This window comes from Streptomyces fulvoviolaceus (assembly GCF_000718165.1).
GTDB lineage: Bacteria > Actinomycetota > Actinomycetes > Streptomycetales > Streptomycetaceae > Streptomyces > Streptomyces fulvoviolaceus.
Genome location: NZ_JOEY01000012.1, coordinates 114,007 through 227,352, shown reverse-complemented (window position 1 = coordinate 227,352; position 113,346 = coordinate 114,007). Strand labels below are relative to the sequence as shown.

99 protein-coding genes and 4 tRNA genes (1 of these 103 only partly in view) are annotated in these 113,346 nt (G+C 70.2%); 47 read left to right on the top strand and 56 right to left on the bottom strand.

Going from position 1 to position 113,346, the window contains the following annotated elements:
- A protein-coding gene (locus tag IG08_RS0115170) for a hypothetical protein (protein ID WP_030601339.1) crosses the window boundary here: on the top strand, positions 1-394 show its 3' portion. It extends 182 nt beyond the left edge of the window; the window shows 394 of its 576 coding nt (coding positions 183-576); its start codon lies beyond the left edge, outside the window; its stop codon occupies positions 392-394.
- Between the two features lie 51 nt (positions 395-445).
- Here IG08_RS0115170 and IG08_RS0115165 read toward each other — a convergent pair whose 3' ends face one another.
- The 4 genes from IG08_RS0115165 to IG08_RS0115150 all read right to left on the bottom strand — a co-directional run bounded on the left by IG08_RS0115165 (position 446) and on the right by IG08_RS0115150 (position 7,064).
- Complete coding sequence (locus IG08_RS0115165; protein WP_030601338.1) at positions 446-3,586, bottom strand: DEAD/DEAH box helicase; 3,141 nt, start codon at positions 3,584-3,586, stop codon at positions 446-448.
- Between the two features lie 425 nt (positions 3,587-4,011).
- Positions 4,012-5,022 carry an SEC-C domain-containing protein gene (locus tag IG08_RS0115160; RefSeq protein ID WP_030601336.1) on the bottom strand — a complete coding sequence of 337 codons (1,011 nt, stop codon included), beginning with the start codon at positions 5,020-5,022 and terminating at the stop codon, positions 4,012-4,014.
- 111 nt (positions 5,023-5,133) lie between these two features.
- Complete coding sequence (locus IG08_RS61290; protein WP_234342878.1) at positions 5,134-5,517, bottom strand: hypothetical protein; 384 nt, start codon at positions 5,515-5,517, stop codon at positions 5,134-5,136.
- 74 nt (positions 5,518-5,591) lie between these two features.
- Entirely contained in the window at positions 5,592-7,064 is a 1,473-nt protein-coding gene (locus tag IG08_RS0115150; protein ID WP_030601332.1) for a glycoside hydrolase, read from the bottom strand.
- A gap of 256 nt (positions 7,065-7,320) precedes the next feature.
- Between IG08_RS0115150 and IG08_RS0115145 the strand changes: the two genes are divergently transcribed.
- Positions 7,321-8,082 (top strand): class E sortase, encoded by a 762-nt coding sequence (locus IG08_RS0115145; RefSeq protein ID WP_030601330.1) that lies wholly within the window; start codon positions 7,321-7,323, stop codon positions 8,080-8,082.
- Between the two features lie 12 nt (positions 8,083-8,094).
- Here IG08_RS0115145 and IG08_RS0115140 read toward each other — a convergent pair whose 3' ends face one another.
- Complete coding sequence (locus tag IG08_RS0115140) at positions 8,095-9,480, bottom strand: MFS transporter (RefSeq protein WP_030601328.1); 1,386 nt, start codon at positions 9,478-9,480, stop codon at positions 8,095-8,097.
- A 69-nt stretch (positions 9,481-9,549) separates the two neighbouring features.
- Here IG08_RS0115140 and IG08_RS0115135 point away from each other — a divergent pair, with 69 nt between their 5' ends.
- From IG08_RS0115135 to IG08_RS0115120, 4 genes are all read left to right on the top strand, one after another.
- On the top strand, positions 9,550-10,077 hold the full coding sequence (locus IG08_RS0115135; protein ID WP_030601326.1) for a winged helix-turn-helix transcriptional regulator: 528 nt from the start codon (positions 9,550-9,552) through the stop codon (positions 10,075-10,077).
- A 46-nt stretch (positions 10,078-10,123) separates the two neighbouring features.
- On the top strand, positions 10,124-10,435 hold the full coding sequence (locus IG08_RS0115130; protein WP_030601325.1) for a DUF6412 domain-containing protein: 312 nt from the start codon (positions 10,124-10,126) through the stop codon (positions 10,433-10,435).
- 85 nt (positions 10,436-10,520) lie between these two features.
- Positions 10,521-11,234 (top strand): YidC/Oxa1 family membrane protein insertase, encoded by a 714-nt coding sequence (locus IG08_RS0115125; RefSeq protein WP_030601324.1) that lies wholly within the window; start codon positions 10,521-10,523, stop codon positions 11,232-11,234.
- 127 nt (positions 11,235-11,361) lie between these two features.
- Positions 11,362-12,219 (top strand): fumarylacetoacetate hydrolase family protein, encoded by an 858-nt coding sequence (locus IG08_RS0115120; RefSeq protein WP_030601323.1) that lies wholly within the window; start codon positions 11,362-11,364, stop codon positions 12,217-12,219.
- An 87-nt stretch (positions 12,220-12,306) separates the two neighbouring features.
- Here IG08_RS0115120 and IG08_RS0115115 read toward each other — a convergent pair whose 3' ends face one another.
- Complete coding sequence (locus IG08_RS0115115) at positions 12,307-12,810, bottom strand: heme-degrading domain-containing protein (protein ID WP_030601322.1); 504 nt, start codon at positions 12,808-12,810, stop codon at positions 12,307-12,309.
- Complete coding sequence (locus IG08_RS0115110; protein ID WP_030601320.1) at positions 12,807-13,901, bottom strand: Gfo/Idh/MocA family protein; 1,095 nt, start codon at positions 13,899-13,901, stop codon at positions 12,807-12,809. Before IG08_RS0115110 ends, IG08_RS0115115 begins: the two co-directional genes overlap by 4 nt.
- A 48-nt stretch (positions 13,902-13,949) precedes the next feature.
- Between IG08_RS0115110 and IG08_RS0115105 the strand changes: the two genes are divergently transcribed.
- The 5 genes from IG08_RS0115105 to IG08_RS0115085 all read left to right on the top strand — a co-directional run bounded on the left by IG08_RS0115105 (position 13,950) and on the right by IG08_RS0115085 (position 18,456).
- The gene (locus tag IG08_RS0115105; protein ID WP_030601319.1) at positions 13,950-15,035 is read left to right on the top strand and encodes an ROK family transcriptional regulator; all 1,086 of its coding nucleotides are present in this window, start codon (positions 13,950-13,952) and stop codon (positions 15,033-15,035) included.
- Positions 15,036-15,522: 487 nt separating this feature from the next.
- Positions 15,523-16,230: a hypothetical protein gene (locus tag IG08_RS0115100; protein WP_052424692.1), complete on the top strand. Its 708-nt coding sequence runs from the start codon at positions 15,523-15,525 to the stop codon at positions 16,228-16,230.
- Between the two features lie 113 nt (positions 16,231-16,343).
- Positions 16,344-17,126 (top strand): HAD-IIA family hydrolase, encoded by a 783-nt coding sequence (locus IG08_RS0115095; protein WP_030601315.1) that lies wholly within the window; start codon positions 16,344-16,346, stop codon positions 17,124-17,126.
- 92 nt (positions 17,127-17,218) lie between these two features.
- Entirely contained in the window at positions 17,219-17,785 is a 567-nt protein-coding gene (locus IG08_RS0115090; RefSeq protein ID WP_030601312.1) for a hypothetical protein, read from the top strand.
- A gap of 5 nt (positions 17,786-17,790) precedes the next feature.
- Positions 17,791-18,456 carry a class F sortase gene (locus IG08_RS0115085; protein WP_030601307.1) on the top strand — a complete coding sequence of 222 codons (666 nt, stop codon included), beginning with the start codon at positions 17,791-17,793 and terminating at the stop codon, positions 18,454-18,456.
- 285 nt (positions 18,457-18,741) lie between these two features.
- Here IG08_RS0115085 and IG08_RS0115080 read toward each other — a convergent pair whose 3' ends face one another.
- Entirely contained in the window at positions 18,742-19,518 is a 777-nt protein-coding gene (locus IG08_RS0115080; protein WP_030601304.1) for a GAF and ANTAR domain-containing protein, read from the bottom strand.
- 164 nt (positions 19,519-19,682) lie between these two features.
- Between IG08_RS0115080 and IG08_RS0115075 the strand changes: the two genes are divergently transcribed.
- Entirely contained in the window at positions 19,683-20,726 is a 1,044-nt protein-coding gene (locus IG08_RS0115075) for a glycoside hydrolase family 6 protein (RefSeq protein WP_030601302.1), read from the top strand.
- Positions 20,727-20,814: 88 nt separating this feature from the next.
- On the opposite strand, the gene glxA is transcribed toward IG08_RS0115075, so the two are convergent.
- Positions 20,815-22,752 carry a radical copper oxidase GlxA gene (gene glxA / locus IG08_RS0115070; RefSeq protein WP_030601300.1) on the bottom strand — a complete coding sequence of 646 codons (1,938 nt, stop codon included), beginning with the start codon at positions 22,750-22,752 and terminating at the stop codon, positions 20,815-20,817.
- The gene (locus IG08_RS0115065) at positions 22,749-24,731 is read right to left on the bottom strand and encodes a glycosyltransferase family 2 protein (protein WP_030601298.1); all 1,983 of its coding nucleotides are present in this window, start codon (positions 24,729-24,731) and stop codon (positions 22,749-22,751) included. Before IG08_RS0115065 ends, glxA begins: the two co-directional genes overlap by 4 nt.
- Positions 24,732-25,316: 585 nt before the next feature.
- Between IG08_RS0115065 and IG08_RS0115060 the strand changes: the two genes are divergently transcribed.
- A complete protein-coding gene (locus IG08_RS0115060) occupies positions 25,317-26,318 on the top strand; it encodes an ATP-binding cassette domain-containing protein (RefSeq protein WP_078655602.1) in 1,002 nt (333 codons plus the stop codon).
- Positions 26,319-26,359: 41 nt separating this feature from the next.
- Entirely contained in the window at positions 26,360-27,193 is an 834-nt protein-coding gene (locus IG08_RS0115055) for an ABC transporter permease (RefSeq protein ID WP_030601293.1), read from the top strand.
- A gap of 267 nt (positions 27,194-27,460) precedes the next feature.
- On the opposite strand, the gene IG08_RS0115050 is transcribed toward IG08_RS0115055, so the two are convergent.
- Together IG08_RS0115050 and IG08_RS0115045 are read right to left on the bottom strand one after the other, a co-directional pair.
- Positions 27,461-30,538, bottom strand: coding sequence for an AfsR/SARP family transcriptional regulator (locus IG08_RS0115050; RefSeq protein ID WP_234342876.1), 3,078 nt, complete (start codon positions 30,536-30,538; stop codon positions 27,461-27,463).
- Between the two features lie 277 nt (positions 30,539-30,815).
- Positions 30,816-30,889: transfer RNA gene (locus IG08_RS0115045), tRNA-Lys, on the bottom strand.
- A gap of 178 nt (positions 30,890-31,067) precedes the next feature.
- Between IG08_RS0115045 and IG08_RS0115040 the strand changes: the two genes are divergently transcribed.
- The 5 genes from IG08_RS0115040 (at position 31,068) to IG08_RS0115020 (ending at position 36,562) form a co-directional block, all read left to right on the top strand.
- Positions 31,068-32,372: a peptidoglycan-binding protein gene (locus tag IG08_RS0115040; RefSeq protein ID WP_030601291.1), complete on the top strand. Its 1,305-nt coding sequence runs from the start codon at positions 31,068-31,070 to the stop codon at positions 32,370-32,372.
- A 48-nt stretch (positions 32,373-32,420) separates the two neighbouring features.
- Positions 32,421-33,548, top strand: a complete 1,128-nt coding sequence (locus tag IG08_RS0115035) for an SPFH domain-containing protein (RefSeq protein WP_030601290.1) — start codon at positions 32,421-32,423, stop codon at positions 33,546-33,548.
- Positions 33,549-33,645: 97 nt separating this feature from the next.
- Positions 33,646-34,251, top strand: a complete 606-nt coding sequence (locus IG08_RS0115030; RefSeq protein ID WP_030601287.1) for a lytic polysaccharide monooxygenase auxiliary activity family 9 protein — start codon at positions 33,646-33,648, stop codon at positions 34,249-34,251.
- A gap of 90 nt (positions 34,252-34,341) precedes the next feature.
- A complete protein-coding gene (locus IG08_RS0115025; RefSeq protein ID WP_052424689.1) occupies positions 34,342-34,854 on the top strand; it encodes a DUF3592 domain-containing protein in 513 nt (170 codons plus the stop codon).
- Between the two features lie 49 nt (positions 34,855-34,903).
- Positions 34,904-36,562 carry a long-chain-fatty-acid--CoA ligase gene (locus IG08_RS0115020; protein WP_030601282.1) on the top strand — a complete coding sequence of 553 codons (1,659 nt, stop codon included), beginning with the start codon at positions 34,904-34,906 and terminating at the stop codon, positions 36,560-36,562.
- A gap of 217 nt (positions 36,563-36,779) precedes the next feature.
- Here the strand turns inward: IG08_RS0115020 and IG08_RS0115015 are convergent.
- The 6 genes from IG08_RS0115015 to ehuB form a co-directional block, all read right to left on the bottom strand.
- A tRNA-Lys gene (locus IG08_RS0115015) sits at positions 36,780-36,853 on the bottom strand.
- Between the two features lie 94 nt (positions 36,854-36,947).
- Entirely contained in the window at positions 36,948-37,706 is a 759-nt protein-coding gene (locus tag IG08_RS0115010) for an IclR family transcriptional regulator (RefSeq protein WP_030601280.1), read from the bottom strand.
- 222 nt (positions 37,707-37,928) lie between these two features.
- On the bottom strand, positions 37,929-38,705 hold the full coding sequence (gene ehuA, locus IG08_RS0115005) for an ectoine/hydroxyectoine ABC transporter ATP-binding protein EhuA (protein ID WP_030601278.1): 777 nt from the start codon (positions 38,703-38,705) through the stop codon (positions 37,929-37,931).
- A 10-nt stretch (positions 38,706-38,715) separates the two neighbouring features.
- Positions 38,716-39,366: an ectoine/hydroxyectoine ABC transporter permease subunit EhuD gene (gene ehuD, locus IG08_RS0115000; protein WP_030601276.1), complete on the bottom strand. Its 651-nt coding sequence runs from the start codon at positions 39,364-39,366 to the stop codon at positions 38,716-38,718.
- A complete protein-coding gene (ehuC, locus tag IG08_RS0114995; RefSeq protein WP_030601274.1) occupies positions 39,363-40,082 on the bottom strand; it encodes an ectoine/hydroxyectoine ABC transporter permease subunit EhuC in 720 nt (239 codons plus the stop codon). The genes ehuD and ehuC overlap by 4 nt, the downstream gene beginning before the upstream one ends.
- Positions 40,079-41,008, bottom strand: coding sequence for an ectoine/hydroxyectoine ABC transporter substrate-binding protein EhuB (gene ehuB, locus IG08_RS0114990; RefSeq protein WP_030601271.1), 930 nt, complete (start codon positions 41,006-41,008; stop codon positions 40,079-40,081). The genes ehuC and ehuB overlap by 4 nt, the downstream gene beginning before the upstream one ends.
- Positions 41,009-41,105: 97 nt before the next feature.
- Between ehuB and IG08_RS0114985 the strand changes: the two genes are divergently transcribed.
- Positions 41,106-41,600: a DUF3830 family protein gene (locus tag IG08_RS0114985; RefSeq protein WP_030601268.1), complete on the top strand. Its 495-nt coding sequence runs from the start codon at positions 41,106-41,108 to the stop codon at positions 41,598-41,600.
- A gap of 14 nt (positions 41,601-41,614) precedes the next feature.
- On the opposite strand, the gene IG08_RS0114980 is transcribed toward IG08_RS0114985, so the two are convergent.
- Positions 41,615-42,985: an amidase gene (locus IG08_RS0114980; RefSeq protein ID WP_030601265.1), complete on the bottom strand. Its 1,371-nt coding sequence runs from the start codon at positions 42,983-42,985 to the stop codon at positions 41,615-41,617.
- A gap of 18 nt (positions 42,986-43,003) precedes the next feature.
- A complete protein-coding gene (locus IG08_RS0114975) occupies positions 43,004-43,963 on the bottom strand; it encodes a D-2-hydroxyacid dehydrogenase (protein WP_030601262.1) in 960 nt (319 codons plus the stop codon).
- A 212-nt stretch (positions 43,964-44,175) separates the two neighbouring features.
- On the opposite strand from IG08_RS0114975, the gene IG08_RS0114970 reads away from it, so the two are divergent.
- The 4 genes from IG08_RS0114970 to IG08_RS0114950 all read left to right on the top strand — a co-directional run bounded on the left by IG08_RS0114970 (position 44,176) and on the right by IG08_RS0114950 (position 47,712).
- Positions 44,176-45,027 carry a maleate cis-trans isomerase family protein gene (locus IG08_RS0114970; RefSeq protein WP_030601261.1) on the top strand — a complete coding sequence of 284 codons (852 nt, stop codon included), beginning with the start codon at positions 44,176-44,178 and terminating at the stop codon, positions 45,025-45,027.
- A complete protein-coding gene (locus IG08_RS0114965; protein ID WP_030601257.1) occupies positions 45,024-45,755 on the top strand; it encodes a maleate cis-trans isomerase family protein in 732 nt (243 codons plus the stop codon). The genes IG08_RS0114970 and IG08_RS0114965 overlap by 4 nt, the downstream gene beginning before the upstream one ends.
- Positions 45,756-45,886: 131 nt before the next feature.
- Entirely contained in the window at positions 45,887-46,534 is a 648-nt protein-coding gene (locus IG08_RS60115) for a hypothetical protein (RefSeq protein ID WP_158812236.1), read from the top strand.
- Positions 46,535-46,617: 83 nt separating this feature from the next.
- The gene (locus tag IG08_RS0114950) at positions 46,618-47,712 is read left to right on the top strand and encodes an LLM class flavin-dependent oxidoreductase (RefSeq protein ID WP_030601252.1); all 1,095 of its coding nucleotides are present in this window, start codon (positions 46,618-46,620) and stop codon (positions 47,710-47,712) included.
- A 3-nt stretch (positions 47,713-47,715) separates the two neighbouring features.
- Here IG08_RS0114950 and IG08_RS0114945 read toward each other — a convergent pair whose 3' ends face one another.
- On the bottom strand, positions 47,716-49,557 hold the full coding sequence (locus IG08_RS0114945; RefSeq protein WP_030601250.1) for a putative bifunctional diguanylate cyclase/phosphodiesterase: 1,842 nt from the start codon (positions 49,555-49,557) through the stop codon (positions 47,716-47,718).
- Between the two features lie 284 nt (positions 49,558-49,841).
- Here IG08_RS0114945 and IG08_RS0114940 point away from each other — a divergent pair, with 284 nt between their 5' ends.
- The gene (locus tag IG08_RS0114940; protein WP_030601248.1) at positions 49,842-51,137 is read left to right on the top strand and encodes a M6 family metalloprotease domain-containing protein; all 1,296 of its coding nucleotides are present in this window, start codon (positions 49,842-49,844) and stop codon (positions 51,135-51,137) included.
- Positions 51,138-51,301: 164 nt separating this feature from the next.
- On the opposite strand, the gene IG08_RS0114935 is transcribed toward IG08_RS0114940, so the two are convergent.
- From IG08_RS0114935 to IG08_RS0114905, 7 genes are all read right to left on the bottom strand, one after another.
- Positions 51,302-51,375: transfer RNA gene (locus IG08_RS0114935), tRNA-Lys, on the bottom strand.
- Positions 51,366-51,995, bottom strand: coding sequence for a bifunctional DNA primase/polymerase (locus tag IG08_RS56415; RefSeq protein WP_030601245.1), 630 nt, complete (start codon positions 51,993-51,995; stop codon positions 51,366-51,368). The genes IG08_RS0114935 and IG08_RS56415 overlap by 10 nt, the downstream gene beginning before the upstream one ends.
- Before the next feature lie 129 nt (positions 51,996-52,124).
- Positions 52,125-52,490, bottom strand: coding sequence for a hypothetical protein (locus IG08_RS0114925; protein WP_030601241.1), 366 nt, complete (start codon positions 52,488-52,490; stop codon positions 52,125-52,127).
- Positions 52,491-52,833: 343 nt separating this feature from the next.
- Positions 52,834-54,168: an AAA domain-containing protein gene (locus IG08_RS0114920; RefSeq protein WP_030601238.1), complete on the bottom strand. Its 1,335-nt coding sequence runs from the start codon at positions 54,166-54,168 to the stop codon at positions 52,834-52,836.
- Positions 54,165-55,766, bottom strand: coding sequence for a hypothetical protein (locus IG08_RS0114915; RefSeq protein ID WP_030601235.1), 1,602 nt, complete (start codon positions 55,764-55,766; stop codon positions 54,165-54,167). Before IG08_RS0114915 ends, IG08_RS0114920 begins: the two co-directional genes overlap by 4 nt.
- Entirely contained in the window at positions 55,757-56,872 is a 1,116-nt protein-coding gene (locus IG08_RS0114910) for a hypothetical protein (RefSeq protein ID WP_030601233.1), read from the bottom strand. Before IG08_RS0114910 ends, IG08_RS0114915 begins: the two co-directional genes overlap by 10 nt.
- Positions 56,823-57,779, bottom strand: a complete 957-nt coding sequence (locus IG08_RS0114905; protein WP_030601229.1) for a phosphatase PAP2 family protein — start codon at positions 57,777-57,779, stop codon at positions 56,823-56,825. The genes IG08_RS0114910 and IG08_RS0114905 overlap by 50 nt, the downstream gene beginning before the upstream one ends.
- Before the next feature lie 198 nt (positions 57,780-57,977).
- On the opposite strand from IG08_RS0114905, the gene IG08_RS0114900 reads away from it, so the two are divergent.
- Positions 57,978-58,580, top strand: a complete 603-nt coding sequence (locus IG08_RS0114900) for a histidine phosphatase family protein (RefSeq protein ID WP_030601226.1) — start codon at positions 57,978-57,980, stop codon at positions 58,578-58,580.
- A 91-nt stretch (positions 58,581-58,671) separates the two neighbouring features.
- Here the strand turns inward: IG08_RS0114900 and IG08_RS0114895 are convergent, their stop codons facing one another.
- Positions 58,672-60,132, bottom strand: coding sequence for an NsdA family TPR-like regulatory protein (locus IG08_RS0114895; protein ID WP_030601223.1), 1,461 nt, complete (start codon positions 60,130-60,132; stop codon positions 58,672-58,674).
- A 305-nt stretch (positions 60,133-60,437) separates the two neighbouring features.
- Here IG08_RS0114895 and IG08_RS0114890 point away from each other — a divergent pair, with 305 nt between their 5' ends.
- Both IG08_RS0114890 and IG08_RS0114885 read left to right on the top strand, forming a co-directional pair.
- Entirely contained in the window at positions 60,438-60,812 is a 375-nt protein-coding gene (locus IG08_RS0114890) for a hypothetical protein (RefSeq protein ID WP_052424701.1), read from the top strand.
- 53 nt (positions 60,813-60,865) lie between these two features.
- Positions 60,866-61,732: a spermidine synthase gene (locus IG08_RS0114885; protein ID WP_030601218.1), complete on the top strand. Its 867-nt coding sequence runs from the start codon at positions 60,866-60,868 to the stop codon at positions 61,730-61,732.
- 22 nt (positions 61,733-61,754) lie between these two features.
- On the opposite strand, the gene IG08_RS0114880 is transcribed toward IG08_RS0114885, so the two are convergent.
- The gene (locus tag IG08_RS0114880; RefSeq protein ID WP_030601215.1) at positions 61,755-62,267 is read right to left on the bottom strand and encodes a hypothetical protein; all 513 of its coding nucleotides are present in this window, start codon (positions 62,265-62,267) and stop codon (positions 61,755-61,757) included.
- 112 nt (positions 62,268-62,379) lie between these two features.
- Here IG08_RS0114880 and IG08_RS0114875 point away from each other — a divergent pair, with 112 nt between their 5' ends.
- From IG08_RS0114875 to IG08_RS55825, 12 genes are all read left to right on the top strand, one after another.
- The gene (locus IG08_RS0114875) at positions 62,380-63,084 is read left to right on the top strand and encodes a response regulator transcription factor (protein ID WP_030601212.1); all 705 of its coding nucleotides are present in this window, start codon (positions 62,380-62,382) and stop codon (positions 63,082-63,084) included.
- On the top strand, positions 63,081-64,454 hold the full coding sequence (locus IG08_RS0114870) for a sensor histidine kinase (protein WP_030601209.1): 1,374 nt from the start codon (positions 63,081-63,083) through the stop codon (positions 64,452-64,454). Before IG08_RS0114875 ends, IG08_RS0114870 begins: the two co-directional genes overlap by 4 nt.
- Positions 64,455-64,581: 127 nt before the next feature.
- On the top strand, positions 64,582-66,042 hold the full coding sequence (locus IG08_RS0114865; protein ID WP_030601207.1) for a glycoside hydrolase family 18 protein: 1,461 nt from the start codon (positions 64,582-64,584) through the stop codon (positions 66,040-66,042).
- Between the two features lie 176 nt (positions 66,043-66,218).
- A complete protein-coding gene (locus IG08_RS0114860; protein WP_030601204.1) occupies positions 66,219-67,523 on the top strand; it encodes an ABC transporter substrate-binding protein in 1,305 nt (434 codons plus the stop codon).
- On the top strand, positions 67,520-68,500 hold the full coding sequence (locus tag IG08_RS0114855; RefSeq protein WP_030601201.1) for a carbohydrate ABC transporter permease: 981 nt from the start codon (positions 67,520-67,522) through the stop codon (positions 68,498-68,500). The genes IG08_RS0114860 and IG08_RS0114855 overlap by 4 nt, the downstream gene beginning before the upstream one ends.
- Positions 68,497-69,381, top strand: coding sequence for a carbohydrate ABC transporter permease (locus IG08_RS0114850; protein ID WP_030601198.1), 885 nt, complete (start codon positions 68,497-68,499; stop codon positions 69,379-69,381). Before IG08_RS0114855 ends, IG08_RS0114850 begins: the two co-directional genes overlap by 4 nt.
- 41 nt (positions 69,382-69,422) lie before the next feature.
- Positions 69,423-70,739, top strand: a complete 1,317-nt coding sequence (locus tag IG08_RS0114845) for a glycoside hydrolase family 36 protein (RefSeq protein WP_030601196.1) — start codon at positions 69,423-69,425, stop codon at positions 70,737-70,739.
- A complete protein-coding gene (locus IG08_RS0114840; RefSeq protein ID WP_030601195.1) occupies positions 70,736-72,730 on the top strand; it encodes a beta-galactosidase in 1,995 nt (664 codons plus the stop codon). The genes IG08_RS0114845 and IG08_RS0114840 overlap by 4 nt, the downstream gene beginning before the upstream one ends.
- Positions 72,731-72,771: 41 nt before the next feature.
- Entirely contained in the window at positions 72,772-72,936 is a 165-nt protein-coding gene (locus tag IG08_RS60110) for a hypothetical protein (protein ID WP_199820866.1), read from the top strand.
- A gap of 58 nt (positions 72,937-72,994) precedes the next feature.
- Positions 72,995-73,303, top strand: a complete 309-nt coding sequence (locus tag IG08_RS0114830) for a hypothetical protein (protein WP_052424700.1) — start codon at positions 72,995-72,997, stop codon at positions 73,301-73,303.
- Positions 73,304-73,373: 70 nt separating this feature from the next.
- Complete coding sequence (locus IG08_RS0114825; protein ID WP_030601193.1) at positions 73,374-73,685, top strand: trypco2 family protein; 312 nt, start codon at positions 73,374-73,376, stop codon at positions 73,683-73,685.
- Positions 73,669-77,883: a trypsin-like peptidase domain-containing protein gene (locus tag IG08_RS55825; protein ID WP_158812234.1), complete on the top strand. Its 4,215-nt coding sequence runs from the start codon at positions 73,669-73,671 to the stop codon at positions 77,881-77,883. Before IG08_RS0114825 ends, IG08_RS55825 begins: the two co-directional genes overlap by 17 nt.
- Here the strand turns inward: IG08_RS55825 and IG08_RS0114815 are convergent.
- From IG08_RS0114815 to IG08_RS0114795, 5 genes are all read right to left on the bottom strand, one after another.
- On the bottom strand, positions 77,873-78,112 hold the full coding sequence (locus IG08_RS0114815) for a DUF397 domain-containing protein (RefSeq protein WP_234342875.1): 240 nt from the start codon (positions 78,110-78,112) through the stop codon (positions 77,873-77,875). The two genes, IG08_RS55825 and IG08_RS0114815, sit on opposite strands and share 11 nt — an antisense overlap.
- A 47-nt stretch (positions 78,113-78,159) precedes the next feature.
- A complete protein-coding gene (locus tag IG08_RS0114810) occupies positions 78,160-79,599 on the bottom strand; it encodes a GH1 family beta-glucosidase (RefSeq protein WP_030601186.1) in 1,440 nt (479 codons plus the stop codon).
- Between the two features lie 121 nt (positions 79,600-79,720).
- Positions 79,721-80,623, bottom strand: a complete 903-nt coding sequence (locus IG08_RS0114805) for a carbohydrate ABC transporter permease (protein ID WP_030601183.1) — start codon at positions 80,621-80,623, stop codon at positions 79,721-79,723.
- A gap of 11 nt (positions 80,624-80,634) precedes the next feature.
- Positions 80,635-81,654: a carbohydrate ABC transporter permease gene (locus IG08_RS0114800; RefSeq protein WP_030601182.1), complete on the bottom strand. Its 1,020-nt coding sequence runs from the start codon at positions 81,652-81,654 to the stop codon at positions 80,635-80,637.
- A gap of 5 nt (positions 81,655-81,659) precedes the next feature.
- Complete coding sequence (locus IG08_RS0114795) at positions 81,660-83,015, bottom strand: ABC transporter substrate-binding protein (RefSeq protein WP_030601179.1); 1,356 nt, start codon at positions 83,013-83,015, stop codon at positions 81,660-81,662.
- 407 nt (positions 83,016-83,422) lie between these two features.
- Between IG08_RS0114795 and IG08_RS0114790 the strand changes: the two genes are divergently transcribed.
- A complete protein-coding gene (locus IG08_RS0114790) occupies positions 83,423-84,478 on the top strand; it encodes a LacI family DNA-binding transcriptional regulator (RefSeq protein ID WP_030601177.1) in 1,056 nt (351 codons plus the stop codon).
- Between the two features lie 3 nt (positions 84,479-84,481).
- On the opposite strand, the gene IG08_RS0114785 is transcribed toward IG08_RS0114790, so the two are convergent.
- On the bottom strand, positions 84,482-84,727 hold the full coding sequence (locus IG08_RS0114785; RefSeq protein WP_052424687.1) for a hypothetical protein: 246 nt from the start codon (positions 84,725-84,727) through the stop codon (positions 84,482-84,484).
- A 107-nt stretch (positions 84,728-84,834) separates the two neighbouring features.
- A complete protein-coding gene (locus IG08_RS0114780) occupies positions 84,835-85,101 on the bottom strand; it encodes a hypothetical protein (protein ID WP_030601172.1) in 267 nt (88 codons plus the stop codon).
- 146 nt (positions 85,102-85,247) lie between these two features.
- On the opposite strand from IG08_RS0114780, the gene IG08_RS0114775 reads away from it, so the two are divergent.
- Positions 85,248-86,027 carry a serine/threonine-protein kinase gene (locus IG08_RS0114775; protein WP_030601171.1) on the top strand — a complete coding sequence of 260 codons (780 nt, stop codon included), beginning with the start codon at positions 85,248-85,250 and terminating at the stop codon, positions 86,025-86,027.
- Position 86,028: 1 nt separating this feature from the next.
- Here the strand turns inward: IG08_RS0114775 and IG08_RS0114770 are convergent, their stop codons facing one another.
- On the bottom strand, positions 86,029-86,928 hold the full coding sequence (locus tag IG08_RS0114770; RefSeq protein WP_043454291.1) for an SDR family oxidoreductase: 900 nt from the start codon (positions 86,926-86,928) through the stop codon (positions 86,029-86,031).
- A 169-nt stretch (positions 86,929-87,097) separates the two neighbouring features.
- Between IG08_RS0114770 and IG08_RS0114765 the strand changes: the two genes are divergently transcribed.
- On the top strand, positions 87,098-87,991 hold the full coding sequence (locus IG08_RS0114765) for a LysR family transcriptional regulator (protein ID WP_030601164.1): 894 nt from the start codon (positions 87,098-87,100) through the stop codon (positions 87,989-87,991).
- A gap of 51 nt (positions 87,992-88,042) precedes the next feature.
- On the opposite strand, the gene IG08_RS0114760 is transcribed toward IG08_RS0114765, so the two are convergent.
- The 4 genes from IG08_RS0114760 to IG08_RS0114745 all read right to left on the bottom strand — a co-directional run bounded on the left by IG08_RS0114760 (position 88,043) and on the right by IG08_RS0114745 (position 91,061).
- Positions 88,043-88,115: transfer RNA gene (locus IG08_RS0114760), tRNA-His, on the bottom strand.
- Positions 88,116-88,191: 76 nt separating this feature from the next.
- A complete protein-coding gene (gene orn / locus IG08_RS0114755; protein ID WP_030601161.1) occupies positions 88,192-88,794 on the bottom strand; it encodes an oligoribonuclease in 603 nt (200 codons plus the stop codon).
- A gap of 314 nt (positions 88,795-89,108) precedes the next feature.
- A complete protein-coding gene (locus tag IG08_RS0114750) occupies positions 89,109-90,350 on the bottom strand; it encodes a helix-turn-helix domain-containing protein (RefSeq protein ID WP_030601158.1) in 1,242 nt (413 codons plus the stop codon).
- A gap of 378 nt (positions 90,351-90,728) precedes the next feature.
- Complete coding sequence (locus IG08_RS0114745) at positions 90,729-91,061, bottom strand: hypothetical protein (RefSeq protein WP_030601155.1); 333 nt, start codon at positions 91,059-91,061, stop codon at positions 90,729-90,731.
- Between the two features lie 311 nt (positions 91,062-91,372).
- On the opposite strand from IG08_RS0114745, the gene IG08_RS0114740 reads away from it, so the two are divergent.
- Both IG08_RS0114740 and IG08_RS0114735 read left to right on the top strand, forming a co-directional pair.
- Positions 91,373-91,900: a universal stress protein gene (locus IG08_RS0114740; protein WP_030601152.1), complete on the top strand. Its 528-nt coding sequence runs from the start codon at positions 91,373-91,375 to the stop codon at positions 91,898-91,900.
- 149 nt (positions 91,901-92,049) lie between these two features.
- On the top strand, positions 92,050-92,613 hold the full coding sequence (locus IG08_RS0114735; RefSeq protein WP_030601150.1) for a GPR1/FUN34/YaaH family transporter: 564 nt from the start codon (positions 92,050-92,052) through the stop codon (positions 92,611-92,613).
- Positions 92,614-92,760: 147 nt separating this feature from the next.
- Here the strand turns inward: IG08_RS0114735 and glmS are convergent, their stop codons facing one another.
- Positions 92,761-94,578, bottom strand: a complete 1,818-nt coding sequence (gene glmS / locus IG08_RS0114730) for a glutamine--fructose-6-phosphate transaminase (isomerizing) (RefSeq protein WP_030601148.1) — start codon at positions 94,576-94,578, stop codon at positions 92,761-92,763.
- 13 nt (positions 94,579-94,591) lie between these two features.
- The gene (locus IG08_RS0114725; protein ID WP_030601146.1) at positions 94,592-94,849 is read right to left on the bottom strand and encodes a hypothetical protein; all 258 of its coding nucleotides are present in this window, start codon (positions 94,847-94,849) and stop codon (positions 94,592-94,594) included.
- Positions 94,850-95,035: 186 nt separating this feature from the next.
- Between IG08_RS0114725 and IG08_RS0114720 the strand changes: the two genes are divergently transcribed.
- Positions 95,036-96,598, top strand: a complete 1,563-nt coding sequence (locus IG08_RS0114720; RefSeq protein WP_030601143.1) for a purple acid phosphatase family protein — start codon at positions 95,036-95,038, stop codon at positions 96,596-96,598.
- 13 nt (positions 96,599-96,611) lie between these two features.
- On the opposite strand, the gene IG08_RS0114715 is transcribed toward IG08_RS0114720, so the two are convergent.
- From IG08_RS0114715 to IG08_RS0114660, 12 genes are all read right to left on the bottom strand, one after another.
- On the bottom strand, positions 96,612-97,496 hold the full coding sequence (locus IG08_RS0114715; protein WP_030601141.1) for a DUF4429 domain-containing protein: 885 nt from the start codon (positions 97,494-97,496) through the stop codon (positions 96,612-96,614).
- A 23-nt stretch (positions 97,497-97,519) separates the two neighbouring features.
- Positions 97,520-99,163, bottom strand: coding sequence for an RICIN domain-containing protein (locus IG08_RS0114710; RefSeq protein WP_030601127.1), 1,644 nt, complete (start codon positions 99,161-99,163; stop codon positions 97,520-97,522).
- A 183-nt stretch (positions 99,164-99,346) separates the two neighbouring features.
- Positions 99,347-101,119, bottom strand: a complete 1,773-nt coding sequence (locus tag IG08_RS0114705) for an IucA/IucC family protein (RefSeq protein WP_030601124.1) — start codon at positions 101,117-101,119, stop codon at positions 99,347-99,349.
- Positions 101,116-101,670, bottom strand: coding sequence for a GNAT family N-acetyltransferase (locus IG08_RS0114700; RefSeq protein WP_030601122.1), 555 nt, complete (start codon positions 101,668-101,670; stop codon positions 101,116-101,118). Before IG08_RS0114700 ends, IG08_RS0114705 begins: the two co-directional genes overlap by 4 nt.
- Positions 101,667-102,944 carry a lysine N(6)-hydroxylase/L-ornithine N(5)-oxygenase family protein gene (locus IG08_RS0114695; protein ID WP_030601119.1) on the bottom strand — a complete coding sequence of 426 codons (1,278 nt, stop codon included), beginning with the start codon at positions 102,942-102,944 and terminating at the stop codon, positions 101,667-101,669. The genes IG08_RS0114700 and IG08_RS0114695 overlap by 4 nt, the downstream gene beginning before the upstream one ends.
- Positions 102,928-104,370, bottom strand: a complete 1,443-nt coding sequence (gene desA, locus IG08_RS0114690; RefSeq protein WP_030601116.1) for a lysine decarboxylase DesA — start codon at positions 104,368-104,370, stop codon at positions 102,928-102,930. The genes IG08_RS0114695 and desA overlap by 17 nt, the downstream gene beginning before the upstream one ends.
- A gap of 165 nt (positions 104,371-104,535) precedes the next feature.
- Positions 104,536-105,372, bottom strand: coding sequence for a siderophore-interacting protein (locus tag IG08_RS0114685; RefSeq protein ID WP_030601112.1), 837 nt, complete (start codon positions 105,370-105,372; stop codon positions 104,536-104,538).
- Between the two features lie 111 nt (positions 105,373-105,483).
- A complete protein-coding gene (locus tag IG08_RS0114680; RefSeq protein WP_030601110.1) occupies positions 105,484-106,527 on the bottom strand; it encodes an ABC transporter substrate-binding protein in 1,044 nt (347 codons plus the stop codon).
- Between the two features lie 249 nt (positions 106,528-106,776).
- Entirely contained in the window at positions 106,777-107,937 is a 1,161-nt protein-coding gene (locus tag IG08_RS0114675) for an acyl-CoA dehydrogenase family protein (protein WP_030601108.1), read from the bottom strand.
- A 7-nt stretch (positions 107,938-107,944) separates the two neighbouring features.
- Complete coding sequence (locus tag IG08_RS0114670; protein WP_030601106.1) at positions 107,945-108,874, bottom strand: hydroxymethylglutaryl-CoA lyase; 930 nt, start codon at positions 108,872-108,874, stop codon at positions 107,945-107,947.
- The gene (locus IG08_RS0114665; RefSeq protein WP_030601104.1) at positions 108,871-110,874 is read right to left on the bottom strand and encodes an acetyl/propionyl/methylcrotonyl-CoA carboxylase subunit alpha; all 2,004 of its coding nucleotides are present in this window, start codon (positions 110,872-110,874) and stop codon (positions 108,871-108,873) included. Before IG08_RS0114665 ends, IG08_RS0114670 begins: the two co-directional genes overlap by 4 nt.
- A gap of 6 nt (positions 110,875-110,880) precedes the next feature.
- Positions 110,881-112,497 carry a carboxyl transferase domain-containing protein gene (locus IG08_RS0114660; RefSeq protein WP_030601101.1) on the bottom strand — a complete coding sequence of 539 codons (1,617 nt, stop codon included), beginning with the start codon at positions 112,495-112,497 and terminating at the stop codon, positions 110,881-110,883.
- Between the two features lie 86 nt (positions 112,498-112,583).
- Between IG08_RS0114660 and IG08_RS0114655 the strand changes: the two genes are divergently transcribed.
- Positions 112,584-113,180, top strand: a complete 597-nt coding sequence (locus tag IG08_RS0114655; protein WP_030601098.1) for an SACE_7040 family transcriptional regulator — start codon at positions 112,584-112,586, stop codon at positions 113,178-113,180.
- Positions 113,181-113,346: the final 166 nt, after the last annotated feature.

Below are 113,346 nucleotides of genomic sequence, written 5' to 3'. Positions count from 1 at the left end.
CAGTCAGCGGCATCAATCCTTTGGCGCCCTCTTTGCGGCTTATGCCGCACTCGATGATGTGCTCGCACGCATCGCGCCCGAGGTGCGAAACGGGGTTGGGCCTGATGAGGCGGCGGGGCGTGAGTTGCGAGAGCGCGCACTCGAATTGCAGGCCAAAACTAGCCAATTGGCACTGTGGGGGCCAAGCGAGGCAAACGTGTTGGCCTACTCGCTGACGGGGAAGTCCGTGGCGGCGGTGAGCTCCTTGCTACAGGTGGAGAACGTGAGTTCTGCGGGCTTGAGCGCAGCTTGGTCCAACTTCGGCCTGGCTAGAGAAGAGATGGCGCAGGCCCATGCCGTCTTCCTTCAAAGAGCCGGAGAAATCGTCCGTGATCCGCGGCAGCCGATCAGCTAATGGCTACGTGTGGGTTGAGGTAGGGCGGGTTTCGATGTAGCGCTCACTGGGTCAACTCGCCGTGATCGTCGCATACGTCCACACATCAGCCGGTAGCTCATGCTCCAGTCGCCACGTGATCGCCATCGGTTTGCTGCCCGTGTGGTCGTCATAGGCTGCGGGGCCCAGGAGCATCCACGGTTGGGACTTGCCGATGTCTGTGTTCTTGTAGCGGCGCATGAACAGGAGGACGTGGCTGCCCTGGTGCTTGTGGTTCTGGTAGCGCAGACCTGTCGGTGAGTTGGCGGCAGTCGCGTTCTGGGATTCCCAGTGGAAGAGCGTCGGGCTCAGGGCGTAGTCCTTGTACCGGACGGTGGGGGAGAAGTCCTTCTCGTTTTTCTCCAAGGTGATGAGGAGAGCATCGGTCTGGATCTCTTCGACCCACTGGACGCCCTGAGCGAAGGACCTAGGCATCTGACCGCCGAAGCGCGCTACGCCGAGAGCAGCAAGGATTTCGGAGCGGTTGTACGAGCTGTGGACCTTCAGGGGGATGTGGCCGTGGCTGTCCGGGAGGGTGAGAGGGAAGTGGTCCGCCTGCTCCACGACATAGGACAGCACCTGACGGAGTTCATCGCGGAACACCCCTTGAGCGCGGAGGGAATCGAGGCCTTCCTCGTAGCTGGCGAAGCCACCCGCGTTGTCCCACAGGTTGAAGAACAGCATGCGGGCGTACGCCTGGTCGGTTGAACCCAGGGAGTCATAGGGCGGAGCGTCGTCGGAGAGGAGGCGGAGGTAGGCCTCGGCTCGGTCAGGGTCGTCGACGTGGAGGAAGGCGTGGACGCGCTTGAGGAGGGCCGCTTCTTCCGAGGGCGTGGGGTCCTTGACCAGGCCTGCCCTCCGGAGGACGGACGTCCACGAGTTGTCGCTCTTGTACAGCTCCTTGATTTCACGACGGCTTTCGTGGAGGTAGTCAGCCAGGCGGTGCGTGCTGTATGCCCTGACCTCGTTGACCAAAGTCTTGATCGTGGCGCCCAGTTGGGTGCGGATGTTGTCGAGTACGAGGTCCTTGGACTTGCCTTCCAGGATGATCTGGCATCCGGAGGGGAGCTGCGGGAAATCGTGCTCGATGTGATCGACGAGCCGGTTGCGGGAGAGGTTCGTCAGGGCCCGGAACTGCTCCTCGAAGCGGAACTCCGCCCTGTGCTGGCCGATGAAGTCGAGGACGGTGAGTACCGGCTTCGTCTCCGTGCGGCGTAGCCCCCGGCCGAGCTGCTGGAGAAAGATCGTGGCGCTGTTGGTGGGGCGCAGAAGCAGCAGCGTGTCGACGTCGGGGATGTCCAGGCCCTCGTTGAACAGGTCGACGGAGAAGATGACTTGGAGCTTGCCGTCGCGCAGGTCTGCGAGTGCCTGGGCGCGTACGGCGGACGGCGAGTCGCTGTCCAGCGCCACGGCCTGGAAGCCCGCCTTCCGGAAGAAGTCGGCCATGAAGTGAGCGTGGGACTTGGTCACGCAGAAGCCCAGGGCCCGCATGGCTCCGGGGTTGGACACCTTGTCCCGGATCTGCTTGACCACGATGCGGGCGCGGGCGTGGTCGCCTGTGTAGAGGTTCCCGAGCTCGCTGTCGGTGTAGGTTCCCTTGCTCCAGCCGAGGTTCGTCAGGTCCGTGCCGTCTGGGATTCCGAAGTAGTGGAAGGGGCAGAGGAGGTCGTTCTCCAGGGCTTCCCAGAGACGCAGCTCCGCAGCGATGCGGCCGTCGAAGAATTCGTCCTGGACGTTGAGCCCATCCATGCGCTCAGGAGTGGCGGTGAGGCCCAGCAGCTGTTTCGGCTCGAAGTGGTCGAGGACCCGTCGATAGGTGGCAGCGGTGGCGTGGTGGAACTCGTCGATGACGATGACGTCGAAGTGGTCAGGTGCCAGCTGTTCCAGGCGGCGGACGTTGAGGGACTGGACGCTTGCGAAGACGTGGTCCCAGGACTTTGGCTCCTGGCCGCCATGGAGGAATTCTCCGAAGGAGGCGTCGTCGAGGACCTCTTGGTACATGCGCAAGGACTGCCTGAGGATCTCCTTGCGGTGGGCCACGAACAGCAACCTCAACTGTCCGGTGCCCAGCGTCTTGGACAGGTTGCGGTAGTCCAAGGCCGCCATCACGGTCTTGCCGGTGCCGGTGGCTGCGACGAGGAGGTTGCGACTCCGTCCTCGGATCTCTCGCTCGACACGGAGGCGTTCGAGCATGTCCCGTTGGTGCGGGAAGGGTCGTACTTCCAAGCCTGAGAGGTTGATCTTCAGGTCGGTCGCGGATGTCGTGCCGCTTGCCTGCGCCAGGGCCTGGTCAAGGCGTTCGCCGTGGTTGTCAGGGTCGTATGCCTCAAAGGCGATGTCGTTCCAGTACGCCTCGAAGGTCGCCTCGAACTTGTTGAGTACCGCGGGCGTGGCGATGGACGACAGCCGTACGTTCCACTCCAGGCCATCGAGGAGTGCGGCCTTCGACAGGTTGGAGCTGCCCACGTACGCGGTGTCGAAGCCGCTCTTCCGGCGGAACAGCCATGCCTTCGCGTGCAGTCGTGTCGACCGGAGCTCGTAGTTGACCTTGACCTCGGCGCCGAAATCGCGGACGAGTCGGTCGAGGGCATGGCGATCAGTGGCACCGATGTAGGTCGTCGTGATGACACGGATCGGTACGCCCCGCTCCTTCGCGGCGCGCAGGGAGTCTTCCAGGACTCGGATGCCGTACCACTTCACGAAGGCGCAGAGGAGATCGATGCGGTCTGCCGTGGCCAGCTCGGCTCTCAACTCCGCGCCCAGGCTGGGATCTTCCGGGGAGTTCGTGATCAGCGAGGTTTCGGAGAGAGGCGTGAGGGGGCGGATCGCGTAGACGCCGGGCGCCTCCTGCTTGGCGAGCGCTAGCAGCTGGCGAGGGCCATCGGCGATGCTGCTGCCGATCCCGTCCAGGTCCGGGTCGGGCGCGTTTGTGGCCAGCGACTGCATGATCTGGTTGGCGGCTGCCACCTGCTTCGCATGCGGCAGCTGAGCCAACCGGCGCCCGACTGCCTCACCGATGTGCCGGGCGAGCACGATCGGTGTCGATTCTTCGCTGACCTCCGCGTCGATGGCCTTCCATCCCGCGGCTTCGAGTTGGGTCAGCTGATCGTGCAGGTCCTGCGTGACGAGCTTCTCGTAGACGCCTGGATGCTTCAGGTCCCCCGACTCAGCCACGCCCGCTCCTCTGATCCCCGGTACCGATATGGATCAGTTCTAACAGGAGTCACTGACATTCGAAGGCCTTGCGTCGAAAGGTGATCAATACTCGGAGCCAGACGGCCAGCCTGATCCGAAGAGGGGGCTGGGCGCCCCGTTTCTGTATGGGTGCCGTTGGGCCGCCCGCTTCTTTGCAGTGTCGTGCTTCCGCGGCCTGCATCAAGGGCGCTGCGCGTCGCCTTCGGCGATGGCCCTGCGGGCCACCCTTGACCCAGGCCGCTCCAGCACGGGTGAGAAGCGAGCGGGCGGCCCGGGGAGACGGGTGGCCGAGCCAAGTTTGTGGTCGGGTCGGCTGTGTTCCTGGCCGGGGCTGACGGACGCGGTCGCGCCTCGCCAGCACGCCGGGTCCGCTTAGCGGCTTGCCGCCGGTGGGTGCGGGGCCGTTACGAGCCGTGGCACTCCTGGTACGGCTGGCCCGAACCACACCAGCACGACGTCCCCCGCTGCGGCGGCCACTCCACCGCACGCCCCCGCGCCGCGAGCGTCGTCGCGTACTGGGGGAGCAGCGTCGTGTCCGCCGGAGATGACCCCTCCGACGCCGCGAACGCCTCGTACGACGGGACCGTCCCCGTCACGATTCCCAGGTTCGGTGTCCCCGAAGACGCCAGCTCCCGCAGTGACCCCTCTATCGTCGCCAGGTGCTCCTCATGCGAGGGGTACTCCTCCGCCAGCGTCGGATACGCCGCCACCAGTTCCGAGAGTTCACCCGCCGGCCAGTGCAGGACCGCCACCGGGAACGGGCGGGACAACGCCTCCCGGTATGTGCCCAACTCCGCGCGCAGACGCGAGATCTCCGCCGCCAGCTCCGCCGGGTTGTCCGAGCCGAGGGACCAGACCCGCTTCGGGTCGTGGAGTTCGTCCAGGGAGACGGGGGAGGAGTGGAGCGTGTCCGCCAGCATGTCCAACTCGTCGTGGCCCACGCCCAGCATGCGGCGGACCCGGTGGCGGCCGAACAACAGCGGATGCGTCGAGTACGGGGGCTCTGCCACGTCCGTCAGGAGCAGTTCCGCTCCCTCCGTGAATGTCTGCTGCGCCTGTTCCAGCTCGTCGTGGGCTTCCAATGACTCCGCCACGATCACCCACGGGGCCGGGTCGCGGGGGGACGCCGAGCGGATGCCCTCGATGATGGCCCGGGCCTCTGCCTCGTGGCCGTACTCCCAGAGGTTGGAGGCCTTCAGGGCTCGTACCAGGAAGGGGTTCTCCAAGCTGTCATGCGATGACAGCAGGCGGTCGTAGAGGGTGGTCGCGGCGGTGCGGTCGCCGGCCAGTTCCAGGTGGGCCGCGGCCTGCAGGAGCAGGGCCTCGGCGTCCTCGGGATACCGGTCGGCGGTCCGCTCCAGGCGTGCCGCTTCGGCGGTGTGGTCGACGTTCTCGGCAGGCGTGTCGGGGCGCATGCATGACACGGTACTGCCGGGCCGTGGCAAAGGGAGAGGTATCCCCAGGCCAGCCCGCGGATCTGTAGATCGTCGGGAGGTCCTGACTTCTCAGATCGTCCCAGAGGTGGATCAGCGGGTCAGTGCGAACGCCGCGAACAGCATGACGACCACGACGACCACGCAGAACGTGAGATGGGAGCGCGGATAGTCGTAGTCCTCGGGGGTCTCGCCCGCGTTGATCTCGGCGCTCCACCTCGTGAACAGCTTGCGGGACGGGAACATCCCGATCGTGAGGCCGATGAGGGAGAAGGCGTACATGACGAGCATGGCCGCCAGGGAGAAGCCCGCCGAACGGCCGACGGCGATCATGCCCGCCAGGCACAGAACCCAGATGAAGGGATACGCCCTCCAGAATCTCTGGACGGGGATCCAGCGCGCCATGGCGCCGCAGTGGACGACGGTGGCTGTGGCTGCCATCAGCCACAGCCACTCGGTGGCAACGGACGCGAGCATGAGCGGGGTGTCCTTCCCGGAGTCCAGAGTCCCGAGTCCTGGGGACTTGGAGTCCTGGGGTGTGGACGTCCGTTCTAGATGCTCACCCCGTCGATCTGCAACGTCTGCACCGCCTTCGCCGCGAACGGCACCGCGACCGTCTTCCCGCTCAGGTAGGTGTTGGAGTACGACGCGTACGCGTCCCCGCCCGTCGTCACCGTGTTCCAGCGCGGGACCAGGCCGCCGGAGCCGCCCGTCACCGTCGTGAACCGTGAGAGGTCGAAGGTCAGGGTCTGGGCGGAGGTGGAGGTGTTCAGGGCCACGATGACCAGGCGCTTCGCCGTCGAGTCGTAGGCTGCGACCGCGTAGCTGGAGCCGGTGTCGATGATCTTCATGCCCGGGCGGATGTGACGGGCGAACTGCGCCAACACGTAGTACTTCCTCTCGACCGCGCCGGCCTGCAAGGTGCTCGCGTCGTACTTGATCACTCCCCAGCCCGCGGTCGGGTCCATGACCTGCCAGTAGACCCAGGCCGTCGGGTGCAGCCAGCGGAAGTCGTAGAGGAGGTTGAAGGCCATGTTGTAGCCGGTGCCGTCGCTGTCGCCCGTCTCCGAGTTCCAGAGCGGCTTGCCGCCCGTCGTGACGACATCCGTGTACAGCAGGTCCCTACGGCCGCCCGAGCCCTGGTAGCCGTGGACGTTGACCCGGTTCACATACCCCTTCGTGGTCGAGCTGAAGGAGTTCCAGGTGGTGCGGGCGAGGTCGTAGCTCGTCTCGTCCGAGGCCGAGATCTTCGTCCCCGTCAGGCCGCGTGCGTCCAACTCGCTTCTCATGTACGGGAGTACGGCCGCCTGGACCGTCGAGTCCATGTGGCAGCCCTCCTGCGTGCCGGTCGCCGTCCACCAGGACGACGAGGGCTCGTTGAAGGGGTCGACCGTCGCGAAGTTCACGCCCCAGTTGTTCTTGGCGTAGAGGGCGGTCGCGGCCAGGTGCGACGCGTGCTGGCGGTAGTTCCACGTCTGGAGGTTGTTGCCGCCGCCCGCGGCCCCCGACGGGTTGTGGTTCGAACACATCCACCACATCGGGGAGTTCGCGAACAGTTCGGAGGTCGCGCCCCTCGCCGTCGCCTTCACCAGCATCGCCCGCTGGTTGGCGTCCGCCGTCCAGTCCCAGGCCGAGGACGTCGGGTCCTCGTTGTTCCAGTCCTGCCAGAAGCCCTCGATCTGCTTGAAGGCGGGGATGTTGGCCGAGGCGACCATGGACTCGCCGTCCACGGTGTTCCAGCTGCACGCGCCCAGGTTGTAGCGGGCGATGTTCATGTTGAGGCCGGGGAGCGACGTGCCGTTGTAGGACGTCGACTTGCTCGTGAAGAAGATGTCGGCGAAGTCGTCCCGGGCGCCGAACACGTTGGCCCACCAGGCCAGGGAGGTGCCCCAGCCCTCCCAAGTGCCGTACGAGGTGCCGGGGTTGACGGCGATCGTGGCGTCCGCGTGTGCGGTGCCCGTCGCCAGGGCGCTGCCGAGGAGGGAGCCTCCTGCGGCTGTCAGCAGCGTTCTGCGTCGGATCATGGCTACTCCGAACTCCGATGTGTACGGCGCCGGTTCCCTGACCCGGTGCCGAGACCTGTCCCCCTGATGGCATCCGAAGCATCGGGTGTGGCCCGTGAGGTTGTCGAGGGTTATGCAAGCCCTTTCTAAAACCAATGGAGGAAGTTCGGTATCTCGGACGCGCCTTGGGTTCCCGGCCGCCAAGACGGCTCTTGGGCTGGTGACTTGAAGCCCGCGCCCTTATCGTGCGGGCGGCCCCGGTCGAGGAGGCGTACGCATGCGGCCGCACGTCGTGCACCACGGCATCCGACGCCGCCGCGCCCTGCGCCGACGTGCGGTGTGGACCGGCGGCGAACTCCTCGTCACCGTCGGGGTCGTACTCCTGCTCCTCGTCGCCCACCAGCTGTGGTGGACCAACCGGGAGGCGAGGGAGGGCGCTAAGCGGCAGGTCGAGGCCCTGGAGCGGGAGTGGGAGCAGGATCCGCCGGAAGACTCCGATTCCGGTACGGCCTCCCCCTCACCGTCCCCGACGGAGAAGCCCGTCCGGTCCGTCGGCGCCCGACCCGCCTCCGCCGAACCACCCCGCTGGTCCCAGGCCTACGCCATCCTCACCATCCCCCGCCTCCACCTCCGCGTCCCCGTCGCCGAGGGCGTCGGCAAGCAGAACGTCCTCAACAAGGGCTACGTCGGCCACTACCCCGGCACCCAACAGCCGGGCCAGTCAGGGAACTTCGCGCTCGCCGGGCACCGGAACACCCACGGCGAGCCCTTCCGGTACATCAACCGGCTCGCGCCCGAGGACACCATCGAGGTCGAGACGAAGAGCGCGGTCTACACGTACGCCGTGGACAGGACGCTGCCGCAGACCTCGGCCCGCGACGCGACCGTGATCAGCAATATCCCGCGCTCCACGGTCCGCCCCGCCTACGGCTACACCGAACCCGGCTACTACGTCACCCTCACCACCTGCACCCCGGAGTACACGTCCAGATACCGCCTGGTGGTGTGGGGCAAGCTGGTCTCGATGCGGCCCCGCTAGCCCCTCAAAAAATCACGCCCGTTCCCGCAGCAGCACCACCGAAGCCGCCGCCACCACCGACAGCCCCGCCGACACCACCATCGCGACATCCGCACCCCGCGCCAGTCCTCCGCCGGAAGACGTCGCGAGCGCGATGGTCAGGGCTACCCCCGCGCACGACCCGATGTACCGGAACGTCTGCTGCGCCCCCGAGCCCATCGCCGCCCGCTGAGCCGGGACCGACTCCACCGCGAGCAGCGGCAGCGCGGCGTTCAGCAGGCCGCTGCCCACGCCGGCCACCACGAGGCCGGGCAGCAGCCGGACCCAGGAGCCCGCGTCGAGGGCGCCCAGCATGGACAGAACGCCCGCCGCGTGCAGAGAGAAACCCAGCGCCAGTTGCCACCGCGGCGGCACCCGCCCCGCCAGCCGCCGCGCCTGCAGGGCCACGGCGAAGGACAGCCCGGACCACAGCAGGAACAGCCACGCCGTGTCCATCGCGGACAGGCCGAGCGTCTGCTGGAGCAGTGCGGGGAGGAAGCTGAACAGGCCGATCACCGTGAGCCCCGTGAACAGCCCGCCGGAGGACGACGCGAGGAAGCGGGCGTGGCGGAGCAGGCCCAGGTCGATCATCGGGGTCCGTGAGCGTCGCTCGACGAGGACGAAGAGGCCCAGCAGGGCAGCGGAGGCCAGCAGCAACAGGCCCACCGGTGCGCGCAGCCAGCCCTCCCGGCCCAGCGTCAGTGCCGCCACCAGGGCCACCAGGGCCAGCCCGAAGGTCACCGCTCCAGCGAGGTCGGGGCGGCCGCCGCGCGGGGCGCGGGACTCCGACAGCCCCCGCACCGACAAGGCGGCCACGACCAGAGTCGCGGCGCCGAGAACGCCGTACGACACTCGCCAGTTCGGCATCGCCCCGGTGACGATCGGGCCGACCGCGATGCCGCCGCTCACGAACGCGCCCCACACTCCGGTCGCGCGCAGTCGGCCGGCCGGGGTCGGGAAGGCGTGCACGATCAGGCCGAGGCTGCTCGCGAGGAGGGCCGCGCTGGCCGCGCCCTGGGCGATGCGGACGAGCGTGAACAGCCAGGTCGTGGAGGCGAACGCGCCGAGGGCCGTGGTGATGCCCAGCGCCAGGGTGCCCGCGACGAAGACCCTGCGGCGGCCGTAGTCGTCGGCGAGGCTGCCGGCGACCAGGAGGAGGGCGGCGAGACCGAGCGGGGTGCCGTTCAGGAGCCAGGCCTGGGCGGACAGAGGGGTGTGCAGGGCGGCGGCGATGTCGGGGAGCGTGACCATCGGCGCGGTGTACGTCATCAGGGCCACGGCGGTGGCGGCGCTGGTCAGGGCGAGGGTGGCGCCGGCCGGTGCCACGGGCGCCGCCGTACTCCTCGCCTCCGTCAGGGTTCGTTCACTGAACCTAGTCATGTCCAGTACCGTAACAGGGTCGGTTCGGTCACCGAACTGACATGTCGCAAAGTGGCTAAGGTGGACGTCATGGCACTGGGCAAGGACTACGCGACGCAGGAGTGCTCGATCGCCCGCGCGCTGGAGGTCGTCGGCGAGCGCTGGACGCTCCTCGTCGTCCGCGACGCGCTCTACGGCGTCAGGCGGTACAACGACTTCCTCGTCCACCTCGGCATCCCGCGCGCCGTCCTGGCCACCCGCCTCCAGATGCTCACGGAGGAGGGGATCCTCGAGAAGCGCCGCTACCAGGAGTCGCCGCCGCGCGACGAGTACGTCGTCACCGACCGCGGCATCGCGCTGTGGCCCACCCTGCGGGCGCTCGGCCTCTGGGGCCGCGAGCACTACGACGGGACCGTGCTCCGCTCCTTCCAGCATGCCGACTGCGGCACCGAAATCGGGCCGTACGGCGAGTGCTCCGCCTGCGGGCTCGTCGTACCGGTCGAGGACGTTCTCATGCTGCCGGGCCCCGGACTCGACCCGGACCCGGCGAATCCGGTCAGCCGGGCGCTGCTCAAGCCCAAGCGGCTGTTGCAGCCGGTCGTGGTCGATCAGGTATAACCAAAGGACCGGACGAGCGACCGTACGAGAGACAGGAGGAGCAGCCGTGATCCGCAGCTGGGTGAACCCGCGTCCCGCCGCCGTGCTGCTCATCCTGGTCGTCGAGATCGCGCTGCTCGACACCGGCAGCCTCTCCGCCCTCGCGGCGCTCGCCGCGACCGCCGCGGCCGGCTCAGCCTTCGCCGCCTGCTCGCTCCTCACCGCGCGCTGCGCGCCCGCCGTGCCGCCCACCCGGGTCCGTACGGCCATCCGCGACCGGGACCGCCGTACGGCCTTCCTGCCGCAACGCGACCCCGACGCGAGGGGCCGCACCCGCCCCCGAGCGCCGGGACACGCCCTCCCGGCGACCGTCGCGTAGGGCCTTTTCCACGACATTGACCCTGCGTGGGTCGTCATGCCGCCTTTCCCACCCCGGCACGACGAGACCCCCGGAGGGCTCACCCATGTCCGTTTTCGCCGACCTGGTCCAGCACCTGGCCGACCTGCTCCAACCGCTGTTCGGCGCCACCGCGGCCGCCGCCGCGATCGTCCTGTTCACCGCTTTCGTACGGCTGCTCGTGCATCCCCTGTCACGGGCCGCCGCGCGCGGGCAGAAGGCCCGTACCGCGCTGCAGCCGAAGATCGCCGAGCTGCGGAAGCAGCACAAGCAGGACCCCGAGAAGCTGCAGAAGGCCGTGCTCGCACTGCACGCCGAGGAGAAGGTCTCGCCACTGTCCGGCTGTCTGCCCGGCCTGCTGCAGATGCCCGCGTTCTTCCTCATGTACCACCTGTTCTCCAACACGACGATCGGCGGGCAGGCGAACGAACTCCTCGGCCATGAGCTCTTCGCCGCGCCTCTTGGCGACCGCTGGGCGGACGCGCTCGGCGACGGCGGGGCGCTCGGGGGTGCCGGGCTCGTGTACGTCGGCCTGTTCGCGATCGTCGCCGTGGTGGCGAGCTTCAACTACTGGCGTACGAAGCGGATGATGGCCGCGAATTCCGTGGTGCCGGTGGCCGGCGGCGAGCAGGTGCCCGGGATGGGGGCGATGAGCAAGGTCATGCCGTTCATGTCCTTCTTCACGCTCTTCACCGTGGCGGTGGTGCCGCTGGCGGCCGCGCTGTATGTGGTGACCAGTACGACGTGGAGTGCGGTGGAGCGGGCCGTGCTCTATCGCTGACCAGCGCGGTGACGGTCCAGTCCGTGAACCGGGTATTGCGGACTGGACCGTGACCTTGGAGGATCGACCAGTCATCCGATGGCTGCACCCATCGGTCGACGCCCCGCGATCGAGGGAGATTGTGATCATGAAGCTGCTGCGAGTCGGTACGGCGGGAACGGAGACGCCCGCGCTGCTCGACGCCGAGGGCGTCCTGCGGGACCTGTCCGGCGTCATTCCCGACATCGACGGACCGCTGCTCGCCGACGACGCGGCGCTGGGCCGGATCCGTACGGCCGCCGAGGCCGGGGAACTGCCCGCGCTGGACGCCACGGGGCTGCGCGTCGGACCGCCGGTCGCCCGGATCGGCAAGATCGTGTGCATCGGGCTGAACTACCACGACCACGCCCGCGAGACGGGGGCCGAGCCGCCCGCCGAGCCGGTGATCTTCTTCAAGGCCGCGGACACGGTCGTAGGGCCCCACGACACCGTGCTCGTTCCTCGTCGGTCGGTGAAGACCGACTGGGAGGTCGAGCTGGCGGTCGTCATCGGACGTACGGCCCGGTATGTGGAGTCGGCGGAGACCGCGCTCGGGCATGTCGCCGGGTACGCGGTGGCGCACGACGTGTCCGAGCGGGAGTTCCAGATCGAGCGGGGCGGGACCTGGGACAAGGGGAAGAACTGCGAGACGTTCAATCCGCTGGGGCCGTGGCTTGTGACCGCGGATGAGGTGCCGGATCCGCAGGCCCTGTCGCTGAAGCTGTGGGTCAACGGGGAGTTGAAGCAGGACGGTACGACCGCCGAGCAGATCTTCCCTGTGGGGGAAGTCGTGCGGTACGTCAGCCAGTTCATGACTCTGTACCCCGGGGACGTCATCAACACGGGTACGCCGGCGGGGGTTGCGTTGGGGCAGCCTGAGCCGAAGCCGTTCCTGCGGGCGGGGGATGTGGTGGAGCTGGAGATCGAGGGGCTCGGTCGGCAGCGCCAGGAGTTCAAGGACGCCTGAGGGGTGGGGGACTGCGCTGGGTTCGGCGGGTGCGAGCCCGTCGTGGCTGGTCGCGCAGTTCCCCGCGCCCCTGAGGGTGATGCGGTGCTACTTGGTCAGGAACTCTTCCAGCGCCTCCACCACGAACTTGTGGTCCTGCAGCTGCGGGAGACCGGAGACCGTCACCGCGCCGATCACGCCCACGCCCTCCACGTTGATCGGGAAGGAGCCGCCGTGGGCCGCGTACTCGTCCGGGTCCAGGCGGGAGGACTCCTCGAAGGTCGTGCCCTTGGCGCGGAAGCGGGCGCCGACCAGGTAGGAGGCGGAGCCGTAACGCTCGACGACCCGGCGCTTGCGGTCGATCCAGGCGTCGTTGTCGGGGGTGGAGCCGGGCAGGGCCGCGTGGAAGAGCTGTTGGCCGGCGCGGTGGATGTCGACGGCGACGGGGGCCTGGCGCTCCCGGGCGAGTTCGACGATGAGGGAGCCCAGCGCCCACGCGTCCTCGTAGGTGAACTGGCGGAACACCAGGCGGCGCTCCTGCGCCTCCAACTCCTCCAGGGGAGGGGTGAGTTCAGGGTGGAACTTCGGGGTCAGCTCGGTGTTGTGCGTCACAGCTTCACCGCCACTCCGTCGTGGGCCGAACGGCGGGCCGCCTCGAGTACGTCGAGGGCGGCAGCCGCCTCCAGTGCGGTCACCGGGTTGGGACCGCCGTCGAGCAGGGCCTTCGCCACGGCCGCATAGTAGGCCGGGTAGTCGCCCGGGAGGGTCGGCTCGGGGCGGCCGCCACCCGTCAGGGGGGACTCGCCGGCGCCCACGTGGCCCCACAGCGCCTCGGGCTCCTCGCCCCAACCCGGACCTGGGCGCTTTCCGTCCTTCAGGGCCGCCTCCTGCGGGTCCAGGCCGTACTTCACATAGCCCGCCTTCGAGCCCAGCACCCGGAAGCGCGGGCCGAGTTGGGCGGTGGTGGCGGTGGCGTACAGGTGCGTCCGCACCCCGTTCGCGTGCGTGAGCGCGATGAACGTGTCGTCGTCGACCGAGGCGCCCGGGCGGCGGATGTCCGACTCGGCGTACACGGAGACGACCGGGCCGAAGAGGAACAGCGCCTGGTCCACGAGGTGACTGCCGAGGTCGTAGAGCAGACCTCCGATCTCTGCCGGGTCACCGGACTCACGCCAGCCGCCCTTGGGCTGCGGACGCCACCGCTCGAAGCGGGACTCGAAGCGCCATACGTCGCCCAACTCGCCCTCGGTGAGCAGCTTGCGGAGGGTCAGGAAGTCGTTGTCCCAGCGGCGGTTCTGGAAGACGGAGAGGAGCAGGCCGCGCTCCTCGGCGAGGGTCGTCAGCGCGCGTGCCTCGGCCGCCGTGCCGGCGATCGGCTTGTCGACCACGACCGGCAGACCGGCCTTGAGAGCGGCGGTGGCGAGTGGCACGTGCGTCTTGTTCGGGGACGCGATGACGATCAGGTCCAGGTCGCCGGACCGGTCGAACAGCTCGTCCGGCGTGGCGACCGTGCGGACGTCCGGGAACTCGGCGCGGGCCTGCTGCTGCCGCTCGGGGTTCGAGGTGACCACCGTGTCGAGCGCGAGGCCCTCGGTGGCGGCGATCAGCGGGGCGTGGAAGACGGAGCCCGCGAGGCCGTAGCCGACGAGGCCCACACGGAGGGGAGTGCCCGGAGTGCCTGGGTTAGCAGTCGTACCTGTCATGGCTTCTACTTTCGCAACGCTGTTGCCAAAGTGCAAGCGATGGGGAGAATGGGTGGTGTGAACAGGACGAACGGCGGCGTCAATCTGCCGGCCCTGCGCAGTCACAACGCCGCGCTGGTGCTGGACCTGCTGCGCACGGCGGGTGGGGAGGGCATCAGCCGGCTCGAACTCGCCGAGCGCACCGGGCTCACCCCGCAGGCCGTCAGCAAGATCACCGGGCGGCTGCGGGAGGAGGGGCTCGCGACGGAGGCGGGCCACCGGGCGTCGACCGGCGGCAAGCCGCGGACGGTGCTGCGGCTGGTGCCGGGGGCCGGGCATGCGGTGGGGCTGCACCTGGACCGGGACGAGTCGACGGTGGTCCTGTGCGATCTGACCGGCGCGGTGGTGGCGGCACGCCGGTCGCCGCTGGACCTCGGCGCGGGCGCGGAGGCGGTGGTCGAGGGGGCGGCACGGGAAGTCGAGGCGCTGCTGAGCGAGGGGACTTCCGATGCGTCCGTGCTCGGTGTCGGCGTCGCCCTCCCCGGTCCGCTCGATCACAGCCGGGGTGTCCTGCGCCGGGTCACTGGGTTTCCCGAGTGGGACGGGTTTCCCCTGCGGGACGCGCTGGAGCGGAGGCTGGGCGTGCCCGTCGTGGTGGACAAGGACACCAACGCGGCGGCGCTCGGGCTCGCGGTGGGCGGAGCGGGCGAGTCCTTCGCCTACCTCCACCTCGGTACGGGGCTCGGTGCGGGGCTCGTCATCGGCGGGGCCGTGCACCGGGGGGCCCGGACCGGGGCGGGGGAGTTCGGCCACCAGGTGATCCAACTGGACGGGCCGGTGTGCGGCTGCGGGAACCGGGGCTGCATCGAGGCGCTGTGCCTGGCGGCGGTCGCGCGCGAGGAGGTCGGCGAGGCGGCCCGGGTGCTGGGCGCTGGCGCCGCGAACCTGGTCGGGCTGCTGGACATCGACCTCGTCCTGCTCGGCGGCCGGACCGTCGCCGCGGACCCCGAGACCTTCGTACGGGGCGTCGCCGCCGTCCTGGACGCCCGCGCCCGGAGTGCGGACGCGGTCCCGGTACGGGTCGCCTCCGGCGGGGTGGCTGAGGGGGCGGCGCAGCTGCTGTTGGGGCCGCTGTTCGGACGGGGGGACGGTTGACGTGCAGGTTCGGGTGCGGGTTGGTGGGGCTGGGCGGGGGTGGGTCGCGCAGCCCGGCGCTGCGGGGTGCCGCTGCGCCCACCCGTGCCGCCCCAGCGGCACGACTGCCCGCAGCTACGGCGGCATAGCGACTGCCCGTAGCTGAGCCGACCCAGGGGCGCGGGGAACTGCGCGACCAGCCACGACGGCGCCGCACCCGCCCGACGACCTCGCCCGGCACCCCGGATCGCGCCGCCCGCGCTGTAATCGTGCGTGCCGGGTTCTCGCCGCGGGCGGCTGCCGCAGCTGCCTTTAGGGGCGCGGGGAACTGCGCGACCAACCCCCACCGGCCCGCAGCCGCCATACGACCTCGCCCGGCACCCCGGATCGCGCCGCCCGCGCTGTGATCGTGCGTGCGGCCGATCGGGCGGAAATCCGGGGCCATTCGGGGCCCCGCAGGGAATGGCACCGCACCCGAGCCCGCCCCGCCCGTCAGGATCACCTGTTCATGCGACTGTGCACGCCCCTGTCCCTCTGCCTTGCAGCAGCCGCCCTCCTCCCCGCCGCCGCCCCGGCGTACGCCGACAGCCGGGTGCCGGCCTGTGTGGCGCCGGGCGCCCGCAGCTTCCCCATCACCACCCGCATCCACGGCGGGCCCGACTCCTACGAGGCCGGCGGCGGGTACGGCACCTGGTCCCTCGACCTCACCAACACCACCTCCCGCACCTGCGAGGACATCCACCCGGTCGTCGTCCTCGTCGACGAGGGACGGGTCCTGGAACCGTCCCAGCCCCGCCTGGAGTTCTACGACGGCTCGCGCCCCCGCCCCGTCCGCTTCGAGGCCACCGACGAGGACGAACTCGTCGGCGCCTTCGGCAGCGGCTTCACCGTGGCCCCCGGCAAGACCCTCACCGTGAAGGTGCGCCTCTCGGTCACCTCGGACACCGTGCCGAACCGGGTCACCGCCAACGCGGCCGTCGTACAACGCCATGCCGACGACGGGGACTGGGTGGGTCAGTCGAACGACTACCGGTTCGGCATCGACGCCGACCCGTCGGACCCGCAGCCCCGCCCCGAAGCCTCCGCCCCCGACGGACTGCCGTTCACCGACGAACTCGCCCGCACCGGACTCGCCCCCACCGCGGCCACCCTCGCGGCCGCGGCCCTCCTCCTCGCCACCGGCGGCACCCTCGCGGCAGCCCGCCGACGCCGCTGACCCGACCGTTCGGCAACCCGCCCCGATCTGGCCATTCCCCCAAGATCCGGCCACTGTCTAGGCTGGGGGCTCACGCAGCACCGCGTACATGCGTACGGCAGGAGATCCCGCACATGGCAGACCGCAAGCCCATCGAGTCGTGGCTCACCGACATGGACGGTGTGCTCATCCACGAGGGCGTACCGATCCCCGGCGCCGACGCCTTCCTGAAGAAGCTGCGCGAGTCCGGCAAGCCCTTCCTGGTGCTCACGAACAACTCGATCTACACCCCGCGCGACCTGCACGCCCGCCTGCGCCGCATGGGCCTGGACGTGCCCGTCGAGTCGATCTGGACCTCGGCGCTCGCCACCGCCCAGTTCCTGGACGACCAGCGGCCGGGCGGCACGGCGTACGTCATCGGCGAGGCGGGCCTCACGACCGCGCTGCACGACATCGGCTACATCCTCACCGACCACGAGCCCGACTACGTCGTCCTCGGCGAGACCCGGACCTACTCCTTCGAGGCCATGACCAAGGCCGTACGGCTCATCGAGGGCGGTGCCCGCTTCATCGCCACCAATCCCGACGAGACCGGCCCCTCCACCGAGGGCCCCCTCCCGGCGACCGGCGCCGTGGCCGCACTGATCACCAAGGCGACCGGCGGCAAGAAGCCGTACTTCGCGGGCAAGCCGAACCCGCTGATGATGCGCACCGGGCTCAACGCCATCGGCGCGCACTCCGAGACCAGTGCCATGATCGGCGACCGGATGGACACCGACGTGCTGGCCGGCATCGAGGCCGGGATGCAGACGTTCCTGGTGCTCACCGGGCTGACCCGGCCCGAGCAGGTCGAGGACTTCCCGTACCGGCCCTCGAAGATCGTGGACTCGATCGCGGATCTGGTCGACCGCGTCTGAAACCATTCCCGACCCGTACGGAGCAGTGGGGCCCCGCAGCGGATGCGGGGCCCCGGCCCGCGAGGGAGTCTCCAGATATCTGGAGGTTCACGATGGGTTCCCTACGTCTCACTCTCTGCACGGGCCTGCTGGCCGTCACCGCCCTCACTCCGACGGCCGCCGCGGACGCCGCCGACGCCGACGCCCGCAGCGTCTCCGTGACCCCCTCGTCTCCGGCCCCCGGCACCGACGTCGCGCTCAGGGTGCGCGGCTGCGCCGGCAAGACGGCCACCGCCGCCTCGGCGGCGTTCGTCGCGGACGCCCGGCTCACCAGCGCCGACGGCGGCCTCGCCGGCGAGACCCGGGTCCGCTCCTCGATCGAGCCCGGGTCGTACGACGTCAAGATCGTCTGCGCCGACGTCGAGGTGAAGGGCCACATCACCGTCGTGGGCAAAGCGACATCGCAGCCCTCCGCCCACGCCTCGCCCGTCGCCCCCGTCCACGCGGGCGGCGGCGGCACCGCCACCCACCTCTCCGCGGTGAACGCGGTGAACGCGGCGGAGGCCCGCGGCGCGGCCGGCCCCGGCACGGTGCACGCCGTGATCGGGCTGGTCCTCGCCTCGGTCGCCGCGGTGGCCGTCGTGCTCCGGAGCAGCCGCCGGAGCCGCGGGACGGACTGACGGCCATGTCCGACGGTGAACGTTCCTCCGGCACCGGCCGCCTCCTGACCGGCGTGGCCTGGGTGCTCCTGCTGCTCGGGCTGTGGCTGTGGGGGCGCGAGGTGACCGACGTACGGCACGGCATATCCGCGCCGACCACGGGCGACGTGGCGGCCGTCGGCCGGCCGGCGGAGGTCGAACTCCCGCCCGCCGCAAGGCCCTTGAGGGCCGCCCGGCCGCAGCGCATCGACATCCCCGGCCTCGGCGTGCAGGCGCCGGTGGTGGCCCGCGGCCTGGACCGGCAGGGGGCCGTCGATCCGCCGCCCTTCGACCAGCTCGGAGTCGTCGGCTGGTACGCGGCCGGCGCGAAGCCGGGGGCGGCCGGGACAGCGCTGATGGTGGGGCACGTCGACACCGAGACCCGGCCCGCGGTCTTCTACAAGCTCAGTTCGCTCAAGCCGGGTGAGACGGTCCGGGTCATCCGCGACGACGGCAGGGTCGCCGAGTTCACCGTCGACGACGTCCAGGTCGTCACCCGCGACCACTTCGACGCCCAACAGGCGTACGGACAGCGGGAGTCGGGGCGGGCCGAGCTGCGGCTGATCACCTGCGGGGGCACCTTCGACCGGGCGAGCCGCAGCTACACGGCCAACGTGATCGTCTCGGCGTATCTGACGGGAACCGGTCTCTAGGGCTCCGCGCATGTGCCAACGACCTGGGCCACCTGGCCCGGTCGGCGACCTGCTCCCCCCGAAGCCGCCGACCGGGCTGGTCCTCAACCGCGGGCGCACGGGTTGCGGGAGTAACCCGGCGACCGGCGCGGGAGGTTCGGAAAGCCCTGGTGGGTGAATCCTTGGCCGGGGGCTGGGGCCGTATGGAAAGCACTCTAGAACGGATGCGGGCCGGGGCCTAGAGGGCGGCTGACGCCAAGTCCCGGAGTGGTGGCTCTCCGTCATATGCCCAGGTGGCCCAATGTTCTACGCAGGTCCACCGGCCGTTCCCTCGGCCTCCCGGCGCAACTCGGCGTCGTCCGCGACCCGTTCGATGACCGCGGTCGCGACCCGGTCCAGCGGCAGCCGGCGCCGGCGCGCGTACTGTCGCAGTGCCACGAACGCCAGGTCGGCGCGGGTGTTCCAGCGCTCGGCGAGCATGCCCTTCGCCTGTTCGATGCGTACGCGGCTGGAGAGCGCTTCCTGCAACTGCCCCGACAGCGTGCGGTATTCGGTGAACGCGCGATGGTTCTGCAGTCCCACGGCCGTCCCGTCGGCGAGGGCCTGGGCCACCAGCAGCTCCTGGTCGCCGGCGGGCGAGCCGCTGTCCGGCAGGGTCGGTACGAACACGTTGAGCGCGCCGAGCAGCGTCTCGCGGCGGCGCAGCGGGACGGCGAAGGTCGCCGCGACGTCGTGCGCCAGCGCCCGCTCGGTGAAGGCGGGCCAGCGGGAGTCCGCGTGGGCCACCGCGATGGAGACGGCAGGCACCGGCCGCCCGGACCCGTAGCTGTCCAGGCAGGGCCCGCCGCGGTGCTGGGCCGCCAGCAGTTCGATCGCGATCGCCTCGTGCCGGCTGCTGCCGGCCAGGGATATGGTTCGGCCGCCGTCGATCAGCATGATCCCGGCGGCCTGGGCGGCGAGCAGCTCCACGCAGTGGTCGGCCACGCGTTGTAAGTAGTGGGCGGTGTCGAATCCGTCGGAAAGGGTGTCCGCCGCTTCCACGAGCGCTGCGGCGAGCCGGATCTCTCGGGTCGACCAGTGCATGGGAGCACCCTCCCCTTCCCCTACCGCCCGCCCCCGTTAGGCGCGCGCCTACCCCGACCTTCGGTGCTGTAACAGCTCTCAGACAAGGCTCGGACGATCTCGTGTGCCCCACACCACGTATGTCAGGATTGAGACTTGGCACATGCCACCCGAGGGGGAGTTGGATGTACGGCATGAGGGGGGACACGTTCCTTTCCGCCGGAGTACGAGCGTCCGCGACAGTGCTGGGGGCGGCACTACTGATCGCTGGATGCTCATCCTCCGGGGGCGGGGACAAGGACGATCCGGAAGAGAGCTCCGGCGCCCGGATCACTCAACAGCCCAAGGAGGCCGACCCGTTCTGGGTCAACCCGGCCGGCAACGCGGCGAAGCAGGTCGCGACCTACGACAAGGCGGGCAAGGACGACGACGCCGAACAGATCCGAAAGATCGCGGAGCAGCCCACCGGCCAGTGGATCGGCACGGAGAACCCGGAGCAGGAGGCACGCGGCTTCACCGAGGCCGCCGACAAGGCCGACCGCACCGCGCTGCTGGTCCTCTACAACATCCCGCACCGCGACTGCGGCCAGTACTCCCAGGGCGGCGCCGCCGACGGCAACGCCTACCGCACCTGGATCGACGGCGTGGCCGCAGGCATCGGCGACCGCTCCGCCACGGTCATCCTGGAGCCCGACGCCGTACTGCACCTGGTCGACGGCTGCACCCAGGACGAGTTCCACGAGGAGCGCTACGACCTCCTCCAGGGCGCCATCACCAAGCTCAAGTCCCTGAAGAACACCCAGGTCTACCTGGACGCGGGCAATGCCGGCTGGGGCCACCCCGACCAGATCTTCGAGCCCCTCCAGTGGGCCGGCATCGACAAGGCCGACGGCTTCTCGGTGAACGTCTCCAACTTCTACTCCACCGAGGACTCCATCAAGTACGGCAAGGAGCTCTCCGCCAAGGTCGGCGGCAAACACTTCGTGATCGACACCAGCCGCAACGGCAACGGCCCCTACACGGGCGGCGACGCGGACGAACGCTGGTGCAACCCCCCGGGCAGGGCACTCGGCGAAACCCCGACCACGAAGACGGCAGACGACCTGGTGGACGCGTACGTCTGGGTAAAGCGCCCAGGCGAGTCGGACGGAGAGTGCAAGGGCGGCCCGAAGGCAGGCCAGTGGTGGGCGGAGTACGCCTTGAAACTGGCGAAGGCGTCAACCTCCTAGGGGTGCGGGGCTGTGACATGTGCGGCTCCGCCGCGCGTGCGCGACCAGCCACAGCGCTCCCGCACCCAACCAGGAACCCGCGGGAGCGCTACGGCACCTTCACCCACTGCGCCTTACTGGGCGTCCCCTGATCGTCATCGACGAACAGCATGTACCACCCCGACTGAACAAGGTTCTTGTTCTTCGGCACGTTCACCTTGATCTTGTCGCCGGACACGGTGAAGTCCAGTGCGATGGACCGCTGGTCGACATCCGTGACGTGCGTGGACGCGCTCGGCCGAATCAACCGCACCTTCTTGATCGTCGAAGCGTGCTTCGAGGTGAACGTCCCGGACGCGCCGCGCGCGATGGTCTGCGGCCCGCCCGACAGCGAGGGCTGCGCGTCCCGGTAGAGATACGGCGGCGTGTAGATCTCGATCCGCTGCTCGAACGTACCCGGCTTGGTGTTCGCCTTGTCGCCGTACAGCGAGTCGGACCCGAAGAACATCACCCGCCCGTCGGGCAGCAGCAGTGACCCGGAGTGGTAGTTCCGCCCCACCAACGGATCGGCGACGGACTCGAACGTGTTCGTGTCCGGGTGGTACAGCCGCGCCTGCAGGATGTTGGAGTCACCGCGCCCGCGATAGTCCTCCGAACCGCCCGACACCAGCACGGTGTCGTCCGGCAGCACGGACGCCTGCGGATACCTCGTCCCCTTCTCCAGCGTCGGCCCGTCCACGAACCTCGGGCTGTCCGCCTTGAGATCGACGATCCGGGTCTTGTTGCTGGACAGCTTGGACTCGCCGACCCCGCCGCCGCCGATCACCATGTACTTCTCGTCCTGAGCGGGCGGCAGCAGGACCGTGTTGGCGGTCTCCAGCATGTTCGCGTCGCTCAGCCCGGGCACCTTGGTGAACTTGTTGGTGTCCACGTCCCAGACACCGGGGTCACGTCCCACGTCGTCCGGCCCGTAGCCCGCGTTCGCGCCCGAGTAGAAGATCTTGCCGTTCTGCATCAGGAACAGCGCGGGGTACGTCGGGAACTGACGGATCTTCGGCAGGTACGTCCACTTCTTGGTCTCCGGGTCGAAGACCTCGTTCTTGCCCGGCACCAGCTGACCGATGTCGTCGAGGCCGGAGACGCTGAGGATCTTGCCGTCGCTCAGGGTGGTGAGCGTCGGGTACCAGCGGGCCTCCTTCATCGGGTCGACCTTGATGTACTTCTCGGCCACCGGGTCGAACTCGAAGGCGTCCCGGATCCCCTGGAAGTCCTTCTTGTCGAGCGCGAGCTTCTGCGCGATGCCGTAGGTGTTGCGGGCAGCCGTGCCGGTCAGGCCCTGGATCCGGTAGTTGTCCTGGGTGCCGGTCTCGTACTTGCGGCCGGACTTCTGCGCCTCGACGTAGATACGGCCGAGGCCCGGGTCGTTGCGTTCGAACTTGCCGGTCTTCTTGTCGAAGACCTTCTCGGCCCGCTCGACGACGACCGGGTCCTTCGACACGAAGGTCTGGCCGTTCTCCTTGCCGGTGAACTTGGTGCCCGCCGGCAGGGTGATCGGCTCGTCCGGGTTCTCGTTGTGGACGATCATCAGGCCACCGGCCTTGGTGACATCACCCTTCAGCTTCTCGTACCGCTTCGTACCGCCCGCGATCAGCAGGTTGCCGTTGGCGAGCTGCGTGTGGCCGGTGCAGAACAGGTCCTTGGGCGTCGGGATCTTCTTGATGGTGCCCTTGACCGGGTCCCAGATCCGGCTGTCGAACTTCTTCGCATTGAAGTTGTCCTGGTTGTTGCCGGACCCCGCCACCAGCAGCACCTTCCCGGTGCGCAACAGCGCCGCGTGGATGGTGTTCTGGCGGAACTCCTTGGGGAACTCCAGGGTCTCCCACTTGCCGTTCTCGGCTTTGTACTCGGGTCTGTTGATTTGGTACTGGTGGTATTTCTCGGTCCCGAAGCGGTACAGCCACGGCCCGTTCATCCCGGCCAGCGCGAGCACCACCGCCGTACCTATCGCGAGTCGACGGGCGCGGCGGCGGCCTGCACGGTCGTTCATTCCTTACGTCCCCCAAGTCCACCAAGGGCAATTTGCATGGTCTGGTCGTTTCCCCCGTTGCCCGCGTTCGAGGCGGCCCAGCTCGGCTTCTGCGCCGGGGCGTGCGGGGCGGGGGTGGGCAGCGGCTGCGGCTGGTACTGCTGCTGCGGCGGAACCACCGGCCCCTGCGGCTCCTGCGGCTCGTCGGCCGACTTCTTCTTCGCCTGACGCAGCATGTGCCGCCAGACGAAGATCGGTGTCGCGGTGATCAGCATGGCGAAGATCGCCCAGATGATCATCGCGGGGTGCGAGTGCCCGTACACGAAGCCGGCGGTGATGGACCCGCCGAAGATCAGGATGAAGTACCAGTGGTACCGGAAGGTACCGAACCACCTGTCCGGGCTGGCCGAATCGCCCTTCGGGGTGACCACGAACTTGCTCTTGCGGCGGAGGACGGCGTCGACCAGCGCCTTCGCGTAGAGCGGCGCCGACAGCGCGGACATCACCATGCCGGCCACACCGCCGGAGCCCTCCGGCTCGTGCGGGGAGACGTTGTGCCTGCGGTTCCAGATGTACAGGCCGATCTGCAGTGCCGAGGCGTTGCCGTAGAGCATCAGCCACACGGTCGGGTCGATGTTCACACCCGAGGCGCCCAGACCCAGGAACAGCGCGCAACTGATCGCCGCCAGGATCCAGTTGAGGGCGGACATCGGGTAGAAGATGATCATCATCGTGTAGTTGAAGAGCTTGCTCGGCGGCAGCGAGTACCAGCCCTTCCAGTACTGCTTGAGGATCGTCTCGTAGGTGCCCCGGGACCAGCGCATCTGCTGGGTGAAGAAGTCCGTCCAGGCGCTCGGACCCTCACCGACCGCGAGCACGTCCGGGGTGTACACCGAGCGCCACTTCTTGCCGGTCGCCGGGTTCTTGTGCCGGTGGATCTCGAAGCCGGTGGCCATGTCCTCGGTGATCGAGTCGTACAGGCCGCCGATCTGCTTGAGCGCCTTGATGCGTACGGCGTTCGAGGTGCCCACGAACATCGGGGAGCCGTACCTGTTGCCGGCGCGCTGGATCAGCGCGTGGAAGAGGAACTGCTGCGACTCGGCGGCCTTGGTGACGAAGTTGTCGTAGTTGCCGTAGACCTGCGGGCCGATGACGAAGCCGATGTTCGGGTCGCGGAAGAAGCCGAGCATCCGCTCCAGGTAGTTGGGCAGCGGCACGTGGTCGGTGTCGACCGAGGCGAAGAAGTCGTAGTCGTCGCCGTGCGCATCCAGCCAGGCGTTGTAGTTGCCGTGCTTGGTCTTGGCGCGGTGCGGGCCCTTGGCCTGGTTCCACTTCGCGACGCCCTTGCGGGAGAAGTGGTGCACGCCGAGCCGGGCGCAGACCTCCTTGACGTCCGGATCGTCGCCCTCGTCGAGGAGCCAGACATGCAGAAGGCCCCGGTGGCGCAGTTTGACCGCGGCCTCCAGGGTCTTCGTCACCATCTCCAACGGCTCCTTGCCGGGCACGAAGGAGGTCAGGAACGCCACTCTCGTGCCGGTCTCGGGCACGACCGGGATCGGGTCGCGGGCGACCAGGGTGGCGTGTGCGTTCGACAGCACGTTCATGCAGCGGAAGAACTCGATCAGGCCGATCGAGACGAGCATCACGATGTCGAGCGCGGGCAGCCACTCGAATTCCACGTAGTCCCGCTCGGTCCAGTGCTCGGGCTGCAGCAGCCAGGCCAGCAGGACCAGGGACAGCAGCGGTGCGGCGGCGAGCATCAGGGCGACCCTGAGGCGATGCGGCTCCTGAGAGATCAGTGACCGGTACTGCACCTTGTACGGCTTGTTCGGGTCGGGCTGTGTGAGGGGGCCGGCCAGCCGGCTGTAGTGCTCGTAGTCGTACTTGGGCAGCGTCTTCTTGATGCGGCGGAAGGTGCCCGTCCGATGTCCGGGCACCCTGAGTTGAGTGGTTTCTGACGGGTCGAAGTTCTGCCGGGCGCCCGTCGGCGTCGACGTCATGAGTCATCCCCCCACACGCAGGTGCGCGTGTATGTCGTTTCCTTACGTCTGCTCGAGATCCCCCTCGACCTTCACAGACGTATCAGTGGTGGGCCGCAGTCACCACATTCTCCACAGCATTAGACATGCAACTGCGACCTTCCGGTTGCAGGATGCCCCCCTCGGCACCCGTCCGGAACGGGGTCCCTCACCCCGCAAGCCCGGCAACCGGCTCCTTGCCCCCCAACTGCCGCGTATACGCAGCATCTTGATAACCAGGGTTCTACGGTGTTCATCATGATCGCAAGATGCGAAACGCGGTGTTTACCGGTCATACGCGTTCATTGTGGCGCCTGTGGGGACCTTGTGGAGCCGTTGTGGACATCCATACGGACCGCGAGCCCGTCTGGTTCACGCCTGTCGCGACCACCTCTGTGATCTCTGTCATGGCTGGTCATGGGCATGTAGAAGCTCTCTCCTGACAGCCTTCGTACGTCCTGTCAGCGCACCCGGCGGCCCTTGTCAGCGTCTTGTCCGTGGGCTGTCAGCACTCCCCGGCAGAGTCCTGCCCATCGAGAACGGCAGACAGCTGACGAGGAGTCGACGATGGATTACGCGATCCGGGCCGAGGGACTGGTCAAGAAGTACGGGGACTCCACCGCCCTGGACGGGGTGGACCTGGAGGTCCCGGCCGGCAAGGTCGTCGGCGTCCTGGGCCCCAACGGCGCCGGCAAGACCACCACCGTGCGCATCCTGGCCACGCTGCTGCGGCCCGACGCGGGCCACGCGGTCATCGGAGGGCATGACATCGCCAAGGACCCGGTGCGGGTGCGGCAGCTGATCGGTCTGACCGGCCAGTACGCCTCGGTGGACGAGACGCTGTCCGGCGCCGAGAACCTGGTCCTGATCGGCCGGCTGCTCGGTCTGTCCCGGCGGGACGCGAAGGCCCGGGCGGCGGAGCTCCTGGAGAAGTTCTCGCTCGCCGAGGCCGCGAAGCGTCCCATCGCCACCTTCTCCGGCGGTATGCGTCGGCGGCTCGATCTGGCCGCGAGCCTGGTGGGCCGGCCCCGGATCCTCTTCCTGGACGAGCCCACCACGGGCCTCGACCCGCACGCCCGCCAGGAGGTCTGGGACGTGGTCAAGAGGCTGGTCGCGGACGGCTCCACGGTCCTGCTCACCACGCAGTACCTGGAGGAGGCCGACCAGCTCGCCGACTCCATCACGGTGTTCGACAAGGGCCGCAAGGTCGCCGAGGGCCGGCCCGGTGAGCTCAAGCGCCGCGTCGGCGGACAGATCCTTCAGGTCCGCCCGAGCATGCCGGCCGACGTACCGCAGGTGGCCGCGATCCTGGCCGAACTGTCCGGGCACACCCCCGCCGAGGAGTCGGGTGTGCTGACCGTGCCGGCCGACGAGCCGCTGCTGGTCTCCGCGGTCGCCCGCCGGCTCGACGGCGCCGGCCTCTCGGCCGACGAGCTCGGTCTGCGGCTGCCCAGCCTGGACGAGGTGTTCCTCGCCCTGACCGGCCACGCACCCGCCGCCCCGGACGCCGAACCCGCCGCCCCGGACGCCGAACCCGCCGCCCCGGACGCCGAACCCGCCGTTGCCTGACCCCCTGCCTGCCCCGCTCTTACCGGAAGGACTGCACAGCCATGGCCACTGACACCCTCGCCCCCGACACCGCTTCGACGCCCGCACACACCAAGCCGGCCCGGATCGGGCTCGTGCCGACGCTCCACCACAGCCTGGCCCTGGCCGGGCGGGGCGCCACCAAGTTCCTCAGGTCCCCGATCCAGCTGGTCGATGTGGTCCTCACCCCGATCATCTCCCTGCTGATGTTCGTCTACCTCTTCGGCAAGGCGATCTCCGGCGGCGACCCGGACGCGTACCTGCAGTGGGTTGTCCCCGGCGTCATGGTCATGACCGTGTTCCAGGCCAGCATCGGCATCGGTGTCGCCCTCACCACGGACGCCGCCACCGGGATCTTCGACCGGTTCCGGTCCATGCCGATCGCCCGCTCGGCCCCGCTGATCGGCGCCGTGCTCGCCGACTTCATCCGGTACGCCGTCTGCCTGGGCACCCTGATCGTCCTCGCACTGGTGATGGGGTACCGCCCCGACACCACCGTGCCGGCCGCGCTGGCCGCCCTCGGTCTGCTCATCGCCTTCGCGATGTCCTTCTCCTGGATCTCGGTGTACCTCGGGATGCTGGTCAAGACCCCGGGTTCCGTGCAGGGCCTGATGACCATCCTGGTGCTGCCGCTCACCTTCGCCAGCAGCGTCTTCGTCAAGCCCGAGGGCATGCCCGGCTGGCTGCAGGCCTGGTCCGACGTCAACCCGGTGTCCCTGATGGCCGACACCACCCGCGGCCTCCTCGGCGACGGCGCGGTCGCCTCACCGCTGACCGGCAGCCTCGCCTGGATGGCCGGCATGGTCGTCGTCTTCCTCCCGCTGGCCATGCGGGCGTACCGCAAGAACAACGGCTGACCAGGGGGCGCCTCTCGAACGCCGGTCGGTGCATCCCAGCCCGTCCGGCGTTTGAGGACGAGGGGGCCTTCACCGTCCCGAGCCCCCACCCGCCCGTGGGGGGCGGGGCCTTTGAGTGCCGGGGAGCCCCCTGGGAGCGGGGTCGAAGGGGCAGCAGCCCCTGGGGGATGGGACGGGTAGGGGCGGCGGGGGCGAGCTGCATCCATCAGCGGCTCCGCCGCGGGCGACCGCACCCCCACCACCCACCAGACGCCACCGCCCGAACCCTCAGCCTTCCAAGGCCTCCCGCTCCAGCCAGTCGCGTGCCTCGCCCCGGGGCATCGTCGCCCCCTTCCCGTACGCGGCCCGGTAGCCGTCCTCCCCGAGGGCCTCGACCATGCGGGACACATGGCCCTGGAGCTCCGGCTCACCCGCGTCGAAGGCGCCGCGCATGACCTCGCTGATCCCGAAGGAGGTCGCTCCGGTAACCGGATCACCCTCCAACGTCCGCAGACCGCCCAGGAGTTCGGCGACCCAGGCGAGGCCCGCCCCGGCGCCCTGCCCGAACAGCGCGCCCGCCGCCTCGGGCAGCAGCGCCCGCGCCTCGGCGGCGCGGCCCTCGGCGAGACGGTTCTCGATCCGGGTGCTGACGATCAGGTCGTGGGCGAGTTCCGCGAGATCGGGGCGGCGGCGGGACAGCGCCTCCAGGTGGTCCAGGGTCCGGTTCGCCTGCTCCACCTCCCCGGACATCCGGTGCGCGTTGGCGAGGCCGACCAGGATGTTGGCCTCGAGGCGCAGCTGGCCGCGCTCCCTGGCCTGGCGGTGTGCGGCGCGCAGATCACGGAAGGCGCCGTCGAGGTCTCCGCTGCGCCGGCGCTCGCGGGCGAGTCTGGCCTTGCTCAGGTAGAGGTAGTCCTCGGTGCCCAGTTCGGAGCTGAGGACGACGGCCCGTTCGAAGACCGCGACGGCCGGGGCGTGCTCGCCGCGCAGGGAGTGGTCACGGCCGATCGGCATCAGGGCGAGGACGATCCCCCAGCGGTCACCCACCGCCTCGAAGCCGCGCAAGGCCTCGATCCGCGACTGCGCACCGGTCTCCAGGTCGCCCTGCTCGGTGAGGGCGAAGTCCCTGGCGAGATGGGCGCCGGCCCGCACCCACGGGTCGGACGAGGCGAGCAGATCGTCGGGCGTCGGTGCGCTGCCCGCGAAGGCGACCTGGGACATACGAAGGAGCAGCCCGGCGGGACGGAACTCACGGTCCACCGCCGAGTCGCCGCCCGAGGCCGTCCGGTCGGCGGCCGAGTCGGCCACGGCCACCAGGTGGGTCTCGAGTTGGCTGCCCATCCCTCGTATGCCCCAGTACCAGAACATCGCGGCGCCGAACCGTACCGCCGTCTCCTGGTCGCCGGCCTCGCGTACGAGCCGTAGCGCGTGCGTGAGGTTGTCGTGCTCGGTGTCGAAGACGGCGGTGGCACGCAGCTGTTCGCCGGTACGCAGGAGCGGTTCGTGCCGCTGTGCCAGGCCCAGGTGGTACGCCGTGAAGCGGGCCGTGAGGTCGTCGCCGGACTCGGTCAGGCGTCGGGCCGCGTACGCGCGGACGGTTTCCAGCATCCGGTAGCGGGACTCGCCCTCGGCGTCCCGCACCTCCTGCACCAGCGACTTCTCGATCAGCGCGCAGAGCACGTAGAGCACGTCGTCGGCGGGCAGTTCCGCATCCGGGCAGACCGCTTCGAGCGCCGCGAGCGTCGCCCCGCCGGGGAAGGCGGACAGTCTGCGGGCGAGGATCCGCTCCGGCTCGTCGAGCAGGTCCCAGCTCCACTCGACCATCGCCAGCAGGGTGCGCTGGCGTGGCAGGGCCGTCCTGCTGCCGGAGGCGAGCAGGCGGAACCGGTCGTCGAGCCGGCGCGCGATCTGCTCCACCCCCATCGAGCGCAGCTTGGCCGCGGCCAGCTCCAGGGCGAGCGGCATCCCGTCGAGGCGCCGGCAGATCTCCAGTACGGCGTCCAGGGTCGACTCGTCGAGGGTGAAGCCCTGCCGGACACCGGCGGCCCGGTCCACGAACAGCCGGACCGCCGCCGCTTCCATCGCCTCGGCCGGCTCCGGGGACCCCGTGGGCAGGTCCAGGGGACCGAGGTGGAACAGCGACTCACCGTTGATCGCCAGCGGCTCGCGGCTGGTGGCGAGGATGCGCAACTCGGGGAGACGTACGAGGAGTTGATCGGCGAGCTCGGCGACCGCCTCGACGAGGTGCTCGCAGTTGTCGAGCATGAGCAGGGTGTCGCCGCTGCCGAGGAGCCCGGCCATCCGCTCCACCGGAGAGGCCTGCTGGGCCCCGCCGCCCTCGTACAGGCGCCCGTCGGTGGAGCTGAGCGCACCGAGCACCGCGTCGGCCAGCTGCCCGGGGTCGCTCACGCCCGCGAGCGGCACGAAGCGGACGCGGTCCCTCCCATGTGCGGCGTCCCTGGGCGCCGCCTCGAGGGACAGCCGGGTCTTGCCCGCGCCGCCCGGGCCGACCAGGGTCACGAGGCGGGCCGAACCCATCAGATCCGCGAGCCGGTCCAGTTCGCCGTCGCGGCCGACGAAGCTGGTCAGCCGGGCCGGCAGCCGGCTCGGGGCGCTCGTGGGCCGCGCCGCCGGGCGCTCCAACTCGCCGCGCAGGAGCGCGAGATGGATCTCCCGTACCTCGGCCGAGGGGTCGACGCCGAGCTCGTCGCCCAGCCTGCCGCGCAGGTCCTCGTAGACGGCGAGGGCGTCCGACTGGCGGCCCGCCGCCGACAGCGCGCGCATCCGCAGGCCCGCGAGGCGCTCGCTCAGCGGCCGCTGCGCGCCCGCCGCTTCGAGGTCGGCCAGGATGTCGGCGTACCGCCCCACCCGCAGCTCCGCGTCGAAGTGGTCCTCGACGGTGGCCGCCCGCAGTTCGTCGAGGCGGGTGGCGGCGACACCCGCGAACGGGGCCTCCAGCACATCCGAGAGGGCCGCGCCCCGCCACAGGCCGAGCGCGGTCGCGAGCGTCCGCGCCGCCTCCTGGGCACGGCCCGCCCCGAGGGCGCGTCTGCCCCGGCCCGCCAGGTCCTCGAAGCGGTACGTGTCCACGTCCTCCTCCTGTACGGAGAGCCGGTAGCCGCCCGCCACGGAGTCCACCGTGCCGGCACCGCGCAGGGCCTTGCGCAGCCGGGACACCAGGGCCTGCAGGGCGTTCGCCGCGTCGGCCGGGGGCTGCTCGCCCCACAGGCCGTCCACCAGGGAGTCGACGGAGACGGGGCGACCGGCTTCGAGGGCGAGGCGTGCGAGGAGCATCCGCAGCCGTGCGCCACCGATGTCGACGGGGCCTTCCCCGTCGTGCACCTGCACCGGGCCCAGCAGATCCACCCTCAACACCACAACGCCCCCCGGCCCGTGGGGCCGCCCCTCGGCCCCAACGCGGGCTAAGAATCACCCACTTGACCGTCCGGGTAAACCCCTGGTCCGGGGTGGCACCTGCGGCGGACCTGCTTCCTGGCAGCCCCGCCCCTTTCCGACACCGGGGCCCGGGGCGGAGCCGCTGATGCCCCCGCCGGCGTCATCCCGGCGCCCGGCCGGCGGGCGTCCCGCAGGCCTCGCGGGCAAGCAGAAGGCCCCCCGCTCTCGCGAGGGGCCTTCCGTGTCGTGCGCCGCCAGGGACTCGAACCCCGGACCCGCTGATTAAGAGTCAGCTGCTCTAACCAACTGAGCTAGCGGCGCCTGCTGACCTGCACAACTCTACCGGACGTCCGGGAGTGCTCCGGACAGCCCCCGCCTGGCCTTCCCGGAGCCCCCGTACATCATTCGGACCGTCAACATGCGCGTCGGGAAGACAGTTGAGAAACTGACGATCGTGCACAGCCACGAACATTTGCATCTGGAGTGTGAGGGGAATCGCATGGAGACTCCGGTATTCGAGGAATTCGATCCCGCGAGCGACTGTGACTGCCCCGGATGTGTTCACTGGCGACGCGTCCTGCCGAATTCCCCGGCCGGCCGTCACCCCGCCGCCCACCGGGCCGTGGTCCTCGCCGCCGCGGCCACGACGGTGCTCGGCGTCGGCCACGCCGTACCCGCCGTCGCCGCCCCCCACGCCCCCGACCGTCCGAGCGTTCCCGCAGGTGACGAGCCCGACACCCCGCAGGGAGACAAGGCCCCGCTGCACGGCCCGGTCGGGAAACCGGCCAAGCCTGCGGCCGTCAAGGCGCCCGAGACCACTCGCGCCGACATCATCAAGCGGGCCAAGAAATGGGTCGCCGCGAAGGTGCCGTACAGCATGTACGGGTACTGGGGCGACGGATACCGGCAGGACTGCTCGGGCTTCGTCTCGATGGCCTGGAACCTGCCCGGAAACGAGTGGACGGGCAGCCTCGACCAGTACGGGGTGCGGATTTCCAAGGACGATCTGCAGCCCGGCGACATTCTGCTGTTCCACAATCCGTCCGACCCCGAGAAAGGCTCCCACGTCGTCATTTTCGGCGGCTGGACGGACTACACGCACACCTACTACATCGCCTACGAGGAGACCCGCCCGTACGCCCGCCGGCAGTCCACTCCGTACGCCTACTGGAGCCATTCGGACCGCTACCTCGCCTACCGCTACAAGGGCCTCGCGGGCGGTACGGCGGGCGCGCAGCCGGACACCGGGAAGCCGGCTGCGCCGGACGTGACGCCCTTCCCGGGAGCGGCGTATTTCGGCCCCGGCGCGAACAACAAGTACGTCACCCAGCTCGGCCGCATGCTCGTCGAGCGAGGCGCCGCCCGCTACTACACCTCCGGCCCCGGCCCGCGCTGGTCCGATGCCGACCGCAGGGCGACCCAGGCCTTCCAGCAGGCGCAGGGCTGGTGGGGCGCAGACGCGGACGGGCTGCCGGGGGCGCAGACCTGGACGCTGCTCGTGACGGGGCAGGGCAAGAACATCAACGCGGGGGCGGCGGGACCTCCGGCGCCCTCTTCTCATGGGGTTCCCGGCTACCCGGGGCGGGCGCTGTTCCGGCCCGGTGCGAGCAACCAGTACGTCACCCGGCTCGGAAAGCAGCTGGTGAAGAAGGGGTTCGGCAAGTACTACACGACCGGGCCGGGGCCGCGCTGGGGCGAGGCGGACCGGCGAGGCGTCGAGGCCTTCCAACGCGCCCAGGGCTGGCGGGGCGGCGCGGCGGACGGCTACCCGGGGCCGGAGACCTGGCGGCGGCTCTTCTCGTAGAACCCACTCACTGTCATGACGTATCTGGCGCGGAGGCTGGAGACACGCATGAGTACGACCACTTCACACACACCGGAGCCCGAGGGGCCGGCCGAGACCACGGCTCCCCGGCCCGCCCGGCTCATTCAGAACGAGGCGACCACCGAGATCCCCGTCCACCTGTTGTTCCGCGACGACCCCGACGACCCCGTGTCCGTGCCGCTGAGGCCGGCGGTCGTGGGGCGCCGGCAGGGCACGGGGGAGCAGCCGCGCTTCCGACGGCAGATGCCCATGAAGCCCCGGCCCGCCCCGGAGGTCGACCCCGACCTGCGGGAACGGCCCGCGCGGGTGCTGCCCGGCAGTGCGGGCGTGCTCGCCGGTGCCTGCGGGCTGGCCGGCTGCGCGGTCACCTCGTGGTGGGCGGGCACGCTGCCGCCGCTCGCGCTGGAGGCGCTGAGCCTGCCGTCGTACGCCGGTGCGGGGCTCGGTCCCGTGCAGTGGGCGGCGTACGCGGGTGCGGGTGCCCTCGGGCTGTTCGGCTTCGGCGGGCTGGCCCGGGGCCGGACCGGGCGGGCCTGGGTGCTCGGTCTGTTCGGCCGCTACCGGGGGACCGTCCGGCGCACCGGCCTGATGTGGGTCAACCCGCTGCTGCTGCGCCGCCGGGTGGACGTACGGCTGCGGCACTGGCGCAGCGAGCCGATGCCGGCGGCCGACGCGAGCGGGGTCGCGCTCCGGGTGGTGGTCCTGGTGGTGTGGCGGGTGCGGGACACGGCTCGGGCCACGCTCGGGGTCGAGGACCACGAGACGTATCTCCAGGAGTGCGTCGAGGCGGCCCTGGCCCGGGTGCCGGTGGAGGCGCCGGGCTCCGGCCGGGGCTCGGTCGACGCGGCCGAGGAGGCGCTGACCCGGCTGGTGGCCGCGGACTCGGCACCGGTCGGCATCGAGGTGTTCTCCGTGCAGCCCGTCCGCGTCGAGTACGCCCCCGAGGTCGCCGCCGCGATGCACCGCCGCCGGATCGCCGCGCTGGACGCGCAGCACCGGGCGAGCGTGCTGACCTCGGTCGTCGACTCGGTGGAGGACACGGTGACACGGCTGACCATGCGGGGCCTGGTGGAGCTGGACGACTACGAACGCAAGGCGCTGGTCAAGGACTTGACGGTCGCCTTCTGCTCGGGGCGTGGGGAGACGGGTCAGTGATTGGTCTGGACATGCTCAAGTAACGGCAATAATCTGGGACTTGGTCTAGACCTGCACGCCTCACGGAACATCCCCCACGTTCTCCAGGAGCGGCAGCATGCGCAAAAAGACCAAGTGGTACGCCGCCGCGCTCGGGCTCACGACGACGGGAGCCCTGGTGCTCTCGTCCGGTGGCGCGAGCGGCCACGGCTACACCGACCTCCCCATCAGCCGGCAGAAGCTCTGCCAGAACGGCACCGTGACCAACTGCGGCGACATCCAGTGGGAGCCGCAGAGCGTCGAGGGCACCAAGGGCTTCCCGGCCTCCGGACCCGCCGACGGACAGATATGCAACGGCGGGGTCAGCAGGTTCAGCCAGCTCAGCTCGCCGACGACCCCGTCGGGCAGCGCCTGGCCCACCACGAAGGTGACGGGCGGTCAGAGCTACACCTTCCGCTGGCAGTTCACGGCCATGCACGCCACGACCGACTTCAAGTACTACGTCACCAAGGCGGGCTGGAACCAGAACCACAACCTGGCCCGCTCCGACCTCAACCTCACCCCGTTCCTGACCGTCCCCTACAACGGCCAGCGCCCCCCGTCCACGCTCTCCCACAGCGGCACCCTGCCGTCCGGGCTCAGCGGACGCCATGTGATCGTCGCGGTGTGGACGGTCGCGGACACGGCGAACGCGTTCTACGCCTGCTCGGACGTCGTCTTCTGAGCTTCCCTTGAGCGAATCACCCGGCCGGCGTGGGTAGGTTGATCCCACGCCGGTCGAACGTGACGGCGTCCTGACCTCGGGGGAAGCACCATGGACGTGATGTTCTACGCGGTACCCGGCCTGATCCTGGCCGGCGTCCTCTTCGCGGCGTACCGGGTGGTGCGCCGCTCGCTGCAGGTGCGCGGCGCGTGGAACAGCGGGCTGACGGCCGAGGGGCGCTGCCTGAGGATGTTCACGACGACGCACGGCGGCGGCAACGACAGCTCCGTGCGGACGACGATCCACCATGTATACGAGTTCACGGCGCGGGACGGCCGGGTCGTGAGGTTCGAGGAGGAGGACGGTCCGAGGACGACGCTGGAAGGCGACTTCGTCACCGTCTACTACAAGGAGGGCCAGGACGTGGTGGCCACGGCCCTCGAACCCCGCCGGGGCAAGCAGGCGGCGTCCACCATCGGCATCCTGGCGTTCCTCGGGGTGGCCGTCGTGTTCTGCGTCGGCTTCATGGTCACCTACAGCCAGTTCTCCGACCCGTTCTCCGACGGCGGCGACGACGGCACCGAGAACGTCGTCGTCGTGGACGGCGTCACCCTCACTCCCTGAGCCGCGCACCCCTCCACATCTGACGCCACGTCAACTACCGTGCCCCGCCATGGAGTCCAACGGGCGTACGGTCGCGGAGCTCGTCGCCGGCCGGTGGGGCGACCACCGGCCGGGGCTGTGGTTCGAGGAGCGGTTGCTCACGCATCACGAGGTGGCGGCGGGAGCGGCGGCCCGGGCGGCCCTGCTGACCGACCTGCTGCCACCCGGCGCGCACATCGGGGTCCTGCTCGACAACACCCCCGAGTACCCCCTGTGGTTGAGCGCGGCGGCCCTCGCGGGTGCCGCCGTCGCCGGCATCAACCCCACCCGCCGCGGCCCCGAACTCGCCCGCGACATCCTCCACACCGAGTGCCGGATCCTGGTCACGGAGCGCACTCACCTCCCGCTGTTCGACGGCCTCGAACTGCCCGGCGTACGCCTTCTGTTGACGGACGCGCAGGAGTACGACGACCTGCTCGCGCCCTATGCCGACGCGAAGCCGGACGCGACCCGGGCCACCCCGGAGGACCGTCTCCTCCTCTACTTCACCTCGGGCTCCACCGGTGCCCCCAAGGCCGCGATCTGCTCCCAGGGCCGCCTGGCCGCCGCCGGCCGCTCGCTCGCCGGACACTTCGATCTCGGCCGGGACGGGGTGCACTACATCTGCATGCCGATGTTCCACGGCAACGCGGTGATCGCCGACTGGGCGCCCGCCCTCGCGACCGGAGCGGGCGTGGCGCTGCGGCGGCGGTTCTCGGCGTCGGGGTTCCTGGCGGACGTACGGAAGTACGGGGCGACGTACTTCACGTATGTGGGACGGGCCGTGCAGTACATCCTCGCGACCGATGAGCTGCCCGACGACCGGGACAACCCCCTCCGCCTCGGCTTCGGCACCGAGGCGGGCGCGGTGGACGCGGCGGCCTTCCAACGGCGGTTCGGGGTGCGGCTGGTCGAGGGGTACGGGTCTTCCGAGGGCGGGGCCGCGGTGCAGTGGACGCCGGGTACTCCGGCGGGCGCGGTCGGCCGGGCGGGCCCGGGGCTCGTCGTCCTCGACCCGGAGACGCGCGCCGAGTGCCCGCCGGCCGCCTTCGACTCGGCCGGGCGGCTGCTCAACGGCGACGAGGCGATAGGCGAGCTGGTCAACAAAGGGCCCAACCCCTACGAGGGCTACTGGCGCAATCCCGCGGCGGAGGCCGAGCGCCGCAGGGACGGCTGGTACTGGACCGGTGACCTCTTCTACCGCGACACCGACGGCTACCTCTACTTCGCCGGCCGCACCGACGACCGGTTGCGCGTCGACAGCGAGAACCTGGCCGCCGCGATGATCGAGAACATCCTCGCCCGGTACGAGGGCGCGGACGCCGTCGCCGTCTACGCGGTGCCGGACCCGGTGACCGGGGACCAGGTGATGGCGACGATCGCAGTGGCCTCCGGGGATTTCGACCCGCTCGACTTCGCCGAGTTCCTGCTGGCCCAGCCGGACCTGGGCACGAAGATGGCGCCCCGGTTCGTGCGGGTGGTGGAGCGGATGCCGGTCACGGCCACGAACAAGATCCACCGGGCGCAGCTCCGGAGGGAGGGGCTGGAGTGCGCCGATCCGGTGTGGTGGCGGCCGCCGGGGAACTGCGCCTACCGAAGACTGACCGCGGGGGACGCCGAAGGGCCCCTCGCTCCCACGAGAGGCCCTTCACCGGTGCGCCGCCAGGGACTCGAACCCCGGACCCGCTGATGCTGCATTCCCCGGGGGCTAACCCCCGGACCTCCAGCCGCCCCTCTGCACGCCGAAGGGCCCCTCGCTCCCACGAGAGGCCCTTCACCGGTGCGCCGCCAGGGACTCGAACCCCGGACCCGCTGATGCTGTGTCTCCCGGGGGATAACCCCCGGACCCCCAGCCGCTCCTCTGCACGCCGAAGGGCCCCTCGCTCCCACGAGAGGCCCTTCACCGGTGCGCCGCCAGGGACTCGAACCCCGGACCCGCTGATTAAGAGTCAGCTGCTCTAACCAACTGAGCTAGCGGCGCATGACTCTCGCCGTCCGCCTTCGGCGGTCAGCGACAGAGAAAATACTACCTGCTCCGCAGGGGTGCTCCGGACCACCCTGGGACGGCCCGGGCCTCAGATGGCCAGAGACAGCAGCAGGGGCGCCGCGCCCCGGTTCAGCCGGTCCGTGGCCTGGCGGAGCCGGTGTGCCTGCTCGACCGGGAGCGAGAGAGCCAGGCAGCCCACCGACGATCCGGCCGTGATCGGCACCGCCGCGCAGACCGTGCCCACCGCGTACTCCTGGAGGTCGAGGTGGGGCACCGTCGGCGGCTGGGTCTCCAGCCGGGAGAGCAGGAGTTTGTCGTTGGTGATGGTCCGCGAGGTGAGCCGGGACATCTTGTGCCGGGAGAGGTGGTCGCGCCGGCCGTTGTGGTCGAGTTGGCTGAGCAGGCTCTTGCCGAGCGCGGTGGCGTGGGCGGAGTAGCGGAAGTCGACCCACTCGTTGACCGAGGGGGTGCCGGGGCCATCGGCGTACTGGTCGATCGTGACCTCGCCGTCGACGTACCGGCTGATGTAGACGGCGGCGCCGATCGAGTCGCGCAGCCGGTCCAGGGTGCCCTGGAGCTTCTCGCGCACCGCCTGCTCGCGGTCCTGGGCGGAGCCGAGGCGGGTGAGGGCCTCTCCCGTGACGTAGGAACCGTCGGCGACCTGCTCGACGTATCCCTCGCGGCGCAGCATCCTCAGGAGCGTGGTCAGTCGCTCCGGGTCGAGGCCGGTGTGGCGGGCGAGTTCGGCGTCGGTGACTCCGGTGGTGTGCCGCGCCACCGTCTCCAGGACGCGCAGGGCGTCCTGGGTCGAGTGGTACGGCGCGGTCGGCTCGTGCATCAGCGCCACGGTGTTCCCCCTGCGCTCGCTCGGTCGCTCAACTACTAGGCCGTAATCCGGACAGGCGAATCCCCTCTACGATAGCGGGCAAGAGGCTTGTAGTGAGCGGCTGTTGACGAGATTCCGTCCCCGGCCCGGGCCCCTCAGCAGGGGCGTAAGCACTCTGGCATATGCCAAAGACATGAACCGGGGCCCGGACCTCGCAGATTGAATCCCGTTCACTACTTGTAGTCAGAGAACCGCGCTGAGAAATTCCCGCGTCCGGTCCTGCTCGGGGTCGCTGAAGATCTTCTCCGGCGGGCCCGACTCGATGACCCGGCCCGAGTCGAACATCAGGACCTGGTCCGAGATGTCCCGGGCGAAGTTCATCTCGTGGGTCACACAGAGCATCGTGATGTCGGTGGTGCGGGCGATGTCGCGCAACACGTCGAGGACGCCCGCGACCAGCTCCGGGTCGAGCGCGGAGGTCACCTCGTCCAGGAGCAGGACCTGCGGCCGCATCGCCAGTGCCCGGGCGATCGCCACCCGCTGCTGCTGGCCACCGGACAGCTGGGTCGGCCGGGCGTCGGCCTTGTCGGCCAGGCCCACCAGGTCCAGCAGCCCGCGCGCCCGCTCCTCCGCCTCGTCCTTGGACAGGCCGAGGACGGTGACGGGGGCCTCGGTGATGTTCCGGAGGGCCGACATGTTCGGGAACAGGTTGAACTGCTGGAAGACCATCCCGATGTTCTTGCGGACCTCGCGGACCTGCTTCTCGGGGGCCGGGAACAGCTTCTCCCCGTCGACGGTGATCGTGCCCTCGTCGGGCTTGGTCAGCGTCATCAGCAGCCGCAGGATCGTCGTCTTGCCCGAGCCGGACGGCCCGATCAGGGTGACGTGCTTGCCGGAATCCACCGCGAAGTCGAGGTTGTCGAGGACGGTGTTGGACCCGAAGCGCTTGGTGACCTTCTCGAAGCGGATCAGCTCGCTGCCGTCCACCGGCGGGTTGGCGTTGGCGTCGGGATCTTTCATCAAGGGAGTGTCAGCGGACAAGACGTCGCTCCAGGGATCGCATGAGAAGGGAGGCCAGATAGGAGATGACGATGAAGGCCACACCGATCACGGTGAGGGGCTCGGTGAACTGGAAGTGCTCCTGCGCGAACAGCCGCGCCTGGCCGAGCATCTCCAGGACCGTGATCACCATCAGCATCGGTGTGTCCTTGAGCATCGCGATGACGTAGTTGCCGAGGGCCGGCACGACCCGGCGGATCGCCTGCGGCAGGATCACTACCTGCCAGGTCCTGGTGACCGGCAGGTTCAGCGCCGTCGCCGCCTCCCACTGGCCGACCGGCACCGCCTCGATGCCGGCCCGGTAGACCTGCATCGTGTACGTCGAGTAGTGCAGCCCGATCCCGATGACACCGGTGGCCAGCGCGGAGAGGGTCAGGCCCCACTCGGGCAGCACGTAGAAGAGGAAGAACAGCTGGACCAGCAGCGGGGTGTTGCGCACGAACTCCGTGACCACCCCGACCGGCCAGCGCACCCAGCGGCTCGGCGTGCGCATCAGCAGCGCCCACACCAGCCCGAGGGCGAAGGAGATCAGTGAGCCGAGGGCGAGGGCCTGCAGGGTGACCAGCAGCCCGTCCCAGAACTTCGGCATGAAGTCGCCGACGGCATTCCAGTCCCACTTCATGCGACGTGACCTCCCACTCCTGTCGTCTGGGCGCGCTTCAGCTCATGCGCGGAGACTCCGCGCTCGGGCGCCTTGCCGACCCCGGCCTTGAGCTTCTTCTCCAGCCCGCGCATGACCCGGGTGAGGAGGAAGGCGATGACGAAGTAGATGAGGAGCAGATACGTGTAGATCTCGGCGCTCTCCTGCAGTGCGAGCCGCACCAGGTTGCCGCTGAAGGCCAGGTCGCCCATGCCCATCACCGACACCAGCGCGGTGCCCTTGAGGAGCTCGATCAGCAGGTTGGAGAACGGCGGGATCATCTCCGGCACCGCCTGCGGCAGCAGGATCAGCCGCATCCGCTGCCAGGGCGTGAAGCTCAGCGCGATCCCGCCCTCCTGCTGCGCCGGGTCGACCGCCTTGAGCGCGCCGCGCACGATCTCGGAGCCGTACGCCCCGTAGGTCAGCCCGAGCGCGAGCGTGCCCGCCCACATCGGCACCAGCTGCCAGCCGAAGGCCGGGGGCAGCACGAAGAACACCCAGAAGATCATGACCAGCGCGGAGGTCCCGCGGAACACCTCGGTGTAGACGCCCGCGAGGAAGCGGACGATCCACAGCCGATGGGTCCGCGCGACACCGACGACGAAGGACACGGCGGCGGCGAGCAATGAGCTGAAGACGAGGAGCTGGACGGTGGTCCATATCCCCTTGAGTACGAGTTCCCAGAGTCCCGAGGTCATCCGCCGCACAACTCCTTCGCGGTGAGGTCGGTCATCTCGGCCTGTGTGAAGCCGAAGGGCTTGAGGATGCGGAACAGCTCCCCGCTCTTCTTCAGCTTGTGCAGCTCGACGTTGAAGGCGTCCCGCAGCTTCGTCTCGGTGGGCCGGAAGGCGAAGGCACCGCCGTCGACGTGCGGCTTGCCGCCCACGGTCGGCGTGAAGGCCTTGGTCGACTCGGCCTTGTCGGACTTCTTCACCACCTCACGGGTGGTGAGAGCGGTCCCGGCGAAGACATCGACCCGCCCCGCCTCCACGGCGTTCAGCCCGGCGACCTGGTCCGGCACGATCAGGATGTCGCTCTCCTTGTACCCGGCCTCGACGGCGTACTGGATCTCGGCGTACCCGGTGCCAGTAGCAAATTTGGCCTTCTTCTCCACAACGTCCTTGTAGTCGTGCAGCCCCTTGGGATTCCCCTTCCGCACGATGAAGGCGTCGAGCATCTGGTAGTCCGGGTCGGCGAAGATGACCTGCTCGCAGCGCTCGGGATTGACGTACATCCCGGCGGCCACGACATCGAACTGCTGCGAGTTCAGCCCCGGAATCAGCGACCCGAACTCGGTCGGCACGGGCTGGACCTTGTCGACCCCGAGCCGCTTGAAGATGACCTTCGCGAGCTCGGGCGCCTCACCCGTCAGGTCGCCGTTCTTGTCGATGTATCCGAAGGGGATCTCCCCCGCGATGCCCAGCCGTACGACACCTGCGGCCTTGAGCCGCTCGAGGAGATCACCGCCCTCCGTGGTCGAGGCGGTGGCCACGCGTGAGCAGCCGGCCGCGCCCAGCGCACCGAGCGCCGCTACCCCCGCGAGCAGCGATCGTCGCGTGGTCCCGGAGGACGATCGGTGTCGGTTCCCGTATGTGTGTTCGCCATGTTCCAGTGGTGGAGCCATGGCGGCGCGGCTACCCGACCGGATGCGACTTATGCAGATCGATTTGAGCCCCGATTATGACCGGGGCCCTCTTGACCGGAGGGGGACCATGGAACGCATGGCTGACCGATACATCGAAGTCTCGCTGGTCAAGCGCGGGATCACCGCAACTGCAAAGCTCCTCGACGACCGGGCACCGATCACCTGCGCGGCCGTGTGGAACGCCCTCCCGCTGGCCGGCGACGTCTATCACGCGAAATACGCACGAAACGAGATCTATGCCCTTTTCCCGCCCTTCGCGACATCGGAACCACCCCTGGAGAACCCGACAATCACCCCCATTCCCGGCGACCTCTGTTATTTCTCCTTCGCGGGCGCGGAACTGGGCACGAAGGCCTACGGCTACGACCGCGAGGTCGGCCCCGGCGCCACCGTCGTGGACCTGGCCCTGTTCTACGAGCGGAACAACCTGCTGCTGAACGGCGATGTGGGCTGGGTGCCCGGCATCGTCTGGGGGCAGGTCGTCGAAGGACTGGATGGGCTGGCCGAGGGGTGCAACGACCTTTGGCGGGCGGGGGCGTTGGGGGAGACGCTGAGCTTCCGGAGGCTGTGACGACCCCGGCTCCCTCAGGAGCCGCCCACCGCGTGAGCCGCCCGTAGGACCAGGTCGTCCCGGTGCCGCGCGGCCACGATCTGGAGACCGATCGGCAGTCCGTCGCCGTCCTTCCCCACGGGGACGGACGCCGCCGGCTGCTGGGTCAGGTTGAACGGGTACGTGAACGGCGTCCACCCCGTCCACCGTCGGTGCCCCGAGCCCTTGGGGACCTCCGCGCCCGCCTCGAACGCGGTGATCGGGAGGGTCGGGGTGACCAGGAGGTCGTAGGAGTCGTGGAAGCGGCCCATGCGGCGGCCGAGTGCCATGCGGACGTCCACCGCGGCCAGGTAGTCGAGCGCGCTGTAGCGGGCGCCGAGGGCGCAGATCTCCCTGAGGCCCGGGTCGAGCAACTCCCGTTGGTGCGGGCCGAGATGCTGGGTCACCCGGGCCGCCCCGCTGAACCACAGGGTGTGGAACGCGTCCACCGGGTCGGCGAAGTCGGGGTCGGCCTCGGTGACGTACGCGCCGAGTTCGGCGAGCCGTTCCACGGCCCGCCGTACGGCGGCGGCGACGGCGGGTTGCACAGCCACCTGACCGCCGAGGGAGGGGGAGTAGGCGACCCTCAACCCCCTTACTCCACCGGTCAGTTCAGCCGTGTACGACCCCTCCGCCGGGCCCAGCGCCGACCAGTCGCGCGAGTCCGGTGCCCCGATGACGTCGAGGAGCAGCGCCGCGTCCGCCGCGTCCCGGGTCATCGGACCCACGTGCGCCAGGGTGCCGAAGGCGCTCGCCGGGTAGAGGGGCACGCGGCCGTACGTCGGCTTCAGCGCGAAGATCCCGCAGAAGGCCGCCGGTATGCGCACACTGCCCCCGCCGTCCGTGCCGAGCGCCAGCGGTCCCGCGCCGAGGGCCACGGCCGCCGCGGCGCCCCCGCTGGAGCCGCCCGCGGTGCGGGTGGGGTCATGCGGGTTGCGGGTCACGCCCGACAGCGGCGAGTCCGTGACGCCCTTCCACCCGAACTCCGGTGTCGTGGTCTTGCCGAGGAAGACGGCGCCGTGCTCGCGCAGACGGGCGACGGAGGGGGCGTCCTCGTCCCAAGTCCCGTTCTCCACGATCGTCCTGGAGCCCTTGAGTGTCGGCGCGCCCCGCATCAGCAGGATGTCCTTCACCGTGACCGGCACGCCGTCCACCAGGCCGGAAGGTTCGCCGCGGCGCCATCGGTCGGCCGACGCGCGCGCCTGCGCCAACGCCTCCTCCCCGGTCAGGCGGACGAACGCGTTCACCTCCGGCTGGATCCGCTCGGCCCGTTCCAGTGTCGCCCGGGTCGCCTCCACGGGGCTGAAATCGCCCTTGCGGTAGCCCTCGACGAGTTGTACGGCGGTGAGTTCGGTGAGGTCCGTCATGCGTCCTCCGGTTGGACGTCAATGGCCCGGTACGTACCCGCGTTGCTTGTCCACCACGTTCGGCAGTGATCTACCCGCCTCCCAGCGGCCGTACAACTCCACGAACTGCGTTCCGAGTTCGTCCCGCCAGCCGACCGTGTCGCCGCTCATGTGCGGGGACACGATGAGGCCCGGCACCTGCCACAACGGGCTGTCGGGCGGGAGGGGTTCGTCCTCGAAGACGTCGAGGGCCGCGCCGGCGATCCACCGCTTGGACAGCGCCTCGACGAGTGCGTCCTCGTCGACGAGCGGACCGCGCCCGATGTTGATGAACCGAGCGGAGGGCTGCATCATCCCGAAGCGCCGGGCGTCGAACATGCCGTACGTCTGCTCCGTGAGCGGTGCGGCTGCGATCACCCAGTCGGCGCGGGCCATCAGCCGGTCGAGGTCCTCGGGGCCGTGGATCCCGGTGCGGGAGCGGCGGCCGACGAGGGCGGTGGTGATGCCGAGTGCCTTGAGCGTGCCGACGATCGCCCGCCCGATCGGCCCCGAGCCGACCACGCAGGCACGGCTCCCGGTCACGCGCTGGGACTCCCGGTGCCGCCACGTCTTCTGCTGCTGAAGCTCCCAGGTCCGGGGCAGGTCCTTGGCCATGGTGAGGACCAGAGCGGCGACGTACTCGGCGATCGGCTGGTCGAAGACACCACGGGCGTTGGTCACCACCGTCTCGGAGGCGGCGAGTTCGGGGCACATCAGGTGGTCCACACCCGCGCTCGCCGTGTGCACCCAGCGCGGCCGCGGACCCTCGCCGGGCCAGGCGTCACGCACCGCGGTCGAGGCGAAGTCCCAGACGAGCAGCACGTCGGCGGACGGCAGACGCTCGGCGAGGGTGGTCGCGTCCGCGTGCTCGATCCGGGCGCGTCCGGTGAGGCTGCCGAGGCGGGGGAGGGGGTCGGCGTCGAGGACGAGAAGGGTCGGGGCGGACGCGGGGGCGGACATCGGGGCACCGTTTTCTACGGGGATCCTGGGGCCGTTTTCCTCGGGGTTGCCGGGCGTCCGACGTGGGCGGGGACGCGGGTGGTGACCTGCGTGTGACGTGGGTGTGACATGCACGGATTGACCACGCTCGCACCCGAACCTACCTTCGTCAACACGGGCGTTGTGCACGTTCCGCTGTCCCCTCGTCTCTCCTCGTGAGGCCGGTGCCTGCCATGGACGTTTCCTTTCTGGGTGGCCCGCGCCCCCAGCGCGGTGTCGGTGTCGTCGCCCCCTTCGACTTCGCGCTCGATCGCGAGCTGTGGCGCTGGGTCCCCGACGACATCTCGCTCCATCTGACCCGGACGCCGTACGTCCCCGTCGAGGTCAGCCTCGACCTCGCCCGCCTGGTCAGCGAGCACGAGACCCTGCACGACGCGGTCCGCACCCTCAACGCGATCGCCCCCGAGGTCGTCGCCTACGCCTGCACCTCCGGCAGCTTCGTCGGCGGCATCGCCGGCGAGCGGGCGATGTGCGAGGCCATGACCCGGGCGGGCGCGGTGCCGTCCCTGACCACGTCCGGCGCGCTGCTGGAGGCGCTGGCCGAGCTGGGCGTACGGCGGGTGGCCCTCGTCACCCCGTACACGGTGTCCGTCACCCGGTCGCTGGAGGAGTACGTCGCCCAGGCGGGCGTGCTGGTCACCGGATGCGCGTACATGGGCCTGACCAGGCACATCTGGAAGGTGCCGTACCGCGACGTCGCGGACATGGCCCGCCAGGCGGTACGAGGTGATGCCGAGGCCCTGTTCATCAGCTGCACCAACCTTCCGACGTACGACGTGATCCCCCAGCTGGAGGCGGAACTGCGCATCCCGGTCCTGTCGGCCAACCAGGTGACGATGTGGGCGGCGCTGCGTCGGCTGGGTACCCGGGCGATGGGGCCCTATCAGGCGCTGGTCGATCCGGCGGCGCGGTCGGGCCCCGTACTGCCGGGCATACCAGATGTGTCAGGCATACCGGATGTGCCGGGCGTGCCAGATGTTCCGGGGCTTCCGGACGAAGGACAGCAGCAGGAAGGGTGGACATGACAGCACTCGGATTCCTCTACCCGGGCCACTCCGCCGAGGACGAATATCCACGCATCGAGCAGCTCCTGGGCAGCGACATCCGGCTGGACGTGGTTCACACCGACATCGGCGAGGACGCGCACCGGGTGGACGCACTGCTCCAGATGGGCTCGGCCGAACGCCTCGCGGCCGGCGTCGAGGAGCTGCGCATGTCGGGCGCCGACTCCGTGGTCTGGGCCTGCACCAGCGGCAGCTTCGTCTACGGCTGGGAGGGCGCCCACGACCAGGTACGCACCCTCGCCCGCACGGCCGGCCTGCCCGCCTCCTCCACGTCCTTCGCCTTCGTGCACGCGGCGCGGGAGATGGGGCTGGAGCGGGTGGCCGTAGGGGCGACGTACCCGGACGACGTGGCGGCGCTGTTCGCGGAGTTCCTGCGGGCGGGTGGCGTGGAGGTGGTCGGGGTCCGCGACTCCGGGATCATCACGGCGGCCGAGGTCGGCACCTGGGGCGAGGCGGAGGTCTTCGCCCTGGCCCGCGCGGCGGACACCCCGGACGCGCAGGCGCTGCTGCTCCCGGACACGGCCCTGCACACGGCCGCCCACATCCCGGCCCTGGAGAAGGAGCTGGGCAAGCCGGTCCTCACGGCGAACCAGGTCACGGTGTGGGAGGCGCTGAGGCTGGCGGACCGGCGGGTGAACGCGCCGGGGTTGGGGGCGCTGTTCACGAGGGAGCCGATCGTGCAGGTGTGAGGGGCCTGAGGTAATGGTGACTGCTGCAATAAAAGCGTCCCTCTGTTCGGTCGGCGGATTTATGAATTCCGCCGACAAGAAGACCGAGGGGGCGTCATAATTGCGGCCTGCACCATCATCGGGGGATGCACATGTCGTCATTCACGCCGTCACCGCCGCCGCGCCCGCCACAGCCGCCCGCGCCGACCAGGCAACGGACGGGAGATCAGGGCACCGCACACAAATGGCAGGCGATTGCGGCACTGATCAGCGCGGGGGTCGGTGCCCTCACCTTCGCGGTCGGCTTCATCGGGCTTCCGGCGGCGGGTGTCACGTCACCGGTGGCGGTCCGGGAAACGGCCACGGTGACGGCGACGGTGGCCGTCACGACCACGGCCACGACCACTGCCGCGCCTGCTGTGCAGGGCGGGAGTCCTGATCCGGAGTCGCCGGAAGTGCAATGGTCCGGTCCCCTGCTTTCGCAGCAGCAGGGATTTGATCTGGATCTCGTGCCTCCCGCGGCCGGGGGCGCAGATATTGAGCCTTACGGTTTTGACGGGCAGAAGGCGAAGCTCGTAACAAATAGTTATGCGCTCGTGCCCGAAGGGGAGATACCGGATTTCAGCGAGTGCAAGCTGCTCGCCACGACCAAACCCCAGCGAGAGCTTTCGGTTGCCGAAGGACGCAGCGTTTGTCTGTTTACAGATGAGGGGCGGATGGCTTTGGCCACGCTGGATTCCGTGGATACTGAAACCGGGATAGTGGACATCACGGTCAAAGTGTGGGAAAAGGTCGCGTGATCCATCCCTGGGAATAAACCGGAGACAGTCTCCTGTTGCGGCTGCGAGGACAGCGCACGGCACAAAAACAGGAGGCACGCACCGTGACGGCAACGGCAGACGAGATCCGGGGAACGACGCACGGCACCGCCCCCGTCCCCCTCTCCGTACTGGACCTGGTCACGGTAGGCGCGGGCCGGACAGCCACCGACGCACTTCAGACCAGCGTGCAGCTGGCCAAGCTCGGGGAGTCCCGTGGCTTCCACCGCTACTGGGTGGCGGAGCACCACTCGATGCCGGGCGTGGCGTCGTCCTCTCCCGCCGTGATCCTCGCCCACCTGGCCGCCCACACCGCCCGCATACGCCTGGGCTCGGGCGGTGTCATGCTGCCCAACCACGCCCCGCTGGTCATCGCGGAGCAGTTCGGCACGCTGGAGGCCATGGCCCCGGGCCGCATCGACCTCGGCCTCGGCCGGGCCCCCGGCACCGACGGAGCCACGGCCGCCGCCCTCCGCCGCAGCGACCACCTCAACGAAGGCGCCGACGACTTCCCCCAGCAGCTCGCCGAGCTCACCCGCTTCCTGGACGACGACTTCCCGGACGGCCACCGCTACCGCCGTATCCACGCGGTGCCCGGCCCCATCCAGGCCACCTCCCCCGGCGGCGTCCAGTCCTCGCACCGCCCGCCGGTCTGGCTCCTCGGCTCCTCCGGCTTCAGCGCCCGCCTTTCCGGCGTCCTCGGCCTGCCGTTCGCCTTCGCGCACCACTTCTCGGCGCAGAACACCATCCCGGCCCTGGACCTCTACCGCGAGTCCTTCCAGCCGAGCGAGGTCCTCGACGCCCCCTACGCCCTCATCGGCGTCTCCGCCCTCGCCACGGACGACGAGAAGGAGGCCCGCCGCCAGGTCCGCGCCGCGGCTCTCAACATGGTCCGCCTGCGCACCGGTCGGCCCGGTCTCGTCCCCACCCCGGAAGAGGCCGAGGCGCACCAGTTCAGCCCCATGGAGGAGGAGTTCGTCAACTCCTGGAACTCCAACGTCATCCACGGCACCGTGGACGAGGTCCGCGCGGGACTCGACGACCTCCAGAAGCGCACCGGCGCCGACGAGCTGATGCTCACGGGCAACGCCCACAGCGGCGACGTACGCCTGCGCTCGTACGAACTCATCGCGGACGCGTACGGACTCCCGAAGGCCTGACGGTCAGACCCGCGCGCCCATCAACCCGGAGATACGATCCGGCGGCACCGGCCGCGAGTACAGCCACCCCTGGCCGGTGTCGCAGCCGATCCGCCGCAGACGGGAGGCCTGGGCCGAGGTCTCGACGCACTCCGCCGTGACCGTCAGGCCCAGGCGGTGGGCCAGCTGGATCATCGCCTCGACGACGACCTCGTCGGCCGGGTTCGGGGGGACACCCTCGCCCTCGTACTGGAAGCCGCGGACGAAGGAGCCGTCCAGCTTCAGGACGGAGACCGGCAGGCGGCTCAGGTAGGCGAGGTTCGAGTAACCCGTGCCGAAGTCGTCGATCGCGATGCCCACGCCCATGTCGCTGAGGGCTTGCAGGGCTTGGAGGGGGCGGCCCGCGGAGCCCATGACCGCCGACTCCGTCAGCTCCAGCTGGAGCAGGTGCGGGGCCAGGCCCGTCTCCGCGAGGATCTCCGCGACGTCCGCCACCAGGTCGGAGTCCCAGACCTGACGGACCGCCACGTTGACGCTGACGAAGATCGGCGGTTCCTCAGGGTGGTCCAGCTGCCACTGGCGGGCCTGGCGGCAGGCGGTGGCCAGCACCCAGCGGCCCAGCGGCACGATCGAACCGTCCTCCTCGGCCAGTCCGATGAACCGATTCGGCGTCAGGACCCCGAACTGGGGATGGTTCCAGCGGACCAGTGCTTCCACGCCGCGCAGCCGGCCGTCCTCCATGCACACCAGCGGCTGGTACTCCAGCCGGAACTCGCCGCGCTCGATCGCCGGGCGGAGCGTGGAGGCGAGGGCCTGGCGGGTCATGCGGTGGGCGTTGCGCTCGGGGTCGAAGAGCGTCCAGCGGTCCTTGCCGTCGGCCTTCGCCCAGTACAGCGTCGTGTCGGCGGCCTGCATCAGGCCCGTCGCCGACGTGCCCTCCGCCTGCCGCTCCACGACACCGATCGACGCGGAGACCGACAGGCGCTGGCCGGAGATGTCGAAGGGCGCCTGGACGGCCTTCAGTACGGACTCGGCGAGGTCCGCGAGTTGCTCCGTACCCGTGGAGTCCTCGACGAGCAGGGCGAACTCGTCGCCGCCGAGTCTGGCCACCAGCGGCGCGCTCGCACGGCCGTAACCGGCCTCGTCCGCGCAGCGCGTGAGCCGTTCCGCCACGGCGGCCAGCAGCCGGTCGCCGACGCGGTGGCCGAGGGTGTCGTTGACGGCCTGGAAGCCGTCCAGGTCCAGATAGCACAGGCCGATCCGGCCGGTCCCGCTCTGCTCGTACGACTCCGCCTCCAGCGCGGTCGACAGCCGCTCGAAGAACAGCGTGCGGTTGGGTAGCCGGGTCACCGGGTCGTGCATCTGCAAGTGCCGCAGCCGGGCCTGGAGTTCACGGCGGGCGCTGATGTCGGCGACGGAGAGCAGGACGCCCGGCTCCTCGTCCGGCAGGGGCGCGACCGTGATCTGCGCCCACAGCGAGTGCCCGTCCGGATGCTTGAGGCGGCGCGTGCAGCGCAGCTTCGCCTGCCGGCCGCGCAGCACCTCGCGGTACGCGTGCCAGGTGCGCGCGTCCGACGTCAGGTCCACCAGGTCGGCGGCGACGGACCCGCCCAGTTCCTCCGGTGTCGCCCCGAGCAGGTCGCCGAGGGCGGAGTTGGCGCCGACGACGACGCCCTCGCGGTCGACCACGGCCATGGCGATCGGAGCGGCCGCGAAGGCCGACCGGTACGTCAGCTGCTCGGTCCTCGGCTCAGTGCACGAGTCGGTACGCGGCTCGGTACGAGGAGATGTCTTGATGTCACTCTCTGTTACGGCGGACCGGTCGAGGTCTGCCGCGGGCGCCGGCCCTTCGGACGTTCCGCTCACCGCTAGCTCCCGCCGTGCACTCGATCTCTGTCCGTGCAGGAAAGTGTGCCGATCATAGAGGTTGGCCCCAGGCCCTTCCAGCCACTGTCCAGTGTCGCGGACCGACGGGCCCTTCTGACAGATCGTTTCTGCCCGCACGTGGACGGGTTCTTGGGGCCCCGGACCACTTGTGACGTTCCGTGAGCGATTCGGGGGTGTCGGCCCCCGCGGCGGGTTACGCCCCCTCACTCATCCGGTGCAGATAAACAGGGCGTACCACCACAAATCATCACAGGCTGGGTGCGGTGTCCCGCGAACCGCTCCCGGAGGTCCACGTGCCGCGCAAGTTTCCGCGCCCCCGACTGCGCAGCACCGCGGCCGTGTTCACCACGATGACGGCGCTCGCCGCCACCTCGCTCGTCACCGGCCCCTCGGTGGCCGAACCCTTCTCGGCGGCGCCGTGCACCCTGCAGCGCACCGACGCCCATCACTCGGAGGGCCTGGACACCTGGAACGCCGCGTATCCGCGCCCGGCCCGCTCGCTGGACGCGGTGATGGTCTTCCTGTCCTTCCCGGACTCCGTCCCGCGCACCACCCCCGCCGAGCTGACCGCCGATCACTTCCCGGCCACCAGCGACTTCTTCCAGCACGCCTCCTACGGCAGGTTCGAGCTGCGCCCGCATCCGCTCCGACAGTGGATCCGCATGCCGCGGCCCTCGACGTCGTACGCCATACAGCGCGACTGGAACGCCGCGCACCGCTCCGCCTACCTGCGCGACGCGCTCGCCGCGGCCGACGGGCAGGTCGACTTCTCGCGCTACGACATCGTGTACTTCGTCGCCGACCCGGACGCGCCCGGCGTGGACTCGGACGCCACGAAGGTTGTCAACCTGGACACTCCGCTGCGCGCCGACGGCACGGACATCCGGCGGGTCGTCACGGTCTTCGAGCAGCATCCGCCGGACCGGCTGGTCCTGGCCCATGAGACCGGGCACGTCTTCGACCTGCCGGACCTGTACCACCGGCCGATGGACGGCAAGGGCGACTGGGACACGTATGTCGGCGACTGGGACCTGATGGGCAGCCAGTTCGGCCTCGCGCCCGATCTGTTCGCCTGGCACAAGTGGAAGCTCGGCTGGCTGGAGTCGCGGCAGGTGGCGTGCGTGCAGGGGGCCGGGCCGACACGGCTGACGCTGGAGCCGCTGGGCGCGGGGCCGGGGGTCCCGGTGGCGGGTGCGGCCGGGGCGCCGGCCTTCGGGCTGGGGCGTGGGACGAAGCTCGCGGTCGTGCGCACCGGCGTCGACAGCGCGCTCGCCTTCGAGGCGCGCGGGCCGGTGGGCAACGACGCGGCGGTCTGCCGACAGGGGGTGCTCGTGTACCGGGTGCACAGTGGCGCCGCGTCCGGGGGCGGGCCGGTCCAGGTGATCGACGCCCATCCGCGCACCGAGGCCTGCTGGGAGAACTCCGTCTATCCCGCCCTCGCGGACGCTCCCGTCGGGCTCGGCGAGAGCTTCACCGTGCCTGGGGAGGGTGTCCGGGTGGAGGTGGAGGGGCGGACGACTTCGGGGGCGTGGACGGTGAAGATCAGCGCGGGCGGGTAGCGCCGGGCACACGGATAAGGCCCCTCGCTTCCGCGAGGGGCCTTATCCGTGTCGTGCGCCGTCGGGGACTCGAACCCCGGACCCCCAGCCGCCTCTGCGCGCCGGAGAGCAACTCATCTCACACCGAAGGCCCCCCGCTTCCGCGGAGGGCCTTCGATCGTCTGTGCGCCGCCAGGGACTCGAACCCCGGACCCGCTGATTAAGAGTCAGCTGCTCTAACCAACTGAGCTAGCGGCGCCTGCTGACGTCGTAGACCTTAGCATCCTGATCGGTGGGAGGAAAAATCGATATCCGCACCGCTGCGCGGGCCGCCCGGACGGCCGCCCAGAGCAGGATCTCCGTGCCGGGGAGCCAGGGGTGACGGGTGTCCGGGGCGACGACCCAGCGGGTGTCGAGCCTGGTCGGAGCCGGTGCGGTGCCGATCGGGGCGGGGACGGTCACCGCGTCGCCGGTGCCGTGGCACAGGAGCGGCGGGATCGCTTCCGTACGGCCTTCAGTACGGCCTTCCGTACGGCTTCCCGTGCGGCCGAACTCCTCCCAGTGGAGCAGCGACGGCAGCCGCTGGGCCGTGCCCGGCGCGGCGAACAGCAGCATGCGGCCCCGGAGTGCCGCGACGGGGCCCGAGCCCGGGCCCTCGTCCCACAAGCGATCGAGCATGCGGCGCCCGAAGATCGCGGGTGCGCTGACGATGTCGAAGGCGGAGCCGCAGGGCAGGACGACGGGGGCGCCCGGTCGCTCCTCCCAGAGCGCGAGCGTGCTGCGCGGGTACGTTCCTGCCGAGGCGAGCCAGGCGGCCCCGTCCGAGGTGACGCCCGAGATGTCGAAGCGGTCGGAGAACGGTTCGTCGCGTGTGCTCATGCCATCTAGATCTACCGGGAGTGAGCGTTCCGTTCCTGAGGGTTGCCGGAAACCGGGACAGGAGGGGGTGGGAAGGGGTATCTTGCCCGCCTGGCATATGCCACGGCCTTTTTCGGAAGGCGGCGCCACTCACACCGGGTCGGCGTGCCCCCGGCCCTCCGCCCCGCTCATCAGGTCCCGGCCGAACTCGACCATCTTCTTCGCGTAGTCCTCGGTCCACTCGGCCCGCGCGGCGATGTCCGCCGGGGTGAGCCGGTCGAAGCGGCGGGGGTCGGCCAGCTGGGCCGCCGCCATCGCCTGGAACTCCACCGCACGGTCCGTCGCCGCACGGAAGGCCTGCGTCAGCTCCGTGGCCCGGGCCAGCAGGGCACGCGGGTCGTCGATCGACTCCAGATCGAAGAAGTGCTCCGGGTCGTCGGCCACCTGCGTGGGCTCGAAGAGCAGGGGCGCGGGGCGTAGCCGCGGTTCGTTCCGACGCGGCGTGGGCTCCGCCATGTCTTCTCCTCCTCGTACGTACCTGATGACCCGCCTGTGGGGGGCCACCGTCCATTGTCCCAAGCCCGTGCAAGAGGGCCGGTTGCCTCCGGCGGTATCCCGGAAACTCCAGCGGTATCAAGGTCTCCGGACGACGCGATGTTCCCGGCGGCCGACCACCGCCAGGCCCCCCGGTGCTCCGTCGGCCGGGCCGGCACCGCGTGATTCGCTTCCCGGCCTCCGGGTTGTATTCATCGGCTGCCTCCGGCGGCGTGCCGCGGCATCGGTGTGCTGCTGCCGCGGCGGGCGTCCGGTGCATCGGGGTTGCGGTTGTCGTCAGCCGGGCGAGGCGGTCGGTTGCCGGTCACGGCCGCCAGGCCACCCGGTGCTCGGCCAACCGGGCCAGCACCGCGTGGTTCGCCTCCCAGCCGTCCGGGAACTTCACGAGCGTCCCCAGCTGGACCGGTTCCGTCGACGGGTAGTCGTCCAGCAGGTCGGTGACGCCCGCTCGGCAGACCACGATGCAGGCGTGCCGGTGGCGGGAGGCGAGGACGCAGAGGCGGCCGGTCTCCAGGTGGAAGGCGGTGGCGTCGGGGCGGCCGGAGAGGGGGTGGAGGACGACGGTGACGTCGAACTCGCGGCCCTGGAGGCGGTTCGCCGTGTCGACGGTGACGTCAGTGACGCCCAGGTCGGCCAGTGCCGCGCGGACGGCCGCCGCCTGGTCGCGGTGCGCGGTGCCGACTGCGATCCGGTCGGCCGTCAGGGGCGTGGGGTCGGGGCCGCGCTCCGACGTCGCCGCGCCGCCCCGGTCCAGCAGGCGTCGTACGACCGTCGCCACCGCCCGTACCGCCTCGGGGTCAGTGCGGGGAGTGTGCCGGGCGGGCAGTTCCAGCAGGCCCCAGCCCGCTTCCGCCGCCTCGTCGATCACCCGGTCGGGGCCGGAGCCGTCGGAGGGGACCGCGAAGGCGAGGTGGCGGTCGTCGTGGTCGGTGCCGCTGCGGAAGGGCGTGTACGGGTAGAAGGCGCCGGAGACGAGGGGGGCCGCCGAGGCCGGTAGGCGCCAGGAGACCGGGAGGCGGTGCTGCGGCAGCTCGGGGTTGTGGGCCAGGAGGGTCGTCACCGCGGAGGCCGAGGGGTCGTACGACAGGCCCGCCCACTGCTCACTGCCCACGATCGCGAACGGGTCCAGCTGCCCCGGGTCGCCCACGAACAGCGCCCGCTCGAACAGGCCGGCCACGGCCAGCAGTGAGTCGGAGCGCATCTGGTACGCCTCGTCGACGATCGCGTGCCGCCACGGCTCGTCGACCTTGACGTGCCCCCACTTGGCGGCGGTGGAGATCACGACATCGAGCCCGGCGAGGTCGGCCGCCTTGGCCGACTTCCGTACGTTCGGCAGGTCGTCGAGCGCCTTGTCGTACGGGTCGGCGTCACTGCTGTGCAGACGGCCGACCGGCAGCTCGGGGTTCTTCTCGGCGAGCCGCAGGACGAGGTCGTCGACCTGTGCGTTCGTCTGGGCGACGACCATCAACGGGCGCCCGGCATCGGCCAGTTCGAGTGCCGCGTGGACGACGAGGGTGGACTTGCCGGCGCCGGGCGGGGAGTCGACGACGACACCGCGCGCGGTGCCGTGCAGGGTGTCGTGGAGGATCGCGTCGGTGGCCTGCGTGGCCGCCGCGCCCGGGTCGAAAACGGTGGTCACAGGACGTCCTCCGCGGTCAGGGGATCGGCGGCCTCCTGAACGCCCTCACCGGGCGGTCCGCCGTGCGTCCACGGCGTGTCCTCCGGCTCGGGCAGCTTCGCGCCGCCGCGCTGCTCGTGCTCGAAGGCGGTGAAGCAGAGCCGGTCGCCCTTCTCGGGCACGGACCCGACCTCGGGCTCCTTGCCGCGCCCCATCTTGTCGACCACGCGCAGCACGATCAGGGCCGTGCCGTCAGGGGAGTCCTCGTGCCCCACGAACTCCGCCGCCTGCGGCTTCCCGCCCAGCGAGCGGTACACCTTGGCCCGCTCGCCGAGATGCGGCCGGTCGTCGGTCCGGACGGTGACCAGCGGGCGCGGGCTGGGCCGCTTGCCCTCGCTGTACGCCATGACGACATCCGTGACCTCGCCCGCGAACGCCTCCCCGGACAGCCGCCGCCCCGCCATCACCAGCGGGTCGTCGAGAGCTTCCTGCGCCTCCAGGCGGGCCTGTTCACGCTCGCGTGCGGCGAGCTTGTTGGCCGCGGTCACCGCGTCGTCGCGGCGCGGCTGCGGGGGCTCGCCCGCGACGACACGGTCGCGGTGGGCGGTGAACGACCAGCGGTCGCGCGTCCAGCGCTCCTCCACGCGCGCGCCCTCGGGCAGCTCCCGCAGCAGGTCGAGGCCGCGCCACACCGCGTCCCAGGTGGGGCGCGTACGGCTCTCGACGAGGGCGCGGATCGCCCGCTCGGCGGCGGTGAGTTCGCCGAGGCGGTCGTCGGCCTCCAGACCGTCCCTGGCGGCGGCGAGGGCGGTACGCCCGCGGTCGTAGCGCTCGAAGGCCGGGGCGAGGAGCTTGTTGTCGAACGCCGGGTCGGTGGCCGGGCCGGCGGGCGGGTGCAGCAACTGGCCCTTGGGGTCGCGGGCGAGCTCGGCGGCGAGCGCGGCCTCGGCGCCGGTGGCATGGTCAGGCGGGTCGATCCAGGCGAGCAGCGCGCCCAGGTGCTGGTCCTCCAGGGTGGACTGACCGGTTGCCCAGTGCCGGGCCAGTACGTCCGTCATGGCCAGCAGCAGCGAGGAACCCGGCACCCGGGCCCGCTCCCCGAAGTGGGTCAGCCACCGACCCAGCAACGGCACGTGCGGGGGCGCGGGAAACGGGGTCTCAGGGTCCTGCTCCGCCGTACGCCGGAAGCGCATGGAGCGCCCGAGCAGCCGTACCAAGTCGACGCCCGCGCGGCTCGGCAGGATCAGCTGCGGGGCGTCCGCGCACAGTTCGACCTCGACCTTGACCCGCTTGCCGGTCTCCGGATCGGTCTCGTTGCGCTCGGCGGCCTCGACGGCCTCGGCGTAGCTGTCGAGATACGGCAGGACGACGCCCGCCAGCTCGGCCAGGAACGCGAACCTGAGGTCGCGGTCGCGCGGCTGCGGTACGACCAGCAGGTGCGGCGCGTCCCGGTCGGTGCCCACGAGTGCGCCGAGCGGGGCGCCGGCCTCACCGGCGGTGGTGAGCGGCACGAGGACGAGCGGGCGCTCGGACAGGTGCCGGTGCCGGACAGTGGCGGAGGGCTGGGCGCGGCCGGTGCTGACGGCCTCGAGGCGGGCGAGGGTGGCGATCAGCGACATGTCGCCCCCAGAGCTTCCGCTCGCAGTTCCGCTGCTCTCCGCAGAGCGGCCACCGCCGGGTCGTCCGGGTCCCCGGTCTCCCCGCGCGCGGCGGACAGGACGTCCTCCACCGTCGTCAGGCCGCCCAGTTCGGCACGGACCGACCGGCCCAGCGAGGTCACCGCGCCGTCCGTGCGGGAGCGGTCGCGGCAGTGGAAGGCCAGTTCGCACGCGGACAGGCACTCGGGCGCGTACGTCGCCGGGACCGACTCGACCGCGGCGGTCAGCTCGCCGGCGGGCAGGTCGGGGGCGAAGCAGGTGCCCTCGGGGAGGGCGTCGGCGATGTCCTGGATGCGGGTGAGACGGGCCAGCTGGCGGGCGGTGACCGCGCGCTGCTTGCGGACGTCGACGGCGGACGCGGTGGGCAGGTTGGAGAAGTCCTTGGGGCAGACGAGCAGGACACGGTGGCGCACGCGCGGGGGAGTTTCGAGGCGGGCCGCGACCTCCTCCAGCGCCAGCACGTACACCGCGGCCTGGCGGGCGGCCGCGCCCACCTTCGACGGGTCCGCCGAACCGTCCAGCATCGGGAAGGACTTGATCTCCACGACCGTCCAGCTGCCGTCCGGGTGCACGACCACTGCGTCCGGCTCCAGGAAGGCGGGGGAGCCGGCGACGTCGAGGGCGAGCATCGGGTGGTCGAGCAGCGTCCAGCCACCGGAGGCGGCCTCGCGCAGAGCCAGGGCCGTACGCGCGGTGCGGCCCTCGGGGCCGATCGCGGTGAGGTCGGGGACCTGGGCGTCGACGGGTGGTTCGGCGGCCGGGTCCAGCCTCTCGTGCACCAGCCGCAGCAGCTCCGCGCCACCGTCCGCCTTGACCTTCGCCTCGAAGGCGTTGCCACGCGTGAGGGCGAACTGCGACTGCCCGAAGGCGGAGGGCGAGCCCAGCGCGCTCGCCAGTGTCGCCTTGTTCACCCCGGCGCCGTCGAGGAGCGCGCGCCGCTTGCAGCCGGGGTTGGCGGCGAGGGCCGCGAGGGCGCGCGCGTCGAGTGCCTTGGCCGGTACGTCGGGGCCGCGCAGCTCAGCGAGCCGCTGCCGGAGCGCCGTCCCCCGCGTCCGAGGGGGAGGCACCCGGCTCGGCTCCGGAACCGACCCGTGACTCGCGCTGCCGTGGAAAGTGCTCACCCGCGGAAGTCTGGCATCCGCCACTGACAATTGAGGCGGGTGCGCCGGGAGAGCCCACCGCCGTGACGGGCACCACCCGTGTCTTCAGCCACGCGGTGCCCCGGTTCGCGGCCCGGGTGACGTACGGCGCGAGCAGCAGCCCGAGCCCCATCGCGGCCGCCCCCGCGACCGCGTCGAGGAAGTAGTGGTTGGCGGTGCCCATGACCACGATCGTGGTCACCAGCGGGTAGACGACCGCTGCGGTCTTCGCCGTACGCGTCCTGCCGTACCGCCACAGCATCACGCCGCACCACAGGGCCCAGCCCACGTGCAGGCTGGGCATGGCGGCGTACTGGTTCGTCATGCCGCCCAGGCCCCGGGGGGCGCTCGCGTCGCCGCCCCACCAGCCGTACGAGCTGTACTGGGCCATCGTGTCGACGAAGCCGTGGCTCGCGGAGAGCAGACGGGGCGGGCAGGTCGGCAACAGGGTGAAGCCGATCAGGCCGATGAAGGTGGACGTCATCAGCCAGGTGCGGGCCGCGCGGTAGTGCAGTGTGCGCGATCTGAAGAGCCAGACCAGGATGGCGGGCGTGACGAGGTAGTGCAGCGACGCGTACCAGAAGTCGGCCGGCACGCCGAGCCAGGCCTCGCGGGTGAACAGCCGGTTGAGCGGGTGCTCCGCGTTGAGGTGCAGGAACTTCTCGACACGCAGGATCGCCAGGCCGTGGTCGACGGCACCGGACACGTCGCCCCGGGCGAGGAGCCGGCCCGCGGAGTAGCAGGCGTACACCAGCACGATCAGTGGCAGCTCGGTCCACCAGCGCAGCCGCGTCCGTGGGGCTGCCTCGATGCCTGGTGTCTCGGTCTGCGGCATCCGATCGCCCTCCCCCTTCGTGTCGCGCGCGCCCGGCGGTCTTGGACCGGTCGTGCCACTTTATGTCGTATGTGCGCGCCTCCGTGGAGCGCCCCCGGCCCTCAAAGACGCAGAGATCGCCCACCGGGTTGCCCCCGCCCAGCCTGAGCGATGATGGAGGCGTTCCGCCTCTCATTTCTCCCGGAAGGGTCCCCCCCCATGGCACCGCGCATCCTGCTGGCCCGGCACGGACAGACGGCGTGGTCGCTGTCCGGGAAGCACACCGGCAGGACCGATGTCCCGCTCCTCGAAGAGGGCCGGCGCGGGGCCAAGCTGCTGGGCGAGCGGCTGCACCGGGCGCCGCTCGACGGCCTCGACGGCGTCGAGATACGCACCAGCCCGCTGGCACGCGCGCGTGAGACCTGCGAACTCGCCGGATTCGGCGAGCGCGCGAGCACCTGGGACACGCTCATGGAGTGGGACTACGGCGCCTACGAGGGCATGACGCCGGACGAGATCCAGGCCGTCCGGCCCGGCTGGCTGATCTGGCGGGACGGGGTGCCGGAGGGCGAGTCGCTCGCCGAGGTCACCGCGCGCGCGGACGAGGTCGTCGCGTGGGCGCGCGCGGCGGACCGGGACGTGCTGGTGTTCGCGCACGGGCACATCCTGCGGTCCATCGGAGCACGGTGGCTGGGCCTGCCGATCGACTTCGCGGCACGGATCCGGCTGAATCCCACGTCCCTGTCCGTGTTGGGCTGGGCGTACGGGGAGCCGGCGATCGAGAGCTGGAACGACCTGGGGCACTTGGCAGGCCAGGAGTAACCCCCCCAAGGGGCGCGGGGCCGTATCGATTTGCGGCTCCGCCGCGGGGCGCGACCAGCCCCCACCGAGCCGCAGCCGGACAACCCTCCTGTCACGCCGTACGCGGAGCCGAAGCGTGCCGTTCCAGGAACTCCGACACCCCCGAAGCCCGCCGGTGCGGCAGCAGCACCCGTGCCGTTCCCGCGAGCATCGTCTGGACCCTGGACGACTGGACCTCGTCCAGCAGGTCCAGCACCCGCATGCCCGCCGTCGCGGCCTCGTCGGGGCGGCCGCCCCGCGCCAGGTCGTCGGCGAGTTCCGCCGTGTACAGCGCGATGTTCCGGGTGAAGTGCGGGTCCTGGAGGCGGGCCGCGTGGCGGGCGTGGCGGGCGGCGCGCGGCCAGTCGCCCAGCGTCGACCAGCACTGCGCCTCCAGCCCCTCCAACTCGGCCTCTCCGTAGAAGCTCATCCACTCGGGGTCGGCGTCCGAGTGGCCTCGCTCGTAGAGGACCTGCGCGCGGGCCAGGGCCTGTTCGCAGCCGGTGCGGTCGGCGAGCCCCGCCCAGCCGCCGGCCTCGCGCAGCGCGAGCAGCGACATCAGGCGGGCGGAGCCCAGGGGGCGTGCGACGCGTTGTGCGGCCTGCGCGGCGCGCACCGCCTCGCGCGGGCGCCCCGCGTCGCGCGCGAGGAACGCCATGTTGCAGAAGGCGTGTGCCTCCAGGGCGTCGTCGTCGGTCACTCTGGCGGTCGCGAGCGCCTCCGCGTAGTGCGAGCGGGCGTCGTCGAACCGCCCCGAGTCGTGCGCCAGCCAGCCCACCGAGATGGCCAGTTCACCGGCGCCCGAGTGGAGCCGGTCCGCAGTCGACTGCCGGGTCGCGCCGGCGTCCAGCAGCGCGTACGCGGCGCGCAGCGGAGCCGCCGCGCGCCGGTAGAGACCGTCCGCGCCGTGCCGGTCGTCGAGCAGCCGGATCCTGCGTACGGCCTCTTCCAGGGAGCCCGCCTCGCTCGCGCCGGCGCGCCGGACGGGCCGTTCCGCGGCCCCGGCGTCGGTGGCGAGCTTGAGGGGGCCCAGTGTGGCGGCGGCCACCGTGGCGCCTGAGCCGGTCATGAATGCGCGACGCAGCACGTCGCTCTCCTCGTAGTTGTCGTACGTCTCGAAAGGGTCGTGCGGGTTCTGCGTGTCATACGGCTCGTGCGCCTCTCGCGTCTCACTTGTGGCGTACGCGGCGCACACCGGGCTTGTGGTGTGCGAGGGAGGCGCGTCCTCGGCGGCGTGCGCCCGGCGTCCGCGTACGGATGAGCGGGGCGCGAAGCCCAGGTCGGTGAGCGTGCGGCCGGGGAACATGTGCAGGAACACCCGTTCGTACGCGTAGTTGGGGCAGCGGATCTCGCCCGCCTCCACGCGGCCCACATAGCGTGCGTCGCAGCTGACCCGCTCGCCGATCTCGCGAGCGGCCCGCCGCACCGCCGCCGCGAACTCGGCCGGTGAGCGTTGTCCGCGCAACTGCCGGAACGCGCGGTTCGGCTGCGGTGGTCTGGGGGACGGGGACGAGGTCACCATTGACGACGCCATGGCCGGGTCCTCTCGTGACGAACCGTCGAACCATGCCGGACGCGGGGCGAGTTGGCCGGTTCGGCCGCTTTGTTCGTGTGAAGCCCTGTTTCCGGCGGGCAAGAACGTACCCGCTGTGTCGGACCCGCCACGCAGTGTTTGGCTACAAACCGGATATCTCATCCGGGATCTGCCATGAACTGCCATCCTTTGTGGCTGACTTCCGCCGTAGCCGTTGACGCCCGCGCGCGTTGACTCCTTAGGACCGGGAGCCGCCCGACTCCCGACCCGCTCGTCCGAGGAGGGGTTCCGTGGTGGAGGCCGGGATGGAGACTGCGCAGGTGACGGAGACCGTCTGTGACGTCGTGACGGTGCCGACGCGCCAGGGGCTGGAGGCGGTCGACATCCTGCGGCGCGGGGTGGGCGACGCGGTGGGACCCGTACTGCACGACGACGGCGGTGACACGCTGGGCTTCCTGGTGCCGCCGGGCACCGCGGCGGCGTGGGACGTCCCCGGCAGTACCTGTACGGAGACCGACGGGCGTGGACTACGGCTGACCCCCGAGCCCGAGCCGCCCGTCGAGGGGTCGGACTGGCTGCTGCCCCCCGGCGAGGCCGACCTGGCGACCGATCCGGCGGTGCTGCGGGCGGCGCTCGGGGAGGCGGCCCGGCTGATCGAGGCCGCGGACAACTGCCAGTGATGCCGGGGCGAACCCACTGAGCCGAGCGCGCCGCGCCGCCTGATAATGGCGGAGTGGGAAAGTCCAGGAGCGCGCGGCGGCAGGCGCCCGCCGAAGCCGTCGTAGAGGCGGTCGACGGTGGGCTCGCCGAGCTCATGCCCGATCGGGACCGGGCGCGGGCCTGGACGCTGTTGATCGACGGGGCGCCGCAGTCGCACGTCGATCTCGACGACCCGGCGTATCTGTCCTTCGAGTACCAGCGCCGGCTGGGGCACGTCATCGATCTGGTCGCACCACCCGGCAGACCGGTGCACGCCGTGCACCTCGGCGGGGGTGCGCTCACCCTCGCGCGCTATGTCGCCGCCACCCGCCCCCGCTCCACCCAGCAGGTCGTCGAACGGGACGCGGCGCTCGTCCAACTGGTCCGGCGGGAACTGCCGTTGGATCCCGGCGCCCGGATCAGGATCCGCTCCGTCGACGCCCGCGAAGGGCTCGCCAAGGTGCCCGAGGGCTGGGCCGACCTCGTCATCGCCGACGTGTTCAGCGGCGCCCGCACCCCCGCCCACCTCACCTCGACCGAGTTCCTCGACGAGGTCCGGCGGGCCCTGAAGCCGGGCGGTTACTACGCCGCCAACCTCGCCGACGGCCCGCCACTGGCCCACCTGCGCGGCCAGATCGCCACCGCCGCGGCCCGCTTCCCCGAGCTCGCGCTGATCGCCGACCCGACCGTCCTGCGCGGCAAGCGCTTCGGCAACGCCGTCCTGGTCGCCTCCGACACCCCACTCCCGCTCCCGGAACTGACCCGCCGCGCCGCCTCCGACCCGCACCCGGGCCGCGTCGAACACGGCAAGGAACTCAGGGACTTCACGGGCGGCGCCGTACCGGTGACGGACAAGGCGGCGGTCGCCTCTCCGGCGCCGCCGCCCTCGGTGTTCAGGTGACTCGACGGGGCCCGATGGTGACTCAGTAGGTCCCGATCTCCACCCGGGGCGCGCTGTCGTGCCAGGTGCAGAACACCGACACCCGGTCCGAGCCCGAACTGAACTCCACCCGGATCCACGTCTCCGTCTTCCACACCTGCATCGACCAGCCCGCGCCCGGCGTCGCCGACACGAGCGTCGCGGAGGTCCTGCCGAGGTCGAAGACCGCCCGGCCGCCTTCGGTGTCGTAACTCTTGACCTGGCCGGAGGCGGTGGGAGAGGGGGAGGGGCTTGCCGTCTTCGAAGGGGTCGGCTTTCGTGCGCTCTCGCTGGGACTCGGCGACGGGCTCTTCGGCGGGGACGGCGTCGCCCGCGCCGTCGACGACGCCAGCGGCTTCGACTCCTGCGTGGTCGCGTCCGCCGCGGTGATGGGCAGGGCGCGGGGCGGGTCGTAGGCGGTGCCGGCCATGACCGTGTGGACGCCCCACCACGACAGCGTGACCGCCGCGCCCGTGGCGAGCGTCCAAGCCAGTACGTGTACGAGTCCTCTGCGCATCGCGGGCCATACTGCCTCACGCGTCCCAGGCGTGTCCCGCCCGGTTGTCCACAAAGTCAGAGTTATCCACAGGCCCGGGAGTGCCTCCCCCGCATGGCGTAAGTTGCGGCGCATGGCAAGTGTGCTCGTGGTCGAGGACGACCAGTTCGTGCGCTCGGCGCTCATCCGGCATCTGACCGACGCGGCCCACACGGTGCGCAGTGTTGGTACGGCACTGGAGGCGCTGCGCGAGGTCGCCCATTTCCGCTTCGACGTGGTGATCCTGGACCTCGGTCTGCCCGACCTGGACGGGTCCGAGGCGCTGAAGATGCTGCGCGGCATCACGGACGTCCCTGTGATCATCGCCACGGCGCGGGACGACGAGACGGAGATCGTCCGGCTGCTGAACGCGGGCGCGGACGACTACCTCACCAAGCCGTTCTCGGTCGAGCACCTCTCGGCCCGGATGGCGGCCGTCCTGCGGCGCTCCCGTGCCGCCACCGGTGACGCACCGCCGGAGACCGTGATCCGCGTCGGCGGTCTGACCGTCGACCCCCTCCGCAGACAGGCCGAACTGGACGGCGTCCGCCTCGACCTCACCCGCCGCGAGTTCGACCTGCTCGCCTTCCTGGCCGGCCGCCCCGGTGTCGTCGTACCCCGCAAGGAGCTGCTCGCCGAGGTGTGGCAGCAGTCGTACGGCGACGACCAGACCATCGACGTCCATCTGTCGTGGCTGCGGCGGAAGTTGGGGGAGACGGCCGCGGCCCCGCGTTATCTGCACACCCTGCGGGGCGTCGGCGTGAAGCTGGAGCCGCCGGGAGCGGAGCCGGTGCGATGAGGTGGGCACTGGTCAAGGTCTGTCTCGCGGTCACCGTCATGGTCGTGGTCGCCTTCGCGGTCCCGCTCGGCCTCGTCATCAAGGAGATGGCCCGGGACCGCGCGTTCTCCAACGCCGAGCGGGAGGCGGCGGCCGTCGCCCCTGCGCTGTCCATCACCACCGACCGCGACCAGCTGGAGCGGGTCGTCGCCTCCGCGGGGTCGGAGGCGGAGATGGCCGTCCACATACCGGCGAGCGACGACGGGGCCGCCGTCGACATCGGGCAGCAGCGTGCCGCCGACGACGACATCGCGACCGTACGGAAGCTCGGCCGCGCCTCCACCACCGGCGTGCCCGGCGGCTCCACCCTGCTCCAGCCGGTGGCGCTGAGCTCCGGCGAGATAGCCGTCGTCGAGGTGTACGTCCCCGAGTCCGAGGTCAGCAACGGCGTCGGGACGGCCTGGGCGGTGCTCGCCGGGGTGGGCATCGCGCTCGTCGTCGGCTCGGTCGCGGTCGCCGACCGGCTGGGCGTACGGATGGTGCAGCCCGCGCAGCGGCTTGTCGAGAGTGCCCATGAACTGGGGGAGGGGAAGTTGGGCGCCCGGGTGCCAGAGGAGGGGCCGACCGAACTGCGGCTGGCCGCGGTCGCGTTCAACTCCATGGCCGACCAGGTCGTACAACTCCTCGCGAACGAGCGGGAGTTGGCCGCCGACCTGTCCCACCGGCTGCGGACGCCCCTCACCGTGCTGCGGCTCAACGCGGCCTCGCTCGGCGACGGGCCGGCCGCCGAGCAGACGCGGGCCGCGGTCGCGCAGTTGGAGCGGGAGGTCGACACGATCATCCGTACGGCCCGGGACGCCAAGCCGCAGACCGCGGCGGCCGGACCCGGCGCCGGGTGCGACGCCGCCGAGGTCGTCCGGGAGCGGATGGGGTTCTGGTCGGCGCTCGCCGAGGACGAGGGCCGCAAGTGGCGGGTGGCCGGGACCGAACGACCGGTGCGGATACCCGTGGCCCGGGCGGATCTGGCGGCCGCGCTGGACGCCCTGCTCGGCAACGTCTTCCGGCACACCCGGGTGGGCACGGCCTTCGCGGTCGACGTGCACAACGGCGAGGACGCGGTGATCGTGCTGGTCTCCGACGCGGGCTCCGGCATAACCGACCCCGACGCGGCGATGGCCCGCGGACGGGGTTCCGGGAGCGCCGGGTCGACCGGGCTCGGCCTGGACATCGTGCGGCGGCTCGCGGAGTCGACCGGCGGGGACGTGCGGATCGGCTCGTCCGTGCTGGGCGGGACCGAGGTGCGGATCTGGATCCAGTTGGACGGGCAAGAGCCGGAGCGCAGGGGACATCGGGGGTCGGTGCGGCGCCGTAAGCGGGCGGCCGCGAGGTGAGCGAGGAGGCCGGATTGGTCTCGACCTTTAACCGGTCCCGATGCCTTCCTTAAGGGCGCCATAAGATCGCCAACCCCCGCCCTGATCAGGCTTTTTGCCCGATTCCGGCTCGCTAGCGTGCCACGTCATGAGCATGCATCGACGCAAGGTGAGCGGCAGAAACAAGATGATCGGCGGGGCTGTGGCTGCCGCCGTGGTCGGCGGTGGCGCGGTCCTCCTCACCGGTACCGCCCAGGCGGCCGGGGTCGGCGCCGCGTACACCAAGACCAGTGACTGGTCGACGGGTTATACCGCGCAGTACGTCGTGACGAACAACAGCGGCGCGGCGGAGGCGGACTGGAAGCTGGAGTTCGACCTGCCGTCGGGCTCGAAGCTGAGCTCGCTGTGGAACGCCGAGTCGACGGTGAGCGGTCAGCACGTCACCGTGACCTCGCCGAAGTGGGACACGGACGGGCTGGCCGCCGGCGAGTCCGTCACCGTCGGTTTCGTGGTCAACGGCACTGCCGACCCGACCGGTTGCCTCATCGACGGCGCCGAGTGTTCCGCGGACGACGGCGCGACGCCGGAGCCGAGCGGCCGCCCGACGGAGTCCGCGAGCCCGACCCCGACGGCCACTCCCACCGAGACCGTCACCCCCACCGAGACCGCCACCGCCTCCCCCCCGGAGAGCACCAGCTCCGGCACCGGCACCACCGCAGGCTCCGGCTTCGCCCCCTACGTGGACACCTCCCTCTACCCGGCCTTCGACCTGGTCGCGAGCGCCGAGGCCACCGGCGTGAAGAACTACAACCTGGCCTTCGTCACCGACGGCGGCGGCTGCACGCCCAAGTGGGGCGGCGTGACCGACCTGGCGAGCGACGCGGTGGCGTCCCAGATCGGCGCGCTGCGCGCCAAGGGCGGCGACGTGCGCGTCTCCTTCGGTGGTGCGGCCGGTTCCGAGCTGGCGACGACGTGCTCCTCGGCGGACGCGCTGGCGACGGCGTACGGCAAGGTCGTGGACGCGTACGGCCTCACCAAGGTCGACTTCGACGTGGAGGGCGGCGCGCTGCCGGACACGGCCGCGAACACGCGCCGCGCGCAGGCCATCGCGCAGCTCCAGGCGGAACACCCGGACCTGGACGTCTCCTTCACCCTGCCCGTCATGCCCGAGGGCCTGACCCAGGACGGGGTGAACCTGCTGTCCAACGCCGAGGAGAACGGCGTGGAGATCAACACCGTCAACATCATGGCGATGGACTACGGCGCCTCGTACAGCGGCGACATGGGCACCTACGCCGAGCAGGCCGCCACCGCCACCCAGGCACAGGTCAAGGGCGTCCTGGGGCTGTCCGACAGCGCGGCCTGGAAGGCGGTCGCCGTCACCCCGATGATCGGCGTCAACGACGTGACCTCGGAGATCTTCAAGGTCGACGACGCCTCGCAGCTGGTCGCCTTCGCCCAGGCCAAGGGTCTCGGCTGGCTGTCGATGTGGTCCGCCACCCGGGACAAGCAGTGCTCCGGGGGCGCGAAGACCTACGCCGACGCGACGTGCAGCTCGATCGTCCAGGACGAGTACGCGTTCTCGAAGGCCTTCGTCGCCTACGAGTGATCTTGGGGGCGCAGGGGTGTCGGTCACGTTTCTACAAATGGGCCCCGGAAGCCATTGACGTATGACCTGACATACGGCTGTTATTACGCCACTGTGTTCGGTCAAGTTGATTTCTGGTTGATTACGACCAGCTTTCATGCCCCTCGTGACCGGACCCCTGCCCTCAGGAGCCGTTCATGCGTGACCTCTCTTCCTCCCTTCCCGCTCCCAGCCGTCGCACCGTGCTCCGTGGCGTCGGCGGTGCCGCTCTGCTCGGTGCGGGCATACCCCTGCTGAGCGCCTGCGGCGGCAGCGGTACGGCCGCCGACCCGAAGACCGTCACCCTTGGCTCCAAGGCGTCCGACGCGGTGCCGAAGAAGGCGTTCGCCGACATCTACGCGGCCTACAAGAAGAAGTCCGGCATCACGGTCGACGTGAACACCAAGGACTCGAACACCTTCCAGGAGCAGATCAACTCCTACCTGCAGGGCACGCCGGACGACGTGTTCACCTGGTTCGCCGGCTACCGGATGCAGTTCTTCGCGGCCAAGGGCCTCGCCACCCCGATCGACGACGTGTGGCAGAAGATCTCGGGCAACTTCCCCGAGGCGATGCAGAAGCTCAGCAAGGGCGAGGACGGCAAGTTCTACTTCGTGCCGCTGTACACGTACCCCTGGGCGGTCTTCTACCGGAAGAGCGTCTTCAAGCAGTACGGCTACGAGGTCCCCACCACCTGGGACGACTTCGTCGCGCTGTGCAAGCAGATGCAGAAGGACAAGCTGGTCCCGATCGCCTTCGGCGACAAGGACGCCTGGCCCGCGCTCGGCACCTTCGACCAGATCAACTTCCGCAAGAACGGCTACGACTTCCACGTCGACCTGATGGCGGGCAAGGCGTCCTGGACCGACGCCAAGGTGAAGGCCGCCTTCGACCTGTGGGCCGAGATCCTCCCGTACCACCAGGAAGGCGCCGTCGGCCGCACCTGGCAGGACGCCGCGCAGACCCTGGTGTCGAAGAAGGCCGGCATGTACCTGCTGGGCACCTTCGTGGGCCAGCAGTTCACCAACGCGGCCGACCTCGAGGACCTCGACTTCTTCGCCTTCCCGGAGATCGACCCGGCGTACGGCCAGGACACCGTCGAGGCACCGACCGACGGCTTCATGATGAGCAAGAGCCCGAAGAACAAGGCCGAGGCCGTCAAGCTCATGGAGTTCCTGGGCACCCCGGAGGCCGAGGAGGCCTACCTCAAGGCCGACCCGAGCGTCGTGGCCGCCTCCACCAAGGCCGACACCTCCTCGTACACCGCCCTGCAGAAGAAGGCGTACGACATGATCGCCGGCGCCAAGAGCCTCACCCAGTTCATGGACCGCGACAGCCGCCCGGACTTCACCTCCACGGTGATGCAGCCCGCGCTGCAGAAGTTCATCCGCGACCCCAAGGGCATCGACAGTCTGCTGACGTCGATCGAGCGCCAGAAGAAGACGATCTTCGCCTCCTCATGACAACCGAAACCACCAAGGAGACCCCGGAGGCGGCCGCCGTGCCGCCTTCGGGCGCTGCCCCCGCCAAGAAGAAGGTGCCCCAGGGGCACCGCCGCCTGCTCACCCGCCGCGACCGGTTCACCCTGGCGCTGATGGCGGGTCTGCCGACGATCCTGCACATCGCCCTCGTGTGGGTGACGGCCTTCGCCTCGATCGCGCTGGCCTTCACCACCTGGGACGGCATCGGCTTCGACTCGATCCAGTGGGTCGGGCTCCAGAACTTCAAGGAGCTGTTCGAGCAGAACCCGCAGTTCTGGCCCGCCGTCGAGCACAACGTCATCTGGTTCGTCGTGCTGATCGCGATCCCCACCCCGCTCGGCCTGTTCCTGGCCGTGCAGCTGGACAAGAAGATCAAGTTCAGCAGGGTCTACCAGACGGCGTTCTTCCTGCCCGTCGTCATGTCGATGGCTGTGATCGGCTTCGTCTGGCAGCTCATCTACAACCCCGACACCGGCCTGATCAACAGCATCATCGGGGCCAACGAGCCGGGCAAGTACATCGACTGGATCGGCGACCCGGACCTCAACCTCTGGGCGATCCTCATCGCCGCGTCCTGGCGCCACACCGGCTACATGATGATCCTGTACCTGGCCGGCCTGAAGGGCGTCGACCCGTCGCTGCGCGAGGCCTCCTCGCTGGACGGCGCGAACGAGTGGCAGACGTTCAAGAACGTCATCTTCCCGACCCTGCGCCCCACCAACACCGTCGTCCTGGTCGTCACCATCATCGAGGCCCTGCGCGCCTTCGACCTGGTCTTCGTCTTCAACAAGGGCGCCGAGGGCACCGAGCTGCTCTCGATCCTGGTCACCAACAACATCATCGGCGAGTCCAGTCGCATCGGCTACGGCTCCGCGATCGCGGTCGTCCTGCTGCTGATCTCGCTCGTCGTGATCATTCCGTACCTGGTGTCCACCTTCCGGAAGGAGCGGCGCGCATGAGCACCACCGTCATGACCAAGGTCCGTACGCCCGTCCGCCCCGCCCGGATCCTGCTGCACGTCTTCCTCGCGGGCGCTTCGCTGGCCTGGCTCGCGCCGCTGCTCTGGGCGCTGTACTCGGCCCTGCGGCCGTACGCGGAGACCAGCGAGAAGGGCTATGTCTCCTGGCCCGACAAGCTGAGCTTCGACAACTTCACGAACGCGTTCACGCAGTCGGACATGGGGCACTACTTCGTCAACACGATGATCATCGCCGTGCCGGCGGTGCTGGTGACGTTGTTCCTGTCGTCGATGGTCGCCTTCTACGTCAGCCGCTTCGACTTCCGCATCAACCTGTTCCTGCTGCTGGTCTTCACCGCGGGCAACCTGCTCCCGCAGCAGGTCATCATCACCCCGCTGTACCGCCTGTACCTGCTGATCGACCTGCCCGGCATCACCATGTCCGGCAAGCTGTACGACTCCGCGCTCGGCCTGGTCCTCATCCACGTGGCGTTCCAGTCCGGCTTCTGCGCCTTCGTGCTCAGCAACTACATGCGCTCGCTGCCGCACGAGCTGACCGAGGCCGCCCTGGTCGACGGTGCCTCGGTGTGGCGCATGTACTGGCAGATCGTGCTGCCGCTGTGCCGTCCGGCGATGGCGGCCCTGGCCACCCTGCTCTCCATCTGGATCTACAACGACTTCTTCTGGGCCCTGGTCCTCATCTCGACCGGCGAGAACATGCCGATCACCTCGGCGCTGAACAACCTCACCGGGGCGTACTTCACCGACCCCAACCTGGTCGCCGCCGGCGCCCTGCTCACCGCGATCCCGACGCTGATCGTGTACTTCGTGCTCCAGCGCCAGTTCGTCAGCGGCCTGACGCTGGGCGCCAACAAGGGCTGACCGCCCTTCCTTCTCAAAAGCCCTTTTGAAAGAGAACCACCGTGCCTCACCTCTTCACCCCGGTCGCCTCCGTGTCCGTGGACCCGCGCACCGCCCGCGTCCACGAGGAGGGCTGGCAGTCCTGGAGCCCCAGCGGCGCCTACGCCCTCGACGCGACGCCGTACCGCCCGACGAACGACAACTGGGCGACGGGCTGCTACCGACCGGGCGTCACCGTCCCCGAAGGCACCTTCCAGGGGGAGGGGTTGCTGGCCCTCGACCCGGGCGACGGCTCACCGGTACGGCTGTGGGCGGCGGTTGACCCTCTGCACGAGGTGCCGTCGATCCGGCTGGTCGTCGGCGATTCCGGCCAGGCCGAGGTGAGCGCCGACGGCACGGTGAAGGAATGGACGGGTACGGACATCCAGACGGTGCTGGGGGAGTGGGCCGCTTCCCTGGGCGTCGAGCCTCCGCGCTCGGCGCCCACGGTCTGGTGCTCCTGGTACGAGTACTTCACCGCCGTCACCGAGGACGACATCCACGAGAACCTCCGCGCGATGGACACCCTCGACCTGCCCATCGACGTCGTCCAGATCGACGACGGCTACCAGAAGGCGCTGGGCGACTGGCTCACCCTCTCGGGCCGCTTCCGCTCCCGCGAGGGCATCGCCGACGCGATCCGCGCCCGCGGCCGCCGGGCGGGCATCTGGACGGCCCCGTTCCTGGTGGACCCGGCGAGCGACCTGGCCGCCGAGCACCCGGACTGGCTGGTCAGGGACGCGGACGGCGGCTTCGCGCACGCGGGCCGCAACTGGGGCCACGACCTCAGCATCCTCGACACGACCCACCCGGACGCGGCGGAGTACCTGACGTCCGTCTTCACGACGCTGCGCGCCGAGGGCTACGACTACTTCAAGGTCGACTTCCTCTACGCGGGCGCCATGGACGGCGTACGGCACGCATCGGTCGACGCTCTCCAGGCGTACCGTTCCGGCATCGAACTGATCCGCGAGGCGATCGGCCCGGAGGCGTACCTGCTGGGCTGCGGCGCGCCCATCCTGCCCTCCATCGGCCTGTTCGACGCGATGCGCGTCAGCCCCGACACGGCCCCGCACCGCCGTCCCGAGGCCGACGACTACAGCCAACCCGGCCAGGACCCGGCCGAGTTCACCGGCGTCGGCCGCCAGTGGCAGCACGGCCGCCTCTGGGTGAACGACCCCGACTGCCTGATGGCCCGCCCCGCGGTGGAGACCCGCGAGCAATGGGCGGCGCACGTCGAGGCGACGGGCGGCCTGATGGCGTCCAGCGACCGGCTGCTGTCGTTGGACCAGTGGGGTGTGGAGACAACTCGCCGCCTTCTCACGGGAGTTGAGGGATGATCGTCCCCGGTATCGCGTACGGCGGCGACTACAACCCCGAGCAGTGGCCCGAGGAAGTCTGGGCCGAGGACGTACGGCTGATGCGCGAGGCCGGCGTCAACATGGTCAGCGTCGGCATCTTCTCGTGGGCACTCCTCGAACCGTCCGAGGGCGTGTACGACTTCTCGCGCATGGACCGGATCCTGGAGCTGCTCCACGAGAACGGCATCGCGGCCGACCTCGCCACCCCGACCGCGGCCCCACCGGCGTGGTTCTTCCGCAAGCACCCGGACGCGCTGCCGGTGGACAAGGACGGCCGCGGGCTGTCGTACGGCAGCCGCCAGACGTTCTGCCCGTCGAGCCCCGCATACCGCGAGGCGGCCCTGCGTATCACGGGCGAACTGGCGCGGCGGTACGCCGATCACCCGGCCGTCGTGATGTGGCACATCCACAACGAGTACGGCTGCCACAACGCGGAGTGCTACTGCGACGAGAGCGCGGCGGCGTTTCGCAGGTGGCTTCGTGCGCGCTACGTCACTCTCGACGCCCTGAACGACGCCTGGGGCACCACCTTCTGGAGCCAGTGGTACTACGACTGGGACGAGATCATCCCGCCCCGCGCCACCGGTGCCGTCCCCAACCCGACCCACCAGCTGGACTGGCGCCGCTTCTGCAGCGACGCGTTGCTGTCGCTGTACAAGGCGGAGCGGGCGGTGCTGCGGGAAGTGGCCCCGGAGATCCCCGCCACCACCAACTTCATGGTGATGTACAACTTCGACGCGCTGGACTACTGGCGCTGGGCACCGGAGTTGGACGTGGTCTCAAACGACCACTACCTGCGCTCCACGGACCCGGAGTCGGAGATCGACATAGCACTGAGCGGCGACATCGTCCGCTCCCTCGCGGGCGGCCGTCCGTGGCTGCTGATGGAGCACTCGACGGGCGCGGTGAACTGGCAGCCGGTCAACAGGGCGAAGACGGCAGGGGAGTTGCGGCGCAACGCGCTCGCCCACGTCGCCCGCGGCGCCGACGGCATCGCCTACTTCCAGTGGCGGGCCGCCAAGGCGGGCGCCGAGCAGTGGCACTCGGCGATGCTCCCGCACGCCGGCACGGACAGCCAGATCTGGCGTGACGTGGTCGCACTGGGCGCGGACCTGAAGGCGCTGGCGGAGGTGCGGGGCAGCACGGGCACCGCGCAGACGGCCATCGTGTGGGACTGGGACGCCCGCTGGGCCATGGAGATGCCGAGTCAGCCGAGCTCCGAACTCCGCTATCTGGAGCTGGCCCGCTCCTGGTACGAGCCCCTGTGGCGTGCGGGCATCGCGGTGGACTTCGTACGCCCGGACGCGGACCTTTCGCAGTACCGCCTGGTCCTGGCCCCGAGCCTGTACCTGGTGGACGACGAGGGCGCGGCGAACCTGACGGGATTCGCCGAGCGGGGCGGCACACTCGCCGTCGGCTTCCACAGCGGAGCGGTCGACGCCAACTGCCATGTCCGGCTGGGCGGTTACCCGGGCGCGTTCCGCGAGGCGCTGGGAGTGCGGACGGACGAGCTGTTCCCGTTGCTGCCCGGTGAGTCACACGGCTTGAGCGGCGGCGGTACGGCGTCCCTGTGGTCGGAGCGCGTGCACCTGGCCGGCGCCGAGGCCGTCACGTCGTACACGGAAGGCCCGCTGACCGGCATCCCGGCCGTGACCCGCCACACCCACGGCACCGGCACCACCTGGTACCTGGCCACCCACCCGGACCCGGCTGCCCTCGCCGCGCTGCTCGACCGCATCCGCACGGAGGCGGGCGTGGAGCCGGTCCGCGTGACCCCGGAGGGCGTGGAGGTGGCACTGCGACGCGGCCCGGACGCCGACTACCTCTTCTTGATCAACCACGGCGACCAGAGCGCCGAGGTCGAGGTCCGGTCCGACGCCACGGACCTGCTGGCGGGCAAGCCCGTCGAGGGCGGCACGGTCACCGTCGCGGCGGGGGACGTCGTGGTCGTACGGGAGCCGCGGGGGTGATTGACCGAGCAGGATTCCTACTCGTTCGAGAATCTGGCTCCATGGACGAGACCTCGTACGGCATCGGCGAAGAGGAGGTGGAGCGCAAGCTGCGCGGCCGGATCCTCGACGAGTACCTGGAGGACTACGAACACCGCAACGGACCGGTCTCCGAGCAGGAACAGGAGCAGGCTCGACGCGTCTTCGACGAGATGTTCGCCGAGTAGGTCCAGTCGCCCGCCGCAAGTTAGCCACGAAGGTACGCTCGTCCTCGACCGCGAAGGTCTGTCGAAGCTCGTCGGTGACCACGAGCCGTATGTGGCCCTCGTCGCCGAGGCGGTCCATCGACGGACGGACAGGGCACGGCTGGCGTGGGTGCTGTCGGGGGTGCGGATCGTGCCTGTCGGCGACGAGGAGGCGAAGGCCGTCTCTGCTCTGCTGATCGCTGCCGGGCTGCACGGTCACAGGTACGCGATCGACGCCGCTGTGGCGGAGATGGCGCTCAGGCAGCGCCGACCGGTCGTCATGCTGACCTCAGACGTGGATGACATGGCCAAACTGTGTGGGGACCGGGTTCGGCTCGTCGCGGTGTAGCCGAATCGCGGAAACTGTCTGCGGGGCGTGCGACTTGTAGCATCCCAGCACCGCTGCACATGGGGGACGCGTGATCGAACTGGCTGACATGATCCGGGAGTTGCGGGAGCAGTTGACCGCCGCTCTGACGGACGGTGACGGGAGGATGCTGCGCTTCGAGCTGGGACCCGTGGAGGTCGAGGCGTCCGTCGCCGTCACGCGTGAGGGCGGCGCGGACGCCAAGGTGAAGTTGTGGGTCGTCGACGCCGGGGCGAACGGCAAGTACGGGCACGCCGAGACGCAGCGCGTCACCCTCACGCTCACCCCGAAGGTCGTACCGCCCGGTGGGGGTGTGGCGGAGACGGCGATGATCACGGGTGACGAGGTTGACGGCGAGATCTGAGCAGGGGCTGCGGCCGGAGCGGGTCGCGGAAGTCATCGTCGGGCCGGTGGACGGGGGCAGGGCGCGGCGTGGTTCGGGGTATCTCGTCGCGTCGGGCACGGTTCTCACGGCCGCGCACGTCGTCGCTCGTGCCGACGGCATCCGGGTCCGTTTCCAGGCCGGTCGGCCGGGGGAGCGGGAGGTCGACGCGACGGTGGCATGGACGGACGACGGCATCGACGTCGCCGTACTGACTCTGTCGGGCCATTCGGATGACGACGTCCCGTCCGCCGTCTTCGGCACGGTCGGTGAGCAGGACGCGGTGCTCACTTGTACGGCGATGGGGTTCCCCCGCTTCAAGCTCCGCAGGAATGCCGAGGGCCGGCCCTTCCGGGATGCCGAGCACATGGACGCACGGTGCGCGGTGCTGGCCAACCGGCGGGAGGGCACGCTCGATCTGAGGATCACCGCGCCGCCCGCCGAGGATCCGGATCCTGAGCGGGACGCGTGGGAGGGGATGTCGGGGGCGGCGGTCTTCAGCGGTGGGTATCTGGTGGGGGTGGTGACCCGGCACCACCGCAGGGAGGGGACCGGGCGGATCGCGGCGGGGCGGGTGGACCGGTGGCGGGATGTGTTGAGCGCGGGCGAACGGGCGGAGCTGGGTGCCCTGTTGTCGTACGACGGCACGGCGCTCCCCGAGGTGTCCTCCTGGGACTCCCTCGACCTCGTCCAAGAGGTCTACCGTGCTCAACTCGCCGACATCGCCCCCGAGTTGCTGGACGAGCGGGAGGCGGAGCTGGCTGACCTGGTCTCCTTCTGCGGCGGCTCGGAGCCGTACCGCTGGCTCCAGGGGCGCCCGTGGGCGGGCAAGACGGCCCTGGCGGCCTGGTTCGCGCTGCATCCGCCGCGTGGGGTGGTGCCGGTGTGTTTCTTCATCACGGCGCGGTACGCGGGGCAGTCCGACGGAGATGCCTACACGGCGGCGGTGGTCGACCAGCTGGCGACGATCGTGGGCCGTGAGCCGGTCGCGACGGCCTCTCCGGCCGCCCGTGACGGCGAGCGACGACTGCTGCTGCGTCAGGCGGCGGAACGGGTCGCGCGGGACGGCGGCACGCTGCTGCTCGTCGTGGACGGTCTGGACGAGGACCAGTCCCGGATGCCGGGCGGCACGGGGGTCAGCATCGCCTCCCTCCTGCCGGAACGCCTCCCGCCGAACGTCCGGGTCCTGGTGACGAGCCGGCCGAACCCCGGTATCCCGCCGGACGTCGGTGGAGGGCATCCGCTGCGGCACTGCCCGGTGGTGCGGCTCACCACCTCGGAGGCGGCCCGCCATACCGAACACGAGGCCAAGTACGACCTCCAACGGGCCTTGGCCGGTGATCGGTTGGAGCGGGACGTGGTCGGTCTGCTCACCGCGGCTCGGGGCACGCTCACGGTCGAGGACCTGCGGCAGCTTACGGGTGAGCCGAGCTATACGTTGCGGCAGCGGCTGGGGAGTGTGTTCGGCCGCATTCTGCGGTTGCGTGGCAGCGGCATCGACAGCGCGGACGGTGACGTGACGATGTACACCACCAACCGTGGCTATCTCTTCGCCCACGAGACCCTGCTCGCCGCCGCGCAGGACGAACTCGGGCCGGACGTGGAGGCGTACCGGTCGCGGTTGCACACGTGGGCGCAGGAGTACGAGCGCCGAGGCTGGCCGGAGGAGACCCCGCTGTATCTGCTCCAGCCGTACAGCCGTCTGGTCGCGCTGCTTCAGGATGCCCGCCGGATCGCCGCTCTTGCCGTGGACGCCCGGCGACGGGACCGTCTTCGGGAGGCCACGGGCAGCGACGCCGCCTGCCTCGCGGAGATCGCGGCGGCGCGGGAGACGGTGCTGCGGGTCGCACCGGACGACCTGGGAGCGTTGGGGGCACTGGCCGCCGTAGCGGATCTGGTGGCCCGGCGGAACGAGTCCCTGCATCCGGACATCCCCGCTGTCCATGCCCGTCTCGGCCGGGTTCGGCAGGCCATCGGGCTCGCCCGCAGTGTCTTCAAGCCCGAGGACCGCTCCCGGGCGTTGCTCGCGGTGGCACGCGAGCTGGCGGAGGCGGGGGACCGGCGGGCGGTGGGGCTGGCGGAGGAGGGGATGCGGCTGGTCGAGGAGGCGCTACGCCCGAACAGCTCCGTTCCGTGGGCGGCGCACGGCACTTGGGCCACCGTCCTGGCACTGGTGGGCCGCGGGGAGGAGGCGGTGAGCGTGCTCCGCGAACTGCCCCGGCCGGAGGATGGCCCGCACCTGAAGGAGTTCATCGATGCGCTGGTCATGACCGCCACCGCGCTCGGGCATACGGTGGACGCAGCCGACCTGCTCCGGCTGGCGGAGGAGACCGCCGGGCGGATCGAGTTCCTCTCGTGGCGCGTCCGTGTTCTGGTGAGCATCGCTGAGGCGTGGTCGGCATGCGGCTTCTCCGAGCACGCGGCACGGCTCCGGCAGGCGGTGATCGAGTTCGCCCGGAGCCCCACGAACGACTGCGGGAACCTTCCCGCGGTCGCCGCGGACGCCCTGCGCGAGACACACCCCCGTGAGGCCGAACAGCTTGTCTCGCCGGCCGTGGCGGAGCTGGGCAGGGACCTGCGTGGGCCCTGGGAATGGGAGAGGTTCGGCATCGTAGGGGCACTGGTGACGTTCGGAGTCGGCTGGATGCGGGGGCCGGTCTTCGGTGATGTCTGCGCACTCGTCATCACGGACCGGATGGCGGAAGCCCAGCGGCTGATGGAGGAAAGGCCCCGTTCCGGCCGCGCGGATGATGACAGGTTCCTCCAGTCGTTCGTCGCCGAGGGGTGGGCCCGCAGAGGCGCGGTCACCGAGGCGTGGGCGGTTCTTCTGAGCTTCCGGACGCGGATACGCTCCTTCTTCGGCGACGTTTACGACACCCCCCGGCGAGTCGTCGAACTCCTCGCGAGGGCCGGTGCCGCCGATGAGCTGGAAGCCCTGGTACTCGCCGAGGCGTCCTCCTCCTCAACGCTGAGCACCGAATGGCAGGACGCCGCCGAAGTCCTTGCCACGCTCGCCGGCCACTTCGTCGTCGACGATCCGCAGCGGGCGCTGGAGCTGCTCCACAAGGCCGAGCACGGGCACCAGCCGACGGCCGGACCGGTGCCTGAGACCGTCCAGGAACATCTCGCGGCCTTGGCGGGCGCCCTGGCCACCGTGGGTCGGCCCGATGAGGCCGAGCGCCTCATGGCGACGATCAACGAGCGCGATGCGACGGCCTGGGCCTCTGCCGTCGTGTCCCTGGCCGTCGCGGAGAGCGACCCCGCCCGGGCGCTGTGCCTTGCCGAACGGGCCGTCGAGTCGGCGTTCACCGTCGACAGGTTCGTGCCCCTCGGGGCCAAAGCGGCTGCTGTCCAGGCACTGGGGCGGGCGGGCGCGGCGGACGCCGTCGAGCGAGTCCTGGAGGAGCAGCCGTCGCTGTGGAAGGTGTACGACCCTTTTCCGCCGCCGTCGAATGCGCATGACCCTTTTCTCGCGCGTGTGGAGGCGGCTTCCGCCCTGTGGTCGCAGGATCCGGAGGCGGCGGGTCGACTGGTCGACGACGCGCTCCTCAGTATGCGCGGTGATGACGTGCCGCTCTACGCGCAGCTGCTCGTCACCGTAGGACACCACGACGACGAACGCAGCGCACACATCAGACGGCTCCTGGACGCCACTGATCACCAGGATCCGGTCAGACAACACACCATAGATGTGCTCCGCGGCCTCCTGACCGCCGTAACCGCCCCGGCTGCTGCCCGCCGCAACCTCGACGCGATGGCTGCGCAGGCCGAGGGAGAGCCCTGGCCCGACGCCGGGTCCCGGGGCGGAGCGGCCCTCGCCTACGCCGTTCTCGGCGACGACGAGACAGCCCGGACCCTGGCCCGGGGCGGAGGTTGGGCGGAGCAGTGCGCGGAGGTCTTCGCCCATCTCGCCGCGTACGCCGCGCTGCTGCCCGGCGACCGTGTGCCGGTGCCGCTCCACCTGGAGAACTACTACGGCGCACTCCTTGCCCGCCGCCTCGGCACCCTCCTTCTCCCACCCCCGTCCGGCCCCGACCTCCCCCGCGCGAGAGCATTCCTGGCCGAGGCGCTCACTCCGGACGGCTGGCACCACGCCGTTCCGGTCCTCGCCGCGATCGACCCGGACGCCGTCCTTCGGGTACGGGACGCGGTCTACGCGCACCTGGGGCTCAACGACTGAGGCTTCCCGCCTTCACTGCATGCAGAAGGTTCGCCAGGGCGCGGGATGTGGTCGTGGCGATCTCGTACGGCTGGTCGCTCTCGCGGAGGTGGATGTGGTTCGGGGTGTCCGCGGTCGCCAGCTCTACGCACTCGCCCTCGCCGCCCGTGCTGAACGACGACTTCTGCCAGACGAGTTGATCGCCATCCCACAGGAAGAGCGAGTTCGTCGGGTGCGCGGGGCGCGGCACCCCCCTCAGGTGCCGCGCCCCGTCCCCCGGATCCCCCGCACAGTGGTCTACTCGGCCGAAGCCACCGGCGGCAGCGTCCCCGACCGCGCCGCCTGCCCGTACCACAGCGCACTCGACTTCGGCGTACGCGCCAGCGTCGCGTAGTCCACGTACACCGCGCCGAACCTCTTCTCGTACCCGTACGCCCACTCGAAGTTGTCCATGAGGGACCACAGGTAGTAGCCGCGGACGTCCGCGCCGTCCGCGATGGCGCGGCGGACCGCGCGCAGGTGGCCGTGCAGGTAGGCGATCCGCTCGGGGTCGTGGACGCGGCCGTCGGGGTCGGGCTTGTCGTCGTAGGCCGCGCCGTTCTCCGTGATGTAGAGGGGGAGACCGGGGGCCTCGCGGGTGTAGCGCAGGATCAGGTCGTGCAGGCCGGTCGGGTCGATCGTCCAGCCCATCTCCGTGCGCTCGCCCGGGGTTTGGTGGAAGGCGACGTCGTCCGCGCCCGGCCACGGGGAGTGGGAGCTGGCCCCGTGACCGTCGGCGCGCGGGCCGTCGGAGTCCGGGTCCGTCGCCGAAACCAGCGCCGGTGTGTAGTAGTTGAGGCCCAGCGCGTCCAACGGCTGCTTGATGGCCGCCAGATCGCCGTCCTGGACGTAGGACCAGTCCGTGATCAGCTCGGTCGCGGCGAACAGCGTCTCCGGGTACGCGCCGTGCAGGATCGGGCCGTGGAAGACGCCGTTGGCCAGGTCGTCGATCTTCTGCACCGCCGCCAGGTCCGCCGGGTCCTGCGAATACGGCCTGACGACGGAGGAGTTGAGGCTGATCGCCACCGAGTTGCGGGCCGGCATGGCCGCACGGAGCGCCGAAGTGCCCAGTCCGTGCGCCAGATTCAGATGGTGCGCCGCCTTCAGCGAAGCCGCCGCGTCCGTGCGGCCCGGCGCGTGCACCCCGGAGCCGTAGCCCAGGAACGCGCTGCACCACGGCTCGTTGAGCGTGATCCACTGCTCCACGCGGTCACCGAGCGCCTCGCCGACGATCTGCGCGTACTCCGCGAAGCGGTACGCCGTGTCGCGCTCCGGCCAGCCGCCCGCGTCCTCCAACTCCTGGGGGAGGTCCCAGTGGTAGAGGGTGACGGCCGGCTTGATGCCGTGCGCGAGCAGCTCGTCCACCAGGTTGCGGTAGAAGTCCAGACCCCGCTGGACTGCGGGCCCCCGGCCGGTCGGCTGCACGCGCGACCAGGAGATCGAGAAGCGGTACGCCGTCAGGCCGAGGTCCGCCATCAGCGCCACGTCGTCGCGGAACCGGTGGTAGTGGTCGACAGCGATGTCACCGTGCTCGCCGCCCGCGGTCTTGCCGGGCGTATGGCTGAAGGTGTCCCAGATGGAGGGCGTACGGCCGTCCTCCCGCACCGCCCCCTCGATCTGGTACGCGGAGGTCGCCGCGCCCCAGAGGAAGGCGGGAGGGAAGGTCACCGGGGTCGCCGGCGTTTCGGGCTCAGGCATGGAAGCGCTCCCATTGGAGGTCGTATAGACCGACGGCTGGATGGGGGGATGGGGCGAGGGAGGAGAGGAGAGAAAGGGGGCCGAGGCGGCGGTGACCCGGCCCCCCGGGGAAAGCAGGAGGTCAGCCCTTCACGGCGCCCTGCATGATGCCGCCCACGATCTGCTTGCCGAAGATCGCGAAGACGACGAGCAGCGGCAGCGTGCCGAGCAGCGCGCCCGCCATGATCAGGGACTGGTCGGGCGTGTAGCCGCGGCCCAGGCCCGCGACCGCGACCTGCACGGTCGGGTTGCCGTTCTGGGTCAGCACCAGGAACGGCCACAGGAAGTCGTTCCACGTCTGCACGAACATCAGCATGCCGAGGACCGCCATCGCGGGGCGGGCCGCCGGGAACACGATGTGCCAGATCACGCGCCAGCTGCTCGCGCCGTCCACCCGGGCCGCCTCGATCAGCTCGTCCGGCAGCGCCTGGATCAGGTACTGCCGCATGAAGAACACCCCGAACGCGCTGACCAGCGAGGGCAGGATCACCGCCTGGAGCTGGTCGGACCAGTCGAGCTTGGCGACCATCATGTACAGCGGAATGATGCTGAGCTGCGGCGGCACCATCATCGTGCCGATCACGATCAGCATCATGGCGTTACGGCCCTTGAAGCGCAGCTTGGCGAAGGCGAACCCGGCGATCGTCGACAGCACGACGATGGTGATCGCCGAAACGCCCGCCACGAACGTGGTGTTGATGAACGCCTCGCCCAGATTGGCGTCGGTCCAGGCGATCTCGAGCTTGTCGAACAGGCCCGAGCCGAACCAGAACGGCGGCGGGGTCTCGGCGAGCCGCTGGTTGTCGCGCGAGGCGGCGATCGCCGTCCACACCAGCGGGAACAGCGAGCCGATGGTGAACAGGGCGAGGATGAGGTACGCGATCGGTCCGGCGTGCAGGGTGCCGCCCGCGCGGGCGGCTTTGGGGCGTCGTACGCGCCCCTGTTTGTGGTCCGGAGGGGTCGGAGGGGTCAGTGTCGTCGTCACGGCCGGTTCTCCTAACTACTGGCGCGCAGCCGGCGCGAGATGACGTAGTTGACGATCCCGATGACGATGAGGATCAGGAACATCGTCCAGGCGATCGCGGAGGCGCGGCCCAGGTGCTGGTTCACCCAGCCCTGCTCGTACAGATACAGGCCGAGCGTCTGGAACTGGTGCTGGGAGCCGCCGGACGCGCCCTTGTTCGCGTCGAACAGCAGGGGCTCACCGAAGACTTGGGAGGCGCCGATGGTCGAGACGACCACCGTGAACAGGATCGTCGGCCGCAGCGACGGCAGCGTCACGTGGATGAACTGCCGCCAGCGGTTGGCCCCGTCGAGCGCCGCCGACTCGTACAGGTCCTGCGGGATCGCCTGCATCGCGGCCAGGTAGATCAGCGCGTTGTAGCCGGTCCAGCGCCAGATGACGATCGAGGACACCGCGAACTGCGAGGGCCACTTGTCGTTCTGCCAGTCGATGTTGTCGATGCCGACCATGTTCAGCGCCCAGTTGATCATGCCGTAGTCACGGCCGAAGAGCAGGACGAAGACGAGCGAGGCGGCGGCGATCGACGTCGCGTACGGGGCGAGCATCGCGACCCGGTAGAAGGTCGACGCGCGCAGCTTGTAGTTGAGGATGTGGGCCAGGCCCATCGCCATCAGCAGCTGCGGGACCGTCGAGATGATCCCGATGGTCAGCGTGTTCTTCGCCGCGTTCCAGAAGAAGTCGTCGTCGAAGATCCGCGTGTAGTTGCGCAGTCCCACCCAGCTCATGTCGGTGGGCGCCGTCAGCTCCACCGTGTGCAGCGAGGCCCAGCCGGTGTAGATCAGCGGGAACAGGCCGAACGCGAGGAACAGCAGGAAGAACGGTGAGACGAAGGCGTACGGGCTCCAGCGCATGTCCCGCTGCCAGCGGCGGGACAGCCGGGCCCGGCGGCGCTGGTCCGCCTCGGTGGGCGCGCCGTCTGCGGGCGGGCGGCCCGGGGCCGCGCCCCCCTCCTTGGCGGGGGGCGCGGCGGCGGTGTCGTGCCCAGTGCTCATACGGGTCACTGGTCCAGGTTGTTGTCGATGGTCTTGGTCGCCGTGTCCCAGGCCTCCTTGGCGGACTTGCCCTGGGTCACCAGGATCACGCCGTTGTCGGTGAGACCCTGCTGGATGATCTGGTCCTTCGGGCCGATCGTCTGGACCGGGATGTTCTCGGCGGCCTCCGCGAAGATCGTGCCGATCGGCGCGTCACCGGTCATGTCGTTCTTCGCGCTCGTCACCTCGGTCGACTCGTACGCGGCCGGGGTGCTCGGGAAGCTGCCCTGTACGGCGAAGAGCTTGGCCTGCTGCTCGGGTGCGGTCAGCCAGGCGGCCAGCTTCGCCGCCTCCTCCGTGTTCTTGCCGGACTTCGGCACGGCCAGGAAGGAGCCGCCCCAGTTGCCGGACTTGGGGGCCTGGGCGATGTCCCACTTGCCGGCCGCGTCCTCCTTCGACTTGCCCTTGATGTAGCCGAGCATCCACGGCGGGCAGGACATCGCGGCGAACTTGCTGTTGGCGATCGTCGTGTCCCAGGCGGGCTGGAACTGCGTCTGGTTGCCGATCAGCCCGTCCTCGGCGGCCTGCGCGGTGAGGTCGAAGGCGGACTTCACGGCCGGGTTCGTCTTGTAGATGACGTCGCCGGAGGCGTTGTAGAACCGGTCCTTCTCACCGCTGAGGATCGCCTGGATCAGACCGCCGGGGGAGTCCAGGAAGGTGGTGCCCTTGGCGCCCTTCTCCTTGTACTGCTTGCCGACGTCGACGAACTTGTCCCAGCTGCCGGCCCACAGCTTGCCGACCTCTTCGCGGTCGGTGGGCAGCCCGGCGGCCTCGAACATGTCCTTGCGGTAGCAGATGGCCATGGGGCCGACGTCGGTGCCGAGACCGATGGTCTGGCCGTCCGTGGTGGTGGCCTGCTTCCACTTCCAGTCGAGGTAGTCGCTCTCCTTGCCGTACTTCGACAGGTCGAGCAGCTTGGACGACTGGGTCTCGACGACCTCGGCGATGTTGCCGACCTCGACCATCTGGATGTCCTGGAGGCCACTGTTGGTGGTGAGGTGGTTGACGAGCGCCGGGTAGTAGTTCTCGTTCCGCTCTACGACCGTCTGCTGGATGTCGATGTCCGGGTGGAGCTTCTCGTACTCCTTGTACAGGCCGGACTCCTCGAAGCCGGCGGTGCCGAAGAGGCCGAGTGTGATCTTGGTCTTGCCGCCGCCGCCCTCGGACGACGACCCTGAGGGATCGTCGCCGCCGTCGTCGGCACAGCCGGCCAGCAGCCCGGCGCCCAGCGACGCGACGGCCGCGAGGACCACCACCCTGCGGGCGATGGGGGTCCCCCCGCTCGAGCGAAGTCGAGAGTGGGGGAGGGTACGTGCTCGCATTGCGTCCTCCTGTTGCCCTGACGTGCCGACCCCCCGGCCAACTGCATTGTTGGGCCCGTTAGTTCTCGCTGCGGCTCGGGCGGGGAACGTGCGGGATATTTATGTGTCAGGTACCGTGGGAGCGCTCCCACTCGTGATGTGTTGAAGGTTCGTCGGTCGGAGCGAGGGTGTCAAGGGCGTCGACGCGGAGAGATGCGTTCAGTTATGAGGCCGTTAACTGGACCCACTTCAGCCCGTCGTGGGGGTCCCCCCGCTCGAGCGAAGCCGAGAGTGGGGGAGCTTGAGGACGAGGCCGTTCAGGCCGAAAGCGGGGGTGTGGGGGCGGCAGCCCCCGCGACGGTCACGGGAACAGGCGGGACTGTTAAATTCCAGGCCAGCCCAGAGAACACGGCGGGAAGGCGGAGCCCATGGCAAGCCACGGAGCGCGGGGCCGAAGTGGTGGTCGGCCCACCCTCGAAGAGGTGGCGGCCCGTGCAGGCGTCGGCCGCGGCACGGTCTCCCGGGTGATCAACGGCTCGCCCCGGGTCAGCGACGCGACCCGCGCGGCCGTCGAGGCGGCGGTGGCGGAGCTCGGTTACGTCCCCAACACGGCCGCCCGCGCCCTCGCCGCCAACCGCACGGACGCGATCGCCCTCGTCGTGCCCGAGCCGGAGACCCGGTTCTTCGCGGAACCGTACTTCTCGGACATGCTCAAGGGTGTCGGGGCGGAGCTGTCGGACACCGAGATGCAGCTGCTGCTGATCTTCGCGGGTAGCGACCGCGAACGGCGGCGGCTGGCCCAGTACTTGGCGGCCCACCGGGTGGACGGCGTCCTGCTGGTCTCGGTCCACGCGGACGACCCGCTGCCGGATCTGCTGGCCCAGCTGGAGATCCCGGCCGTGATCAGCGGCCCCCGCTCGGCCGCGGAAACGCTCCCATCCGTCGACTCCGACAACTACGGCGGCGCCCGCTCGGCGGTCGAACACCTGCTGGCCCGGGGCTGCCGCCACGTCGCCCACATCACCGGCCGCCTCGACGTGTACGGCGCTCAGCGACGCGTCGACGGCTACCGCCACGCCCTGCTCGACGCGGGCCACGAGGTGGACGAACGGCTCATCGAACCCGGCGACTTCACCGAGGACGGCGGCCGCCGCGCGATGACCGAGCTGCTGGCCCGCCGCCCCGACCTGGACGCGGTCTTCGCCGGCTCGGACGTCATGGCGGGCGGCGCCCGCCAGGTCCTGCGCGAGGAGGGCCGCCGTATCCCCGACGACGTGGCGCTGGTCGGCTACGACGACTCGGCCATCGCCCGCCATATGGACCCACCCCTCACCAGCGTCCGCCAGCCCATCGAGGAGATGGGCCGCCGCATGATCGACCTCCTCCTCACCGAGATCGCGGACCGCCGCCCGGCGGTGTCGAGGGGGCTGGAGCGACGCCAGATGGTGTTGGCCACGGAACTGGTGGAGCGGGCGTCGTCCTGAGAGTCACCAGCGCTGAGGCGGTCGTCGCCGGGCGGCTCGCCCGGACGACGGACGGGTGACCAGCCAGATCACGCCCAGGATCACGGCTCCGGCCATCCAGATGAAGAGGACGACTCCGGCTCCGATGGCCGTGCCGACGTCATTGGCGTCCCGGCACAGCTCGTCGGCGCAGTTCTCGCCGGAGTCGGAGGCGGCGTTGACTCCGATGACGAGCCACACCAGCATCAGCAGGTTGAACGCCAGGATCACCCAGGTCAGCGGGCGCCGGCGAGGGAATCGCCGGTGCCGGGAGGCCGGCCGGACGGGTGGAGGTCGTGACCATCCCTGATGCTGGTGGCCGGACATGACGAGCCTCCTCACCTCGGGCGTCTTCGAGGCCGCTGCTCCGTGCGATGGCTGACCAGCCACGCGACCCCCAGCAGCACCGCTCCCGCCACCCAGAAGAAGATCACGAGCCAGGCGCCGATTGCGGAGTCCGGGTCGTTGGCGTCGCGGCAGAGTTGCCCGACGCACTCCTCGCGCGTCGCGGCGAGCGCGATCACCAGCCACAGCAGCATGGCCAGGTTGAACGCGAGGATCACCCAGGTCAGCAGCCGCCACCGAGGGATCCGCCGGGACCGCATGACGAGCCTCCCAGTCTCACGAAGGGCTCATATTGTGACAATACGCCTCTTGTGCCCGAGAGGGCGGGCCTCGAGGGTGAGACGGGCGAGGGTCGCGCGGGCCGGATCGTCGGCCGGGGCCCAGGCCGGGGAGCATGCTGAACCCCATGACTCCCCACCCCCTGCTGGACGTTGAGAAGGTCCCCGCGGTCGAGCCCTACCTCCGCACGGTCGGCGAGGTGTTCCGTGGCTTTCGCAAACAGGACTCGGGGTGTTTCTCGTACGGGGTCCAACTCCCGGACGGCACACGCTGGTTCGTCAAGGAGGCGACGAACGACCGGGCCCAGTGCTCGCTCGACCGTGCCTGGGCCTTCCACCGGGTCGTCCGGCACCCGGTGATCGTCCCGCAGCTGCACCGGTTCGCCGCGGCGGGCGGCCGTACGGCGGCGGTGATGCCGTGGCACGAGGGGGAGAACCTCTGCACCGGTGGAAACCGCTCCCGCTTCCGCGCCCTCCCCGTCCCCCGCATCCTCCGCGCCCTGGACCGCATCCTGGACGCCCATCTCGCGGTCGAGGCCGCGGGCCAGATCGCCGTGGACTTCTACGACGGTGCCCTCCTGTACGACTTCGAGGGCGATGAGCTCCATCTGATCGACCTCGACGACTACCGCCCCGGCCCCTTCGTCCTGGCCGAGGACCGCCTCCCCGGCTCCCGCCGTTTCATGGCCCCGGAGGAATGGCGGCGCGGCGCGGTCATCGACATCCGCACCACGGTCCACGTCCTCGGCCGCACCGCCTGTCTCCTCCTGGACGCCGGCGAGAACGAGGACGCCTTCCGCGGTACGGCCGCACAGCTGGCGGTCCTCGCACGGGCCACCCGCGCCGAACCGGGCGAACGCTTCGCCGGCGTACGGGAGTTGGTGGAGGCGTGGGGGGCGGCGAAGTAGGTCAGGCCGGGTCGGCGAAGTAGTGGCCGGCGTCGAGGTCGGGGATGAGGGCGGGGTGCGTGGGCTCCCAGCCCAGCCGCTTCCGGGTGAGTGCGCTGGACGCCTGGAGGCCGAAGGGCGCGAAGTGGCCGAGCCAGCCGAAGTGGTCCACCGCCTCCTCGCGCGCCACGCTGACGACCGGCAGGTCCAGATGCCGGCCGATGACCTCGGCGATCTCGTGGAACGCCACCCCCTCGTCGTCGACCGCGTGCAGCCGTACACCCGCGGGCGCCGACTCCAGGGCCAGCCGGAACAGCCGGGCCGCGTCGAGCCGGTGGACGGCGGGCCAGAGGTTGGCGCCGTCGCCCACCATGGCCGAGACACCCTTGTCGCGGGCAATCGTGATGAACCTGGGCACGAAGCCGGCGTCGCCCTCGCCGTGCACGCTCGGGGGAAGCCGCAGGACCGACGAGCGCACGCCGCGTTCGGCCAGCGCGAGCGTCGCGATCTCCGAGGCGATCCGGTGCTTCGCGGGAGAGGCCGGGTCGGCCGGGTCCTCCTCGGTGCCGACGCGTCCCTGCGGGGTCAGGAGCCCCGAGGTGACCACGAAGGGCTTCCCCGAGCCTTCGAGTACGTCCCCGATCGCCTCGATCGCCTGCAGATCGGCCTCGCCGGAGGCGGTCAGGTTCGTGAAGTCGTGGATGAACGCCAGGTGGGCGACCCCGTCGGCCGCCTCGGCACCGCGCCGCAGGCTGTCGAGGTCGTTCAGGTCCCCGCGATGCACCTCCGCTCCGGCGGACTTCAGGGCCTCCGCGCCCTGGTCCGAACGGGCCAGGCCGAGCACCTCGTGCCCGGCGTCGAGGAGCTCGCGGGTGACGGCGGAACCGACGAAGCCGGTGGCGCCGGTGACGAAAACGCGCATGATCGAGTCCTTCGCTGAGGAGGTGGCTGGGCGGTGACCTCATCGTGCGAAGAAGGGGCGGTCCGCGTCCAAAGCCTGTTTCGCATCGCGCAATACAGATAAGGCATCGCCGCAGCTCATACGCCATTCAGGGCGCCGTTCCCGAGAGAGCGCGCAGTACGCTTCAGACATGCCCGACTCGCCTCCCGCCCCCGATCTCGACCTGCGGCTGGTGCGGTACTTCACGGCCGTCGCCGAGCACCGGCACTTCGGCCGTGCCGCCGAGGCCCTGCACATCACCCAGCCGTCGCTGAGCCGTCAGATCAGGCGCCTGGAACAGCAGTTGGGCGCCCGGCTGCTCGACCGCACCCCGCAGGGCAGCCGGCTCACCGAGGCCGGGGAGGTCTTCCTGCCCCGCGCCAAGGCGCTGCTGCGCTCGGCCGCCCAGGCCGCCGCCCACACCCGGGCCGCGGCCGAGCCCAGCCGCATCACCATCGGGTACACGGCGGGCTTGATCGTCACCCCGGCGGTGCGTGAGCTGCGCCGCAGGTATCCGGACGCCGACGTGCGGACCCTTCACCTGGACTGGCACGAACGCCACACGGCCCTGTTCGAGCACCGGGTGGACGCCATGGTGACCCGGCTGCCGTTCCCGACCGAGCAGGCGCATGTCACGGTCCTCTATGACGAGCCCCGCGTGCTGCTGGTCCCGCTCGAGCACAGGCTGGCCGGCAAGGAGTCCGTCACCCTCGACGACATCGCCGACGAGCCGCTTCCCCGGGTGGCCGACCCGGCCTGGAACGCCTTCTGGCGCATCGACCCGCGCCCCGACGGCAGCCCGGCACCGGACGGCCCCTTCGTCGAGGCACTGGAGGACAAGCTCGAACTCATCGCAGCAGGGGAGGCCGTGGCCATCACCGCGCTGCCCCGGGTGGGCGCCCTGCGCCCCGACCTCACGGCGATCCCGTTGCACGGCGTGGAGCCGAGCCATGTGGTGCTGGCCACCCGCGCCGGCGACCGCAGCCGGCTGCTCGCGGCCTTCCGCAAGTCCGCCCGGGCGCATCTCGGGGCGAACGGCCTCTGAAACGACTTCAGCCGGTGACCTTGTTTCCAAGGTCACCGGCTGAAGGATCAGGGTGAGTGACGGGACTTGAACCCGCGACTTCCTGGACCACAACCAGGTGCTCTACCAGCTGAGCTACACCCACCATGTTCGGCTGTTCGGGTTTCCCCGACCGGCCGAGAAAAAGTGTACAGGGTCCGAGGGGGTGCTCGCGCCCGGCTTTACTGCGCAGGCAGGACGTGCTTCGCGGCGATCGTCTTGGCGGTGTCCGAGTCGGGGCCGGGCTGCGGGACGAAGATCGCCTCGCGGTAGTAGCGGAGCTCGACGATGGACTCGCGGATGTCGGCGAGGGCGCGGTGGTTGCCGTTCTTCTCCGGGCTGTTGAAGTACGCCCGGGGGTACCACCGGCGGGCGAGCTCCTTGACGGAGCTGACGTCCACGATCCGGTAGTGGAGGTAGTCCTCCAGCGTCGGCATGTCCCGCAGGAGGAAACCGCGGTCGGTGCCGACGGAGTTTCCGCACAGGGGGGCCTTGCCGGGTTCCTTCACGTGCTCGCGGATGTACGCCAGGACCAGCTCCTCGGCGTCCGCGAGCGTCGTGCCGCCGGGAAGCTCCTCGAGCAACCCGGACGCGGTGTGCATCTGACGCACCACCTCCGGCATCGTCTCCAGCGCCTGATCCGGCGGCCGGATGACGATGTCGACTCCCTCTCCGAGTACGTTCAGCTCGGAGTCGGTGACGAGGGCGGCCACCTCGATGAGCGCGTCGTCGGACAGCGAGAGGCCGGTCATCTCGCAGTCGATCCACACCATGCGATCGTTCATGCGACCACCCTAAGGCTGACGTCCCCTTATCGGGTGCCCCGCGTCGGCGCCGATCTTGCTGGGAGCTCCGCCCCCAGCCCCCGAATCTATGTTTTTCGCCCCCGCCGCCCCTACCCGTCCCATCCTTCTGGGGCTCCGCCCCAGACCCCGCTCCTCAAGCGCCGGAGGGGCTGAGTTTTTCAGCCCGTCCGGCGTTTGAGGACGAGGCCGTTCAGGCCGAAGCGGGGGTCTGGGGGCGGAGCCCCCAGGGACGGGACGGGTAGGGGCGGCGGGGGCGAGAGAACACAGGCGCCAACCCCCACCCGCCCCAGCCGTCACGACCCGGCGCGCTGCCCCGGCAGACTCGCCCGGCTGCCCGCGTACGCCTCGCGCCCGTTGTCCGAGGACGCCGACGACAGCGAGGGCGACGAGCCGACCGGTGTCGGTGTACGCCGCGTCTGGAGCGGAACCGGCCCGTCCGGGTGCAGCCCGGGCTGCGGGCCCGGCGGCGGCCCGGCGGAGCCCACCGCACTGTCACTCTCCACCGGCCTCTCCGCCTGCGGCCGCCGAGCCCGGTACGCGGCCCGATAGGCGGCCGGCGACGACCCCAGCTGCCGCCGGAAGTGCCCTCGCAGCGCCACCGGCGAACGGAACCCGCACCGCCCCGCGACCTCGTCCACCGAGTAGTCCGACGTCTCCAGAAGGCGCTGCGCCTGCAGCACCCGCTGGGTGATCAGCCACTGCAGCGGCGCACTACCGGTCAGCGAGCGGAACCGACGGTCGAACGTCCGACGGCTCATGTACGCGCGCGCGGCGAGCGTCTCCACGTCGAACTGCTCGTGGAGGTGCTCCAGCGCCCAGGCGACGACCTCGGCGAGCGGGTCGGCGCCGATCTCCTCTGGTAAAGATCGATCGAGGTAGCGCTCCTGGCCGCCCGACCGGCGCGGCGGGACCACCAGACGACGGGCCAGCGCACCGGCCGCCTCGTTGCCGTGGTCCGTCCGCACGATGTGCAGACACAGGTCGATCCCGGCGGCCGTACCCGCCGACGTCAGCACATCGCCGTCGTCGACGAACAGCTCGCGGGGATCCACGTGCACCGACGGATAGCGCTTGGCCAGCGTCGGTGCGTACATCCAGTGTGTTGTCGCGGGGCGGCCGTCCAGCAGGCCCGCCGCCGCCAGCACGAAGGCGCCGGTGCACAGCCCGACTATGCGGGCGCCTTCCTCGTGCGCCCGGCGCAGTGCGTCGAGCGCATCCTCCGGCGGCGGTGAAGTGATCGAGCGCCAGGCCGGTACGACGACCGTGCCGGCGCGTGAGATCGCTTCCAGGCCATGCGGTGCGGTGAGTTCCAGGCCCCCTGTGGTCCGCAGCGGACCCTCTTCGCCCCCGCACACCAGCAAGCGGTAGCGCGGCACGCCGGCGTCCTGGCGGTCGATACCGAACACCGACAGCGGTATGGAACTCTCGAAGATGGGGCCGCCGCTGAACAGCAGCACCGCGACGATCTCCTTGCGGCGTCGCCCGGAAAGTTTCCGGGCCGCGGCTTCCGGCGCGGCAGTGGAGTCGTGGCTCATACTGCTAAGCCCCCCTCGGTGGTCGCGGCTCCTCGGTTGTGTCGCTCCTGCACGTTTCCCCTCGGTCCTGCACGAGTCCCCCGCCGTAAGACAGTCAAGATCGAATCTACTGCGTCCCGTGGTGCCGGCGTGACCAGTTCGTCATCCGGCACATTGTCGACTTGGCAACTTGGCGTGAAGCATTCGATCACGAAGCGTTGCACTCGTGGGACGTGCAGGGAAGTGCGCCTTGTCGCAGTGGCCAATCCCCGTAGGGTGCGCAGGACCCCGGGACCCCTTTTCGTGCAGGTGGAACGGGGGTTGGGGGGTGGTTCGGCCAAGGGGTGGGCGGAATCCAGAAGTTGGCTGAAAAGAGTCGATCGCGTGCGCTGAAACCGGTCAGCCGACCGGTGTATTTCCCCCAGTGTGACGGCCGCCTCGGTGTGCCCCGTTGCCGGTCCTGTGATGGCGGCCACGGCGGGGTGCCCGTTCCTCGGCGTGCAGTCGTGCCGCGCCGCGTTCCGACTGGCGCAGGAGGATACGGCAGACGGCGGTGACGGCGGCGAGACCGAGGGCGGTGCCCGTCGCGCCGGCGAGCGAGGAGCCGTACCAGAGGAGGACCACGGGAACCAGGACGCAGCTGAAGGCCGCCCAGCGGACGACGTCCGTCGCGGATTCCTGGGCGGGTGTGCTCGCGTGGGGGGCCTCGGAAGGGGTGCTCGGTCCGGACATGCGTGCTCCCTGTGGCGTGGGTCACGGGGTTCAACGCGTGTTCGATCCGTCGGTCACTGTGTTCGCGGCCCTTGGCAAGATCCACTGAGTGAATCCTGTGCAAACCGCCTGTACAGCGCAGCAACCATTGCGTTACGGGCGCCCCCTCGTGCATGCTCCCTGGAACCCCCGCGCCATGCGGGCGGGATCTGGGCTAAGGAGGCGTGCCGCCGTACCCTTGGGGGTATGGGGTTGGGAAGATGATTCCCGGACACAGCTCCGCCGCACACTGTCGTCCCTCCCAGTAAAAGGATCACAACGCCGAGACAGCCATGGCCGGTCACGAATTCTTTGAACCCGCGGACCGCAAGCGGCCCGTCGCCGATCCCACGGCGGCCGAGCCCCAGGCGGCGGAAGAGCCACGCCACTCCTGCGACCCCGCCTTCAAGCACGGCGTGGTCGTCGGCTTCGACGGCTCCACATCCAGTGAGCGCGCCCTCGCGTACTCCATCGGCATGGCCCACCGCTCCGGGTCGGCCCTGATCATCGTCCATGTCGCCAACCGGCTGCCCACCACCGTGTGGGCCGGCTGCGAGCCACCGGTCTTCGTCGACGTCCCCGACCACCGCACCGAGGTGCTCGGCCTGGAGCTCGCCTGTGCGGACTACCTCGCCGAGGTGCCCTGGATCCTCGTCGAGCGCGGCGGCGACATCTGCCACGAACTCGAAGAGGTGGGGCGGGAGTACGAGGCGGACGCGATCGTCGTCGGCTCCACGCACGGCATCGTCGGACGGATTTTCGGCTCCGTCGCGGGGCGGCTCGCCAAGCGGGCGAAGCGGCCTGTCGTTGTGATTCCGTAACTCGTCGTTGTCCCAGGTGAGATGGATTCTGGGAACGGCCGGCTTCCCTTGTGCAGTGCGTAAATCTACTGACGCGTAGAGGTGTTTGTGCCCTTGTGAAGGGCATATATCGGTCACCGCACCACCGCACAGCACGAAGGGAGCCCGCCGTGGACAACGACGTCTCCGCGGGAAGCACCACCACGATCGTCGGCCGACTCGCCCTCGGGATCACCCTCCTGGCGTTCGGACTCGGCTACACCGAAGTGATCGACGGTGTGTCAGCTGCTGACGCCGTATCAATCGCCCAGTACGTGGGCGGAGTTGCCCTGTTCATCGCCGGTCTGATGGCGTTCCGAGACCACGACGTCGTTACCGGTACGGCGTTCTCGGCGCTCGGCGCCCTGTGGTTCACGTGGGCCGTCTCCGCCGACGCCCAAGTCTCCGACAACGCGGCCGGGTTGTTCCTGCTGCTGTTCGCCCTCGTGGCGCTGTCCCTCACGCTTGCCGTCGGCGATCAACTCGCCAAGGGGGCGTACGGGTTGTTCTTCGTCTCCCTGGTGCTGCTCGCTGTCGCGAACTTCGCCGACAACGACGGTCTGACCAAGGTCGGCGGCTGGTTCGCCGTGGCTGCGGGGGCCGTTGCCTGGTACGCGGCGACCGCGGCTCTTGCCCACTGGCCGACCGTGCTTCCTCGACGTGCTGCCGGTCGTGGTGTGACGGCCACGGGCTAGCTGCGCGGGCTGGGGGTTTGGGCGGCCCCCGGCGATGAGAACGGACCCCCCGTGATGGGTGGCATCACGTGGGGGTCCGTTCTGTTGTGTGGCCTCTGCGGGTGCGTGGGGGCTGGTCGCACAGTTCCCCGCGCCCCTTAAAAGCCGCTACTCGACCGTTACCGACTTCGCCAGGTTCCTCGGCTTGTCGATGTCCCTGCCCAGCGCCAATGCCGTGTGATAGGCGAGGAGTTGGAGCGGGATGCCCATCAGGATCGGGTCCAGTTCGTCCTCGTTCTTCGGGACGACGATCGTCTGGTCGGCCTTCTCCTGTTCCTGGTGGGCCACCGCGAGGATGCGGCCGCTGCGGGCCTTGATCTCCTCCAGGGCGGCGCGGTTCTTCTCCAGGAGGTCATCGTCGGGGACGATCGCGACCGTGGGGAGGGCGGGCTCGATCAGGGCGAGCGGGCCGTGCTTGAGCTCGGAGGCGGGGTAGGCCTCGGCGTGGATGTACGAGACCTCCTTGAGCTTCAGGGAGGCCTCACGGGCCACCGGGTAGCCCCGGACGCGGCCGATGAAGAGCATCGAGCGGGCCTCTGCGTACTCCGCGGCCAGCTTTTTGATCTCCTCCTCCTGCTCCAGCATCTCGGAGATCTGCGCGGGCAGCCTGCGCAGGCCCTCGATGATCCGCTTGCCGTCCCGGACGGAGAGGTCGCGGGTGCGGCCGAGGTGGAGAGCCAGCAGAGCGAAGGCCACCGTGGTGTTCGTGAAGCACTTCGTCGAGACCACGCAGACCTCGGGCCCGGCGTGCACGTAGATGCCGCCGTCCGCCTCCCGCGCGATCGCCGATCCGACCACGTTGACGACACCCAGGACCCGTGCGCCCTTGCGCTTCAGCTCCTGGACGGCCGCGAGGACGTCGTACGTCTCACCGGACTGGGAGACCGCGATGTACAGCGTGTCGGGGTCCACGACCGCGTTGCGGTAGCGGAACTCCGAGGCCGGCTCGGCGTCCGCGGGGATGCGGGCCAGCTCCTCGATCATCTGGGCGCCGATCATGCCCGCGTGGTACGAGGTGCCGCAGCCGAGGATCTTCACGCGGCGCACGGCGCGCGCCTCGCGGGCGTCCAGGTTCAGGCCGCCGAGGTGCACGGTGGAGAAGCGGTCGTCGATGCGGCCGCGCAGGACGCGGTCGACGGCGTCGGCCTGCTCGTGGATCTCCTTGTGCATGTACGTGTCGTGGCCGCCCATGTCGTAGGAGGCCGCCTCCCACTCGACGGTGGTCGGCTCGGTCGTCGTACGGGTGCCCTCGGTGGTGTACGTGCGGAAGTCGTCGGCCTTGAGGGTGGCCATCTCGCCGTCGTCGAGAGTCACTATCTGCCGCGTGTGCGCGACCAGGGCGGCGATGTCCGAGGCGACGAACATCTCCTTCTCGCCGATGCCGAGGACGACCGGCGAGCCGTTGCGGGCGACGACGATGCGGTCGTTGAAGTCGGCGTGCATCACCGCGATGCCGTACGTGCCCTCGATGACGCGGAGCGTCTCGCGGACCTTGTCCTCCAGCTTCTCCGCCTGCGAGCGGGCGATGAGGTGGACGAGGACCTCGGTGTCGGTCTCGGAGAGGAACTCGACGCCGTCCGCCTCCAGCTTGCGGCGCAGGTCGGAGGCGTTGTCGATGATGCCGTTGTGGACGACGGCGACCTTGAGGTCGGCCGACATGTGCGGGTGGGCGTTCACGTCGGACGGGGCGCCGTGGGTGGCCCAGCGGGTGTGGGCGATGCCGGTCGTGCCCTTGAAGCGCGCCGGGACCTTGGCCTCCAGGTCGCGGACCCGGCCCTTGGCCTTGACCAGCTTCAGGCCGGCCGCCTTCGGGGAGGTCACGACGATTCCGGCCGAGTCGTAGCCGCGGTACTCCAGGCGCTGGAGGCCTTCCAGGAGCAGGGGCGCTACGTCACGCTTCCCGATGTATCCGACGATTCCGCACATGTATGGGTATTCCTCAGCCGTAGACGATGCGGCGCAACTGTCGGAGCGTAAGCTCCGGCGGTGCCACCGCCCGGTATTTCAGGTCCGCCTCGATCCGTTCGAAGATCTCTGCGTTGACCAGGCCCTGGGCCTGCAGCTCGCGGTGGCGGCGACGGACGTACTCCTCGGTCGTCTCGTCGAAGTAGGCGAGCACGTCCTGAATCACCCGCAGCGCCTCGCCCCGGTTGAGGGGGGAGGAGCGCGTCAGATGATCAACGAGTTCGTCGTGCACCCGGTAGATCCTGGGGTACTCGCGGGGCTTTCGCAAGAATCCTGCCCGATTTCGGGCACGTGTCTGTTGAAAGTCCTTGGGTGAACATTGAATCTCTCATGAGTGCCTGTTCGCGCGCTGTCCATCCGGCGTCCTGCGGCCCGTCGCCCGAGGAGACGAGTTTCAGACGCCATGGACATTCCTCGCATGGGAGTACCCGAGCAGCTCGCCGAGCGCATGAGCATGGCCGAGCAGCACGAATACCTGCGCGCCAGATTCTCCCGGCGCAACATGATCAGGGGCGGCGCCGTCACGCTGGGCGCCGTCGCGGGCGGCGCGTTCGTGCCGGGCGCCACCGCCCAGGCCGCCACGCCGACCCAGACCCTCGCCAGTGCCGAGAGCGTCGACGGCGCCCTCGTCGCCCCCTTCGGCCGTCACCTCGCCTACGGCAACGACCCGCGCACCGAGATCACCGTCTCCTGGCAGGTCCCGGTCGCCGTCAGGAAGCCCTTCATCCGCATCGGCGCCCAGCCCTGGGACCTCTCCCGCAAGATCGAGGCCGAGGTGCGCACCCTGTACACCCCGGCCGGCGTCGGCGCGAGCGCCGACCACACGCAGTACTACGTCCACGCGAAGCTGACCCACCTCAAGCCCGGGAAGACGTACTACTACGGCGTCGGCCACCAGGGCTTCGACCCGGCCGAGCCGCACCTCCTCGGCACCCTGGGCACCTTCACCACGGCGCCCGCGCGCAAGGAGAAGTTCACCTTCACGGCCTTCGGCGACGAGGGCGTCGGCTACCACGGCCTGGCCAACAACAGCCTGCTGCTGGGCCAGAACCCGGCCTTCCACCTGCACGCCGGCGACATCGCCTACGCCGACCCGACCGGCCAGGGCAAGAGCGCCGACACCGGCTTCGACTCGCGCGTGTGGGACCAGTTCCTCGCCCAGACCGAGTCCGTCGCCAAGTCCGTGCCGTGGATGCCGGCCTACGGCAACCACGACATGGAGGCCTGGTACTCGCCCAACGGCTACGGCGGCGAGGAAGCCCGCTGGAACCTCCCGGACAACGGCCCCGACGCCAAGAACCTGCCGGGCGTGTACTCCTTCGTCTACGGCAACACGGCGGTCATCTCGCTCGACGCCAACGACATCTCCTTCGAGATCCCGGCCAACCTCGGCATCTCGGGCGGTACGCAGACCACGTGGCTCGAAGGCCAGCTGAAGAAGTTCCGGGCGTCCAAGGACGTCGACTTCATCGTGATCTTCTTCCACCACTGCGCCTACTGCACCTCCACCTCGCACGCCTCGGAGGGGGGCGTGCGCCAGGAGTGGGTGCCGCTGTTCGAGAAGTACACGGTGGACCTGGTCATCAACGGCCACAACCACCAGTACGAGCGCACCGACGTCATCAAGGCGGGCGCGGTCACCAAGAAGCTCCCGATCGGCGGCACTTCGTACCCCGAGACCGAGGGTGTCGTCTACGTGACGGCGGGCGCGGCGGGCCGCAGCCTGTACGCGTTCACCGCCCCGGAGTCGTACGAGGGGCACGAGGACGAGGTCGACTCGGTGGCCTCCTTCATCAACACCAAGGACGGCAAGGTCGACGAGACGGTCACCTGGTCGCGGGTGCGCTACCTCGACTACTCGTTCCTGCGCGTGGACGTCACCCCGGCCGCCCCGGGCCGTACGGCCACGCTGACGGTGCGCGGCATCGCCGAGACCGGTGACGAGGTCGACCACTTCACGGTGGCGCGCAAGGCGAAGTAGCCCCTCGAACGGGTCACATCCGCTTGAGGATCGCCTGTTTGGCCAGCGTGAACTCCTCGTCCGTCAGCACGCCCGTGCGGTGCAGCTCCCCGAGCTCGCGCAGGCGGCGCAGGAGCGCGTCATGGCCGTCCTCGGCGGAGGCGACCGGGAGAGAGGGCACTTCCGGTCGGGCGTCCCGTACGTCGATGGCGGCGGCGCGGGCCGGGTGCGGCAGCCTGGCCTGGACCGCCGCCGCGACCAGCACCATCAGCGGGTCCTTCTTGAAGCCCCACAGCTCCACGGAGTTGGGGTCGTACTTGGGCGGCGCCTTGGTCGGGGCACCGCGCACGGTGAAGCGGAGGTGGCCGTTCTCCAGGCCGGCCGCCGGCTGCCACTCCACGGCGACGACATCGGTCAGCGCCAGGATGCGGGCGCCGGCGGCCGCCTTGGCGTCCTCCGTCTTCCAGTTCCACTCCAGCCGGATGTGCTCGCCGTCGAAGCCGGCGGTGCCGTCCCCGGCGGACACCGACACGGGGACGGCCGGGCCCGGCAGCAGGTAATCGGCGACCGGGTCGGCCGGGACCCGGTCCAGCAGCAGGGCGTTGCGGACCTCGTCCACGAAGTACTCGGCGACGCCGTACCGGTCGGACTCGACGGTCAGCTGGTACGGGTCGTGCGGTTCGCTCAGGCGGCCCCCGGTGGCGTGCAGCAGCGGGTCGGCGCCGTCCCGCAGACGCAGCCTCAGCCGGCCGGTCCGCTTCCCCTGCTCGAAGGAGACGCCCGCCAACGCGCCCAGGGGGACGACGAGTTCACCGAGGGTCTTGCGGAGCAGGCTGACGCTCTTGTCTCTTCCCGGCGTCAGCCGCAGGGCGTCGCCGTCGAAGACCCATGTGCCGTCCTTCTGGAGGATTTCCGCCATGGGTGAATTCTGGCATTCAGGGCTCAGTTGCCCAGGGCCTGTTCCAAGGCGTCGTCGAGCGCGAACCGGATCGCCTTGCCGGAGCCGTCGGCCGCCAGCATGCGGACCTCGCCGGAACCGATCCCGACGGCGATGCCCGTGTTGTCCTGACAGACCAGCGTGAAGGTCCTGTCCTGCCGGGACTTGAGAAGGAACGCCTGGTCCTCCGGGTACGGGGCGTCGTCCCCCTGCTGGTGGGCGCACGGCCGCAGTTGCATGGGATCGCCCACGACCCGCTCGCCCGCGATGTCCAGACAGAACGTCGACGCGATGTGCTCCAGGGCGAACGTGCTCTTCCCGGTGGAGACGACGCGCCACTGCTGGGTCGTACCGCCGTCGCACGCGGCCGGCACGGGCGGGTTGTCGGGGGAGTTGCCCGCGGCGGCCGTGAGGCACTGCCCGGTGCCGGTGTTCTCGAGGGCGACGGTCGCGAGTGCCGTGCCGGTCGCGGACGGCGCCGGTGAGGCCGACGGGGACACGGAGGCGGAGGCGCTGGGCGGGGCGGGGGCGCCCACGGGTTCCTGGTCCTGGCCCCCGTCGGACAGCAGGTTCCAGGCCACGGTGGTGGCCGTGGCGGTCAGCACGACCGCGAGGGCTATGGCGAGCACGGGTCGGCGGCCCCCGGTGCCGTCGGGCCGGGGTTCCGCGTCGGCCGTGTCGGGGATGGCCGCTGCGGGCGGCACCGCATGGCCGAGCCCCGCCGAGTGGGCCGCACCGGCGGGAGCGGGCCCCGCCGACGGAGCTGTGCCTTCGCGTGCTGCCCTTCCGGTCCGCGCCGAACGGGCCGCTGCGGCCCACGACGCCCGTCCGGTACCGGCCGAGTCGGCTGCCTCGTCCCGCGCTGCCGGCCGGTGCCCCTCCGGGCGGACCGGCCCGGTCCCCCGCGCCGAGCGGTACGCGGGGCCGCCCCACACCAGTAACCCGTCGACGAGCAGCGTGCGCACTTCCTCGGCCCCGCCGGAGGTGAGCGTGTGCAGCCGCGTGACGTCGTGGGCGCAGAACCGGCAGGTCTCCAGGTGCTGGCGGAGGTCGGCGGGGGTCTCGCGGTGGGTGCCGCGGGCGATCGCGCCGAGCATGCTGCCGTACTGCACGCACCGCGCGTCGGCCGTGTGCTCGGCCCGCAGCCGCAGGAAGGCGTCGGCCAGCCGGGCCCGCGCCGACTGCGCCATCGCCTCGGCGAACTCATCGGACGTGCTCAGGACTCTTGCGGCGACCGCCGTCTCCGCCGGCTCGGCCAGACACAGCCACAGTGCGGCCCGCGGCTGCTCGGCGAGTTCACCGAAGGCGCGCAGCAGCAGGGAGCTCTGCTCCACCCGCCGCAGGGTGTCCGTTCTGCCGAACGTCTCCCCGGCCCGCTGGGCCCAGTCCCGGAACCCGGGGCGCAGCTGTCCGCCCCGCCCGTCCCGCAGCCACCCGTCGGCCGTCCGCCGCACGTCGGCCAGTAAGGCGGTGCGCGGGACCGGCTCCTGCTGCCCCGCGGCTCTCGCCAGGACCTCGGCGGCGAGGTCGGCCGCGGCACGCTGCTTGCCACAGAACGCGCCCGCGTAGGCGTGCACGGCGGCCACGTCCTCCGGCGGGATTCCGGGCGCACGATCGTGCGGGGCTTGCTGTGTCGTGTGCTCGGACATCTTCGTCTCCCCCAAGGAGCGGGCACGGCAAGGTGTGGACCGTAGTAGCGCTTCCTGTGAAGGTGCTGTGTGTGTCCGTGACCTGGGGTGACGCGTCAATTGCCGTGCGCACACAAAAAGATGGGGCTCGGGAGGACCGTACTCCCGAGCCCCATCCGGTATGTGGGGTTCGAACTATGCGAACTACAGACCCGCGAGCGGGTTCTCCAGGTTGCCGATCAGCTGCAGTGCGCCGGCCGGGTCCGCCAGGTCCACCATCTGCTTGTTGTTGCGCAGCTGGAGGCGGTTGAGGCAGGACAGGGCGAACTCGGGGGCGAACATGTCGTACTGCTCGAACTTGTCGGCGAGTTCGGGCACCGAGTGCTGGTAGTCGCGGGTGACTTCGGCGACCGTGCGCCAGAAGTCGTCCTCCGCCAGGATCCCCTCGGTCGCGAGGTTCGCGGCGAGGAAGCGGAAGAAGCAGTCGAAGACGTCCGTGAAGATGGACAGCAGCTTCTTGTCCTCGGGGACCTCGACGCGCAGCCGCTCGACCGTCGGCGGCAGCACCGCGTCCGGGTCCATGACCGCGATCTCCTCGGCGATGTCCTTGTAGATCGCGCGCTCGACGGCCCCGTCCTTCAGGACCAGGATCACGTTCTCGCCGTGCGGCATGTAGACCAGGTCGTAGGCGTAGAAGCTGTGCAGCAGCGGGGTGTAGTACGCCTTCAGGTAGCGGCGCAGCCACTCCGTCGGTGCCAGCCCGGACTGCTCGATGAGCGCGCCCGCGAAGGAGGCGCCCTCGTGGTCCACGTGGACGAGGGAGGCCATGGTGGCCAGGGACTCGCCGTCCCGGAGGGAGGAGACCGGGCTCTCGCGCCACAGCGCCGCGAGCATTTTGCGGTACGCCGAGTAGCGGTCCGTGGCCTGCTCGTACTCCAGATGCCGGTAGCCGACGGCCGCCCGCTCGCGGATGATCGACAGGCCCGCCGACTTCAACACGGGGTCGTTGTCGATGACCCCGGCCAGCCAGTCGTTGATCGCCGGGGTCGCCTCCATGTACGCGGCCGAGAGTCCGCGCATGAAGCCCATGTTGAGGACGGACAGGGCCGTCTTCACGTAGTGCTTCTCCGGGTGGGAGCTGTTGAAGAACGTCCGGATGGACTGCTGGGCGAGGTACTCGTCGTCGCCCTCGCCGAGGCAGACGAGGTGACCGCGGGCCACCTCGGCGGCGAAGGTGACGGTGAGCTTGTTCCACCACTGCCAGGGGTGGACGGGGATGAGGAGGTAGTCGGCGGGGTCGAGACCCCGGTCGGTGAGCTCCCGGTCGAAGCGCTCGACCGTCTCCGCGCCCAGCTCGTCGCGCACGAAGGACTCGTAGTCGATGCCCACACCCGCCGTGAACGCGGCCCGCGAGCGGTGCGCGGCCAGCCACACCAGGCGGACCGGGCTCGCGGTCTCCGGGGCGTACGACAAGTACTCGTGGACCCCGAAGCCGAGCCGCCCGTTGTTGGCGACGAAGCAGGGGTGGCCCTCGGTCATGCCGGTCTCGATCTCCTGGAAGCCGCTCTTGACGAGCTCGGCGACCGGGATCTGCGGCTTGGTGAGTTTGAAGCAGGTGCCGGAGAGGGTGGAGGAGATCTCCTCCAGGTAGACCGGCAGGATCTCGTCGCTCAGGCCCAGGGTCTGCTTCAGCTCGATGAAGAAGTCCAGGGCGGCGAGGGGGAGGTCGACGCCGTCTCGTTGACGGGTGATCGAGCCGGCGTCGACCTGCCAGTGGTCGAGGGCGCGGCGGTCGGCGGTGAACCCGTACCGGGTCAGACCGTCGTCGCTGCGGACCTCGAAGGTGCCGTCGGCGGTGGCCTCCGGCGTGATGAGCCGCTCGTGCGCGAACTCGGCGAGGGCCTTGCGGATGAGGAGGCGGTTGGCCTTCTCCCAGCGCTCGGGGGAGAGGTGGGCCACGGCGTCGGCGAGGGTCATGCCGTCACCGCCGTGGCCGCGAAGCTGTGCCTTTGAAAGAATTGTTCCCGCGTGCAGAAGCTCAGCAAGGCCTTCTTCTCCGGCTTCTGTATCTCGCGCTCGGGCACGAACCCGACGGCTTCGTTCAGGGCGTGGACGGCCTTGTTGGTGACGTCCGGCTCGACGACGACCCGGACGGTGCTCGGGTCCTCGAAGAGGTGCGCCATCACGGCGGTGATGACGGCCCGGGTGAACCCGTGCACGGGGGTGTCGGTCGCGGGCGTGAGGAAGTGCATGCCGACATCGCCCGGCTGCGGGTCGTAGAGGCCGACCAGCTCGCGGTGGGCGGGGTCGTACCTCTCCATCAGGAAGGCGGGGACGCCGTCCTTGAGGCCGAGCAGGGCGTGGTGGTGCTCGTCGGCGGCGATCTCCATGTACGCGCGCTCGACGTCCTCCAGCTTCGCGTCCTGCATCATCCAGAACGCGGCCTTGGGGTGGGTGACCCAGCCGTGCAGGAGCTCGGCGTCCTTCAGCGGGTCGAGCGGGCGGAAGGTGAAGGTGTGGGGGGTCATACGGAGAACTCCTGGAAGGCGATCGACTTCTCGACCGGGTAGTACTCGGTGCCGAGCAGCTCACGGATGATGTAGCTGTTGCGGTACGCGCCCATACCCAGGTCGGGGCTGGTGATGCTGTGCGTGTGGACGCCGGCGTTCTGCAGGAAGACGCCTCTGCCCGTCACGTCGATCGCGTAGTTCCTGGCGACGTCGAAGCTGCCGTGGGAGTCGTAGCGCAGCCGGTCCTTCACCGGGCTCAGGAACTCCGGCTCGGCGTACTTGTAGCCGGTGGCCAGGACCAGGCCCTGGGTGTCCAGCTCGTAGTCCTTGCCCTGCTCCTCCTGGCGCAGGGCGAGGGTGTACGTGCCGTTCTCGTAAGTCGCGCTGTTCAGCGAGGAGTTGGTGAGCAGCCGCGTGGGGACGGGCCCGCCGAGGTTCTTCTGGTAGAGCAGGTCGAAGATCTCGTTGATGAGGTCGCCGTCGATGCCCTTGAACAGGCCCTTCTGCTCGCCCGTGAGGCGGTAGCGGGTCTTCTCGGGCAGCGCGTGGAAGTAGTCGATGTACTCCGGCGACGTCATCTCCAGCGTGAGCTTGGTGTACTCCAGCGGGAAGAAGCGCGGGGAGCGGGTCACCCAGTTCAGCCGGTAGCCGTGGACGTCGATCTCGCTGAGCAGGTCGTAGTAGATCTCGGCGGCGGACTGGCCGGAGCCCACCAGCGTGATCGACTCCTTCTTCACCAACTTCTCGCGCTGCTGCACATAGCGGGAGTTGTGGATGAAGTCGCCGCCCAGGCCCTGGCAGGCCTCCGGTATGTACGGCGGGGTGCCGGTGCCGAGGACCAGGTGGCGGGTGCGGAGGATCTCGCCGGCGGCGGTCTTCACGACGTACACGTCGTCCTCGTACGTCACCTCCGTCACCGTCGTGCTGAAGCGCACGTTGCTCAGCTTGTTCGCGGCCCAGCGGCAGTAGTCGTCGTACTCGACCCGCAGCGGGTAGAAGTTCTCGCGGATGTAGAACGAGTACAGCCGGCCCTTCTCCTTCAGGTAGTTCAGGAAGGAGTACGGCGAGGTCGGGTCGGCCAGCGTGACCAGGTCCGACATGAACGGGGTCTGGAGGTGGGCACCCTCCAGGAACATGCCCGCGTGCCACTCGAAGTCGGGCTTCGAGTCCAGGAAGACACCGTCGAGTTCGGCGATCGGCTCGGTCAGACAGGCGAGACCGAGGTTGAACGGGCCGAGCCCGATCCCCACGAAGTCATGGGTTTTGGTCGGGTTTTCAGGACGCGCGGTCAAGGGACTCTCCCAGGTACTGCTCGGCGTGGCCGGCGATCAGATCGAGTACGGCGGCCATGTCGTCGACCGTCGTCTCGGGGTTGAGCAGGGTGAACTTGAGGTAGTGGCGGCCGCCCACCTTGGTGCCCGCGACCACCGCGTCGCCGGAGGCGAACAGGGCCTTGCGGGCGTACAGGTTGGCGCGGTCGATCTCGGCCGGGTCGGTGACGGCGGCCGGGATGTAGCGGAAGACGAGGGTGGACAGGCTCGGCTCGACGACCACGTCGAAGCGCGGGTCGGCGGCGAGCAGCTTCCAGCCCTCGACGGCCAGGTCGCAGACCTCGTCGAAGAGCTGGCCGATGCCGTCGGCGCCCATCACGCGCAGCGTCATCCACAGCTTGAGCGCGTCGAAGCGGCGCGTGGTCTGCAGGGACTTGTCCACCTGGTTGGGGATTCGTTCCTGCACCATGCGGCGCGGGTTGAGGTACTCGGCGTGGTAGGTCGCGTGGCGGAGCGTGGCGGCGTCCCGGACCAGCACGGCGGACGAACTCACCGGCTGGAAGAAGGACTTGTGGTAGTCCACGGTGACCGAGTCGGCACGCTCGATGCCGTCGATGCGGCCGCGGTACTTCACGGAGGCGAGCAGGCCGCAGCCGTAGGCCGCGTCGACGTGCATCCAGACACCGAACTGCTCGCACAGCTCGGCGATCTCGGGCAGCGGGTCGATGGAGCCGAAGTCGGTGGTGCCGCCGGTGGCGACGACGGCCATGGGGACGAGGCCGTCCTTCTTGCAGCGCTCCAGCTCGTGGGCGAGCGCGACGGTCTGCATGCGCTTGTCGGCGCCGACGGGGATCGACACGACCGAGTCCTGGCTCAGGCCCAGCAGTTTCGCGGACTTCTTCACGCTGAAGTGGCTGACCTCGGAGGCGAAGATGCGCAGTTTGGCGAAGGAGTCGGTCTTCGCCTCCTCGCGGGCGAGCAGCAGCGCCTGGAGGTTGGACTGGGTGCCGCCGGAGGTGAACACGCCGTCGGCGTTCTCGCCGAGGCCGATGCGGGCGGTCGTCCAGTCGATCAGTTTGCGCTCGATCAGCGTGCCGCCGGCCGACTGGTCCCAGGTGTCCAGGGAGGAGTTGACGGCGGAGAGGATCGCCTCGCCGAGCACGGCCGGGATGACGACCGGGCAGTTGAGGTGGGCGAGGTAGCGGGGGTGGTGGAAGTAGATCGCGTCGCGGAGGTAGACGTCCTCCAGCTCGTCGAGCACGGCCGCGGTGTCGAGCAGCGGCTTGTCGAGGTCGATCGCGTCGATGCGGGGGGCGAGAGCGTCGACGGTGACGCCGGTGAACGGACGGGAGGTGGTGGCGAGTTTGGCCGCCACCCGCTCGACTCCTTCGGTCACGGAGCTGCGGTACTGCTCCGCGGTCGTGTCATTGAGCAGGTGCGAGCGCATGAGGGGGTCCTCCGGTGGGGACAAGTCCGAGCGGGGAACGGGGTGGAACCCCGGCTTCAACTTAGGTAAGCCTAACCTAATTAACGCAACTGAAACTCAGTCCCTGCCGTGACTGTCGTCACTCTTAACACAGTGCTGTGGTGGGCGAGTTGACCCGCGAACGGGCTACTCGCCGCGCTCGCGCAGCTGCTCCTCGGTCAGTCCCTGACGCCAGTAGCCCACGAACGTGACCCGTCGGCGGTCGACCTCGCGCTCCCGCACGAAGTGCCGGCGCAGCTCCTTCACACAGCCGGACTCGCCCGCGATCCAGACGTACGGCCGCTCGGCGGACGGCAGTTGGGCCGCGCGGATGGCGTCGAGGGCCATGGGGGAGCACTCGGAGCTCTCGTTCTCCCCGACGATCCAGGTGATTTCGGCGTCCGCCTCCGTCACCAGGTCCTGGATGTCCCCGGAGTGGGGCACCTCCAGCCAGACCCGGGCCCGGGTGCCGGCCGGCAGCGACTCGACGATCGCGGAGGCGGCCGGTACGGCGGTCTCGTCGCCCCAGATCACCACCAGATCGGTGTCCTCGGGCGGCCGGAAGCGGATCGCCCGGTTGTCGGCGATCGCCGGGCCGAGGAGGAACACCCGGTCGCCGGGGCCGGCTTGAGCGGCCCAACGGGAGGCGGGGCCGGCCGGCTCGTGCAGCACGAAGTCGATGTCGATCTCGTCGGGATTCCGGCGCAGCGACCGGAGCGTGTACGACCGCATCACGGCCCGTACGTCGTCCGGGAGTTCACGCCAGCCCTGCCACCAGCCGTCACCGAGCTCGACGGGAACCCGCGGCTCACTCTGTCCCTCGGCCGGGATGAACAGCGACAGCGACTGATCACGCCCGTCGGAGAAGAAGTGCCGCAGGTCCTCGCCGGCGAAGGTGACCCGCACCAGAGACGGCCCCAGCCGCCTTGTCCGCGCGACATGGAGGGAGAAGAAGCGGAACGGGGCGGCTATGGCCGTAGTCATGGGGTAACTCCCGAATCGACGTCAGGGATGCCTACCTCCAGGGGCGCGGGGAACTGCGCGACCAGCCACGGACGGGCCCGCAGTCGCCCCACGAAGCTCAACCCCCCTGAATCAGGCGACCTTCTTCGCGTCCTCAATGGCCTTGGCCAGGTTCTCGACCATCGGCACACACTTGTCGTACGACAGAATCGGCTCGGGCGACCGCCCGATGACCTGCCCCGCCTTCACCGCGGGCAGCTTCTTCCAGGTCGCCTCGGTGATGTCGGCCGGCTGAATCGTCGCGGTCCGGTCGTCCATCATGATGATGTCCGCCGCGTACTTGTCGACGTTCTCCCAGCTGAGCGTCTCGAACCAGCCGCCGGTCGCCTTCTTGGCCGACTCCGAGGGCTCGACGAAGTTCACACCGAGGGCCTTGAAGTACTCGAGGTCGATGGAGAAGTTGGTGCCGGAGACGTAGAAGACGTCCTGCGCCGCCGAACCGGCCATCACCTTGATCTCGGGGCGGGCCTTGGCGGCTGCGCGCAGCCGCTCCGAGGCCTCCTCGAAGCGCTTCTTGGCGTCGGTGACCTTGGTGGCCGTCAGATCCGCGCCGAGCGAGTCGGCGAGCTCCCACATGCGCTGCAGGGGCTTGGTGAGCTGACGGTCGTAGACGGAGATGGCGACGCTGGGGGCCAGCTTGGCGATCTTGGCCTTCGAGGCCTCGGGCACGTACCAGAGGGTGCCGGCGCTGTCGAAGGTCGTCGTGAGGAGGACCTCGGGCGCGAAGGCGGCGTACTTCTCGACGTTGAACTGGTCCCAGACGTTGCCGAAGACCGTCAGCTTGCTGACGTCCATGTCGCCGGCCTGGACGTCGGCCTTGCCGTTCTCGAGCGTGGTCGGGCCGAAGACGCCCTTGATCTCGATGCCGTAGTCGTACAGGGCGGCGGCGACACCGGTGAAGGCGACGATCTTCGTGGGGACCTTGTCCAGCTTCACGGTCGTGCCGCGGTCGTCCTTGAAGGTCCAGGGGCCGGACTTGGCGGCAGCCGTCGACTCCGAGCCACCGCTTTTCGCGTCGTCGTCGCCGCAGGCTGCGAGCACGGCACCGAGGCCGAGGGCGCCGCCCGCGGCGAGGATGCCGCGGCGGGTGAGGTGGGTGGCTCTGGCGTTGGACATGTGTGGCTGCTTTCGAACGGGGCGGAGCATCCGCCGGACGAGTTCGAACGTAGGTTAGCCTAACCTCATCACTTGTCCAGAGGGCAGGGTGGCCCCCGCGGGAACCTGTGCGCCGGCCATGAAACGGCCGGGTCACCAGGGCGTACCCGCCTCCGCGGGCTTCTGCCCAGTGCCCCGGCCGTTGATTCCTGCTCAACTCCCCTTACGCGGCCACCCCTTGGCCGCGCTACGGCGCTTTCCGGCCGGGGATCAGCCCGTCAGCCCCAACTCCCGGGCGATCAGCATCCGCTGGACCTCGCTCGTGCCCTCCCCGATCTCCAGGATCTTGGAGTCGCGCCACATACGGGCGACCGGGTACTCGTTCATGAAGCCGTAGCCGCCGTGGACCTGGGTGGCGTCGCGGGCGTTGTCGACCGCGATCGTGGAGGAGTAGAGCTTGGCGAGGGCCGCCTCCTTCTTGAAGGGCTCGCCGGTCACCAGCCGGGAGGCCGCGTCACGCCAGGCGAGGCGGGCCGTGTGGGCCTTCATCTCCATGTCGGCGATCTTGAACTGGATGGCCTGGTTGGCGCCGATCGGCCGGCCGAAGGCCTGGCGCTCCTTCGCGTACTTCACCGACTCGTCCACACAGCCCTGCGCCAGTCCGGTGGCCAGGGCGGCGATGGCGATACGGCCCTCGTCGAGGATGCGGAGGAACTGCGCATAGCCCCGGCCCTCCTCGCCCAGCAGGTTCGCCGCCGGGACCCGCACGTCGGAGAAGGACAGCTCACGGGTGTCCGAGGCGTTCCAGCCGACCTTGGAGTACGGCGCCGCGACCGTGAACCCGGGCGTCCCCGACGGGACGATGATCGCCGAGATCAACGGCTTGCCGTCCGGCTTGCGGCCCGTCACCGCCGTGACCGTGACCAGGCCGGTGATATCGGTACCGGAGTTGGTGATGAAGCACTTCGTGCCGTTGATCACCCACTCGTCCGTCTCCGGATCGAGACGGGCCGTCGTACGGGTCGCACCGGCGTCGCTGCCGCCGTCCGGCTCGGTGAGGCCGAAGGCGCCGAGGATCTCGCCGGAGCACAGCCGGGGCAGCCACTCCCGCTTCTGCTCCTCCGTGCCGAACAGGTGGATCGGCATCGCGCCCAGCGAGACACCGGCCTCCAGCGTGATGGCCACCGACGAGTCCACGCGGGCGAGTTCCTCCAGTACGAGGCCCAGGGCCAGGTAGTCGCCGCCCATCCCGCCGTACTCCTCGGGGAACGGGAGCCCGAACAGGCCCATGCGGCCCATGTCCCGGACGATCTCGTACGGGAACTCGTGGTGCTCGTAGAAGTCGCCGATCTTCGGTGCCACGACGTCGTGCGCGAACTCCTCGACCGTGCGGCGGAGTTCTTCCAGCTCGGGGGAGAGGCGATGGTCCATGGTCGGGTCACTCCTGGTGGGAGAGGGCGCGGACGGTGCGGGACGGGCTGGGTCGGCCCAGTTGGTCGGCCATCCACACGCTGGTGGCGACGAGGCGGCCGAGGTCGACTCCGGTGTCGATGCCGAGCCCGTGCAGCATCCACACGAGGTCTTCGGTGGCGAGGTTTCCGGTGGCGGACTTGGCGAAGGGGCAGCCGCCGAGGCCGCCCGCGGAGGCGTCGACCGTGGTGACGCCGTGCTGGAGGGCGGCGTAGGTGTTCGCGAGCGCCTGGCCGTAGGTGTCGTGGAAGTGCACGGCCAACTTCTCGACGGGGACGTTCTCTTGGGTGAGTTCGGTCAGCAGGGCCCGTACGTGGCCCGGCGTGGCGACCCCGATCGTGTCGCCGAGGCTCAACTCGTCGCAGCCCATGTCGAGCAGCGCCCGGCAGACCCGCACGACCTGTGGGACCGGGACCGCGCCCTCCCACGGGTCGCCGAAGCACATCGAGAGGTAGCCGCGCACATGGACGTCCGCCGCCTTCGCCCGCGCCACCACCGGCTCGAACATCGCCAGTGCCTCGTCCACCGTGCGGTTGAGGTTGGCCTTGGCGAAGGACTCGGTGGCACTGGCGAAGACGGCGACACGGGTGGCGCCGAGGGTGAGTGCTCGGTCGAGGCCGCGTTCGTTGGGCACGAGGACCGGGAGAGCGGCTTTTACGTCACTGATCATCGGGAACAGCTGTTCCGCGTCCGCCAGTTGGGGCACCCACTTCGGGTGGACGAAGCTGGTGGCCTCGATCGTCGTCAGGCCCGCGTCGGCCAGGCGCCGGACGAACTCCGCCTTGACCTCCGTCGGGACGGTCTCCTTCTCGTTCTGCAGGCCGTCGCGGGCGCCGACCTCGTGGATGCGCACGCGGGCGGGGAGGCCGGGGGCGGGGATGGTCATGGGCAGGCTCATTGCGCCACCTCCTCGTGGGGTGCGATCACGGCCAGCACCTGATCCATGGCGACCGTCGTGCCCGGTGTGACGTCCAGCTCGGCGACCGTGCCAGCGTGCGGGGCGGAGATGACGTGCTCCATCTTCATGGCCTCCACCACCAACAGGCTCTGTCCTGCGGTCACTTCGTCTCCTACCGCGACCTTGACCACGGTCACCGTCCCCGGCATGGGGGCGGTGAGGGAGTCGGCGCCGGAGTGGGCCGTACCGGTGAGGGCGGCCGCCACCGGGTCGTGGTCGCGTACGTGCCAGGCGTCGCCGTCGCGGCCCAGCCAGGTGCCGTCCGGCAGGGCGGCGAAGGTGTGGGACAGGCCGTCGAGCCGGAAGGTGAACCGGTGATCGGCACTGGGCCGCGGGGGCGGGCCCCCGGACCCCCGAAGGGGCTTGTCCGCGTCGTCCAGGAGCAGCTCGGTTCCGCCGTCCGGCGTGCTGCGCACGCTCACGGTGACCGGCTCGTGGCCCGGCACCCGCAGGTGGTGCGGCGTCCAGGCCCGCTCGCCGCCCAGGCGCCAGCCGTCCACTGCCGCGAACGGGTCGGCCCAGCCGGCGCCGGGGGCCGGGGCGAGCGCCGCGTGGCGCAGCAGCGCCGCCGCCGCGTAGATCTCCGCCGGCACCTCGTCCGGTACGAGCCCGTCCACCTCGCGCTCGACCAGCCCCGTGTCCAACTCGCCCGCCACGACCGCCGGATGGGCCAGCAGTCGGCGCAGGAACCCGGCGTTCGTTGGTACGCCCAGGGTGACCGTTTCCGCGAGGGCCGCCCGGAGCTTCCTGATCGCCGTCGCGCGGTCGGGGCCGTACGCGATCACCTTGGACAGCATCGGGTCGTACAGCGAGCCGATCTCCGTGCCCTCGCTCAACCCGGAGTCGGTGCGGATGCCGTCGCCCTGGGGCTCGTGCAGCCGGAGTACCGTGCCGCCCGACGGCAGGAACCCGCGAGCGGGGTCCTCGGCACAGACACGCGCCTCGACGGCGTGCCCGGTCAACCGGATGTCGGCCTGCTCGTACGGCAGTTGCTCGCCCGCCGCCACCCGCAACTGCCACTCCACCAGGTCGAGGCCGGTGATCAGCTCGGTGACCGGGTGTTCCACCTGGAGGCGGGTGTTCATCTCCATGAAGTAGTACGACGACGGGTCGGAGCCGGGGACGATGAACTCGACCGTGCCCGCGCCCCGGTAGCCGCAGGAGCGGGCCGCCTGGACCGCCGCCTCGCCCATCGACGCGCGCGTGCCTTCGTCCAGCAGAACCGAAGGCGCCTCCTCGATGATCTTCTGGTGACGGCGCTGGAGCGAGCACTCGCGCTCGCCCAGGTGGATCACGTTGCCGTGGCCGTCGGCCAGGACCTGGATCTCGATGTGCCGGGGCCGGTCGACCCACCGCTCGACGAGGAGCGTGTCGTCGCCGAAGGAGGCACGGGCCTCGCGGCGGGCAGCGGAGATCTCCTCCTCCAGCAGGCTCAGGTCCCGCACCAGGCGCATGCCCTTGCCGCCACCGCCGGCGGACGGCTTCAGCAGCACAGGCGCGCCCAGCTCGCGGGCCGCCTCCGCCAGTTCGGGGTCACGTCCGCCGGGGACGACCGGCACCCCGGCCGCCTTCACCGTTTCCTTGGCCCGGATCTTGTCGCCCATCAACGCGATGGACTCCGCCGTCGGCCCGATGAAGACGAGCCCGGCGTCGGTGCACGCGCGCGCGAAGTCGGCGTTCTCGGCGAGGAATCCGTACCCGGGGTGCACGGCCTGGGCACCGGTGCGGGCGGCCGCCTCCAGCAGCCGCCGCACGGACAGATAGCTCTCGGCGGCGGGTGCGGGACCGATCCGTACGGCCGTGTCCGCCTCCCGTACATGCCGCGCGTCGGCGTCCGCGTCGGAGAAGACGGCCACCGAGCGCACGCCGAGCGCGCGGAGGGTGCGGATGACGCGGACCGCGATCTCGCCCCGGTTGGCGACCAGCACTGTGTCAAACATGGGTCCTCACATCCGGAAGACGCCGAACTGGGGTTCACCCAGCGGCGCGTTGGCACAGGCGGTCAGGGCGAGGCCGAGGACCTGCCGGGTGTCGAGGGGGTCGATGACCCCGTCGTCCCAGAGGCGGGCGGTGGCGTAGTAGGCGTTGCCCTGGCGGTCGTACTGGGCGCGGATCGGGTCCTTGAAAGCCTCTTCGTCCTCGGCGGGCCAGGCCTCTCCGCGTGCCTCCGACTGGTCCCGCTTCACCGTGGCCAGGACGGACGCGGCCTGCTCGCCGCCCATGACGGAGATCTTGGCGTTGGGCCACATCCACAGGAAGCGGGGGGAGTAGGCCCGGCCGCACATGGAGTAGTTCCCGGCGCCGTACGACCCGCCGACCACGACGGTCAGCTTCGGTACGCGTGTGCAGGCGACGGCGGTCACCATCTTGGCGCCGTGCTTGGCGATGCCGCCGGCCTCGTAATCCTTGCCGACCATGAAGCCGGAGATGTTCTGGAGGAAGAGGAGCGGGATCCCGCGCTGGTCGCACAGCTCGATGAAGTGGGCGCCCTTCTGGGCGGACTCGGAGAAGAGGATGCCGTTGTTGGCGACGATGCCCACCGGGTGGCCGTGGATCCGGGCGAACCCGGTGATGAGCGTCTGCCCGAACTCGGCCTTGAACTCGGCGAAACGGGAGCCGTCGGCCACGCGCGCGATGATCTCGCGTACGTCGTAGGGGGTGCGGGAGTCGACGGGGACGGCGCCGTAGAGGCCGTAGGGATCCACCTTGGGCTCTTCCGCGGGCTGCACCTGCCAGGGGAGGGACCCGCGCGCGGGGAGGGTGGCGACGATGTTCCGCACGATCCGCAGGGCGTGGGCGTCGTCCTCGGCGAGGTGGTCGGTGACGCCGGAGACCCTGGAGTGCACCTCGCCTCCGCCGAGCTCCTCGGCGGTGACGACCTCGCCGGTGGCGGCCTTCACGAGCGGGGGTCCGCCGAGGAAGATCGTCCCCTGGTTGCGGACGATGACGGCCTCGTCGCTCATGGCCGGGACGTACGCACCGCCGGCGGTGCACGAGCCGAGGACGGCGGCGATCTGCGGGATCCCCGCCCCCGACATCCGGGCCTGGTTGTAGAAGATCCGCCCGAAGTGCTCGCGGTCCGGGAAGACCTCGTCCTGCATGGGCAGGAAGGCGCCCCCGGAGTCCACCAGGTACAGACAGGGCAGCCGGTTCTCGAGGGCGACCTCCTGCGCGCGCAGGTGCTTCTTCACGGTCATCGGGTAGTACGTCCCGCCCTTGACGGTGGCGTCATTGGCGACGATCACGCACTCGCGCCCGCTGACCCGCCCGATCCCGGCGATGACCCCGGCAGCGGGGGCCTGTCCGTCGTACATCCCGTCGGCGGCGAGAGGAGCCAGCTCGAGGAAGGGGGAGCCCGGGTCGAGGAGGGTGTCGACCCTGTCCCGCGGGAGCAGCTTCCCGCGGGCGGTGTGCCGGGCCCGGGCCTTCTCGCCCCCGCCCAGCCTGGCCGTGGCGAGCTTGGCGCGCAGCTCTTCGACGAGGGCGTGATGGGCCTCCTCGTTGGCTCGCCAGGCCTCCGACGCGGGGTCTGCCGCGCTCGTCAGCTCCGGTGCCTGTCGCATTCTGCGATCCCCTCATCCTGTTAATGAGCGTTAACGCGTTTCCTTCAGGTTAACGAGCGCTAACCTCTCTGTCTAGAATTGCTTCCATGGCCACCAGAACCGACGCCCCCACCCGCCGTGAGCAGATCCTCAAGGAAGCCGCGCGGCTCTTCGCCGAGCGCGGCTTCCACGGCGTGGGCGTGGACGAGATAGGCGCCGCGGTCGGCATCAGCGGCCCCGGGCTGTACCGGCACTTCGCGGGCAAGGACGCGATGCTCGCGGAGCTGCTGGTGGGGATCAGCGGGCAGCTGCTGACGGGGGCGAAGCGGCGGCTGGCGGATGCGGACGGGGTGACTCCCGAGGCGGTCCTCGACTCCTTGATCGAGGGCCACATCGACTTCGCGCTCGACGACCGGCCGCTGATCATCCTCCACGACCGCGAGCTGGACCGGCTTCGGGACAGCGACCGGAAGCTGGTGCGGCAGCTGCAGCGGCAGTACGTCGAGCTGTGGGTGGAGGTGGTGCGGGAGGTGTACCCGGGGCTGACCGAGCCGACGGCCCGCTCGGCGGTCCACTCGGTGTTCGGTCTGCTGAACTCGACACCGCATCTGGGCCGGCCGGGGTCGCTGCCGGGGCGCGGCGCCACGGCCGAGCTGCTGCACCGCATGGCCCGGGGGGCGTTCGCGGCGGCGGGGGCGGAGTGACAGCGGCGGGGGGCGATGGGTGGCTCGCCCCCCGCCGGAGGGTCAGGCCGTGGCTCGGACCGCCACGACCCGGTCGGTGATTCCAGCCGGCTCCCCGCCCACCCTCAGCGGGCTTCTCGACACCCACACCCGCTTGCAGGCAGGCATGGGTGTTCCCCTCCAGAAG

Excerpts from the sequence above, each read along its gene's own strand:
- ehuC (WP_030601274.1), bottom strand. The coding sequence starts at position 40,082 with ATGACCTCGGGACTCTGGGAACTCGTACTCAAGGGGATATGGACCACC.
- IG08_RS0115110 (WP_030601320.1), bottom strand. The coding sequence starts at position 13,901 with ATGACAGGTACGACTGCTAACCCAGGCACTCCGGGCACTCCCCTCCGT.
- IG08_RS0115135 (WP_030601326.1), top strand. The coding sequence starts at position 9,550 with ATGGCACTGGGCAAGGACTACGCGACGCAGGAGTGCTCGATCGCCCGC.
- IG08_RS0115035 (WP_030601290.1), top strand. The coding sequence starts at position 32,421 with ATGAGTACGACCACTTCACACACACCGGAGCCCGAGGGGCCGGCCGAG.
- IG08_RS0114965 (WP_030601257.1), top strand. The coding sequence starts at position 45,024 with ATGACAGCACTCGGATTCCTCTACCCGGGCCACTCCGCCGAGGACGAA.
- IG08_RS0115090 (WP_030601312.1), top strand. The coding sequence starts at position 17,219 with ATGGGTTCCCTACGTCTCACTCTCTGCACGGGCCTGCTGGCCGTCACC.
- IG08_RS0115160 (WP_030601336.1), bottom strand. The coding sequence starts at position 5,022 with ATGCGCCCCGACACGCCTGCCGAGAACGTCGACCACACCGCCGAAGCG.
- IG08_RS60110 (WP_199820866.1), top strand. The coding sequence starts at position 72,772 with ATGGACGAGACCTCGTACGGCATCGGCGAAGAGGAGGTGGAGCGCAAG.
- IG08_RS0114700 (WP_030601122.1), bottom strand. The coding sequence starts at position 101,670 with ATGACCCCCCACACCTTCACCTTCCGCCCGCTCGACCCGCTGAAGGAC.
- IG08_RS0114905 (WP_030601229.1), bottom strand. The coding sequence starts at position 57,779 with ATGCCGCAGACCGAGACACCAGGCATCGAGGCAGCCCCACGGACGCGG.
- IG08_RS0114710 (WP_030601127.1), bottom strand. The coding sequence starts at position 99,163 with ATGTCCGAGCACACGACACAGCAAGCCCCGCACGATCGTGCGCCCGGA.
- IG08_RS0115085 (WP_030601307.1), top strand. The coding sequence starts at position 17,791 with ATGTCCGACGGTGAACGTTCCTCCGGCACCGGCCGCCTCCTGACCGGC.
- IG08_RS0115105 (WP_030601319.1), top strand. The coding sequence starts at position 13,950 with ATGGGTGGTGTGAACAGGACGAACGGCGGCGTCAATCTGCCGGCCCTG.
- IG08_RS0114790 (WP_030601177.1), top strand. The coding sequence starts at position 83,423 with ATGGCAAGCCACGGAGCGCGGGGCCGAAGTGGTGGTCGGCCCACCCTC.
- IG08_RS0114895 (WP_030601223.1), bottom strand. The coding sequence starts at position 60,132 with ATGGCGTCGTCAATGGTGACCTCGTCCCCGTCCCCCAGACCACCGCAG.
- IG08_RS0115150 (WP_030601332.1), bottom strand. The coding sequence starts at position 7,064 with ATGATCCGACGCAGAACGCTGCTGACAGCCGCAGGAGGCTCCCTCCTC.
- IG08_RS0114925 (WP_030601241.1), bottom strand. The coding sequence starts at position 52,490 with ATGGCGGAGCCCACGCCGCGTCGGAACGAACCGCGGCTACGCCCCGCG.
- IG08_RS0115055 (WP_030601293.1), top strand. The coding sequence starts at position 26,360 with ATGGCCACTGACACCCTCGCCCCCGACACCGCTTCGACGCCCGCACAC.
- IG08_RS0114655 (WP_030601098.1), top strand. The coding sequence starts at position 112,584 with ATGGCCACCAGAACCGACGCCCCCACCCGCCGTGAGCAGATCCTCAAG.
- IG08_RS0114985 (WP_030601268.1), top strand. The coding sequence starts at position 41,106 with ATGGCTGACCGATACATCGAAGTCTCGCTGGTCAAGCGCGGGATCACC.
- IG08_RS0114705 (WP_030601124.1), bottom strand. The coding sequence starts at position 101,119 with ATGACCCTCGCCGACGCCGTGGCCCACCTCTCCCCCGAGCGCTGGGAG.
- IG08_RS0115100 (WP_052424692.1), top strand. The coding sequence starts at position 15,523 with ATGCGACTGTGCACGCCCCTGTCCCTCTGCCTTGCAGCAGCCGCCCTC.
- IG08_RS0114840 (WP_030601195.1), top strand. The coding sequence starts at position 70,736 with ATGATCGTCCCCGGTATCGCGTACGGCGGCGACTACAACCCCGAGCAG.
- IG08_RS0114860 (WP_030601204.1), top strand. The coding sequence starts at position 66,219 with ATGCGTGACCTCTCTTCCTCCCTTCCCGCTCCCAGCCGTCGCACCGTG.
- IG08_RS0115020 (WP_030601282.1), top strand. The coding sequence starts at position 34,904 with ATGGAGTCCAACGGGCGTACGGTCGCGGAGCTCGTCGCCGGCCGGTGG.
- IG08_RS0115060 (WP_078655602.1), top strand. The coding sequence starts at position 25,317 with ATGGATTACGCGATCCGGGCCGAGGGACTGGTCAAGAAGTACGGGGAC.
- glmS (WP_030601148.1), bottom strand. The coding sequence starts at position 94,578 with ATGTGCGGAATCGTCGGATACATCGGGAAGCGTGACGTAGCGCCCCTG.
- IG08_RS0114660 (WP_030601101.1), bottom strand. The coding sequence starts at position 112,497 with ATGCGACAGGCACCGGAGCTGACGAGCGCGGCAGACCCCGCGTCGGAG.
- orn (WP_030601161.1), bottom strand. The coding sequence starts at position 88,794 with ATGAACGATCGCATGGTGTGGATCGACTGCGAGATGACCGGCCTCTCG.
- IG08_RS56415 (WP_030601245.1), bottom strand. The coding sequence starts at position 51,995 with ATGAGCACACGCGACGAACCGTTCTCCGACCGCTTCGACATCTCGGGC.
- IG08_RS0114890 (WP_052424701.1), top strand. The coding sequence starts at position 60,438 with ATGGAGACTGCGCAGGTGACGGAGACCGTCTGTGACGTCGTGACGGTG.
- IG08_RS0114915 (WP_030601235.1), bottom strand. The coding sequence starts at position 55,766 with ATGTCGCTGATCGCCACCCTCGCCCGCCTCGAGGCCGTCAGCACCGGC.
- IG08_RS0115065 (WP_030601298.1), bottom strand. The coding sequence starts at position 24,731 with ATGACGTCGACGCCGACGGGCGCCCGGCAGAACTTCGACCCGTCAGAA.
- IG08_RS0114810 (WP_030601186.1), bottom strand. The coding sequence starts at position 79,599 with ATGCCTGAGCCCGAAACGCCGGCGACCCCGGTGACCTTCCCTCCCGCC.
- IG08_RS0115125 (WP_030601324.1), top strand. The coding sequence starts at position 10,521 with ATGTCCGTTTTCGCCGACCTGGTCCAGCACCTGGCCGACCTGCTCCAA.
- IG08_RS0114680 (WP_030601110.1), bottom strand. The coding sequence starts at position 106,527 with ATGTCCAACGCCAGAGCCACCCACCTCACCCGCCGCGGCATCCTCGCC.
- IG08_RS60115 (WP_158812236.1), top strand. The coding sequence starts at position 45,887 with ATGTCGTCATTCACGCCGTCACCGCCGCCGCGCCCGCCACAGCCGCCC.
- IG08_RS0114740 (WP_030601152.1), top strand. The coding sequence starts at position 91,373 with ATGGCCGGTCACGAATTCTTTGAACCCGCGGACCGCAAGCGGCCCGTC.
- IG08_RS0115145 (WP_030601330.1), top strand. The coding sequence starts at position 7,321 with ATGCGGCCGCACGTCGTGCACCACGGCATCCGACGCCGCCGCGCCCTG.
- IG08_RS0114880 (WP_030601215.1), bottom strand. The coding sequence starts at position 62,267 with ATGCGCAGAGGACTCGTACACGTACTGGCTTGGACGCTCGCCACGGGC.
- glxA (WP_030601300.1), bottom strand. The coding sequence starts at position 22,752 with ATGAACGACCGTGCAGGCCGCCGCCGCGCCCGTCGACTCGCGATAGGT.
- IG08_RS0114670 (WP_030601106.1), bottom strand. The coding sequence starts at position 108,874 with ATGAGCCTGCCCATGACCATCCCCGCCCCCGGCCTCCCCGCCCGCGTG.
- IG08_RS0115040 (WP_030601291.1), top strand. The coding sequence starts at position 31,068 with ATGGAGACTCCGGTATTCGAGGAATTCGATCCCGCGAGCGACTGTGAC.
- IG08_RS0114780 (WP_030601172.1), bottom strand. The coding sequence starts at position 85,101 with ATGCGGTCCCGGCGGATCCCTCGGTGGCGGCTGCTGACCTGGGTGATC.
- IG08_RS0114750 (WP_030601158.1), bottom strand. The coding sequence starts at position 90,350 with ATGAGCCACGACTCCACTGCCGCGCCGGAAGCCGCGGCCCGGAAACTT.
- ehuB (WP_030601271.1), bottom strand. The coding sequence starts at position 41,008 with ATGGCTCCACCACTGGAACATGGCGAACACACATACGGGAACCGACAC.
- IG08_RS0114715 (WP_030601141.1), bottom strand. The coding sequence starts at position 97,496 with ATGGCGGAAATCCTCCAGAAGGACGGCACATGGGTCTTCGACGGCGAC.
- IG08_RS0114720 (WP_030601143.1), top strand. The coding sequence starts at position 95,036 with ATGGGAGTACCCGAGCAGCTCGCCGAGCGCATGAGCATGGCCGAGCAG.
- IG08_RS0114795 (WP_030601179.1), bottom strand. The coding sequence starts at position 83,015 with ATGCGAGCACGTACCCTCCCCCACTCTCGACTTCGCTCGAGCGGGGGG.
- IG08_RS0114675 (WP_030601108.1), bottom strand. The coding sequence starts at position 107,937 with ATGGACCATCGCCTCTCCCCCGAGCTGGAAGAACTCCGCCGCACGGTC.
- IG08_RS0114770 (WP_043454291.1), bottom strand. The coding sequence starts at position 86,928 with ATGCGCGTTTTCGTCACCGGCGCCACCGGCTTCGTCGGTTCCGCCGTC.
- IG08_RS0115080 (WP_030601304.1), bottom strand. The coding sequence starts at position 19,518 with ATGCACTGGTCGACCCGAGAGATCCGGCTCGCCGCAGCGCTCGTGGAA.
- IG08_RS0114900 (WP_030601226.1), top strand. The coding sequence starts at position 57,978 with ATGGCACCGCGCATCCTGCTGGCCCGGCACGGACAGACGGCGTGGTCG.
- IG08_RS0114865 (WP_030601207.1), top strand. The coding sequence starts at position 64,582 with ATGAGCATGCATCGACGCAAGGTGAGCGGCAGAAACAAGATGATCGGC.
- IG08_RS0114665 (WP_030601104.1), bottom strand. The coding sequence starts at position 110,874 with ATGTTTGACACAGTGCTGGTCGCCAACCGGGGCGAGATCGCGGTCCGC.
- ehuD (WP_030601276.1), bottom strand. The coding sequence starts at position 39,366 with ATGAAGTGGGACTGGAATGCCGTCGGCGACTTCATGCCGAAGTTCTGG.
- IG08_RS0115120 (WP_030601323.1), top strand. The coding sequence starts at position 11,362 with ATGAAGCTGCTGCGAGTCGGTACGGCGGGAACGGAGACGCCCGCGCTG.
- ehuA (WP_030601278.1), bottom strand. The coding sequence starts at position 38,705 with ATGAAAGATCCCGACGCCAACGCCAACCCGCCGGTGGACGGCAGCGAG.
- IG08_RS0114980 (WP_030601265.1), bottom strand. The coding sequence starts at position 42,985 with ATGACGGACCTCACCGAACTCACCGCCGTACAACTCGTCGAGGGCTAC.
- IG08_RS0114870 (WP_030601209.1), top strand. The coding sequence starts at position 63,081 with ATGAGGTGGGCACTGGTCAAGGTCTGTCTCGCGGTCACCGTCATGGTC.
- IG08_RS0115025 (WP_052424689.1), top strand. The coding sequence starts at position 34,342 with ATGGACGTGATGTTCTACGCGGTACCCGGCCTGATCCTGGCCGGCGTC.
- IG08_RS0115075 (WP_030601302.1), top strand. The coding sequence starts at position 19,683 with ATGTACGGCATGAGGGGGGACACGTTCCTTTCCGCCGGAGTACGAGCG.
- IG08_RS0114970 (WP_030601261.1), top strand. The coding sequence starts at position 44,176 with ATGGACGTTTCCTTTCTGGGTGGCCCGCGCCCCCAGCGCGGTGTCGGT.
- IG08_RS0114855 (WP_030601201.1), top strand. The coding sequence starts at position 67,520 with ATGACAACCGAAACCACCAAGGAGACCCCGGAGGCGGCCGCCGTGCCG.
- IG08_RS0114850 (WP_030601198.1), top strand. The coding sequence starts at position 68,497 with ATGAGCACCACCGTCATGACCAAGGTCCGTACGCCCGTCCGCCCCGCC.
- IG08_RS0115030 (WP_030601287.1), top strand. The coding sequence starts at position 33,646 with ATGCGCAAAAAGACCAAGTGGTACGCCGCCGCGCTCGGGCTCACGACG.
- IG08_RS0115140 (WP_030601328.1), bottom strand. The coding sequence starts at position 9,480 with ATGACTAGGTTCAGTGAACGAACCCTGACGGAGGCGAGGAGTACGGCG.
- IG08_RS61290 (WP_234342878.1), bottom strand. The coding sequence starts at position 5,517 with ATGCTCGCGTCCGTTGCCACCGAGTGGCTGTGGCTGATGGCAGCCACA.
- IG08_RS0114775 (WP_030601171.1), top strand. The coding sequence starts at position 85,248 with ATGACTCCCCACCCCCTGCTGGACGTTGAGAAGGTCCCCGCGGTCGAG.
- IG08_RS0114875 (WP_030601212.1), top strand. The coding sequence starts at position 62,380 with ATGGCAAGTGTGCTCGTGGTCGAGGACGACCAGTTCGTGCGCTCGGCG.
- IG08_RS0114975 (WP_030601262.1), bottom strand. The coding sequence starts at position 43,963 with ATGTCCGCCCCCGCGTCCGCCCCGACCCTTCTCGTCCTCGACGCCGAC.
- IG08_RS0114745 (WP_030601155.1), bottom strand. The coding sequence starts at position 91,061 with ATGTCCGGACCGAGCACCCCTTCCGAGGCCCCCCACGCGAGCACACCC.
- IG08_RS0114800 (WP_030601182.1), bottom strand. The coding sequence starts at position 81,654 with ATGAGCACTGGGCACGACACCGCCGCCGCGCCCCCCGCCAAGGAGGGG.
- IG08_RS0114765 (WP_030601164.1), top strand. The coding sequence starts at position 87,098 with ATGCCCGACTCGCCTCCCGCCCCCGATCTCGACCTGCGGCTGGTGCGG.
- IG08_RS0114685 (WP_030601112.1), bottom strand. The coding sequence starts at position 105,372 with ATGACTACGGCCATAGCCGCCCCGTTCCGCTTCTTCTCCCTCCATGTC.
- IG08_RS0115095 (WP_030601315.1), top strand. The coding sequence starts at position 16,344 with ATGGCAGACCGCAAGCCCATCGAGTCGTGGCTCACCGACATGGACGGT.
- desA (WP_030601116.1), bottom strand. The coding sequence starts at position 104,370 with ATGCGCTCGCACCTGCTCAATGACACGACCGCGGAGCAGTACCGCAGC.